The organism is Hymenobacter arcticus, assembly GCF_054779975.1.
Genome location: NZ_BAAGXF010000007.1, coordinates 170,398 through 270,129 on the forward strand (window position 1 = coordinate 170,398; position 99,732 = coordinate 270,129).

The following is a 99,732-nucleotide window of genomic DNA, read 5'->3' on the forward strand; positions in this document are numbered from 1 at the left end:
TCGGTAAAAAGCCGGGGTGCCCGCTAGCGTTGGGGCCGGCCCCGGTGGGCGGGCCGCCGGGGGCCGCGCCCGGTGCGGTGGGCCGCGGGAGCGGGGTGCCTGGCCGGGGGCTGAGGCCGCTGCGCCAGCTCGTAGCCGCCGCCCGGCCGGGCCCGCCAATACAGTTGGTCGAAGGGCGCGGCGGTGCCGGTGGTATCAGTGCGGGCGGTATCTGTGCCAGTGGGCAGGTTGAAGCGGCGGTATTGGCTGGTAAGCAGGCTCTTACAATCTGCCACGCCGGGGCCGCCGCCGGCCGCCTGATAGGCCCGCGCCACCCACTCCCGGTCGGGCGACCAGCGCAGCGACTGAAGTCTAAGCATTGCTCCATCTAACTCGGGCAGGCCCGTGGGGGTAGCCCCGTCAATTTGGGGCAGTGAGAAATAATGCGCGGGTGTCGCCAGGTCGATGAAGCGGGACGACCGGGGGCCGCCCTCCACATTGGTGAGGGAAGGCAGCAGCAGGCCCCGGCCATCGGGGGTAAGCGTGAGGGCCGGCTGGTCGTATTCGCGCCGCAGGGGGTCGGTTAAGTCGCAGCGGCCCAGCACGTATGTGCGCGAGCCGGTGGCCGTGGCCCGCAGCAAGTACAGCTCGTAGCACGTGGCGTTGACCGAGTCGGGGGCCAGGCGGCCCAGCAGCAGCCCCCCCTCCGGCAACGCCTGCAACCAGTGGAAGCGCGGCCGCCCGGCGGGCTGCGCCGCTCCGGCCGGCTTGGGGCCCTCGGCCGCCTGCGCGGCCTGGCCGGGCACGCCGGGCAGGGGCAGCAGCTTGCCATCGTAATACAAGGTGTAATCCAGGGCATCGTGGCGCGCGCTCCACAGCGAGGTAGACCAGATTAAGCCGGGCAGCAGCGTCCGCGAGGAGGTGCCGGTGGCCCGCACCTCAAACGGCGGGTAGCGGTGGCGCTCGTCGACGGGGTCCTTTTGGGTGCAGGCGCTCAGCAGCAGCATTGGGCTCAGCAGCAGCGGGTATAGCTTCATGGGGTATTAAAAATGGGGGTAACCCGTGCGCAAACTCATGGCCCGGACGCGTGGAGTCGCGCCGCAATATTCTCCGCATTACGTCTACCAAAAAACGTTTTTGCGCCTAAATTATAAGCAGCCTGACCGTCAGAAGCCAATGGCCTGGTAGCCGCCGGCCTACTTGCGCACTAGGCGGTAGGTGCCGCCGGCCGGCTGCCAGCGCAGCTCGGGGTAGAGGGTGGCCGTGTTGGCGGCGTGCGGGTCGGGAAGCACTTGCAAGTCGTGGTGCCGGCCGGTGCGGCGGTCGGTGGTTTCGGCCAGCTCCTTATCCCTGTACGGTATGGCTTCGCGGCGGGCGAAAGCGCGGGCCACCTGCCGGTGGTCGGGCGACCAGGCCACGGCCACCGGCTCCAGGATTTTGCCATCGGCTTGGGTGGGGGCGGCGGGCAGGGGCGTGAAGGTGGCCGGGGCCTGCAAATCGACGAAGCGGAAGGGCGGCTTTTCGGGCTTGTCGGAAAAATCGGGCGCGGCGATGAGCAGACCCAGCGTGTCGAGCGTGAGCCAGGTGCGCGGCTGGGGGCGGGTGAGCGGGTCGTCCATCGGGCAGCGGCCCAGCCCTTGCAGATGCAGCCGGCCGGCCGGGGCTTCCAGCAAATACAGGTGGTGGATGCAGGGGTTGGCCAAGCCATCGCGGGGCAGCAGGCCCAGCAGCAGCCGGCCGCCCGGCACCTGCTGCCACCAGTTGAAGCGCGGGTACAGCGTGTCGCCGATGCCACTCATTTGCAAAGGCTTGCCGTGGTAATACACGCTGGCCGTGGTAAACTGCTCGCGCGCCCCCCATACCGCCTGCGACGAGTGCCCGCTCACGCGCAGCGCAAACGGCGGGTAGGGCGTGAGGTAGTCAATGGGCTTTTCCTCCATGCAGGCCGTGAGGGCCAGCAGGCTGGCGCAGGCAAGAAGGCGGGTTTTCATGGATAATTGGGGAATGGCATGGGGCGGCACAAGGGGGCTGGCAATGGGTTTTCAAGACTTCACCGCTACGCCCTGGGCTTGCAGCAGGGCCAGCACATCGGCCTCGGTGGCGGGCGGCGGCAAGCGGCGCAGGTCGAGATAGTAGCAGGCGGCTTCGGTGATATAGCGCAGCAGCCAGGGGCCCAGCAGCCGGGCGTGCAGCAGCCCCGCCCAGCGGCTTTCGATAGCGCTGAGCTGGCTTTGCCCGCACAGGCCCGCGGGGCGCAGCTCGAAGCGGGCTGCGCAGGGCTGGCGTGCGGGCGTAGGCGCGGCGCAGCGGCCGGCGCGCAAAGGCCACAAATACCCCAATCACCAGGATGGCCGCCGTGTAGTAATCGGTGAGCGCATGGTGGGTAAGCACGTCGTGCCCCACGAAGCCCGCTACAAGGGTCAGCCACAGGGCCACCGCCCAGCCGGCCAGGCGGGTGCGGCCGCGCTGCCGCCACAGGCGGTATGGCAGGGCCACGTAGTCGGCCTCGGTGGGGGCAGTGCCGTCGATGATGAGTGGGTAGGAAGCCATGCGTGCAAAGTTGGTAGTGATACGGGGTTTTAGGATTGATAATCAATAAAATACCGGGCCTGTAAACCCTTTGTATACGCGCGTTTACTGCGGCTATTCTACGGTGTGCGTAACCTTGAGTGGCGGTGGTGCCACCTTGTTCTCCCCCTTTCATCCTCCCTTCTCCCATGGGCCTGCTCGACTTCGCCAAGTACCTCTTCAACGAGATTCCGATTGACTACCAGGGGCCGGAAACCGGCTACTACTTGGTGCCAAACTACAGCCAGTTTACTTACAGCAGCGTGCGCGGCGACTTCCGCCTGCTGCCGCTGGCCGACGGCTGCTTTGCCGCCTGCTGGCAGGATTTTATCCAGGTGCGCGATGCCGGCGGCCGCCCGCTGTGGCGCGCCAACGACACCGGCCATACCGTGGCCGCCAGCCCCGACGGCCGCCAGCTGCTCGCCTTCGGGGCCGATACCCGGCTGCTCACGCGCTTCGACGCCCGCACCGGCCAGGTGCTGGCCAGCGCCCCGCTGCCCGAGCTGCCGGCCGCCACCGGCAATGACGAGGACGATACCGACACCGTGCCCGGCTGGTCCGAGCAATTCATCTGGCTGCCCGATGGTGGCCCGGTGGCCGTGCTGCTGCGCGCCGGCGTGGGGCTGCTGGCCCCCGGCGGGGCCCGCTGGCAGGCCTACTACCACGGCTTCATGCCCCCGCAGGAATACCCCACCAACCTCGTGGGCCTGGTGTGGCAGCCGGCCCGCCCGCTTGAGCTGCTGGTGCAGGGCGACGGCCACACCGTGGTGCTGGACCTGGGCAGCGGGCGCGTGCTGCGGCAGGCAGCCCATGAGGCCTCGGGGCTGCTGCCCGGCCCACGCGGCCGGCAGCCTTTGCTTTACCACTACAACCCCGAAGGCTTTGTGCTGCTCGACCCGGCCACCCTGGCCGTGGCCAAGCGCTACCCCTTCGCGGGCCTGGAGGGCGTGCAAACCGAGGCCGAAAGCCAGCACCGGCAAAGCAGCACCCGCTGGGAAAAGCGGGCCGTGCTCAGCCCCAGCGGCAAGTACCTGCTGGCCGCCGACCACTCGGGCCTGGTCTGGCTCTTCGATGCCCAAAGCGGCTACCAGCTGCGCATTTTTCGCCGCGAGCTGATTAACCACGCCTACGACCTGCTGTGGCTCGACGAAAAGCAGTTCCTGGCCCTCACCAACCGGGGCCACGTCGTGAAAATAGATATCACGCAGCTCGACGGTATTTTCGACATCCCCGACTTCACTCCCGCGGACGATGCCCGCCACCTGCCCGACGGCGGCGGCGAGGCCTCCATGCGCATCGCCAGCACCGACGAGCAGGTGCTGGCCGCCCTCGACACGCTGGCCACCACCCCCGATGCCGCCGCCTACGCGGCCGCCTGGGAAGTTATCCATTTGGCTAGTAAAAAGTTAAATTGGCAGGCCCACCTCACGCCGGCCCGCCTCGATGGGGCCATGCGCCGCTACACCTGGATGCTGCCGGGCACCGGCTTCGCCGGCCTGGCCCTGTTTGCCGAGATGCGGCAGGCGCTGCTGGCCGTGCAGTACCACCTGCCTACGGCCCCGGTGGCCCCGGTGCTGGCCCTGCACGACAGCGTATTTGGCCCCCAGGTCACGTTTCAGACGCTGGAAACCGAGTCGAGCCGCGAAGAAATCGGGGGCCAGCTCCAAAGCGCCTACCAGCAGCTACGGTGGGCCCTCACCGATGCCCAGGCCGAGGACGTGGAAACCGGTGCCCCGTTCATCCTCTCCGACCACTTCGCGCAGTACGAGCGCCGCTGCGAAGCCACCGATGCCTTCCTGGACCTGACAACGGGCGGCTACTCCTGGGAAGCACACAACGTGCTGGAGCGCGCCTTTCCGCAGCTGGCTGGCTACTACGCCCAGCGGCTGGCTACCTACCCGGCCCCGGTGCAGCGCCAGCTGCTCGGGCCCGTGCGCTGGCACGACGACCCCACCGCCCAGGCCCTGCTGCGCCAGCTGGCCGCCACCTCGCCCCACCCCGATATCCGCGCCTTTGCCCGCCAGGCGCTGAGCGAGGCGGGGGCGTAGGCGTGCTGCCCTCCCCGGCACGAAACCAAGCCCCCACTCATCATTTTGCGTTGCCACATGGGCCTGTTTGATTTTGCTAAGTCCTTCTTAAAAGCGCCTCCCCGCCACCACCTGGAGCCGGCCCCCGCCGCCCGCACCCCGGCCGAGGTGCGGGCCGCCCTCGACACGCTGGCCACCGCCCCCGATGTCGCCACCTACGGGGCCGCCTGGCAACCCATCTATGAGGCCCCGGCCGATTTTGACTGGGCCGCCGCCCTCACCCCGGCCCGCCTCGACGGGGTAATGCGCCAGCGCGTCTGGATGCTGCCCGGCGCGGGCTTTGCCGAAGTGGGGACCGCCTTTGGCCACCTGCGCCAGCGGCTGCTGGCCGTGCAGCGGGCGCTGCCGGCCGCACCCGTGGCCCCGGCGCTGGCCCTGCACGACCGCGTGTTTGGCCCCAACCCCGATTTTGAGGACCTGCAAGCAGGCACGGTCGTCCACGAAATCGAGCGGCGGCTGGAGCAAGCCTACGATACCCTCCTCAACTGGCTGCGGCCGCCCAAGCCCACCGCGGCGCAAGACCCCGTCATAGTTGTTGAAACAACTGATTTTCAAGAATTTATTTCAATAAAAAACGAAGCTTTTTACTTGGTTTCACTCCTCGAAGACTACTACAGCGCGGCTATCTACCACGTGCTGCCGCAGGCATTTCCGCACCTGGCCGGGCACTTTGCCCAGCGCCTGGCCACCTCCCCGGCGGCCGGGCAGCGCCGCCTGCTCACGGTGGCGTACCTCAGCCCTGACCCCACCTTGCAGGCGCTGCTGCGCGAGCTGGCCGCCGCCTCGCCCCACCCGGATATTCGCCTGCTGGCCAGCGAGCTACTCACTGGTAAAGCTTCCTGATTCGCCCCATAGCCAACGGTTTTCTTCTAATGCCTGACTTACTCCTGAACCCCGCCCTGCACGACCCCGCCGCCAACCCTGGCCCCGATGCCGACTGGCACGTGGTGCCCGACGACTACCCCCTGCTCAACCCGTGGCTACTGACCGACTGCTGCGGCCTGCTGCCGCTGGCCGATGGGGCATGGGTGGCGTATTGGCCCCACCTGCTGGGCGTGTACGAAGCCGATGGGCAGTTTCGGGCGCAGTACCCGGCCGGCACGGCGGTGGCCGCCAGCCCCGACGGCCAGCAGCTGCTGGCCTGCGACCCCGATTCGTTTGAGCTGCTCGTGCTGAAAACCAGCACCCTAGAGGAGTTGGAGGCGTTTGGGCTGCCCGCGCCGGCCGCTGCCAACCCCCTGCGGCTGTGGTGGCTGCCCGGCAACCGCCTGCTGGTGCTCACGGCCGGCGAGCTGGGCGTGCTCACCCCCGGCCGGCAGTGGCAGTGGCGCTGGCCGGCCCCGGGCAGCACCGCGCATACCGCCGACAGCGCGGCGTGGTTGCCCACGCACCCCGGCCAGGTGCTGGTGGCCGACCGCGCCCGCGGCCGGCTGGTGGCCCTGGACCTGGCCACCGGCCGCGAGCGGGCCAGCCGCGCCGCCAGCTCCCCCACGCTGCCCAACCCCGCCGCGCCGCTGCTGGTGCTCGACAACCTGCACCTGACCCTGGTCGACCCCCTTACCCTGGTCGCGCAGTGGCACCTGACGCTGGGCGGCACGCCCGGCGTGCGCTTCGCCAGCGAGCACGCCCGCGCGCAGGGCGGGGCGCAGTGGCCCCTGCGCGGCTGGCCCAGCCCCGATGGCCGCTGGCTGCTGGCCGCCGATGTGTCGGCCCAGCTTTGGCTGCTCGACCCCACCGGGCAGGTGCCGCCCCGGGCCATTCGCCGCGCGGTGGTCGATATGGCCTTCGCGGCCGGCTGGCGCACGCCGCACCGGGTGCTGGTGCTCGGCAACCAGGGCCGCGCCCACCTGCTCGACCTCACCCAACCCGCCCCCGTGTGGCAGGCCGATACCCTGCGGCCCGCCGAAGCGGCTGACTATCAGCTCGACCCGCCGGCCCCCGTGCCCGCCCCCGCGGCCCTGGCCGCCGCCCTGCACGCGCTGGCCACCACCCGTAGCCCCGCCGCCTTTGCCGCAGCCCGCGCCGCCGTGGCGGCGGCCCGCGCCGCTACCGACTGGCCGGGCCTGCTGCCGGGCCCCGCGCTGCTGGCCGCCGGCCTGCGCCACTACCTGTGGTACCGGCCCGAAAGCGGCTTCGACCTGGCCCCCTTTGGCGAGCTGCGGCGGCAGCTGGCTCAGGCGCAGCCCCACTTGCCCGGTGCGCCCGTGGCGGTGGCGCTGGCCGCTCACGACCAGCTGTTTACCGCCTTTGTCGGCCCGCCTGTGGACTACCCCAGCCAGTATATGTACCGGGTGGCCGATGCCCTGGGCGCGGTGCAGGATTACCTGCTCGACCACCCCGCCACGCCCGATGCGGCCACCGGCCGGCCGTTTGGGGCCGGGCCGCAGGGGGCCAGCCTGCACGCCGCTACCGAAGCCGCCCAGCAGTGCTTGTACTGCTTTATGGGAGCTGCCGAGGACTACGCCCTGCTGCCGCTGCTGGCCGCCGCCACTACCCGGTTTCCGGCTGATTTTCAGCAGCTTGTGCTAGCCCTCACGCCCGGCGAACAGCTGCGCCTGCTCGATGTGCTCGATTTTTCGGGCGTGCCGGCGCTGTTGCGGGTGCTGGCCGCGCTGCCCGACGAAGCCGTGCAGCGCCAGGCGCAGGAACTGCTGCAAGCAATGGCCGACGAAAACATTGACAGTTAACTACTTAATTTATCAGCCATTAGCTTTAGCTGCTAGCTATTAGCTTCTGAATTGATTAACAAGGTGTTGTTGCCTACTCAATATACGTTTGCTTTTGGCCCATTACTTAAACTCATCGCTTTCTGTCTGTCATGCAAACCATCACCCGCTTGTTTTCCGCTGCCGAGGGCCCCGGCGTGGCCCTGCTCTCCGACGAGCTGCCGCCGCTGTGGCTGCCCACCGGCCGCCTCGTGGCCTGCGACCCCGCCGCCCACGCCGCACCGCTGCCCTTTGCGCACGCGGTGGCCCCCGGGGCCTACCCGGTGTTCGTGCACCGGGCGCCCGACTACGACTACGCGCTGGCCTACGCCGAGCTGCGGGTGCGCCCGGCCCCGGCCGTGCGCTGGGAAATGGCGCTCACGGCCGGGCAGGACGCGGCCACCCTCGGCCCCGAGGAGCTGTTCGGCTACCCGGTTGATACCGGCCTGGGCTGCTTTCTGGATGCGCAGACGCTGGTGCTGCTGCCCGCCCACGAGGCCGCGCTGGCGGCCCGGCTGGGGGTCCGCTCCGCCAACTATTATGACCATTTTCTGGCCCCGGCCTTGTCCCGCGCTGCGCCGGGCCGCCGGGCGGCTACCCTGCCGCTCTACCCCGGCGAGCCCGCCAACCTGGCCGTGTTCGAGGCGGGCGAGGGCGATGGCTACTACGCCACCTACGTGGGCCTCGATGCCGCCGGCCAGCCCGTGCGCTTCGTCACCGAGTTTCTCGACGTGGATGAGATTTGGGAAGATTAATTACTTGACAGGCAAAAATTTATGAAATTAGGTCATTTCGTAGCTCTGTGCTGCTTCCTGCTGGCCCTGGTGTTTGCGGGCGTTTTTTACTGGGATGTGCAGGACGGGACCTTCAGCCTGCGACTGCTGTACCTGCCCATCATGTGCGGTAGCATGGCAGTGGTATTTCTGCTGTTTCCGGGCGGCCCGTTCACTTTTCGCGAGGCTGCTACCGGCCCCGCTGGCCTCGGCGGCTGGCTGGATACCATTCCGCGCTTGCACCGGCGGGCGTGGGTGGCGGCGGCGGGCGTGGCCATCTACCTGTCGATAGGAGCCAGCGACCTCTTGGAAGGCAAGCCCTTCTTCACGCTGGGCACCCAGCTGCTGTACCTGTTCGTGGCCTTCGTGCTGTGGTTGATTTTCCGCAAACGGTTTCGCGGGCTTTGGGGCTGAGCTGCGGCACTTGGGTTACAACATGCTTTCTGTCAATAATTTATAGCCTGACTAATGTTTTTTGTTCAAGGCACTGGCTCGTCCGTTATCGGCACCTATGAGCTGGCGGGCGTGCGCTGCGCCAACTGCAACGCGCCGGGGGCCATGGCCGTCACCGTGTTTTCACGCTACGCGCACCTGTTCTGGATTCCGCTTTTTCCCTTCCCAGGACTTATGCAGGGGCGTGTGCGAGATAAAGTTCCCGCTGAGTTACGCGGAGGTAAAACGCGGAGGTTCGCTGAGCTTGCTTGCCGAACTTAGCGAACCTCCGCGTTTTACCTCCGCGTAACTCAGCGGGAAAGCTATCGTGCGTAAGTCCTGCCTTCCAGAAGAGAGCCGTGAGCCTGTGCGCCCGCTGCGGGCAGGCACTGGAGCAGCACCAGTGGCCGCCCGCCTACCAGGAGCCGGGCCAGGCCCTGAAGCGGCAGGCGCGCCTGCCGCTCACCAACTTCGCGGGCCTGCTCCTCATCGCGCTGCTCCTGCTCTGGGGCTGGTCGAAAAAGCGGCACTAGGCCGGCGTTATTCGCTTAATAACTACTTAAAAATCAAAAATATGCCTCCTGTCACTCTCGCCGCCGCCTTTGCCGAAATCCAGCAGTTCTGGCCCACGGGCTTGCCCTTTACCTTTGGGCACGGCGGGGCGGCGGCCCGGCTCGCCGCCGAATTTGGCCAGCCCCTGCCCGCCGAGCTGGCCACTTACCTCGACACCGTGGCCCCCGCCCACGACGTGCAGCTGGAGGCCGTGGGTAACCCCCTGCGCCTGTATGGCCTGCCCAGCCTAGGGTCCCGGCAGCCCGGCTACAGCTGGAACCCCGTGACCCGGCAGCCTCTGCCCGACTGGCCGGCCACATATTTCCTGCTCGCCGACGTGGGGGCCGACCCCGTGGTGCTCGACTTGGCGCAGCCCGCCGCCGGCATCCAGCAGCTCCAGCACGGGGCGGGCAGCTGGGAGTTTGGCGACACCCTGGCCGACACCCTGGGGCAGTGGCTGCTGTGCAGCGCGGCCCTGCACCACGCCCTGCAAGCCTTTGAGGAAGAGTCGGTTATCGACGATTACAACGGCTTCAACCTGGCCCCCAAGGCCGCCGCCTGGCTATTTCCGCGGCTGAAAAGCTGGGCCGGCGACTGCCCGCCGCATACCAGAACAATATGCCTGCTTCTGCACCACTACTTCACGCGGGCTTTGAGTAAATATGATTATTAATTACTGATGTTACGCAGTGAGCATCGCCCACTGTGGTCGCCTCACCCCCTAGCCCCCTCTCCGAAAAGGAGAGGGGGGGACTAGCTTTAATCTATAGCGCTAAAAATTAGTAATTTAGGCTAAATACTAAGACTAGTCTTCCCTCTCCTTTTCGGAGAGGGGGTTAGGGGGTGAGGCGAACGTCAGAACGACACGGCTGCGTAACATCAGTTAATTAAACAGCTATAAAATAGCATGTTACAGAGTTTCAGGTACTACCACCCTCTCCGCGCGCCACCAGCCGCACCAGCAGGTGCGGGTTGTCGCGCAATTGGGCCTGAAATTCAGGCAGGTGGGCTACGCTGAGGCGGTCGGCGGCGACGGGTGAGGCGGCCAGGGCAGCGCGGTGGGAATCTGCAAGCAGCGTGGGGTGGCCCAGCTGGAGCAACAGGCGCAGGGCGCGGTCGGTGGTGGCGGCGTGTTGCAGCAGCTGGGCGGCGACGGCCGGGGTGTAACCCTGGCGCAGCACCAGGTTGCGGTGCAGCGTGCGGTCGGGCTGGGCTTGCTCGCAGGCCCGGAGGTGGGCCAGCGCGGCGGGCGGGGTGGCGGGGTGGGCGGCCACGGGGTATTGGGTGGTTTGGCGCTCGTCGTGGGCCAGGGTAGCCAGCAGCGCGGGCGGGCATTGGGGGTGCAGCGCCACCAGGGCGCAGGCTTGCCAGTGGCCGGTGGCCGCCCGCTGGGCCAGCAGCTCGGGCGGGAAAAGGGGGTTGCGCAGGGCGGCAGTCGACACGGCGTGCTCCAGGTCGGTGGCCAGGGCGGCCAGGGTGGCGGGGGGCGTGGCGGGGTTGGCGGCGGCGTGGGCGCGGGTTTCCGGCTCGGGGGCGGCGGCCAGGGCGGCGAGCACGGTGGGCGGGGTGGCGGGGTTGGCGGCCAGGGCCTCGCGCAGTGTCGCGGTGGCCCCGGCGGCCAGGGCAGCCAGCTGGGCGGGCGTGGCGTGGGGGCTGGCCGCCGCCCCGGCCCGCACCAGCTGGGCGGCATCGCGCAGCAGGCGGGGCAGCTCGGCGGGGGGCAGGGCCGGGTGGGCGGCGGCCAGCTGGCGGAAGCGGGCAAGCTTCGAGTGGGCGGCCTCGGCCAGCAGCGCGGGAGGCGTGAGGGGACGGGCGAGGGCCTGGGCCAGGTGGTTGCGCAGGTAGGAGAGCCGGTCTTTCAGGCCGGGGGCTTGCAGCAGCAGGCGCAGGCCGGGCACGGTTAGGCCGGGGTTTTGGCTGGCTTTGGCCCGCAGCCATTCGTTGGGGTGGGTGAGCAGGGCGGCCAGCACGGGGGCCGGCAATTGGGGGTGCTGGGCGGCGGCATCGGAAGCCACCCGGCTGGGCGTGGCCGGGTAGGGCCGCTGCACCAGCGCAGCCAGCAGGGCGGGCGGCGCGGCGGGGTTTTGGGCCAAGCCCTGCAACACGGCTTCGCTCGCGTCGGTGGCCAGGGCTTCGAGCAGGCTGGCCGGCGCGGCCGGGTTGCGGGCCACGGCGGCGCGCACCGTCGGCTGCTCGCTGGCTGCCAGCCGGAGCAGCACGGCGGCCGGGGTGCCGGGGTGGGCCGCCAGCGGCCCGCGCAGCAGCTCTGGCACGGCCGCCGCCCCGCCCGCCGGCGGCGCGGCCAGTACCTGCCGCCCCAGCTGCGCCACCAGAGCCGGGTCGTGGGCTATGCGCTCGGCTAATAGGCTGTCCAGCTGTTTTTTATAGAGCAATAGCTTGTCTATGGTTGCCGCCGGCCAGCCACCGGGCGCGGCCCCGAGTAGCGCCAGCTCGGCGCTGGCGTACTGCACTTCGTGCTCCTGGGGCAGGCCCAGCTGCAAGCTGGCAGCGATGGCGGTGGGCACCTCGGCGGGGGGCAGGGCGGCCAGCGGGTGCTGGTAGGCGGCATCGCGCACGGCGGGGTCGGCATCGTGGAGGGCGGTGGCGAGCGCGGTGGCCCCCAGCGCCGGCAGGCAGGCGGCGGCGGCCCGCACGGCGGCGCTTTTGTGGGGCGTGGCGGCAGCCAGCAGCGCGGGCGGCGCGGTGGCCGGGCCGTCGGCCAGCGCCCCCAGCAGGGCCAGCAGCGCCTTTTCGGGCAGCTCGCTGAACCAGGCGGGGTTTTCGAGCAGCAGCAGGGGCAGCACGGGGTTGGCCAGCGCCTGGGCGGGGTAGCGGGCGGCCAGCCGGGCCAGCTCCTGGGCCGGGGTATCGGGGTTAGCGGTTTTGGAGGGAGGCATGGGGGAAGTTATGTTGTGGGAGGTTGTCCTTCACGTGCGCCTCATCCCCTAGCCCCTTCTCCGAAAAGGAGAAGGGGCTAGGGGATGAGGCGCACGTAGAGGTCAAAACGCAAAAGCCCCATTACTCCACCACCACGCGCTTGCCCAGCGCGGCGTAGGCGGGGTCGGTAGCAAAAACGGGGTCGAGGTGCGCCGCTTGGAGCATGGGTAGCAGCAGCAGGGGGCTGAGGTCGGGGAGGGCGAAATCGTCGGGTAGGGAGCAGAGGTAAATGGTTTCGAGGTTGGGGCAGTGCTCGATGCCGGCCAGGCTGGTGAGCTGCAGCTCGTCGCCTTCGCCATCAAAAAAGGGCATTACCTGGAACATGATGGTGTGGTTAGGGGTGCCGAACTCGAACCCCAGCACCTTCACCTGGCCCAGCAGGGTGGGGGTGAGGGGAATTTGGGCGAAGTAGGCCAGGGCTTCCGGAATGGGGGCGTAGCCCGCTGCCTCCACGTCGATTTTGCGGCCGGGGTAGGTTTCGGCAAACGCCCGCACGTCGAACCTGGGGCCCAGCAGCTCCTGCTCGTACATGAGCGCGCGGATGATGCCCAGGTGCAGCACAGGGTTGTCGAGGATGACGGCATCGGGGGGCGGCGGGGGGCAGCTCGGGCAGCGGCGCGGGGTGCTCGATGGCGTGCAGCAGCGCGGCCAGCCGGGCGGCCTCGGGGGTGGGGCGGGCCTGGGCGTGCAGGGCCTCCAGCACGGCCCGGCGGGCGGGCTGCCGCCGAAAAAAACAGCGCCGGGGCCAGCTGCTTAACGTATTTGCCGGTCTGCGCGTCCTCCACCTCCACGTACAAAACGGCCTCGCGCAGCAGCAGGTCGAAAGCGGCATCGGTCCAGGTAGGGGCGGCTTTGGCCAGGGCCTTGGCGAAGGGTTGGAGGCCGGCCGGGCTTTCCTGGTGCAGGGCCTGGTGGGCCCAGCGCAGCACGGCCCGGCGGGCGCGGGCGCGGGCGGGGTAGGGCCCCAGGGCCTCGCCCACCAGGGCGGCCAGGCGCTGGGGAGTGCGGGGCGCTTTTTGGAGCACCGGATACCCCCCCGTGCCGCCGTAGAGGCCATCGCGGCGCAGCACGGCGGGCAGCTCGTCGGCCAGGGCGGCGGCGATGGCCTTCCCCTGGTCGGGCAGGAAGCAGTAGAGCGTCCAGTTTACTTTCAAAAACCAGGTAATCAGCTCCTCCAGCAGCCGGGGCAGCGGTACATCGGTGTAGGCTGGCACGGGCGCGTCGGGGCCCACCGGCAGGGGCTGGGGCGCGGGCAGGGTGGCCGTCACGGCCCGGATGGCCAGCAGCCAGTCGGGCAGGCGGCGCTCGATGGCCTGGGCGGCGGCCCCGGCGCGGCGGCTCCTGATGGTATCGCCCGCCTTGTTCAGCCATTCGCTAAGCGCTTCATTATCAGCGGGCAGAGCGGTGGCCACCCGCGCAAAGAGCACGCCCAGCCACAGGTCGTAGGCCTCGGCCTCGCCCAGCTGGCGGGTGAGGTCGTCGAGCACGGGTTCGGTGGGGGCGGGCAGCCGGGCGGCCGAGTAGCCGGGTAGGGCCGCCAGGCGGGCGAGCAGGGCAGTATTCATGGCGGTGCGGGGCAAGGAGAAGGCGTAAAGCTGACGTCAGTTAGCGGGGCGGGTGGGGCCGGTGGCGGTGAGGGCCAGCCGGCGGGCCTGCGCCCGCGCCAGGGCCGCCTGGGTGAGGGCGGCCAGGGCGGCCGCGGTGGCCAGCTCGGCCAGCAGCGCCAGCAGGCCCAGGCGGTTGGGCGATGCGGCGTAGCTGTCGAGGGTTTCGCTGGGTGACCGGGTTTCGTCTGGTAGCTCTCTGATATGCAACTGCTTGAGTAATTCGGCCAGCTGGGGCTGGGTGAGCCGGCCCAGGTAGTAGCGCAGGTGCGGCAGGGCCGGCCCGAGCAGGGCCTCCATCGGCGCTTCGGCCAGCCAGGCCGCCAGGGGGTACCCCCAGTAGTAGTCGGGGTCGGGGTGGGTAAAGATGTCGTGCAGCAGGCGCGGCACCTCCTCGGCGGCCTGGGGGTGCGCGGCCAGCTGGCGCAGGTGCTGGCTGTCGCCCGGCCGCACCCGCAGCAGCCGGGGCAACACCGGCCACATGGCTTCCCGCGTGGGGCCGGGCAGCTGCATTTCCAGGGCCACTATCAGTAGCTGAATAGCCCGCAGCTAAACGACTGGCTGGCCAGCACTTCCAACCACAGCACGCGGGCGCGGCGGGCCTGGGTGGCCTCGGCCCAGTCGGTGGCGGCCAGGCGCTGGGCCAGCCACTGCCGAAACTGCCGCGCTGGGGCCAGCTGCGCCGGGGTGAGGGCGGCCGGGTCGGCAGCCTGCGGGTTGGCAATGCCCACTTCAGTGAAGCACAGCTGTTGAAACCGGCGGTTTACTTCAGCTATGGCTTCCTCTTGCCGTCGGCACCGGGCAAGGTCTTCATTACCAGGGTATTTAGGGCGTGCATCTTCTCCTGCCAGCCGGTGGTAGCCCAGGCTTTCACAAAGCGCATCCAGCCTGGCTGCAAATAAATTATCGAGCGTAGGAGTCATGCGTAGGGCTTGGGAGAAGGATGCGGGTTGGAGGTGGGGCTGCCCAATAAAACGTGCCGACTCGGCGGCCAGGTAGTGCGGCGCGCATTGTAACGCGGTAAACACGCCGTCGCGGCAGTCAATAGCATAGAAAAATGCTTTGTAAAGACTAATAAGTATTTGATAATAAGATAGCTAATTTAAATAGGGCAAGTTTATTGGGGCCTCGCCCCGCGCTACGAGGCGCACCAGCAGGTGCGGGTCGTGGCGCAGCTGGGCCTGATACTCGGGCAAATGTGCCACGGCCAGGCGGTGGGCCGGCAGGGGCGAGGCGGCCAGCGCGGCGCGGTGGGCGGCGGTGAGGGCCTCGGGCAGCAGCAGTTGCAGCAGAAAGCAGGCTGTGGGGTGGCTATCAGCCATAGCGCGCAGTACCACCTGGCGGCCGGTTTCGCTGTGCAGCAGCCCCCGGCGGTTGTCGCACGAAGCACCTTTGAGCAGGGCGGGCAGGGCCTCGGCGGGCAGGCGCGGATGCCGCAGGGCCAGCTGGCGCACCTGCTTAGCCGGGTGCGCCAGCAGCCGGGCCACCTCGGCGGGCGCGGTGGCGGGGTCGGCGGCGGCGGCGAGGGCGGCTTGCAGGGCGGGCCGGCGGGGGGCTGCTGCCGCCCCAGCGGGTGCAGGTGGACGGCTTAGTGCGTTGATGGCCAGCGATTCAGCTAGATGACTCGTATCCAAGCCAATCGCCGTGAACTGCGCCACCAGCGGTTGCAGCAAGGCCAGCCGTTGCGCGGGCGGCAGGTCGAAGCGGTGGGCTACCCGGTGGGCGTACTCGTAGTGGCGGGCCATGCACACTGCTTGCGCCGCCCGCGGGTACCACGGCAGCCGGCCCGGCGGCACCACGCCCGGCACCCCCAGCAGCTCCTCGTAGAGGTGCGGGGCATACGCGGGCAGTTCCTTCAGCTCGGTGGCAAAACCGGTGTCGAGGGTGACCCGCAGGGCGGCCGGCCAGTCGGGGGGCGGGGGCGCATCGGGGCGAAACGTGGCGGCGTTGGCCACCCGCGCGTCGGGCGACTGCCGCAGCTGCGCGGCCCCGGCGGGCGGCAGCTGCGGGTGGCCGGCCAGCAGCAGCAGCGTCAGCGCATCGGGCTGGTCCTGAGCTGCTTGCAATAGTGCCGGGGCCACGGTGGCCGGGGCGGGCGGCACGCGCAGCAAGGCCCGCAGTGCCGGCCGCGGCAGGCCGGCAAACCAATCGGGTTGCGCTAGCAGCAGCAGGGGCAGTACGGGGTTGGCTAGCACCTCGGCGGGGTATTTGGCGGCCCGCCGGGCGAGCCGGGCGGCGGAGGTAGCAGGGTGGGCGGCGGCCAAGGCCAACGCCGCAGCTTCGGCCGCCACAGGAACTTTCGCAGACATAGAAAGGGAGAAAAAGCAGGCGATGGGTAATGCGTGATGGTAAGCAAAAATGCAGCTGGCGGCGACGGAAACGAGGTTTTTTCAGCGGATAACCACTCCTCCGGGACCTAGCTTTCCCCTCACACCAGCCGCAGCACCTCGCCAAACGGAAACGTTGCGTCGGCCGCGCCGCCGGGGGCCACCACCCACAGCACCGGCCCGGCCGGGGCCTCGGCCGGGGCCTCGGCCGGGAAATCGCCGTAGCCATCGGTGAGGTACACCAGCACGTTGGGCGCGGGCTGCTGCCGGGCCATCTCGGTAAAAAAAGGCTCAAACGACGTGTCGCCGCCGCCCTGCGGCCGGGGCAAGGCGGCGGCATCGGCGGCTGTCAGCTCGTGGGGGCCGTAGAGGGCCGCGTCGGCGTACCAGAACTGGACTTCCAGATGCGGGTACGACCCCAGGATGCCGCGCACCTCGGCCAGCAGCTCGCCCAGCAGCCGGCTATCGACCGAGCCGCTGGTGTCGAGGCACACGGCCACGCGCACGGTTTCGCCGGCCAGCGTTTCGAGGTACAGCCCCCGCCCCACAAAGCGCCGGTCGAAGCCCCCAAAATCGACGGGCGTTTGCACCAGGTAGCGCCACAGCAGCGTGCGCCAGCTCAGGCGCGGCCCCAGGGCCCAGGCGGCTTCGCGGCCGTGGCCCAGCGGGTCGGGGCCGGCCACCAGCGAGCGCACGGCTGTGGCGCGGTGCAGGGCGGCCCGCCAGTAGGCCTCGGTGGCGCTGCGGCTGCCGGGGCCGGCCGGGCGGGGCGCGTCGGCGGGGCGCCCGGCCAGCAGGTCGGCCAGCACCCAGTAGCGGGCGGCGTCCCAGTCGTGATAGGCCCGGCGCAACCACTTGTCGGTAAGGGTATCGGGCTGCGTTTTTGGGGTGGCAGTACCGCCGCCATTGTTGCTGCCGTTGCCCTGGCTGGCTGGGCTGCCCGCGCCGGCCGGGCCTTTGGGCGCGGCGGCGGGCGGGTGCAGGCGCTGCCACAGCAGGCTGTACACCTCCTCCACGGTCAGCGTTTCGAGCGGGCCGTCCAGGAGGGCATCGGCGGGCAGGGCGAAGCCGGCGGCCCGCACGATGCCGTTGACCACCACGTCGGCGGCCACGTTCCACACGAAGGGGTGGCGCGGGCCCCGGCGCGGCACGTGGTGCAGGGCCGCGTGCAGCACCTCGTGCAGCAGCACGCCCAGTTGCTCGGCCACCGGGTAGCGCATGATGCCCTCGGGGTTAAAGAAAATATCCGCCCCGTCGGTGGCCGCCACCTCCACCGTGCGCGTGGGCAGCAGCCGCGCATACAGCAGCAGGGTGGCAAAAAACGGCGAGGCCGCCCGCAGTCGCAGCTGCACCCCGAGCAGGCGCTGCCCGGCGGCGTGGGCGGCGGCCAGCCACGCGGTTTCTGCTGCTGAAAGGCCTGCTTCGCTACTTGCCGCCAACGCCGCCCGCCCGAAGCGTGTGAATGGTGTGCCGGATAACTTCGTCCATAGCCGCCCGCCGGGCTATCGGGTACTCCCAGCTGAAGGTGGTGAGGGTGGTGCCCCGCAGCACCGTTTTCTCATAAAAAATATGGCTCTTCACCGTCCCCGATAGCACGTAGCCCGTGGGCAGCGCCTGGTCGAGGGTGAGGGTAGCGCGCTCCTTCTGCCAGCCCTGCCGGGCAATTTTCCGGACTTCATTGAGGCCCCCATCCAGCACCAGGTTGCTGCCGTAGGCCGTCAGCACGGTCTGCCCATCGGCCGATACGAAGCGCCGGCCGTCGCCATTGTCGGCCTCGGGCTGCGGGCGCAGGTCGGCTGGGTAGTCTAGCTGGTAGCCAAAGCGGGCGTTGGCGTAGGTGTGGTAAGTAGGTGGGGTCCACCAGGCTAGCAGCAGGTAGCAGAAGATGCTGAACATAAGAAACTTAGGGCGATAAGCGTTGGAAGGGAGTAGGGCCGCTAAAACAGGGTCAGGTCGATGCCTACCCCGCCAGCAGCTCCTGGTACTCCGTAAAAAAGCGTTGCAGCCGCTCGTCCTCTTGCAGCAGCCGGGCCAGCTCGCCCAGCTGCTTGCGGCTGCGCAGGTGGCGCAGGGCATCGGCCGCGAAGGCCTGCACCCATTCGGCCCCGGCCCGCTCCACGAGCCAGCGGAAGGCGTGGCCGCCCTCGCGGCCGTTCTGGATGCGCAGGGCCAGGCCCACCACCGTGGCGTAGCGGGCCGAGGGCTCGGCCGGAAAAGCCAGCCCCTCGCCCTTGCCCAGCCGAATGCGGTCGAGGTCGGGCAGTTCGGCGTAGAGGGCGCGGTAGGCGTCAAACTCGGCCGCCGCGCCCTCGCCCACGGCGGGGGCCACGGCCAGCCCGGCCGCCAGCAGCTGCCCCGCCAGCACCCAGGTGCGGGGCGAGGGCCAGGCCGGCTCGGCAGGGCTGACGCGGTGCAGCAGTTCGGGCCGGTACGAGAGAAATGCCAGCACCTGCTCGGGCACGCCGTGCGCAAAGCCGTAGGCCTTAAAGCTCTCAAAATCAATGCTTACTTGCAAGTGCAGGAAGCGGTTGGCCAGCGGCGCGGGCATGTCGAACACGGCGGCCCGGTCTTCCTTGCGGTTGCCGGCGGCCCAGACAAGCCAGCCGGCGGGCAGCACGTAGCTGCCCACGCGCCGGTCCAGCACCAGTTGCTGGGCCACGCCCTGCAAGGCCGGCGGAGCCAGGTTTATCTCGTCCAAAAACAGGATTCCGCTGCCTTCGCGGGGCAAAAACTCGGGCGGTAGCCAGCGGGCTACCTCGCCATCGGCCACCGGCAGGCCGCGCAGGTCGGTGGGGGCCAACTGGCTCAGGCGCAGGTCGATGCAGGGCAGCCCGTGCGCCTCGGCCACCTGCGCCACAATGCTCGACTTACCAATGCCCGGCGCGCCCCATATCATCACGCTCAGGGGCAAGCGCTGGGCGGTGAGGGTGGTGAGGTAGGCGGTGAGTTCGGTGGGGGTCATGAGCTACTTGGAGGAGGGCGCCCGGCGGGCAGCTAAGCGGGCGCTTGGCGAGAACTGCCCGCTTTATAACGCAAAGACAGGCAGCCAGAACGGTTATCGAAGCTGTTCAGAAGGTCTAAAAAACCAAAATTAACCGTCCTACTAAGCTTGCCGAAGTATCGCTGCCGCTCCGTTGAACGGCTCAACTGAGGCGGTGGAGATGCTTCGGCAAGCTCAGCAGGACGTTCTGACGGCTTCTTGAGCAGCTTTATTTCATGGCCGCAAGGAACGCCCCGCGGCCTGGCGGGCGGCCCGACGTTCCTTGCGGCGAATTATGCTAGTGCCGCCTACGGCAGTACCAGCATCCGTTTGAGGCCCAGCTGCTTGGTATCGGTGCGCTGCCAGGTTTTGCCCTGGTCGGCCGAGTACCAACTGCTGTTGTCGTCGCCGCAAAGTACCCAGTTTTTGCCCGCGTATACGACGTCTTCCAGCGCGCCGCCGTCGCTCATGCGCGTCATGGGGGTCACCTGCCAGTCCTTGCCGTTGGTGGAGGTGGCCACGTCGCCGAAGGCCGACACGCCCACGAACTTGCCCGCCGCGTAGGCCCCGCCGCGCAGCTGCGGCTTCACGTCGAAGGCTTCTTCCCAGGTTTTACCGCCGTCGGCTGAGTAGGCCGATTTCATTTCGGCCTCCGAAAAAGCCACCAGGTGGCCCTTGCCGTCGCCCACGGTTTCGCGCAGGCTCGACGTCAGCTTGTCGTGCACGTGGCTACTTTCCAGCAACTTGGGCTTGCCGCCCACCACCTCAAATACCGCCACGCGGCCGAAGTTGCCGGTGAGGTAAAACTTGCCGCCCACGAAATCGACCCCGTAGGTGTTGGTGTACTTGGTTTCGTCGCGCGGGTCGGTGTTGGTGTGGAAGCCCGCCGCGCCGGCCGCCGCCGGGGCCGCGCCGCTGCCTTTGGCCGAGGTGGCGGCCTGCCCCACCAGGCCGCCGCCCAGCCCGCCGAGCTTGCTGCCAAAGCCGCCCAGCTTGCTCTTGGCGCTCTGCTTCGCCTCGTTAGCGGCCGAGCTAGTGGCGGAGTTGCCGGCCACGCCGGGGGCGAGGTTATCGGTGCCCAGGCGCTGCCAGCTCACGCCATCGGCCGAGTAGGCGAGGGCATCCTGCTGGCCGGCGGCCACAAAAATGCCGTCGCCGTAGGCCACTCCATTGAAGCCGCTGTTGAGGCGCAGCGGGGTTTTTACGTCCTGCGCGGTCCAGGTTTTGCCCCGGTCGGCGCTGGTGAGCACCAGGCCGTAGTTGGTGACGGCCACCACTTTACCACCGCCGCTGGCCAGCGCCGTCACGAAGGATGGGTTGTCCTGGCCCTTGCGGGCCCCCTCGTACACGAGGCTCCAGGTTTTGCCCTGGTCGCTGGACGAGGCGATGCACGGGCTCTCGTGCACCCGAAACGACTTGCCGCCCGCCAAAATGGTTTGGGCCTGGGCCTGCGCGCCGCCCGCCAGCGCCAAGCCGGTCAGCAGCATTCCTGTTTTTAAGCTATTCATTTGATTATCGAGGGTAAGTAGTTAACTAAAAGCCGGCCAGCCAGCCGGGTAAGCGGTTGCTACTTGGCCTTGGCCAGCGCCGCCATGTCGTACAGTTTTTTGGCGGCTTCCTCCGAGGGCAGGGCGTAGAGCGGAATGGTCGAGAACATGTAGGTGTGCCCGCCCACCTTCACCAGCCGCACCGGCAGGTAGTTGCTGCCGCCCATCTGGGCAATGAAGCCGTCGGGCTGCTCCAGCACGAATTTCTCGAACACCATGCCGCTGTTTTTGGCTACGTCATCCTGCTGCCTTTTGAGAAAGTCGGCACCCTGCGCCGTCACGTCGTCCACGTCGAAGGCGCTGCCCTCGACCCCCAGCTTTACATCGCCGAGCGGGCTTTTGCCCACCACGGCATAGCCGGCGGGCGCTTTCACCACCAAGGGCATTTTGGGGACCGTGGTGCTCAGGTCAATGTCCACCCAGCCATCGGGGTCGGCGGCCGGGGCGGCGGCAGTGGCCGGGGCCGCACTGGTGGTTTTGGTGGCCGCGCCGGGGCTGCTGCAAGCCGTGCAGAGGATGCTGGCCGAAGTAGCCAGCGCAAGGGCGTAACGCATGGGTATGGGGGGTTGGGGAAAAGGACGAAGGCCGGCGCCCACCGCCGTGGCGAGCCGCTGGCCCCTTCTACCGCAAAAGGAAAAGGCCCGCCGGCAAATGCCAGGCGGGCCAGGGGTACAAGCGGTATACCGCCTCACTAACTAACTATCTATCAAGCAGATAAAATGAATTCGCGCAGGCTTTCGTCCTCCGGTAATTCCAGCTTTTTCTTGATGCGGTAGTGGCTAATCTTCACGCTGCCGGGCTCGATGTTGAGCAGCCCGGCAATGTCCTTGTTGGTCAGGTTAAGCTTCACGTAGGCGCACTGCTTGAGCTCGCCGGCCGTGAGGGCGGGGCAGCGCAGGCGCAGCTGGGCGAAGAATTCGGGGTGAATTTTCTCGAAGTGCAGCACCGCCCGCTCCCAGTCGTCGGCCACGCGCAGGTGCTGGCCGATGCTTTTTTTGAGCTCGCCCACCGGGACGCGGTGGGCCTCGGGCACGCGCCGGGCCAGCGCGTCGAGGCCCTCGGTGAGGTCTTCGAGCAGCCGGGTTTTTTGCTGGGCAAAGAGGGCAGCGCTGGCCTGCTCGCGCTGGCTGCCGGCCAGCTCCTGCTCCAGGCGGGCCCGCTCGGCGGCTTCGAGCTGGCGCTGGGTATGCTCCTGCTGGCGCTGGGCGGCTTCCTGTTGCTGGCGGGCATTTTCGGCCAGCTCCTGCTGGGCTGCCTGCTGCGCCCGCAGCAGCTCAGCCTGCTGGTGCACTTGCCCTTGCAGCCGCTTGGCCCGGTACACAAACGCGGCCGCTAGCAGCGCCGCCAGCGCCAGCGCCGCCCCCAGGCTGGCCAGCCAGCGGCTGGCCCGCACGCGCTGGCCCAGGGCCGCCACCTGCGCCTCGCGCCGCTCGGTGTCGTACTTAAACTGCATATCCTCCACCGTTTTAGCGTTGCTTTCGCGGGTGAGGCGGGCCGTGAGCGAGTCGGCCCGGCACTGCTGGGCGTAGGCGGCGGCGTAGTCGCCGCGCCGGGCGGCCACCTGGGCCAGGGCGGTGCGCACGTCGCGCTCCGCGTCGAGCATGCCGGCCGGCCGGGCGTAGGCCAGGGCCCGCTGGCCGGCCTGCTCGGCGGCGGGTAAGTTGTTTAGGGCCAGGTAGTCGCGTAGTAGCAGGTGCTGGGCGTAGGCCTGCTGCTGGCCTTCTTTGAGGCGGGGCAGCAGGGCCAGGCAGGTATCGCGGGCAGCGGCATACTGCCCCAGTTCGTGCAGGGCACTCACCAGGCAGAGGTAGGCCTGGTTGCCGGCCGGCCCCCCGGTGGCCTGGCGGCGGGCCAGCGCCACGGCCTGCTGGCTGGCTTGCAGCGCCTGCCTGGGCTGGTGCTGCTTGAGTAGTACCTGGTTGAGGTTGTTGAGGTCGTTGATAACGCCGGCCGTGTCGTGGGCGGCCGCGTCGGCCCGGCGGGCCTGGGTGAGCAGGCCAGTGGCCGCCGCGTATTTGCCCTGGCTATAATAGCTGTTGGCGATGTTGCTCAAAATGCCCGGCCGGCCGCGCAGGCTATCGGGCCGGTGCTGGCTGAGGCGCAGCTGGGCCAGAAACAGCCGCAGCGAAGCCTCGGCATTGCCGCGCATCCCATTCAAAATACCCAGCTGCCCGTAGCTGTAATACAGGCCATCGTCGGAGTGCTGCTGGCGGGCCAGGGCCTGCGCCTGCCGGGCATAAACCCAGGCGCTATCGAAGTTGGTGTACAGGTAGTGGTCGGCCAGCAGGCGCAGTAGGCGCGGCCGGGCCGAGTCGGGGGCGGTGGCCAGGCGCTGGCGCAGGGCCGCGGGCGCGGGGCCCGGCTGGGCTGGACTGGTGCCGGCGGCCAGCAGCACGAGCAGCAAGCCAAGCCATAGCCGAAAGCGTAAGCCAGTAGTGGTGGGAGGAGCGTGCGTTGGGATGCGGTGAGGGGGGCGCATTCGGGAAAAGCATGGCTGTTGAGGCTGCATTATACGGCCTTGCGGAGGGGATTGGTCCAGGTTGCCTGTTCGCGGGTTGTGGTGGGCGGTAACCTGCCACCCCAGCGCCTGCGTGCGGCCAAACCCCAGAATAGCGGTTGCTTTTCTAGCCCTTCCACTTCTGCGCGATGCGCATAGCGGTTTCCAGCATGTGCGGCTCCCAGGTTTCTGGCTGCCAGGCGGTGGCGGCGAGGGCCGAGGCTTGCAGCTGGCGCTGCGCTTCGGCAACGGAAGGGGCCGACTCCAGGATGCGCGAGAGCTGCGCTTGCTGCGTGTGCAGCTGGGCATCTTCGGCTACCGGGCCGGGCTGGTGGGGGTGCTGGGGCAAAAACGACCGCGCGGGCGGCGTGGGCCAGCCCCGGCGGCACTGCTTTACCAAGCGCGCCATGCGGCGGAAATCCTGACGAAACTGGGTGCGACTAGCCTCGGTTTTCAGGCCGGTGCCGAGCTGCTCCAGCACCACGTACTTCAGGTGCGGGCACTGGGGCATGGTGCGGTCCAGGAGCTCAAATACCTCTTCGGGTACGCCCGCGTCGTGGGTGTCGCGGCGGATTTTTTGGCCGGGCAGCAGCGCCGATTCTTCCCAGCTGCCGCCCGAAATATGGATTTCGCGCACCCGGTCGAGCGGGTACAAAGCCACCAGCGTTTCCGCCGAAACGGAGAAGTTATGCAGCTGACAGTAAAGGTTATGCAGGTCGAGGATGAGGAAGCCGTTGACCGGTTCCAGCAGCTTTTCCAGAAACTCGCCGTGGTGCTGCACTTCGGCCAGCGAGTAGGCGAAGGCCAGGTTTTCGAGGCCCACCGGGCACTGGCAGGCCTCTTGTATGCGCCGGAGCCGGTCTTGCCCGATGCGCAGCGTAGTAGGCGTGTAGGGCACCGGCAGCGGCGCGCCGGAATGAAAATTCTCACCCGTGAAGGAGCCGAAATGCTCGGTGATGTGGGCGAAGGAATACTGCGCTGCCAGCTGTTGCAGGTGCGTTAGCCACTGCTGCTGCTCGGCCGTCCACTTGCCCGAAAGCAGCGAGAAAAACACGCCGTGGCCCAGCAGCCTGTTTTGGGCCGCGTAGGTGCCCAGCAGCTCGGCAAACCAGCCGGGCAGCTGCTCGGCCCCGTAGAGGGTATCAAACGACCATTCGATGGCTTCCACGCGGCCTTCGGCCAGCAGCGGAAACGCCGCCGCCAGAATATCGGCATCGAGGTTGCAGGCGATGGCTGCTAAAATAGCGGGCTCTTTTGGCACTGGGAGTGGTGGGGTGGCGCGGGTGTTTTTAGCCCGCAGAGGGCGCAGAGGCTTACGCAGAAGACGCAGAAGCAGCCGGCCGCTGGCGGGCCAGGGCAGCCGGCTGCTTCTGCGCAATAATTAGCCCATGCCGCAGGCTGGGCAGTTGTCCGGTATTTTAGAAGTGGCGGTCTTTTCGCCCTTGGGCTTGGGGTCGCCGCCTTTGTTGCAACCCGTGGCCTGCACGGTCACGCCAACCAGAATGGCTCCGAGTAAAGCTTTCGACAGTTTCATAAGAAGAGGGAAAAAACGAATGGGGTCTTGGTGAAGTTATCTTCACAAGCAAGAGTTTGCCCCGGATAAGATGGTTGCAAACTACGCGTAACTATTAGTGCAAAGCCTTAGTTGCCAACAAAGTACCCCGCTGCTGGCGCTGAATTAGGAGCGTGAGCAGCGGGGCGATAAGCTTTGCGTAACAGCAGTTAGCAGCGTAACGGCCGGCGGCATCAGCCCGCCGGCATAAACTCCGTCACGGCTTCGCCCAAATCCAGCACCTGCACACCCGCCACCGCGGCCTCGATGATGCTGGCCCCGGCCGCCGAGCGGTAGCCGCCGGCGCAGTGCACCAGCACGGGCTTGTCGGTGGGGAGCTCGCCCAGGCGCTCGCGCAGTTCGGGTAGCGGAATGAGTAAGGCGTTGTCAAACAAGAGCTTGTGCGCCTCGCTGCGGTTGCGAATATCCACGATGGTGAACTGCTCGGGGTGCTGGCGCACGGCTGCCACATCCACGGTGGGGCTGGTGACGGGCTGGCTGGCGGGGGCCAGCAGCGCGCCCTTCACGTTGCCTTCGTAGCCGATTTTGGCGGTTTTGCGCAGCACGGCGTCGAGCTGAATCTGGGTGTCGGCGAGCAGGTAAAACTTCTCCTGCGGGCCCACCACGGAGCCGAGCCAGGTTTCGAACTTGCCGCCGTCTTGCAGGTTGATGGCGCCGGGCAGGTGGCCGGCCTGAAACTTGGCGGCCGGGCGGGTGTCAATCAGCAGCACGCCGGTCTCCAGGGGCGCGGCGGCGTGCAGGCGCGGCACCGCCCGAATGCTGTCCTCGAAGTTGGGCGCGCCCTGCTTGTTCAGCAGCACATTGTGGCCAAAGTACTTGGGCATAAACGGCTGGTCTTCCAGCAGCACCCGAATGAACTCGGGCTCCGACATGGGTTGCAGCGCATAGTTGGTAGCCAGCTCTTTGCCAATGGTACTGTCGAGGTCAGGGCTGGTGGTTTTGCCGCACAGTGAGCCGGGGCCGTGGGCGGGGTACACCTTGGTGGCGGCGGGCAGGGCCATCAGCTTCTGGCGCAGGCTGGTGTAGAGCTGGGCGGCGAGGGCCTCACGGGTATGGCCGCCGGCGGTAGCGGCTTCGCGTAGGTCGGGCCGGCCCACGTCGCCCACAAACAACGTGTCGCCGGTGAACACGGCGCGGGTTTGGGCCAGCTCATCCAGCAGCAAAATGCTGATGCTGTCGGGCGAGTGGCCGGGCGTGTTGAGGGCGTGCAGCTCCACGGTGCCCAGCTTGATGCGGTCGCCGTCGTCAAAATCCCGGTGGGCGTAGCGGGCCCCCGTGAGCTTGCTGCAATAAATGGGGGCGTCGGTTTCCTGGGCTATTTCCAGGTGGCTGCTCACGAAGTCGGCGTGGGGGTGCGTCTCAATCACGGCCACTATCTCGGCGTCGTGCTCGTCGGCAAAGTCGTAGTAGGGCTGGGGGTCGCGGCCGGGGTCGATAACGGCCACCTGCCGGCCCGCCCGCACGGCGTAGGAGGCGTGGGCGAGGCCCTTGTCATAAAATTGCTGAATCTGCACCGCGGGGGTGCTACTACTGGGAAGCGGCATGGGGGTTGTTGGCAGCGGATGAGCTAAAGGCCTGATAATCGGGCTGCCGGGGTAGGTGATAAGGTCAAATATAACAACCCGGCCCAATAATGTGGCTAGGCTTTGGCCCCACCGGCCCCTGGGCCGGCCCCAAAAAAAGCGCCGGCCCAGGGGCCGGCGCTTTTCGCAACGAGGGGCTGCGCCCGGGGGCTAGCTTTTGGCTTTCATTTTGCCGCCGTGCTCGCCTTTGTGGTGATGCTCTTTTTGCATGGCGGTCAGCTTGCCGTACTGGTCGGCGTTGAGTACGCCTTGCAACTGCTGCTGGTACTTGGCGTGGCCGACCTTCATTTCTTCGTGGCGGGCTTGGCGCTGCTCTTTGGCAGGGTACTTCGCCTGGATGGCCTGGCCTTCCTGGGCCTGGGCCAGCAGTATCTGGCGCACCTGGGGCTGCTGGGCGGCTGTGAGGCTCAGCTTTTTGGTAAGCATGCTGGTGCGGTGGTCGGCGCGCTGCTCGGGCGTTTTGTCGTGGCCCATGCGGTGCACGCGGTGGGTGGGCAGCTGGGTGGTAGTGGCGGCGGGGGCTTGGGCGAAGCTGGCGGTGGCAAAGGCCATAGCGGCCAGCAGAAGCATGGACTTTTTCATAATGAGGTAAGCAGAAGAATTTTAGCAGAAAAAAGGAAAGGAAAGCAGGAAGCGCGGCCGCGCTGGCTCCAGGTATAAGGCTAGTTGCAAGCAGCAGGCCAAAAGCGGCCCGGGCAGCAAAAAGGCCCTCTTCACGTCGATGAAGAGGGCCTTTTTATAGATGAAGCGATGTGATTCTCAAACTGGCGTGCTCGCCCTACGCGGGCAACCCCACCAGCTAGTTACCCACCCCGGCCGTGGTGTGCAGCTGGCTGATGCGGGCGGCTTTAAATTGCTGGTAGCGGGTGTACTGGGCCGGCGTGAGCACGCCGCGAATCAACTCGTCCGATTTGGCGCGGTCAAAGGCCATGGCCACGCGCAGGGCGGCGGGGTCATCCTGGTGGGCGGTGCGGTCGGCGTCCATGTGCTGGCGGGTGAGCAGCAGCACCTGGCGCAGGCGGGTGTTCTGGTCGGCCGAGAGGCCCAGTTCCTGGGTCATGCGGTTGGCCTGGGCGGCCACGGCGGCTTGCGCGCCCAGCGCGGTTTGGGCGTGGGTGCCGGCCGCCGTTAAGCTTAGTAAGACTGCGAATAGAAGCGTATTTTTCATAGCAACTGGTATAATAAACCGGTGAAAAGCAATAGAACAAAAGTAGGTTCGCGCCGCCGCAGTTGGCGCAGTAAACGGGCGTGGGGGAGGGGGTTGGGCCGCGCCGGCCCGGCTAGTGCAAAGGCCCGGCCAAACCAGGCCGCGCGCCAGTCGGGAAGTTTAGCGTATTTTCGGCCCGGCCGAACTGTTCCTCGGTGTTAATTCAACGCGAAAAAACCGTTACTAGTACCTCCCCCCACTCGTTCTTTTCCTCTCTCTTGCATGGCTAGTATTTTTGCCAAAAAACCGCTTGCTCAGCTTCTGGGCGAAGCAAACTCTACCGGGCACGGCACCCTCCAACGCACGCTGGGCGCGGGCAACCTCGTGGCGCTGGGCGTGGGTGCCATCATCGGGGCCGGCCTGTTTGTGCGCACCGCCGCCGCCGCCGCCCAGGCCTCGGGGCCGGGCGTAACGCTGGCTTTCATTGTGGCGGCCATTGGCTGCGTGTTTGCCGGGTTGTGCTACGCCGAGTTTGCGGCCATGATTCCGATTGCCGGCTCGGCCTACACCTACGCCTACACCACCATGGGCGAATTTGTAGCCTGGGTTATCGGCTGGGCCCTCATTATGGAGTACGCGCTGGGCGCGGCCACCGTGTCCATTGCCTGGAGCGAGTACCTCAATAAGCTGCTAGAAGTCTTTCACACCAGTATTCCGTATCACCTCAGCCACTCGCCCTTCGAGCACGCCGTGGTAAATGGCGTGGAGGTGCACGGCCTCATCAACCTGCCGGCCCTGTTCGTGATTGTGGCCCTGAGCCTGCTGCTGGTAAAAGGCACCCAGGAATCGGCTACCTTCAACGCCATTGTGGTGGTGCTGAAAGTGGCTATCGTGTTGGTATTCATTGCAGTGGGCTGGCAGTTTATCAACCCCGCCAACCACACGCCCTACCTCATTCCGGCCGACCAGCCGCCCATTGGCCCGCACTCATACTCCGACTGGAACAAGCACGGCATTGGCGGTATTCTGGGCGGCGCGGCCATCGTGTTCTTTGCCTTCATCGGATTTGATGCCGTGAGCACGGCCGCGCAGGAAGCCAAAAACCCCAAGCGCGATATGCCCATCGGCATCCTGGGTTCGCTGGCTATTTGCACGGTGCTCTACATCCTGTTTGGGCACGTGCTGACGGGCGTGGCCAGCTGGCGCGAATTTGCCGACCCCGCCATTGGCGGCGAGGCGTCGGTGGCCTACGCCATTCAGGCGCACATGCCCGGCTACGGCTGGTTAGCTACCGCCGTTACCATTGGTATCTTGCTGGGCTTCACCTCCGTTATCCTGGTAATGCTGATGGGCCAGAGCCGCGTGTTCTTCTCCATGGCCAAAGACGGGCTCATGCCCAAGGCGTTTTCCGAACTGCACCCCAAGTTCAACACGCCCTACAAATCCAACCTCATGCTGATGGTGTTCGTGGGCTTGTTTGCGGCCTTCGTGCCCGGCTCGCTGGCCGGCGACCTCACCTCGTTTGGTACGCTGCTGGCCTTCGTGCTGGTAAGCCTCGGCGTGTGGATTATGCGCAAGTCGGACCCCAACCAGCCGCGGCCGTTCCGCGCGCCGCTGTCGTCGCCCACCTTGCCGCTGGTGCCCATCATGGGCGCGCTCATCTGCCTGCTACTCATCGGCGCGCTCGATGCGTTCACCCTGAAAGTGGCCTTCGGCTGGATGTTCCTCGGCTTCATCGTGTATTTCCTCTACGGCAAGCGCAATTCGATGCTCCAGAAAGGCATCGTGGTTATCCCCGAAGAAATGGAAAAAGAGGCGTTTATCAAGCCCGACCCGAATAACCGCTAAGGTGGTTTAACCTAAAAGAAAGACCCCGCTGGCAAGCTGCCAGCGGGGTCTTTCTTTTAGGTTTTTGGGCAAGAATTATGACACACTATACAGAACGTCATGCTGAACGCAGGGAAGCATCTCGCTCGCAATCGGTAGGGCTTATTCAACGAAGCGAGCGAGATGCTTCCCTGCGTTCAGCATGACGTTCTGTATAGTATATTAAAGACTAATAAGTATCTTGTAATCAATAAATTATGGTTTAAGGCCCAAAGTAGGCCGAAACTGATTTAACCAAGTTTGAGCGATGGCTTCGTCCACAAACCAACCCGTGCGGTACGTGGGGGAGAGCAGGGCCGGCGCGGGCGGCGCGTAGTGGCTGGCTTGCAGCTCCTGCCAGAACTCGGCCTGCGCAATAAAGGCCAGGCAGGGCACGCGGCCCAGGGTGCGGTGTACGCGGGGCAAAAATTCTTCCGTCATCCACTCGTACACATCATTGGGCCGGCCCGAGGCATCGGCGCGGCCATCGAGCAGCCAGTAGGGGCACTGGTGGCGCTGGGCGTGCTCCAGCAGCATTTCGCACGCTTCCGTGAGCTCGGTGGCCGATAGTGGGTGCCGCACGGTACCCCGGATGAGGGGCGGCGCGGCCTGGTAGTGCACGGAGTAGTAGCGCAGCCGGCCGTCGGCAATGGTATCGGAAAGCGATGCGCCCACTTTATTTAGATTCCTCATTTAAAGAGCTTTAACCTCGCTTTTGAGCTTGAGTACGCGGTCACCGTTTTCCTGCACAATCAGCAGGGCGGGGTCGGTAGCCGAGCCGTTGCGGGTGATGTCGCTGCCCTTGAGCTTGCGGGTAATCGGCTCTTTATGAACGGATTCTATTTTGCCGGTGGCCGTGCCGGTACCGTATTTCCAGCTTACCTGGGTGCCTTTGCGCATGGGTGGGAAGTGGCTAGTAGAGGGTTGGGTTTGAACGCATAATAAAGCCAGAAGATTCGCGGGCGGTGCGGGCGAATAAACCAAAAACCCGGCCATTTCGGGCGGCGGTCCGACCTTTACCGTATGGTTAGAGTATTTTTCCTGTGTTTACTAGCATTATCGGCCGCGGCCCAGGCCCCGCTGGCCCCCGATAGCAAGGCGCTCTACGGCGTGATTAACCGTGCCAGCGGGCGCAGCCTCGACGTGGCGCGGGCCGCCACCACCAGCGGCGCGGCCGCCGTGCAGTGGGAGTTTACCCACGCCCTCAGCCAGCAGTGGCACTTGGTGCTCATTCGCGAAGGGGGCGAGTATTACCGCCTCGAAGCCAAGCACAGCGGCCTCTGCCTGACCCTGGAAGTGAACCCCACGGCCCCCGCCGGGGCCAACACGCCGCTGGTGCAGCGGCCCTTCACGGGCGGGCTGGGCCAGCAGTGGCGGCTGGTGCCCACGGGTATCGTGGGCTCGTTTCAACTCGAAAACCGGCTCGATGGCCGGGTAGCTACGCTGGCCACCAACGACAAATTTAACAGCACGGCCATTGTGGCGGCGCGCAGCGTGGGGCGCCTCAGCCAGCAGTGGCGCTTGTTTCAGTTGCAGTTGCGGCTGGCTACGGGGCCGCCCTACTTTGCCGCGCCCGAGCCGTTGCCGACCCTCAGCTCGCCGGCGGGCAATGAGCTGCAACCCGTGCCCGCCCCCGATGGTAAAAGCCTGTATTTCAGCCGTACGCGGTTTGCCGGCAACGTAGAAGGCGTAGCCGAAAGCGCCGATATCTGGCTGAGTGAGAGCACCGACCAAGGCCGCACCTGGGGCGCGCCCACCCACCTCGCCAGCCCGGCCGGCCTCAACACCGCCCAGAACAACGCCGTGCAGGCCGTAGTAGGCCCGGCTAGCAGCCCCGCGCTGCTGCTGCGCGGCACTTACGACGCCAGCGGCTTCCGCGACGAAAGCGTGTCGCGGGTGGCCGTGGGGGGCAGCGGGCGGCCCGCGCCGGTGCGCGTGGCGGGCTTCGGCTCGACCAGTCCGGCCACCAACTTCTTCATGACGCCCGATGAGAAAGTGCTGCTGCTGAGCCTAGAGCGCGAAGACTCGCAGGGGGCCAACGACCTGTATATCAGCCGGCCCGATGGGGCGGGCGGCTACACCGCGCCCCAGAGCCTGGGCGCGGTCGTGAACTCGCCGGGCTACGAGTTTGCCCCCTGGCTGGCGGCCGATGGCAAAACGCTGTATTTCAGTTCCTACGGCCACCAGGGCTACGGCTCGGCCGACATTTTTGTGACCCAGTGCCTCAACGAGGACTGGACCAAGTGGAGCCCGCCCCAAAACCTGGGGCCGCGCTTCAACGGCCCTGGCTACGACGCATTTTTTGCGCTTGGGCCCGATGGCACGGCCTACTACGCCAGCACCGGGGCCAAGGACACGTCGCCCAAAAAGCTGTTTCGCACCCCGCCCGGCCCGCCGCCGGTGATTGACTCCACGGCCATTATCGCGGCCGCCGCCGACCCCATGAGCCAGCCCCGCGCCCTGCTCACGGGCCGCGTGCTCGACGGCCGCACCAGCCAGCCTATAGTAGGAGGAGCCGAAGTGCAGGCCCTGATGATAGGCGGCCCCATCGACTTCCGCAGCACGGCCCGCGCCGATGCCGTGGGATTCCAGATGTCGCTGGCCCCCGGCCGCTACCGCCTGACGACCACCGCCGGCCTGCTCACCCGCATCGATACGCTCACGGTGCGGGCCGGTGAGTCGCGCCGCTACGAGCCGCGCCTCACGCCCGCCACCGTGGGCTCGCGCCTCGACCTGGCCGACCTGCTTTTTGTGCAGAGCAAAGCCCAACTGCTGGGCTCGTCGTACCCCACGCTCAACAAGCTGGCCGAGTCGCTGAAGGACAACCCGCAGCTGGAAATTCGGCTTGAAGGCCACACCTCCAACGAGCCGCCGGCCGATAAAAACCAGGTGCTCAGCGAAGAGCGCGTGGCCACCGTGAAGCGCTACCTCGTGGGCCGGGGCGTGGCCGCCAGCCGCATTACCACCGTGGGCTACGGTGGCTCACGGCCCAAGTTCAGCAACGACCGCGAGGAAACCCGCAAGCTCAATCGCCGGGTAGAGCTGGTAATTACCAAATAATCAATAAGTTAAGATATCGGATTGCTGGCTGGTCTAGGCCGGCCAGTAGCCTGATAATTCGCATACCAGGCCTAGGGCGCAGCCATCGGCCGGGTCGTAGGTGGCGTGGGTGAGGATGTGCTGGCCGAGCACTATTGCCTGTTGCGGCAGCCACCGCATAGTGGGCCGGCGAGGCACGGCGGCGGGTGGCCAACTGCCCGCGTAGGGCGCGGCAGTAAACTGCAAAATGGCCTGCGTAACGCGGTAAATCTGCTCGCCCAGGCCATCGAGGTAAGCCGCAGTGGCCCTTTGCAGGGCAGCCGCCTCGGCTTCCGCAATCTGGTACTTGGTGGCGTACACGGGTAGCCGCGCCGCAAACTGCTTGAGCCAAGCCGCGGTGCACAGGTCGCTGGTGGTTGGATAGGCGGTTTGCATGGCCGAAAAGTAAGCAGAAAGTAACGCTCTAATCAGCAATGAGGGAAACTTGTTTAATGCCTGTCAGTCTGAGGCTGCCTAATTTGAAGATTTCCCCTCGGGTAAGGATTGGTAGCTGCGTCGCCAAATAAAGCCATCGAGCACGTAATGAGTGCTTTGGGGGAGGGCCAGCAGCGGCACCAGCCACATTAGCAGGCCGGGCGCGGCCACTACGGGCAGGCTTTGAAACCAGCCGAAAACGGCGGGGTGCTCGCGCCACACCAGGCCGTCCCACAGGCCTTCTTCGAGAAACGCAAACAGCGCGAGGGCCGCTAGGAACAGCGCCAGCCCGTAGCGACCGGCCCACCAGCCACGCCCGGTGGCCCCGGCCGGCCGCCGGCTCCACACCAGCGCCAGGTAGGGCACGCCGTGCGCCACCACGTTGAGCAGCGTAAAAATGAGGTCGCCGTTGCAGAGCACAATGCCCACCAGCCACGAGCTGGCCGTGCCCGCCAGCAGCAGGTTGCGGGGCAGGTTGAACGTGCCGGTGCGGCGATAAAGCCAGATTTCGCGGCCGGCATAGGTGAGCAGCAGCGCCGCGTAGAGTCCGGTGGCCAGGTACCGGCCCAGCGGCCAATCGACCTGCACAAAGTCACCGTCCACAAACCAGTTGAAGTGGCGCGGGGGCGATAAGTGCCAGTACAACAAGGGGTAAAGCGTGGCGGCGTAAATGAGCACCGCGGGCAGCCACGCGCCGGGCAGTGCCGCCTCGCGCCGGGCATACAGCCGCAAAAACCCGTACTGCTGCCGCACAAAGTGAAACACGGCCAAGTAGGCTAGCGCCCGCCAAAACACCAGCCCGCCCGCCGCGTGCAAGGCCACGCCGCCCGCGTAGCAGCCCAGCGGCACCAGCAGTAAAAGCCCGCGCCTGCGCTGGCGCTGCGCTGGGTCGAAATACGTTTGGAACAGCGTGCCGTACACGTGCGCCACGTCGATGAGCAGCACCACGCCCACCCAGGCCAGCAGCGGAAACGCCGCCGACTGCCGGTAGCTGGCCGGCAACAGCGCCACCACGGCCAACGCCAAAAACGGCGGAGCCAGAATAAACCAGCCGTCGTAGCGCGGCGAACGAAGCCAGGGTTGTGAGTTGAACACAGAAAGGGGCATGAGCGCGTGCAAAGTAGCACCGGCTCATGCCCCTTTTCTCTTGGTGGCGGTTAATTAGCGCCGGTGCCGTTGGTGGTGCCGCTGGGGCCGGTGCCGCCCTTGGGAGCGGGCATAACCCCGCCCGTGGTATTGGCCGTGTCGGTGGGCATGCCGCCTACTTTGGTGGCGGCCGAGTCGGTGCCCAGCGTACTGGTGGGCGTGCTAGTGGAGGTGTTGCTGTTGCCGCCGCAGGCACCCAGTAGCAGGCCGCCCAGCAGCAAGGCTGCCACGGTGCGGCCAAAAAATGCTTGTTTCATAAAAGGAAAAGCTGTTGGTGAAGCCTACTTATACGGCCCGCCGCCCGGCGATGGCAAGCAGAAGCCTCAGATTTTCAGCTCCTCAGCTAGCCAGCGGCCCCGCCAGCACCGCCCGCGCCGCCCGCAGGCCCTGGTGAAAGGCTTCCTCAAAAAGGGAGATGCCGCTGAGGTCGGTGTGGGCCAGGTGCACGCGCCCGCTCAGCAGCGGCTGGCGGGCCTGCTGCCGCGCCGCGCCCCACACGTAGCCGGGCGTGGGGGCCACCATGCCGTGGCCCCATACCCAGAGTTCGGCGGCCTGCACCTGGGCGGCCAGACCGGGGTGCATGAGGTCTAATTCGGTGAGCACCAAGGTGCGCCAGTCGGCGTAGGTGCTGGCCAGGGCGTGGCGGCGGGCGGCCACGGCATCGAGTGGGTCGGTGGGCAGGGCCCAGTAGAAGGTGAGGTGGCGCGGCTCGTCGCCCTCGAAGCCGCGCAGGGCCTGGTGCTCGGCGTCGATGTAGCCCAGAGCCGGGCTGCCGTAGCGCACGTTGTCCCAGCTCAGGGGCTGGCCGGGGCCGCCGGGGTAGCCGGCCACCGTGAGGTTGGCCACCAGCCAGGGCGCGTGCAGCGGGGCCAGCTGCGGCAGGCTCACCGGCGCGGCCAGCAGGTGCTTGGTTACGTGCCAGGGCGTGGCCAGCACCACCTGCCGGGCCAGCAGGCGGGTGGTTTGCTGCGTGGCGTTGTCGAAAGCGAGTACTTCAACCCGGTTATCAGCGGCTTCCTTTATGCTGAATACCAGTGCATTGGCTTGCACCGGCCCGCTGCCGCCCTGGCGGCGCAGGGCCGCGGCGAGGTAGTGGTTGCCCTGGGGCCAGGTGAGCACAGCATCGGGCGGGGCGTTGTGGGCGCGGCCTTTACGGGCGGCGAAGTAGTGCAGCCCCGCCCAGGCCGATACCTGCGCGGCCGGCACCCCAAAGTCGTCGCGGTACGAGTAGTCGAGGTACCAGCGCAGGTAGGGCGAGCGGTAGTTGTGGCGGGTTAGCCAGTCGGCCATCGACTCGGCATCGAGCTGCCGGGCGCTGGCATCGGCCACTGACCAGTCGAGCGGTAGCCGGAACAAGTCGCGGCCGTCGGGGCCGGCGGCGCGGCGCAGGCGCTCCATCTCGGCTAGGAAGCAGGCAATTTCGGCGCGGTCGGCGGCGGGCACGCCCGCCTCGGGCACCAGGCCAGCCTGCCAGTGGCCGTGCAAAAGCAGGCGCTCGGCGGGGTCGTGGCAGAGGGCGGTTTCGTCGTAAATGGGTAGGCCGGTGGGCCCATAACCGGTCAGAATACCAGCCTCTTGCAGAAAGGCTAGCAGCTCGGTATCGCGGGCATCGGGTAGGGGCAGGTAGTGCGCGCCCCAGGGGTAGGCGGTGCGGGCGTTGTGGCCGGCGGCGGCGTTGCCGCCCGTGTCGGCCTCCATTTCCAGCAGCAGCGTGGCGCGCGCGGGGGCCAACTGGTGCAGCGCGCGCCGAGCAGCCAAGCCGCTCACGCCGCCGCCAATAATCAGGATATCAACCTCCTGGCTGCGCGTGGGCGCAGGTAGGCCGCCGGGCGTGCGCAGGCGGTGCCCCAGCGCGTGGCCAGCCCCGCGCAATTTGCCCTGCACGGCCGACTGGGCGGGCGTGCAACCGGGCACGCTGCCCACCAGCCCCGCCAGCAGCGTGCCCGCCACGCCCGCACTGGCCTGGGTAATGAACTGGCGACGGGGGAGGGACATAGGTTAGTATTTGAAAGATAATTAGTTGTATAATAATCGTTTGTCATTGCGAGCGCAACGCAGTGGAGCGCGGCAATCGCCTCAAAACGACTGACGAACGACTGGCGTGGGTATCGTTCTGGTGCGATTGCCACGCTCCACTGCGTTGCGCTCGCAATGACAGACTGTTTTTTGCTCACTACTCACTGCTCACTGCCCATACGGTCCCCATTCTTCCTCAAAATACCGCACCAGCGCCTGGTTATTCAGCTGATTCACCTCGGTGGGCACCTCAGCCATATCGGGCGGGAAGCTGCGCATGAGGCCGATAACCTGGGGCGTCACGTAGCGCAGGCCGGCGGGTAGCGGGCTGCCGTGGGGCCGCCAGGAGCCGGGCTGGGCCTGGGCCAGCACGTAGCCCCACTCGCCAAACGACGGCACGTAGGCGTGGTAGGGCACCGGCGAAAAGCCGCTGGCCGCCAGCGTGTGCACCACGCACCAGTAGGCCTGGCGCGCCACGTAGGGCGAGGTGGCCTGCACCACCACGAGCCCGCCCGGCCGCAGCCGCTGGCGCAGCGTTTGATAGAAAGCGGTGGTGTAGAGCTTGCCGATGGAGTAGTTGCCGGGGTCGGGAAAATCGACCAGCACTACGTCGTAGCGGGCGGTGTCCTGGCGTAGCCAGGTGTAGGCGTCAGCGTTGTGAATCTCGACTTTGGACGAGTGCAAGGAGTTGTGGTTGAGCTCGCGCAGTAGCTGGTTGCTGCGAAACAAGCGCGTCATGGCTGGGTCGAGGTCGATGAGGCGGATGTGCTGCACCTGCGGGTACTTCAGCAGCTCGCGCACGGCCAGGCCGTCGCCGCCGCCCAGCACTAGTATCTGGCGGGCGCGGGGCCGGTCTTGCATGGCCGGGTGCACCAGCGCTTCGTGGTAGCGGTACTCGTCGGCCGAGCTAAATTGCAGATTACCATTGAGAAACAAGCGCAACTCGCCGCGGTGGTTGCCGGTGAGCACCAGCCGCTGGTAGGGCGTGCTGAGGGCGTAGATAACGGTGTCCTGAAACACCTCGCCCTCGGCGTAGCGCTGAATGCGCTCGGCCCCCACCACGCCCGCGCCCAGCGCTAGCAGCGCCACCACAATGGTGGCCAGGTAGCGCCGCCGGTAGGGCCTTGTCTCCTCAAACGAGAGCAAGCTCACGCCCGCCACCACCACGTTCAGCGCCCCAAACAACAGCGCCGTGCGCACCAGTCCCAGCCGGGGCACCAGCACCAGCGGGAAAATAACCGCAGCCAGCAGCGACCCCACGTAGTCAAATGTGAAAACTCTGGCTACCAATTCTTTAAATGCAAGCCGGCCCTGCAAAATGCGCAGCAGCAGCGGTATTTCTAGCCCCACCAGCGTGCCCAGCAGCCCCACCACCCCATAGAGCAGCACCCGAAACGAACTCACGTGCGCAAACAGCCCAAACAGCAGCGGGGCCGACGCCCCGCCCACCAGCCCCACTAGGATTTCGAGCCGGATAAACCAGCGCAGCAGCGACCCGCCCAGGTAGCGCGAAAGCCACGAGCCCACGCCCATGCTGAACAAATACACCCCGATAACGGTCGAAAACTGCGTCACCGAATCGCCGAGCAGGTACGAGGCCAGCGTGCCCGCAATCAGCTCATAAAGCAGCCCGCAGGTGGCAATCACGGCCACCGAGCCCAGCAAGAGCGCCGGCCGGGGTGCCCCTTCGGCGGTGGTAGCGGCGGCCCGCGCCCGCCGCCGGCGCGTCAACACAGAACCCTCAGCCATGAATGGCGGCGCTAATGATGAGGGCCACCGCCAGCATGAAAGCCGCCGCAATAATGGCCAGGGCCGTGTTGTGCTCTTCCAGTATTTCGCGGCGCAACGTGCCGGGCGTCAGCTTGTTAAAGATATAAAAGCTGATTACCAGGATGAGGATGCCCAGCAGCGCGTACACAACAGAGGCGGTGAGCGCCTTGGGGGTGAGGTATTCCATGAGCGAGGTATCAAGGAGTGAATTGTGAAGGAGTGAGTTGCGAAGGAGTGAAGTAGTGTTTTGTGGTAAGCTTGCTCCTTCGCAACTCACTCCTTCACAATTATTTATGATTGAAGCCGTGCACGTAGCCGGCGTGGCTGCCGGCGCGGCGCGGGCCGGTTTGCTCGGTTTCGCTGCTTTCGTTGTCGTCGCCGAGGAGGCGGTAGCCGCGCAGGCCCATCACCGTGAACGCCGTGAGGCCCAGCACGCCCAGCACCGTATAAAGCGGCCACTGACGCACGGAGGGCCACAGCTTCGTGAAAAAATCAAACATGCTAGCGGGCTGAATTCAGGATGTGAGGCCAAAGTTGCTGTTTTCCCAGCGGTTGCTTTCAAACGAGCTGTAGCGCCACCACTGCAACAGCGGGATGGCCAGCACGAATAGCAGCGCCAGCCAGAAGTTGGTGGTGAGCTCGGTGTTTTGCTCGATGGTTACTTGCAGCGCAGCGGGCTCGGTGGTGGGCTCGGCGCTGGGGTAGAGGTTGAGGTGGTAGCGCCCGGCGGGCACGTTGCTGAACACGCCCCCGGCCGAGCGGCTGCCCTCGCCCCAGCTCTCGCCGCCTTCCACGCCGGAGTAGTATTCGATGGAGCGCGTAAACTCATAGCCCCGGCCGTTTTCTTCGTTCACGAGGCTGGCCGTGACCTCCACCCAGCGGTTGGACAGGCTCGGGATGGTAAGCTCGATTTCCAGCGCCGTGGGTTCCGTCAGGGTAAAAGAGTTGGTTACCAGTATGGTGCTGGCGGGGGCAGCCGCCGGGGCTGGCGCGGGCGTCGGGGTGGCGGCGGCTGGCGCAGGAGTGGCCGGCAGCGAGTCGTAGGCTACAATGCGCGGTAGCGCGTCGTTGGGCACCGCAAAGGAATTGCTTGACTGCGGGGCCAGGGTGGCGGGTAGCACCAGCTCTTGCGTGGTAGTAGTGCTGGGCCGTAGCAGCCCCACCAGCGCGCGCAGCCCCAGCAGCGCCAGCAGCAGCAGCACGGTTATGCGCAGTAGCGCCGGGCCGGCCACGGGGTTGGGCTGCGCCGCCCCCACGTCGAAGCAGCTGGGTAGCTGGTCAGCCGGCAGGCCAAAGGCCGTGGCCACCGCCTCAAGCTCCAGGTGCTCGGCCAGGTACCAGACGGGCGGGCCGCTGGTAAGGTGCTCGCTCACAAGTACGTAGGGCGGACTGATAAACTCGGTGATGAAGAGCTTTTCATCCTCCAGAATATCCCAGTCAAACTCGCCCTCGGCATCGACTACCTCGGGCTGGTAGCGGTGCCACAGCTTGTAGCGGCGGCCGGTGGTATCGTCGCGCCAGGTGGGTTCTTTGTAGCCCTTTTTGCCGCTGGATGCGGGGTGGGCGGCTGCGCGCCTGATGAGCAGCCAGTGCCCGTGGTACTCGGCCAGCTGCAGCGGAAAATTGGCCGGCTCCGGCTGAGTGGGCTGGAGCTCGGCGGGGCGCAGCTGGTACTCGCGCCAGGTAGCCGATTTGTCGTTTCGTTCGGTGCGCACTTGGTAGCCGGTTACGCGGCAGCGGTAGCCGCCCAGCGTGGCTACTGTGCCCAGCGGCAGGCTAGGGCCGGGCACCAGCTTCTTTCTGAATTCGGTTACGGTGCGGGTCGAGGCTGCCGGGGTGGCCGGGTTGGTGTAGAAGTACGTGCGGCACTTCACGCAGCCAAAGTAGCGGCTGGCGGTGGGGTCGTAGCAGGGGTGCCGGGTGCCGCACTTGGGGCAGGGCACGGTGGCCGGGGGCGGGGTGGGGAACGGGGTAGCACTCATCGCAGCACCTCGGCGTACGTGCGCTCGTCGCCCTCAAAAAACGCCAGCGTTTCCTGGTATACCTGGCGCACGGTGGCGTGGTTGTCACGCCGAAAATTCGATAAAAACACGTCGAACGTGGCCAGCCCGTGCTCGGGCCAGGTATGAATGCTGAGGTGCGACTCGGTGAGGGCTAGCACCGCCGTGAAGCCCGCGTTTTCGGCAAATGCGTGGTACACCTCGCCCACGCTGCTGAGGCCCAGCCGGGCCACTAGCGCCGCAAAGAACCGCTGGCTGCCCGCCGCGTCGCGCAGCCGGGCGGCAGGTGCCCCGAAGGTGGCCAGCACGTGCAGGCCGGGCGAGTACGCCGCGGGCGCGGCGGGCGGAGGCAGGGGGGCAGTAGTCACGGCTGCAATACTACGACTCAGACTACCAATCTGAATGCCGCGTAATTGTGGACTTTATATCGGAGTAGGGGCGCAAGGACCTAACTTTACGGGCTTTTATTTCAGCCAGTTTTTATGCAGCCCCGCGCCCAGGAAACCCTTTTTTTTGAAAACCAGGCCGGCCGTTTATACTACCGCACCGCTGGCTACGTGCACTTGGCCTGGGGCAGCGAGCGCCTGCCGCTGGCAACCATCCAGGCGTATTATGAGCAGGCGCTGGCCTTGCTGCGGAGCACGGGCAGCCACCGCATCTTGTCGGAGCACGGGCAGCGCGCCCCCCTGCCCGGCGACGCGCAAACCTGGCTCACCGGCAACTGGATACCCCGTGCCATTGCCCTGGCCGGTTTCCGGCATTGCGCCATTGTGGAAGGGGCCAATCCCATGCACCGCCTCTCCACGCAGTCAGTGGTGAGCACCTCACCCACGGAGCTAATCTACAAGCGCTTCGACAGCGTGAAGGATGCCGAAGTCTGGCTGGTTGGCTTGGGGGTTTAGGGACGTAAAGTATTGTCGATAATAGATTTGCGCAAAAGTGTTTGTCATTGCCGCGCTCCATTGCATTGCGCTCGCAATGACAAACGATTTTGCGCATTAAAAACCTATTGTACAACGTATTATCTGAAACGCAAAGAAGCCCACCGATTGGCTTGCCCTCACCGCCAGGAGCTTTAGCACGCACCTCTAGCTGCGAATAAAAATCAGCAAAAAAGGGGTTTTACTACTTTGAAAACCAGTTATAATTTTCGTTTTCGCCGCGAGAGCAAGTAGTAGGTCAGCACGCTCACAATAAGGGCAAGTATGGTAGATGCTGTCGTTGGCATATGAGTCTGGCTAACTCCCTTCACGACGAGGATGGCCCCAAGTGAGTAGCAAACTCTTTCTGCAATAACACGATTTGCCTTGAACCCATAATGGCCAACTAGCACGAACAATCCCATCGCACCTACTGAAATAAGGAGAAAAGCTGATAGTGCAATAAGTATTCCTCTCATTGTTAACCTGTTAAACATGGTGTCTGACGCAGCATAGACGGGTAATGTAAAACCGGCTGTTAATAAGCTGCATATCAGACCAGTGATACGGAAGCGGGCACTCTTTCTTAGGGGCATAGTGCAAAATACTACTAAGCCCTTGGTGACTACCACCCTTGTGCTTACCGAAAACTCAAAAGCCCTTCCGGCCACATGGCCGGAAGGGCTTTTGAGTTTTCGGTAAGCACAAGCCAATCGGCCGGGCTTCTTCAGTTATCAGGCAAAAGCCGCGTGCGCGCTTATTGCTTCACGAAGCGCTGCACGAAGGTTTGCGAGCCGCTGCTGGCGCGTAGCAGGTAGAGGCCACCGGCCAAGCCCGACACGTCGAGCTGACCGTTGCCCTGGTAGCGGGCGGTGCTCACCGTTTTGCCCAGAGCGTCAAGTACTTCTACCTTAGTTAGTTCCTCGTTCGAGCTGAGCGAAAGCGTCAGTACCGAGGCGGCGGGATTGGGGTAGAGGCTCAGTACGGCATCGCCGCTTAGCACCGTGCCGGCGGTGAGGCCGTTGGGAGTAGCCGAAGCCGCCGCAATGGCCGCGCCGCCCGTGATGCTCACGCTGTAATCCTCGGTTTCGCCGTAGCTGTAGGTGCCGCAGCTGGTGGTGGCGCTGGCATCGCTCACGATAACGCGCAGGCGGGTTTTGCCGGTTTTGGCCGTGCTGGGCACCGTGAAGGTGCCGGTGAGGGTGGCCGCGCTGCTGCTGCTGCCACTCACCACCAGCTCGCCGGTGTCGGTAAACACGCCGTTCTGGTTGTAGTCGATGTATACTTTCCAGTACTCGGTGTAAGCCGTGCCCGTGAAGCCGGCCGAGAAGCTCACCGTCTGGCTGCTGCCGGCGGCCACGCTGGCCGAGCTGGCGGTGCCATCGTAGTAGCCGCCGTCGGCCCCACTGGTGCGGGCAATGCCGGTGCCCAGCTTCACGTAGTCGATGTACTCATACGCCTGGCTGGTGCCCTTGCTGGCGCAGTAGTTGGAGGTAGCGGGCGGCGGAGTGGTGCCGCCGTAGGCCGCGCCCACGCCCACGGCGTACCAGGCGTTGGTCACGGCCTGCACCTGCGTCGAGCCGGCCCCGTACAAATCGGTAGCCGCCTGAATGGAATAGGTGCGGGCCTGGGCGTAGGTGGAGGAGGCCGTCATGTACACGCTTTCCATGCGGAAGGTGATTTTGGCCGCGGCCGACAAGCCCAGCGCGGCTACCGAGTAGGCGCTACCTACTTCGTTGGTGCCGCTTTTGCCCACGCTGATGAGGTAGTACCAGTAGTTGAGCACGCCCGAGTTGGTGTGCACGCCGCCCTGGTCGTTGGCGTTGGAAGGCGACGACGTGGTAGCCGCCCAGTACTTGCCCTTGTACAAGGCCGGCTGGCCGTACAGGTTGGGGTTGCTCATGGAGCGCAGCGCGCCGCCTTGCTTCATAATGTCCTCGCCAATGTCCCAGGTCGATTTGGTGATGCCCAGGTTGTCGCAGGTGTACTTCTCCACGCTGGCCCCCCAGATGTCGGACAGGCCCTCATTCATGGCCCCCGACTCGTTGGCGTAGGTGAGGTTGGCCGTTTTTTCGCACACCGCGTGGCCGATTTCGTGGCCGCACACATCCAGCGCCGTGAGGGGCTTGAAGGTGGTGGCCCCGTCGCCGTAGGTCATTTCGGTGCCGTCCCAGTAGGCGTTCTCGTAGCCGGCGCCGCCGGGCACGTCATCGAAGTGCACGTAGCTCTTGATTTTGGCTCCCGCATTGTCGTAGCTGTTGCGGGCGTGCACGCCCTTCCAGTAGTCGTAGGTGGCCTGCGCGCCAAAGTGCGCATCACCGGCTACGTTGTCGTAGTTGGCGTTATTGTATTCGGCGGACGTCCAGTTGTTGTCGGCGTCGGTAAAGTCGGTGGCGGCAGTATAGCTGTTGCCCTTCTTGCAATTGTACGTTTCAATGCCCAGGCCGCGAGTATACTCGCGCAGGTGGTAGCCGCCAGTGGCGGTTTCGGTAGCCAGCGAGCGGGTGCCGCTATACGCGGTAGCAAACGTGGCCGTAGCGCCCGTGGCGTGCTTGATGATGGCATCGCGCAGTACTACCTCGCCGGTGCGGGCATCCACGTACACGTAGGCACGGCTCACCGGCAGCTGCGCGTAGATGTTGAATTTCCAGGCCAGCACCAGCGGACCGGTTTCGGCGCTCTGGCGGGCATCGCGCACCAGTACCAGCTCACCAGTAGGCTTATAGCTGGCGCTGGCATCCTGGGTCAGGGTTTTGAGACCGGTTTCTTCGCGGGCATCCTGCCACATGTATTTGCGGGCTCCCACGGCGGCCAGGGCGCGGCCCAGGGCAGCGTCGGCGCTGAGGGTGGGCGTCACGCTCAACTCACCCACTTTCTCAAAGTCGCCGCTCAGGCTCTCAATCTGGCCGCCGCGGGCGTGGGCCGTGTACGTGGCGTGCTCCACCTTCACGCCTTTGTAATACTGTTCGAATTTTTGGTGGCTGAAGCCGAGCTGGTCGGTTTCAGTGCGGGCAGGCCGCAGCTGGTCGTTGGCACCCAGCGCCAGTTGCCGGCGGATAACCTGCTCGCCTTCAGCGGCGCGGGCAGTGAGCTTGCCGGCCGGCGAAAACTGGATGAGGGTGGGCTGGCCGTCCTGGCCCAGGCTTTTTTGCTGCACGAGGGCATCCTGGGCGTGGGCCAGGGTAGGTAGGGTAGCGGCAGCCAGGGCAAGCCAAGCCGCTGCATAGTACTTGTGGGACATAGATTGTTGGTTTGGTAAAAGAGAGAGTGTGGGCAAAAATTCCGACTTTCACCGGAAGCGGCGCAAGGTAGGTAAATCTTTAACACCGCCAAATTACCCATTTATGAACACCAGATGAAGGTTGTGAAGCATCTCATGCCCCTGAATTTCAAAGCGCTTGCGCAGTAGTTTCCAGCTAAAACCCTTTTGCACTGTGTAAGCCAGGCTTTTGGTAGTGAGCCAGCCCGGTAACTACCAGCCACGGCGAGATAATCGCGGCTTTGGTCCAAAAATTGATAAGGCCAAAAATAGGATAATAAGAAGAATGTAAATTGGGTGAGAAAGCCGAAATCTTATACAATTTCGCACTCAGCCGGGCGGTTGTCAGTTGTATTTTTGCTTTGCCAGGACCACTAAGCAGGCGCTTCCGATGGGGTGGCGCTGGGCCTACGGCCCGGTAATTCAACTCACCAAAGTGAGAGGCTTTACTAATGCAGGCGGGTGGCAAGGAGTGCGGCGGCCGGGCAGCGTGGGCAGCGTGGGCGGCAGGGCGTCAATCCGCCAACGGGCGTAGTACCGTAACTTGGCTCCGGTGCCCGCCGTTACGGCACGGTGCTTGTTTACCTAATCCTTGAAGCTCCCATTCCCAGCTTTCTCTGCATCATGAAAAATCGTCGTTTTTTCCTCAGCTTTTTAGTGTTAGCTACCCTGTTGGCTGGCACGTTCTCGGCCCAGGCCCAGCGCTTTAGCCCACAGGCCAAGGGCGCCGTTATTGGCGGCGGCAGCGGGGCCATTCTCGGGGCCGTTATCAACAAGCGTAACCGGGCCGTGGGCGGCGTTATCGGGGGCGTGGTAGGGGCCGGCGCGGGCTACGCCGTGGGCAAGCACGTGGATAACCGCAAGAAGAAGCGCGCCGCTGCGGCCGCCTACGCCGCCCAGCAGCGCGCCGCCGCCAACCGCCAGGCCCTGGCCAGCCGCACCACCACCCGCGAAACCATTGTGCGCAGCTACGGCCCCGCCGCCGTGGGCACCACGGCGCTGGTAGCCTCGGCCGCCGCCGTGGGTGCCGCCCCGGCCACCGAAGCCGGCTACCTGCCTAACCAGGCCCCCGGCGACCCCGCCAACCCTTACGGCACCACCGCCTACCGCCAGCGCAGCTGGTAGTAGCTGCCCCTTTCGTTCGTTATTTTGCCGAAACCCAGGCCAAGCGGCCTGGGTTTTTAGTTGGCTTCTTTCACCCTCCTAATCACCTGATACTATGCGTATTTCCCTGGCCCAACTCGTTTTGCTGGGTGCGTTGCCCCTATTGGCGGCGTGCAGCAAGTCGGCCGACGCTGGCGCGGCCAGCGCTACCAGCGCCGCCGACCTCGACCGGGCCTTCCTCACGGCCTGGAACAACAAGGACCTCGAAAAAACCCTCAGCTACCTGGCCGATGACGTGCAGTTTTTGCAGGGCAGCGCCCACTTCAGCGGCAAGTCGGAGGTGAGCGACAAGTGGGTGCGCGCCACCCAGTCGAGCACCAACAACCTGAAAATAAGCACGGTAAGTGCCACCTCCACCGATAAGCTGGCCTATGAGGCTGGCACGTTTTCGGTTGATGTGCAGCCTGCCGCCGGCCAGCCCGCTGGCTTTGGCGAGGGCAACTTCCTGCTGCTGTGGAAGCCCGCCGCCGATGGCACCTGGAAACTCAGCTACGCCCAGCTCGAAGACCTGCCCGTGCAGCGCCGCTAACCCGCGCTGCGTGCGGTAAGCTTTAGCTTGCCGCTATAAGCACCATCCCCATGCTAAAGCCGCTGGCCCCACCCAGCGGCTTTTTTATGCGTAATACGTAATAATCGATGGGCCAAAAGCAAACGAGCAGCCTTTTTGCAACTAATTGTTAATCAGAACAAAGGCTAATAGCTAACAGCTAGAGGCCAACAGCGACTATATGATTTCGACTCACCACCCCAACCTGCCCGCCCCGGCCGATTTGCAGCGCCTGTGCCAGGCGCTGGCCGCGCTCGACGCCATCAACTCGCCCGATGCCGAGTACCGCTACTACACCTACATCCCCGAGTGGGGCGACCACGAGGCTGTGTTTGAGATGAGCGACGGCGAAGGCGACCAGGTGCTGGTGCTGTTTCGGCCAGAGGGCTGCGTACTCAACGGCTACCTGCTGGACTACGACGAGCCTATCAAAACTGACCTGGTGCGGGGCCTGCCCGCTGCTTTTCAAGAGTTTATGCTGGGCGAGCCGGTGGCTTCCATTGGCACCACGTTTTGCCTGTGGCACACGCCCGCGGGCGGCTGGCAAACCGGCACGGTCGAGGACGAAGACAACGGCTCGGAAGAGCTACTCGATATCTTTGATAACCAGCCGGCTACTTACGCCGAGTGGGCCACCGAGTACTACACCGACGAAACCGACCGCGCGCCCATCACCGCCGCCGCCGTGGCCCCCGTGTACCTGCACGAAACGCTGACCAGAACCCACGTGCTGGCCCTCAATGCCGAGTTGGAAGACTGGGCTGCCCTAGCCGCCGAGTTGGAGGTAATAGGTTATCCGTACGAATTTTAATTAACATGTTAATTACCAATAATATAAACCTAGAAGAACGTCATATTGGGTTTGCCGAAGCATCTCGCTTGTATCGTTCAACGATTGAGTTACTGCTGCACGCGAGATGCTTCGGCAAGCTCAGCATGACGTTCTTCTAGGTTTATATTATTGGTAATCAGATTTTAATCTAACCCATGCGGTACCTGCTTCTACTATTCGTGCTGTGCGTGATGCTACCCGGCCGGGCGCAGCCCACGCTCGCTTTTACGGTGGTGCCGTTGGGTGTGAAGGGCGGCTTGGCCGAAGGCAACCTCTCAGCCTACCTGGTGGCAGCGGCCGGCAGCGCCGACTTCATCGCGCTCGATGCGGGCAGCCTGCGCCCCGGGGTAGAAAAAGCCGTGGCCAATCATGTCTTCACGGTCTCGGCAGACGAAGTGCTGCGGCAGCAAATCAAGGGCTACTGCCTCTCGCACCCGCACCTCGACCACGTGGCCGGCCTGCTGCTCAATGCCCCCGACGATGCGCCGAAGCCCATTTATGGCCTGCCCGCCTGCCTGGCCACCCTGCAGCAGGACTATTTCAACTGGCGCGCCTGGCCCAACTTTGCCAACGGTGGCACCCCGCCCGCGCTGGGCAAGTACCAGCTCCGCGCCCTGGTGCCGGGCCAGGTAACGCCGCTCGAAAACACGCCGCTCAGTGTGCAGGCTTTTGCCCTCAGCCACGGGCCGGGCGTGCAAAGCACCGCCTTCCTGGTGCGGAGCCAAGGCAACTACCTGCTGTACCTGGGCGACACGGGCACCGACGAGTTGGAAAAATCGCACTGCCTGCGCGACCTCTGGCAAGCCATCGCTCCCTTGGTGCAAGCGCACCAGTTGAAAGCCATTTTCATCGAGGCTTCCTACCCCAATAGCCAGCCAGCGGCCCAGCTATTTGGCCACTTCACGCCGGCCTTGCTGCTGCGCGAACTGGCTGCGCTGGCCCAGCTCGCGGGCGGCGCTGCGCTGCGCGGGCTGCCTGTGGTCGTCACGCACATGAAGCCTACGCCGGGTAGTGAGCAGCTTATTAAGACGCAGCTTGCGGCAGGTAATGTGCTGGGACTGAAACTGCTGTTTCCCGAGCAAGGTAAGGCGCTGACGTTGTAGTATGAACTTCGCTAAACCGCGCGTGGGTCGTTCTATATGCGAACTCACCAAGCATAGCTTACATCCTGCCTTGGCCTCTCGCCGAGCCACGACACTACCGGTTAAGGGCTAAACGTGTAGTCGTTTTCGGACATCCACTTAAACTGCTACTCTTTTAGCATGAAAACCAAGGGGTATTTGTACAAAGAAATTATTGCTTCGGGCCTGGGGCAGTTTGAGTTGCAAGTAGCTTTCACGGGGGAGGGCGCGGTTACAAAATCGGCTGCTTTTGCGACAGTTATCACCTCAACGGCCCATACTATTCTTATTAAGCGTACGGTAGCTCCTGTTGCTTGGCTACCAGCGTATATGAGCGTAGATAAAGCACAGGCTTGGCTGTTTTATATTACCAAGCATAGTACTGAGCCAGAGCAACTTACTGTGTCGCTTAGCTTAGCAAATAAATTGTCTTTTACTGAATCTGGCGCCGATACTGGCCAGTATTTGACGGCAGTAGAATTTGAGAACGGCGTCCGACAGGTGCACCTTGGTACCCAGGATGAAGATTGGTTTGCCTGCTATAACGAAAAAATAGGAATGCCTAGCCGGCTTGTGCCCGCGCTGACCAGCTACAAGCTCACTATTACTACGATAGAAGAAGCTGGCTTGAGGACGCAAGTGCCGGATTTACTGCTTAATGAGCAGTTCTATTTTCACTATATCCTGGCAGAAAGTTCGCGTCGTAAATCTATTGAATATCCAGCTGAATGGGATGTGTCTACTTGGTATGCCGTAGACCAAGATAAGCAATCGTTGGAGGAAGCCTGGAGTAAACAAATCAACTAACCTCGAAATAAAATAATAATAACCTGCTGATTGTAAGAAGATTATACATAGTTGTTTTATGCCATTCATTTCAAATGAAGGAAGCTTTCAGCCTACTTGCTAGCCGCCACTTTGCGCAGCTGGCGTCGGAGCTTGGCCAGGTCTGCTGGCGAGAGGTACTGCCCGTCGGCCAGCACGCCGGTAATCCGTTGGGTATTCGCAATATCCAGGAGCGGGTTGGCGCTGAGCAGCACCAAGTCGGCGAGCCGCCCAGCCTGCACGGAGCCAAAATCCTGGAGTTGGTTGAAGAAAATGGCCGGATTGCGCGTAGCCGTTTGCAGCGCTTCGAGGGGCGTGAAGCCGGCCGCCACAAAGCGTTGCAGCTCCAGGTGCAGGCTGATGCCGGGCACCAGGTCAACGCCGGCCGGCATGTCGGTGCCGGCCAAAAAAACCACCCCCGCCGCGTGCAGCCGGCGCACCATCGCCAGCTCGTGGGTGACGAAGCGGGCGCGCACCGGCAGCGGGTCGGTGTCCAGGTTGCGGGCAATGCTGAGCTGAGCCTTGGGCCACCGCTGGGCTACCCAGCTGCGGCCCGCGTAGGCCAGGGCGGGGTCTTGCTGCCACGCAATGCTATCGACCAGCCACTGGCCCCGCTCCCAAAACAGAGTGGGACACTGCCACACGTGCTGGGTGGCAAGTAGCTGATTAATAGTAATTTCGCGCGCCGGGTCGTAGGTGGCTAATAAGCTAGCCGGCGACTTGGGGCGGCCCGTCACGTAGGCATCTTCATCGGTTGAGCTGGCTTCAAAAATGCCAATCAGGTGCTCGAAGGTGCGCTGGCCGGCGGCTACGGCCTCGGTGGCGCGCACCGCGTCGGGCACGTGCCCGGCCAGGGGCAGGCCCACGGCCTTGGCTTCGGCCGCAATGGCAAAATAGGCCTCCCGCGGCACCAGCGACTGCACCTTAATGAAATCGACGCCCCGCGCCTTGAGCTGGTCCACGGCCCGGCGACCGTCCTCAGGCGTGGCAATGGCAATGGAGGCTTTGTAAGGCGATTTAGGGCCGTCAAGCATGGGGCCGCTCACCACCAGGCGCGGCCCCAGCAGCCGGTGGGCGGCCACGGCTTCCCGGGCGCGCAAAATGGAGTCCAGCGCGCTCCCCATATCGCGGATGCCGGTGACGCCGCTAGCCACGAGGGCCGGCAAAATCAGGCGGGTGCCCGCATTGGCCGTGCCATCAAAATAGACGTGGGTGTGCATGTCCCACAAGCCCGGAATGAGGTACTGCCCGGTGGCATCCACCACCCGGCGGCCCTTGCGCGGGGCGGCCTGCCGGGCGGGCCCCACCCAGGTAATTCGCCGGCCCGTGACAATAACTGTCTGGTCGGGCTGAATCTGGCCAGTAGCCACGTCCACCACGTTGGCATGCACCAGGGCCAGGTCTTGCGCAGGCACAGCCAACGTGCTGCCTAGCACGGTTAGGAGGAGCAGCGATGAGGTATGAATTAACTTGCTAAGCATTAATAAATTACGGATAATGTACCTGTTTGCGCGGGCAGCTGGTGATTGAGCACCGCTAGCCCGAATAATCGGGCGTGGGTCTTCGGGTGGCAACTGGTGATAAACGTTACTAAACTTATAACCCTTTGCTAGCCAGTGCATAAGCTCTTAAAAAAAGAGTCGGCGATGCCTGGCACCCCGGCAGGGCCTCTTTTTGCCACGCATAGAGTCGCTTGGGGTCACCATTGAGCGCCCGCGGAGTGGCGGCCGAACGGCTTGTGGCCGCCAGGCGCAGGGCTTCGGCACGGAAAGCGGCGGCGTAACGCCTCCGGATTTAATGGGTTGTCTTCTCCATGAGTGAACCAAGGTAAGGCTAGATTCTCTCCCGGTTTAGCCAACCACCTCACAGCGCCAACCTGTGCCAATGGTAGCATCGTGGCCCACTGACCATGGCACGATGTGGCAGGTAACGGCGGGCAGCAGCGCGGCCCCCTCGCACATCCGCGATAGCTCGAACACACGCCCGGCCCCGTCCTTTGTCATTGGCGAATACACCTTGTCCACATGATTGATAAAATAGCCTGGCTGCACCTGCACAACGGCCAACTGCTCAGCACCCGCAGCCACGGCAAGGACCGCTACTACCTGCCCGGCGGCAAGCGCGAGCCCGGCGAAACCGACACCCAAACCCTGCTGCGCGAAATCGAGGAAGAGCTCACCGTCGTCCTCGACCCCGCCAGCCTCACCTACGCCGGCACGTTCGAAGCGCCCGCCCACGGCCACCCCGCCGGCGTGCACGTGCGCATGAGCTGCTACTGGGCCCCGCGCTACACGGGCACCCTCCAGCCCGCCGCCGAAATCGCGGAGGTCGTCTGGCTCACCTACCGCCACCGCTCGCAGGTGTCAGCCGTCGACCAGCTCATCTTCGACTGGCTCTACCACCAGCAACTCCTGGCTGCGTAAAAGGAGCGTACCCTACCGCCTGAACTTGCGCGGGGCGACTATGTTATGGTCACAGTTTTCGGTTCGGTAGCGGCTCCTGCTGCTAGGCCCCCTATTTCTGAAATAATCCGCTAATAACTCTCACTCAGCCGGCAGCAAAACAATGAAATTCACGCTTCTCCTCACGGCCGCGCTGGCGGCTCTTGCAAGTCAGGCCCCGGCCCAAACTACCCCCGCCGCAACCACCGCCCCGCGCGCGGCTCCCGACCAGATTTCGACCAGCAAAGGCCCCCTCACGGTGCAGCCCATCACCCACGGCAGTGTGGTGTTTAGCTGGAATGGTAAGACCATTTACGTGGACCCCTACGGCGGGGCCGCGGGCTACACCGGGCTGGCCGCGCCCGATGTTATCCTTATCACCGACATCCACGGCGACCACCTCGACCCTAAGACGCTGGCGGGCCTCTCCGTGGCCAAGGCCCTGATGATAGTGCCCCAAGCGGTAGCCGAGAAGCTGCCCGCCGAGTACAAGTCGCAGGTCCGCATCCTGCGCAATGGCCAGCGACTCGACACGCTGGGCATGAGTGTATCGGCCATCCCGATGTACAACCTGCCCGAAGCGGCCGACGCGCCGCATACCAAAGGCCGGGGCAATGGCTACGTGCTGAACCTGGGCGGCAAAAACGTGTACCTGTCCGGCGACACCGAAGACATCCCCGAAATGCGCGCCCTCAAGAACATCGACGTGGCCTTCGTGTGCATGAACCTGCCCTACACGATGGACGTGAACCAGGCTGCGCAAGGTGTATTGGCGTTCAAGCCGGGCATTGTGTACCCCTACCACTACCGCGGCCAGAACGGCCTGAGCGACGTGGCCGCCTTCAAAAAAACGGTGAACGCGGCCAACAAGAAGATTGACGTACGGCTGCGCAATTGGTACCCGGCGGCCCAATAAGGCAGCGCAGTGCAAACGAGAAGAGCGAGCCAACTGGCTCGCTCTTCTCGTTTATACCCTACACCTCGAAGTGCGGCCGGCCCTTAAAACCCAGCCAGTCGCTACCCCAACTGTGCGTAGCTCACGATGCGCCTTGGTCACGCGCTCCGCTAAGGCATCCAACTCATCATTCGCATCTTGGTAACCCATGAAGAATTTACGAAACCTGCTTTTCTGCGCTTGCCATTTAGTGGCTATGCACCGTTCCCCGGTATTAATTGCGCAAGCGTTGGCCGTCGAAGTAGGCCCGTAGGTGAACTAAGCAGCGCCCAGCGGCATCGGGCTGGTCGGCCCGCCGCTCAAATCTGATGGTCATAACTGAAAAAGTCAGGAATACTGGGGGCGTTGCTGGGGGCGCCAGTGGGGGCGTAAATACCGTAGTAAATCGGTTTGCGACCCGTAGCGGACCAAACGCAAAAACCCCCGAAAAGTGGCTTAAACGATGTTTAAAGCTACTTTTCGGGGGTTCCCGTTGTATATCCTAGTACCCGGAGCCGGAGTCGAACCGGCACACCTTGCGGTAATGGTGTTTGAGACCATCGCGTCTACCGGTTCCGCCATCCGGGCAAGAACGATTCCGTCTGTGCCGGTAGGTCACGAGCGGGCCGCAAAGGTAGCCAATTGCTGGCGAAGCCGCAAGAGGTAGCGCTTTTTTAGGTAATACGTTTTTACTTGGGCCAAGGCCGCCGGGCGGTGGTCGGCGGGCAAGCCTACGTAGCCAGCCAGAACCGGCTGAATGCCAGCATCAAGGGTATCGGCCAGCGCCGTTACTTCGGTTTCGAGGGTGGTCGTGGCGGCGGGGTCAGGCTCAAACTCCAGCTCCATGAGCTGCTCATTGAGGTCCATTACCTCCATCAAAAAATCGCTGGGAAGCTGATTTTGGGCGCTGCCCTCCTCCAATAAGCCGTGCTGGCCGAGCAGGTAGGCCATGCGCTGGTCGGGGTTGGCGAGGGTGCGGTAGGCGTCGGTGTTCAGCGTCGAGAGGCGCAGGGCCTCGGCCTGGGCGGCGGGGGTGTCCTGGGCGTGAAAATCGGGGTGCAGCTCGCGGCTGAGCTGGTAATACTTGGTTTTGAGCGCTGCTTCGTCGAGCAAAAAGCCTTCGGGCAAGCCGTAGAAGGCGAAATAATTGGGGGTAGTAGCCATAGGAAAAAGCCAGCGAAGCGCCCTGCCGCGCTGGTACCTATCAGTACAACCGGCAGCGGGCGTTGGTTGAGATAATTGCTGAAAACTACGCGTTTTCCGGAGCTGGTATTACGGAAAAGGCCTGGGCTGGGGCGGCTAGCAGGCGCTTGGTAGCCGGCCACACCTCCCCAAACAGCGCCGAGCGCCGGTAGGCATCGAGCGCCGCCGCATCGGCCCAATGGCTGTGGGTGCAGTAGATGTGGGGCTGGTCGGCATCCTGCCACAGCTCGAGGTGCTGGCAGCCGGGCTGCTGTCGAATGCGGCTTTCCGATTGCCGGAATAAAGCCAGGAAGTCGGACACGCGTTCGGGGCTCAGCGTGAGGCGCACTATTCGGATGAGCAAGGTAAGAAGCTGATTTAAAGTTTGTTACTGAAACAAGTGAGTTGCAAAAGTAAGCTCGGGCTTAACCACTTAGCGGGCTGCTCGTACAAAGTACTTCTTTTTAATAATTCACTTAAGTTCTTCTTTACGTATGCGTTATGCTCCCCGTGCCCTTTGGCTAGCTGCGCCAGCCCTAACGGCTTTGTCACTGCTTGCTTCGTGCAACAGCGCGCCCACCACGACCGAAACCGAAAAAACGGCCGTAGTTGTGCCCGCCGAAGCAACATCCGCCTCCGATAGCTCCGCCGTAGTGGCCGACTCGACCAAGGCTCCTAAGTAAGTCACCCGCATTTTAAAGCTACCCGACCGCCCTGGCTGCCTCGCAGCTAGGGCGGTCGTGCGTATAGTGGCTGCTGCTAAACTTCCGCAAAGCGCACATCTACCTGTGAGTCAAAGTATAAGCCCAGTAGCTCGCTGGCATGGCCCTGGTTGATGGCCACGCACAGGCAGCCCTGGGGGTTGAAGGTGCACACGATTTCGCCGGGCGGCGCGGCAGCAAAGTGGGGGCGAAGCTCGCGCACCACCTCGCGGCCAAAGTGCACGGTGGCCGGCCGGCCCCGGCCCACCACCTCCACGGCCTCGCGCGAGATGTTGGTGACGAGGTTGCCATAGTGGTCTACGTGCGCCACGTGGCCGGTAATGCGGTTGTCCTGCAAGCGCAGCTGGCGGTTGGTGAGCAGGTATGGGTCAGTCACGGGCGGCCCTAAGGCGCTGAGCGGGTGGCCCAGCGCCAGGCGCACGGCGGCCGGGGCCAGCACGTCGCGGGTGGGGTTGAGCGATACCGGCTGCAAGCTGCCGGCCGGCAGGGTAGCCGCCGCGGGCACAAACGGCGCGCTCGCTTCCAGCCGCACCAACTGCGCGGGTACGCCATCGCAAAGCAGCGGCAGCAGGCCATTATCGGCGGCCACGAAGAAGTGGCCCTCGTGCTCGGCGGCGTGCCAGGCGGGCGTGGCCACCGCGCCGGCGTCGCTGGCGCCGTAGTCGCTCACCGTAATGAGGTGCGTGGTGCCCACCGGAAAGTCGCGAAATACGGCCCGTAGCACGTGCACGGCGTGCGCGATGTTGTAGGGCTCCACGCCGTGGGTGATGTCCATCACCGGCAGGGCCGGGGCCAAATGCAGCAAACGGGCTCTGAGCGCGGCCACGTAGTGGTCGCGGTAGCCAAAATCCGTAAGCAGTGTCAGTACCCCCATGCCCGCAGTTGCCAGGTTCTTCGTAGTATTGTTGAGTAGCCGACTAGCTAACCGGCGCGGCTGCAAAAGTAGCCTAGTTTCCGGTAGTTGGTGGGGAGCTTTTCGCCCGCCCGGCTGTTAGTAAAAATGATGCCAGCTGCCAACTCAGGTAGGCAGGTAGTTACGTTTCTGTTTCTTTTTTCTCTCTTTCTCCCCGCCTACATTAGCTTGGTCGAAAAAGTCATCACCCTCGAAAACGTGTCCCTGGTTGACTTCCTGGGGGCCGATAATCAGAATATCCGTCGTATTTCGGCTGCTTTTCCGGGCAGTAAAATCGTGTCCCGGGGCAACGAAATCAAGATTCAAGGCCCCGCCGAGGTCATTTCGCGGGTCAACGACATCCTTAGCTCGCTGCTGGAGCACTACCACCAGTACGGCGTCATCACCGACCGCGACGTGAACCAGTACCTCTCCGCCACCTCCGAGGAGGCCGAGGGCCGGGTGCTGGCCGCCTCGCCCGATGTGATTCTGTTCGGGGCCAAGGGCGGCATCATCAAGGCCAAAACGCCCAACCAGCAGAAGCTGGTGGACACCGTGATGAAGCACGACCTCACCTTCACGCTCGGGCCCGCCGGCACCGGCAAAACCTATATTTCGGTGGCGCTGGCCGTGCGAGCCCTTAAGAATAAGGAGGTTAAGAAAATCATCATCTCGCGCCCCGTGGTGGAGGCCGGCGAAAGCCTCGGCTTTCTGCCCGGCGACATGAAGGAGAAAGTAGACCCCTACCTGCGCCCGATTTACGATGCCCTGGAGGACATGATTCCGGCCGAAAAGCTGAAATTCTACCAGGAAAACAAAATTATCGAAATCGCCCCGCTCGCCTACATGCGCGGCCGGACCCTGAACAACGCCTTTGTGCTGCTGGACGAGGCCCAGAACACCACGCCGAGCCAGATTAAGATGTTCCTGACCCGCATGGGCCCCTCGGCCAAGGTGATGGTCAACGGCGACCGCAGCCAGATTGACCTGCCCACCCGCCAGAAATCGGGCCTCATGCAAGCGCTTGATATTCTGAAAGATATCCCCGGAATCGGTTACGTCGAGATGACGGCCGACGACGTGGTGCGCCACCGCCTAGTAAAAGACATCGTGCTGGCCTACGATAAGCATGACGTAGCCGAGCAGCGCCGCGAAATCGAATACAAGCAGCGCCGCCGCGAGGGCAACGACCGCAGCTACGATGCCCGCGACCGCCGCCCGCCCCTCGATACCTCCGACACGGAGCTGCCTGTGAACCACGAGCAGGCGCTGTAAGCGTCAGTCAGTAAGTTAGTTAAAAAGAGGAACGTCCTGCTAAGCCAAGCTTAGCAGGACGTTCCTTTTTTTAACGCTCAACTCCTAAACCACTTCCTCCGCATCGGGCTGAAACAGCCGCCGCTCGGCGTAAAACGCCCCGAAGGGTATCACGGACAGCACCAGGCCCAGCAAAAACTTGCCCGCCGACCAGCGCCGCTCGATGGTATTTTGCAGCAGTAGCAGCACGTAGCCCACAAACAGCACCCCGTGGATAAGCCCCACTATGCGCACCGCCGCCGGCTCGTGCGCCAGGTACTTGAGCGGCATAGCCACGCCCAGCAATAGCAGCAGCGACGCGCCCTCCAGGATGCTGACGGCCCGCAGCCGGGCCAGTGAAGTGGCTAAAAACTGAAACATAAGTAGTTACTAAAAATAGGTGGCTGAATAGTAAGGCAAATATCGGCCTGAGCGCGGGGCCCGCCCGGCGGCGGGGCAATTGGCCGGGCGCGGTCCGCGCCGGATATTTGCACATCACTCCCGCAGCCTACCAATGCCCGCCATGCTCACCGTTCACCAAATCACTGACCTGCGCGACCTCGACGCCGCTTTCACCATCCGCGAAAAAGTGTTTGTGGGCGAGCAAAATGTGCCCGCCGACGCTGAATACGACGCCCACGACCGCGCCGCCACTACCCGCCACTACCTGGCAACGGTAGATAGCCAGCCCGCCGGTGCCGCTCGCTGGCGCCCCACCTCGGGCGGCGTCAAGCTGGAGCGCTTCGCCGTGCTGGGTGAGTTTCGCAACCAGGGTGTGGGCGACGCCCTTGTGCGCCAAGTGCTGGCCGACGTGCGCGCTCAAGCCCCCGACGCGGCCCAGGTGTACCTGCATGCGCAGCTACGCGCCATCCCGCTCTACGAGCGCACAGGCTTTCACAAAGAAGGCGAGCTGTTTGAAGAGTGTGACATTCAGCACTATAAGATGGTGCTGGGGTAGGGGGTAGGTCAGAACTACGGACTAAATGGCACTTTTCGTCAACCGTTAATGGATGGAATTGGAGCCGTCAGGTGGAGACTTAGTGCTTCTCTCAAGGCTAAGGCAGCATGCGTCTGGCAACTGACTGCCTGGCTTGAGGTCAGCTGTGTAAAAACATATCTACATTTGGTCGTCGGTTTTTAGTAAATACAAAAGCCGCTATACCCTGAGCGGCCTACGTTCCCCGGCAGCTACCCGTGGAGGTGAAGGCAAGGGGAGAGCGTGTGAATGCGGTGGTGCAGACAAATAATCAGTAGCAGCATACTTGCAAAAGCGTATTATGGCAAATTTTGGACAGAGCCTCCGTATTTATTTGGCCGACGGAGTGCCAACGGGAATACGGCTGGCTGAAATTGTGAACTGGACCGGGCAGGCAGTGGCTTGCCCCCGAATAAGAATAGTAGAATTAGCTCAGTGGGAAGAAGTGGCTCGCCCGGGCGTTTATTTCCTGTTGCAAGGTGGCCTGGGTATTGACCGTGGCCAAGTGTACATTGGCGAGTCGGAGCACGTTCGGAAGCGGCTGGGAGAGCAGGTAAATGCGTACGACTTCTGGACGGAAGCGATTGCCTTCACTAATAAAGACGCGAACCTTACCAAGGCGCATGTACGCTACCTGGAGTCCCGATTGATTGCACTGGCGAAGGAAGCTAATCGGTATGATGTAATGAATGGGAATAATGGTACCACAGACCCCCTGCTGCCCCGGCCCGATAAAGCCGCGATGGAGGAGTTTTTGAGTAACCTTCGGGTAGTGCTCAGTTCGCTTGGGCACCGCCTGCTGGAGCCTTTAACCGCGAGTGCCGCAACGATTACAACGGCAAGCCAGGCAGCAGGTAGTGATATTCATCCTAATCCGTTGGCAGCCACTTTACTTCATTTTGCTACTCTTCCGGCAGTTGCTTCTGGCTACGTGACTGATGAGGGATTTACATTGCTCAAAAACTCACGAATAAAGCTTGAGCACACGGCTGCGACCCCTAAAAATGTGATAGCACTGCGAACCGCCGCGATAGCTGCCGGAGAGTTGGTGCAACGGGAAGGTTTTTATGAGTTGCTCACCGACAAAGCGTTTTCATCTTCGTCGGCGGCTATCTGCTTCGTATCGGGTAATAGTCGTAGCGGGCCGGACGGCTGGAAAAGTAGCGTAGGCCTTACGCTGAAGCAACTGGAACAACAGTCTTTGCAAAGCAGTCTTGAATTGACAGCGGAAGGCCCGGCAGTATTAAGTAACCCACCAAGCGCTGAGGCCGAAGCCGGCGAACAGGAAGAAAATAACCCAACTAATATATGACAATCGAAACCGAACGCGAAGCCGACGGCCGCTGGCTGGCCGAAGTGCTGGAAATAGCCGGGGCCTTGTCCTACGGCCTCACCCGTGAGCAGGCCATTGCCAATGCGCAAGCCTTGGCGCTACGCACTATTGCTGAGCGCCTGGAACACGGTGAGACAGTGCCCGATTTGGCGGGCGTATTTTCCATTGCTGCATGAGTCAGTTTGGCTCGGCTAAAGCGCGGCAAGTGCTGGCGGCGTTGCTGCGCATCGGCTGGATGCAAAAGCGGCAATCTGGCTCTCACCGAACCTTGGCCTGGTCAGGGTGGGATGACTATACCTTTGCGTTCCACGATAGTGAAGAAATTGGCCCTGCTATGCTAGGTCGCATTGCCAAGAAAACAGGTTTGCAGCCGGCGGACCTTTAGCGTCATCTTTTCAATGCTTACCTGGTCCTCGGCCCCTTTTTTGCGCGTGGCGCTGGCTTTTATCGGCGGCATTGCGGGGTATCTCTACCTGGGGCAGGCGTGGGCAGGTAGCGCAGCACCTTGGTGTATAGGGTTGGTAGTAAGCTACTTGCTAGCATGGCTGTGGAGCCAGCGCCAACCCAGCCCGGCCGCCACCGATGCGGTGGGTATGGTAGGCTTGCTGGCAGTGGCGGCCCTGGGTTTTGCCCGCAGCCAGGTCGCTACCGAAAGCCGCCGGCCCGACCACATTGGGTACCTGGCCCCGCGCATCGAGTTTTACCGCGCCACCGTGGACGAGGCCCCCGTGGTGCGGGCCAGCACCTTTGCCACCACCGTGCGGGTGCAGGCAGTGCGGGTGGCCGGGCGCTGGCAAGTGGCCACGGGCGGCATCCGCATCAGCCTGCCGCGCCGCGAAACGGCCGACTCGGTGCGGGCCCCGCGCTACGGCGAGGTGTGGCTGGTGCAGGGCGCGCCCGAGCCGAGCAAAGGCCCCGCCAACCTGGGCGAGTTTGACTACCGCCGCTACCTGGAAACGCACCAGGTGTACCATTCGCAATACGTGCACCAAGGGCAGTATAAAGTGCTGGGCTACGCGCCGTTAAGTGCGGCGTTGGCTGTCAGCCAGCGCACGGCGGCCGTGCTCGATGGGGTGCTGCGCCGCTACGTGCCCAGCCTACGCGAGTACGCGCTGGGCACGGCGCTGGTGCTGGGCTTTAAGGACGATATTGACCAGGAAACCAAGCAGGCCTACGCCAACACGGGCACCACGCACATCATGGCCGTGAGCGGCTTGCAGGTGGGGCTGCTGTTTGCGGCGTTGCAGTGGCTGCTGGCGCGGGTGCCCTTGAGCAGTTCCGGCGGCGCGGTGTGGCGGCGGCGGCTGGCCACGGCCGGGCTGGGGCTGGCCCTCATCTGGAGCTACGCGTTCCTCACGGGCCTCTCGGCGTCGGTGCTGCGGGCCACGGTCATGTTCACGCTCGTGATTGTGGGGCAGGCCTGGGAGCGGCAGAGCAGCTTGTTTAATACGCTGAGCGCGGCAGCGTTTTGCCTGCTGCTCTGGAATCCCTACCTGCTGTGCGACGTGGGTTTTCAGCTCTCCTTCTTAGCCGTGCTGAGCATCGTGTACTTGCAGCCGCGCATTGTGCGCTGGTTCGATGTGCGCAATTTCTTCCTTGACCGCCGCCGTAGCTGGCACGCGCCGGCCGTGCAAAAAGCCTGGCGCGCCGCCGCCTGGCTGGCCGAGGCCAGCTGGCAACTCACGGCGCTGTCGCTGGCGGCGCAGGTAGCTACGTTTCCGCTGGGACTGTATTATTTCCATCAGTTTCCGTTTAACTTTCTACTATCCAACCTAATAGCCGTGCCCATTTCGAGCGTGGCCGTGTACGTGGGCGTGGTACTGCTACTGGCCAAGGGCCTGGTGGCGCTGGTGGGTTTGGTGCTGCCCGCGGCGGCCGTAGCGGCACTCGACTGGCTGCCGCGGCTCATTGGCTACCTGTTTCAGAGCCTTATCTGGCTGTTTAACGAGTACATCTTTCTCATCGGCCGGCTGCTGCCGGGCGCGGTAGTGGGCGGCGTGCACCTCAGCCAGGGCCAGACGCTGCTGGTGTTTCTGCTCATCGGAGCGTTTTGCGTGTTTGCGGCCTCGCGGCGGCTGGCGTGGGCGGGCTGGTGCGTGGCGCTGCTGGCCCTCTACGGTGGCAGCCGGGTGGCCGAGGCGCGGGCCGTGGCCCCGGTGCGCGAGTTTGTGATATACAGCATTCCGCGCCGCTCGGTAGTGGGGTTTTGGCAGGGCGCGGCCGTCGAGTTTGCCACCGTCGATTCGCTGCCCCTCTCCGAAACTGAGCGTACTTATCGCCTCAAGCCCAGCCTGATACTGCGCCGCGCGCGCGCGCCGCGCTACTGCGTGGGCTGGGTGGGTTCGGCCGTGCCCACCCGCCAGGTAGCTCCGCCCGACAGCGCCGAGGCCGCCCACCGCTACCCACCCGCGCCGCTGGTGCTGGCCCAGTGGCGCGGCCTGCGCGTGGCCTTTGTGAGCGGCAGCCTGCGCAGGCTGGCCGGCGGTGCCCCCGCCCAGCCGGCCGACGTAGTTGTGCTGCGCCGTAACCCCTACCTGTACCCCGACGCCCTGGCCGCCCACTTTGGAGCCGGTACCCAAGTGGTGTTCGACTCGTCGTGCAAGCGCTGGTACATCGCCCGCCAGGATTCGGCCCTGCGCGCCGCTGGCTTCCGCACCTGGGACGTGAACGAGCAAGGTGCTTTTACTTACCAGCTGCCGCCCGGCCGCTGAACAACTCAGCGTACCTCAGCGCTTTACCACCGCGTACCTCTGCGGTAACTTCCCGCGCCGCCCTGATGCAAAATATCCCGCCCGCGTCCCCCGTTTAGTCTACCCGCCTGCTTTTACCGTATTTTACCGCACTATGACCGACTCTATCTCCCCGGAACTCGATACGCTGCGCTTCCTGCAATACGAAGTGCAGGACCGCCTGGCCTATATTACTCTTAATCGCCCAGCTAAGCGCAATGCGCTCAGTGCCAACGTAGTAACTGAGCTAAAGCAAGCCTTCGAGCAGGCAGAAGCCGATGATAAAGTGAAAGTAATTATCCTGCGCGCCGCCGGCGACGTGTTTTGCGCCGGGGCCGACCTCAAGTACCTGCAAGAGCTGCAAGACAATACCTACCAGGAAAATCTGGCCGACAGCACGCACCTGATGCAGCTTTTTCACCAGATTTATACGCTCAAAAAGCTGGTTATTGGCGAGGTGCAGGGCCACGCCCTGGCCGGCGGTTGCGGCCTAGCCGCCCTCTGCGACATCACGTTTGCCGTGCCCGAGGCCAAGTTTGGCTATACGGAGGTCAAAATCGGCTTCCTGCCCGCCGTGGTGAGCGTGTTTTTGCTGCGCCGCATTGGCGAGGCGCGCACCAAGCAATTGCTGCTAAGCGGCGACGTTATTACGGCCCAGCAAGCCCTTGAGTATGGCCTCATTACGTTTATTGCCGAGAAGGATAAGCTGGCCGAAACCGTGCGTGCCTACGCCCTGCGCCTGGCCCGCGAAAATTCGGGCCACAGCATCGAAATCACCAAGGAAATACTGGCCCGCCTGCCCGAGCTGGCCCTCGAAGATGGCCTGCGCTACGCCGCCGAGCGCAACGCCGCTACCCGCGCCTCCGACGATTGCCGCCGTGGCATTGCCGCGTTTCTAAACAAAGAAAAGATTGATTGGTAGTCCTTTTAACCCTGTCCTTGTGAGCGCAACGCAGTGGAGCGCGGCAATCTTTCTTTTGCTGTAAGGGTTACTAACCCGCTTGCCAAGGAAGGATTGCCGCGCTCCACTGCGTTGCGCTCGCAAGGACAAACGTTTTTCGCCATGTCAATTTTTGCTGCCATTCTTATCACCCTCGCCACGTTTGGCTTCATGGAATTTTGGGCGTGGTTCATGCACAAGTACGTGCAGCACGGGCCGCTGTGGGTGCTGCACCGCTCGCACCACGTGCGGCCCAGCCCGCGCCCGTTTGAGCGAAACGACTGGTTCTTTGTGATTTACGGGGCTATTTCAACGGTATTGTTCATCACCGGTGATAATGGCCAGCGGTGGTGGTTTTGGGTGGGCGTGGGCATTGCGGCCTACGGCACGGTATATTTCTTTGTGCACGATGGTCTGATTCACGGCCGCCTGCCGTTCTGGAAAAAGACCGACAGTGTGTACCTACGGGCCCTCAACATGGCCCACAAAATGCACCATAAAACCCAGGGCCGCGACCATTCGCAGGAATTTGGCCTGCTGTGGGTGTCGCCCAAATACTTGCGCCTAGCCCGTGAGCAGGCCGCCAAGCGGGCAAACTAAGCTGAGCCGTGGGGCGCTGGCAAACTATTTGTAGGGTTTGTGAATTAGTAATTAAGGAAACGTGATGAGGATATTCGGTAGATTATAACTTATTCAAGTAGGCGTTTCCCGCTGCTTGGCCACCCGGCCGGGGGCGGGATTCTTATTTATTCTTCTCTAAAAAACAAACTAGTGGCCCATTACTCTATCAGCGACTTGGAGCAGCTTTCCGGCGTGAAAGCCCACACCATTCGCATCTGGGAGCAGCGCTACAACTTGCTCAAACCTAGCCGCACCGCCACCAACATCCGCACCTACGGGGAAGCGGACTTGCGCCGCCTGCTCAACGTGGCCACGCTGTGCGGGCGCGGCCAGCGCATTTCGCAGGTGGTGCGCCTGAGCGAAGAAGAATGCCAAACGGCCGCCCTGGCCCTCTGCAACGAGGTGCAGCCCGCCGATGGCCCGCGCCTCAACGCCCTCATGAGCGCCTCGCTTGACCTCGACGAGCCGCGCCTACACCGTCTTTTCGACGAGGCCATTGGTGAACTGGGCACCGAAGACACCCTGCTGCGCTTGGGTTACCCGCTGCTCCAGCGCCTGGCCGTGTCGTGGAAAGCCGGCTCGCTGAGCCTAGCACAGGAGCGCCTGGTGGCCCAGCTGCTGCGCCAGGAGCTCATGGCCTCGGCCGATGCCCTGCCGCTCATTCCGCTTTCCCAGGCCGATGCACCGCGCTGGCTGCTATTCTTGCCCGAGGGCGAATGGCAGGAGCTGGCGTTGCTCTTCATGAACTACGCCCTGCGCGCTCGCGGCCGGCAGGTGCTTTACCTGGGCCCCAACCTGCCGCTGGCCGACGTAGTGGCCGCCGCTAAGGCTTTTCGGCCCACGGTGCTGGCTACGGTGCTCACCACCGCGCCGGCCCGCGGCCAGGTGCAAAGCTTCGCCACCGAGCTGCGCGCGCAGTGCCCCGAGGCCACTGTAATGCTGTTTGGGTCGCTGGCAGTGCAAACGGCCGGTCTGCCCGAGGGCTGCCTGCCGCTGGCGTGCCTGCACGAGTTCCGGGATTTGATTCCCTTTATAAATCAGCAAGTTAAGGTAGAGGCAGTAGAAAGATAATGTGAGAAGTTGCCTTTAGCTAATCCTTGTACGTACATAGGTGCGCCTTTGCCAGCCGACTAGCGGGGCGCCAACAAAAGCTGAGAAAACTACCGGAAAGTGAGCCGTATTTCTTGCTTGTGGATTATCTTTGTTTAAGATTCTGCTACGAACCCTTCTACAATATGACTTCTCTGGAATTCACCTCCCAAGTGCAGAAAATTTCTTCCTCGCTCCGTCCCGTGGCCATGAACCTCACCCGCGATGCGGATGATGCCAAGGACCTGGTGCAGGAAACGCTGTTGAAAGCACTGCTCAACAAGGACAAGTTTAAAGCGGGTACCAACTTGAAGGCATGGTTGTACACCATCATGCGTAACACCTTCATCAACAATTATAATAAGATAACCAAGCGTAGCTCCAACATCGACTCGACGGAGTACTTCCAGTACTTCAACACCGATGAGAACTACATCACGCACAACGGCGCTACTACCGACTTTGTGGTGCGCGACATCAACGAGGCGATTGCCAGCCTGGGCACCGACTACCGCACGCCCTTTATGATGTACTATATTGGCTATAAGTACTTGGAGATTGCCGAGAAGCTGCAAATCCCGATTGGCACCGTGAAAAACCGCATTCACATTGCCCGTAAGGACCTCAAAAACGCTTTGAAAGTATATGCCCCCGCCGGCGCCGACCGTGGTGGTAGCATACTGGCCGAAGAAGTAGAGGATTAACCGGCCGCTTCCCAAACCGAAAGCCGCGCCTGCCGTTCACTCGGCAGGCGCGGCTTTTTTATAGACTGGTTTGACCGGAGCTAGCTTGCAGCTTCGCAGCTCATAAGGCGTTGGCTACTAACAGCGGAGTGCTAAACTAGCCCGCTTGCTCACTATGAACCCCAACTATATCACTACTATCGAGGGCAATGAAGCGGTGCTGGCGAAGTACGTGGAAGCTGTTTTTACCGGTACGTGTACTGCTACCAAGGCTTACCCTAACCCGTACCGGTTACCCGGCTACCCAGATTGCCTGGATAGCCCACTGATAGCCTATTATCTTCAGCAGCAGCCGTTTGTGTTGGTTGAAGCCATAGAGTTTGTTGAGCAGTTGCGTAAAATCGATATCGATGGGTTCAACGGCATTCACTACCCGCTGGATAAGTGGCTGGAAGCTACCATTCGTGACCCGTTTTTTACGAATGCCGGGAATAGGTGGAACGTGCAGTATGTACTGAACCCTGGGGCTGACTTGGCGAGCGTCAGCCCCGACCACCTAAAGTTTATGTGCTACGTGGCGGTTTGCAACTTGAAATTTGGCCCCAGCTACGCCAGCGTCACGGCCAATGAGTATTTCGACATGGCAACTGCCCTTGGCTCGGGTGAAGTGGCCCAACTCAAGAAGTTTGGGAGCGGCACCTTGCCCCGCGAAGTAACTGAGTACAAGGACTCAAGCGTGAGTTGCGTAGCCAATGATGCCTTTGCCACCATAAAAATCGTGGTGAAGCAGGAGGCGGCCGAAAGCTACCAGCTGGCGCTGGTCTTCCTCGATAAGCTGCTGCAAACCGACTTTCCGCGCAGCTACACCATCGAGTTTTCGGCCCCCGAGAAGCACTGGCTGCCCATCAAGGGACTACCTAAAAAAGGAGTTAATGCGCTGTTTGGCAATGCGGTGCGCTACGAAAGCCTGCACCCGTTGCTGGTAGACTACGCCAACCTGGCGATGAAGCCCCACGAGTGGTATAATAATCTGAGCGCCGAAGAGTGCGCAATGCCCTCGACATTTGCTGTGTTTGCGCTGGGCTTGGTGAGTGAGGCGTACTTTGGCCTGGTAACCAAGTATATGCGCACGGTGGACGAGGAGCACCAGTCCATCCAGGAGAAGTTTACGCTGGCCTTCGTGGCGCAATTTGGTATTAACAAGACGACGCTGCCCGTGTTTATGCACTGCCTGCTCTCCACGCAGTCGCATAAGCACTACAAGCTGTTTGCGGAGCAGTTCAGCACCCGCGAAAACCTGGAACTGCTGCTGGCCTGCAAGCACAATTTTGTGCCCTACCTGCCTGAAGAATCACAAGAACCAATCGACCCGGATTTTCTAGAGGATGGCGTAGTTACCGAGCAGCAAAGCCTGATTGCCTACCTCTGGGAGGACGTACTGAACGCTATTTTTGGCTCTTCTACGCTAACTCCCAAGCTGTTGAAAGCCGCCAATGAGGAGCTGCGGCCGTTGTACGCCGAGTTGTTTAAACAAGATAAATAATTGTTGCTCAATACTTTTTGCAAGTATTGATTAAATTTATAGTTACCCCAGAATGCCCCACGCAGTAGTAATCGGAGCCGGTTTTGCAGGCTTATCGGCCGCCAGTAGCCTGGCCCAGGCCGGCTGGCAAGTCACGCTGCTCGAAAAGAATAGTGGCCCCGGTGGCCGGGCCCGTGTGTTTGAAGCCCAGGGTTTCACCTTCGACATGGGCCCTAGCTGGTACTGGATGCCGGGCGTGTTTGAGCAATACTTTGCCAAGTTTGGCAAGAAGGTGGCCGACTACTACGAGCTGGTGCGGCTCGACCCCTCGTACCAGGTCATTTTTGAAGGCGATGATGCCGTGGATATTCCGGCCGGCATGGCCGAGCTGCGGCAGTTGTTTGAAAGCCTGGAGCCGGGCAGCGCGGCGCGGCTAGATGCCTTTCTGGCCCAGGCCAAATACAAATACGAGGTCGGCATCAACAAATTTGTGCAGCTGCCCAGCCGCTCGGTGCTGGAGTTTGTGGATTGGGAAATCGTGAAAGGCGCGGTGCGCCTCGACCTGCTGCAAAGCATGGCCAAGCACGCCCGTAAGTTTTTCAGCCACCCCAAGCTGCTGAAGCTCATTGAGTTCCCGGTGCTATTTCTGGGCGCTACGCCTGAGAACACGCCCGCCCTCTACTCGCTCATGAACTACGCCGACCTGGCGCTGGGCACCTGGTACCCCAAGGGCGGCATGCACCAGATAGTGCGCGGCATGGTGAGCCTGGCTCAGGAGCTGGGCGTGAAAATCGAGTATGACCAGGAGGTGCGCGAAATAGTGGTGGAAAACGGCCGCGCCACCGGCGTGCGCACCGCCAGCGGCTTCTGGCCCGCCGATGCGGTGGTGGCCGGGGCCGATTACCATCATATAGAGCAGCAAGTGCTTGCGCCCGAATATCGGCATTACTCGCCGCAGTACTGGGACTCGCGCACCATGGCCCCGTCGTCGCTGCTGTTTTACCTGGGCGTGAACCGCCGGCTGGACCGGCTGCGGCACCACAACCTGTTTTTTGACGAGGATTTCAGCCAGCACGCGCACGAGATTTACGAAGCGCCGCAGTGGCCCAGCCGGCCGCTGTTCTACGCCTCGGTGCCCAGCAAAACCGACCCCACGGTAGCGCCCGAAGGCCAGGAAAACCTGTTTTTGCTGGTGCCCGTGGCCCCCGACCTCGACGACCCCGAGGCCACCCGCGAAAAGTATTATAATCTGATAATGGACCGGCTTGAAAAACACTGCGGCCATACTATTCGCGAGCACGTGGTGTATAAGCGCAGCTACGCCCACCGCGATTTTGTGGCCGATTATCACTCCTTTAAAGGCAACGCCTACGGCCTGGCTAATACGCTGAAACAGACTGCTATCCTGAAGCCTTCGCTGAAAAGTAGCAAGGTTAGTAACTTGTATTTCACGGGCCAGCTTACGGTGCCGGGGCCGGGCGTGCCGCCCTCGCTCATCTCGGGCCAAGTGGTGGCGAGGGAAGTTTTGAAGGAAATTAAATAACTGCCAGTTGTCATTGCGAGCGCAACGCAGTGGAGCGCGGCAATCTTTCCTTGACGGTCGTGTTAGTAATTCTGACGTTGAGGACGAAAGGAAAGGGAAGATGAGCAGGAAAGATTGCCGCGCTCCACTGCGTTGCGCTCGCAATGACGAATGATTTTTGATAGCTAAATGGACCAACAGCAACTCTTTACCGATACCAGCCTGGCGTGCGCGCAGCTCATTACGCGGCGGTATAGCACGTCGTTTTCGCTAGGTATTCGCACCCTCGATAAATCGCTGCACCGGGCCATTTACGCGGTGTATGGGTTTGTGCGCTGGGCCGATGAAATCGTGGATACGTTTCACGCGCAAAATAAGGCGGCGCTGCTGGCCGAGTTTGAGCGCGATACCTACGCGGCCATTGCGGCGGGCTTCAGCCTCAACCCGGTGCTGCACGCCTTTCAGTGGGCCGTGAATGCGTATGCTATTGACCACGAGTTTATTGATGCTTTTTTGCGGAGCATGGAAATGGACCTGGAGGACCGCAACTACCGCCAGGAACTGTATGAGCAGTACATCTACGGCTCGGCCGAGGTGGTGGGGCTGATGTGCCTGCGCGTGTTTTGCCAGGGTGAGCCGGCGCTATTCGAGCAGCTCAGGGCCCCGGCGCGGCGGCTGGGCGCGGCGTTTCAGAAGGTGAATTTTTTGCGCGACATCCGCTCCGATTACGAGGAGCGAGGCCGCGTGTATTTCCCCGGCCTGCGCTACGAGCAGTTTGACGACGCCGCCAAGCGGGCCGTGGAAGACGATATCCGGGCTGATTTTGAGGCCGCGTACGTGGGCATTCAGCAGCTGCCGCGGGCGGCCCGCATGGGCGTGTACTTGGCTTACATCTATTACCTCAAGCTGTTCCATAAGCTGCGGCGGGCCCCGGCTACGCAGGTGCTGGCCGAGCGCGTGCGCCTGCCCGACAACACCAAGCTGCTGCTGCTGGCCGGCTCGTGGTTGCGCTACCGCCTGCGGGCCGTGTAGGCCGGCGCGGGGCACTTTGCTTATAACAGAGACGTTGGCGGGGCTCGGCGCTGGCCCTATAATTGCCTTCTCCCTAGCTTTGCGCCTATGAAACGACTGCTTGTTCTTGCGTTGCTGAGCGCGCTGCCGGCAGCTTCCGGTGCGGCATCAAGTCGCCCTTTACTTCGAATTTCGTCCATGTCGCCCTACCAGCCCGCCACCCTGCGCCACCACTACGAGCAAGCCGCCGCCGACAAGGAGGCCGGCGAAAAATTCTATAAGCTGCTGCAAGGCTACGCTGGCCAAAATGCGCTGGTTCTGGGCTATAAGGCTGCCTCTGAGGCAATTAAGGCCCGCGATGCCTCCATGCTCAATAAACTCACTTACGTGCAGCAGGCCGCCCGCACCTTCGAGCAAGCCGTGACTTTGGACGGTGACAATGCCGAAATTCGCTTCCTGCGCTTTTCGGTAGAAAGCAACCTGCCGCCTTTTCTGGGCTTAAGCAAGCATGTGGACGAGGACAAGGCTTTTTTGCTCGATGCGGCCCTGCAACACCCCGGCTCGGGCATGGATGCTGAGGCGTTTCAGACGGTGCGCGGCTTTTTAGTAGACCGCAAGCACGTGAGCGACGACGATGCCCAGCGCCTGGCCCGCGTAAAAGGCTAGGCGAAAACCACTAAAAACAAGACGTTACCGTTCAAAATTTGGACCTTGGCGACAACCTTGTAGGCTGGTTTGTGGTTAGCTTCGCGCTATGCCATCTGGTTTGTATCTAAGCGTTCGCATCGACCCCAACTCCGGCTTTTGCTTTGGCGTGATTTACGCCATCCAAATGGCCGAAGATATCTTGGATGAACAAGGCTACCTATATTGCCTGGGCGACATCGTGCACAACGACGAGGAAGTGCACCGCCTGGAGCAAAAGGGCCTGCGCATCATCGGCCACGAGCAGTTCGAGGGCCTGCGCAATGAGGCCGTGCTTATTCGGGCGCACGGCGAGCCGCCGAGTACCTACCAGCGGGCCATGGAAAACAACCTGACCCTCATCGACGCGAGCTGCCCGGTGGTGCTCAAGCTTCAGAACCGCATCAAAACCAGCTTCGACCGGCGCGAAAAAATATTCATCTACGGCAAGCACGGCCACGCCGAAGTGCTGGGCCTGCTGGGCCAAACCAGCGGCGAGGCTGTCGTGTTTGAAAGCCTGGATGAGCTGCTGCGCCACGAGCTGCCCGCCAATATTACGCTATACAGCCAGACGACCAAAAGCACGGCTTCGTTCTATAATATTAAGAATGAGCTGATTAGCCGCGGCTATAACATCAATGCCAACGACACCATTTGCCGGCAGGTGAGCAACCGCGACGAGGCCCTGCGACGCTTCGCGGCCCAGTTCGACCAGGTGGTATTTGTATCGGGCACCAAAAGCTCGAACGGCAAGGTGCTGTACCAGGTGTGTAAGGAAACTAACCCGCAGACGCACTTCGTGTCGAATACCGAGCAAATTTGCCAGAGCTGGTTTTTGCCGGGCCAGTCGGTGGGTATTTGTGGGGCCACCAGCACGCCCATGTGGCTGATGGAACAGGTGCGCGACGCCCTGGAGCGTTTCTAGAACGCGGATTTATCGGATTCTTCGGATTGGTCGGATTTTGGGGCTGGTTCGGGAATTTAGCTTGCTGACCGGGCTTTTTGAATTAATTGGATTTTGGGGACGACTTTTTGGGGCGTTCGGGGGTTACTTGGTTTACTGATACCAATCGGCTACGAAATCTGTGCAATCCGTTCAATCTGAAAAAATTGTGGGTCGGGTAGTGCGCCCCGCGCCGCTGGCGGGCAAGGGCGTGGCCTCGGCGCTACTCATTATGGTGGCCTGGGGCGGGCTCCTAGTATTTTTGCTGGCGGCTTATGAGCCCGACTGGCGCTCGCCCGCGCCCTACCTGCTGCTGCTGCTGCAAACGCACCTGTACACCGGGCTTTTTATTACGGCACACGATGCCATGCACGGCGTGGTGAGCCCTAATAAACGGCTGAACAACGCCCTTGGTACCATATGCGCGCTGCTGTTTGCCTACAATTGGTTTCCGCGGCAACTGCCCAAGCATCACGACCACCACCGCCACGTGGGCACCCAGGACGACCCCGATTTTCATCCCGAGCATCACCCTGGCTTCCTGCCCTGGCTGCTACGCTTCGCCTGGAACTATGTGACTTGGTGGCAGGTGCTACTCATGGCCCTGACCTACAACGTGTTGAAGCTATATTTTCCGCAGGCCAACGTCATTGCCTTCTGGATGATACCGGCGGTGCTGGCCACGTTGCAGCTGTTTTTCTTCGGTACGTATTTGCCGCATCGGGGTGAGCATGAGTACGATAACCAGCACAAGGCGCGCAGCCAGCTGCGGCACCATGTGTGGGCCTTTGTGAGCTGCTACTTTTTCGGCTACCACTACGAGCACCACGACCAGCCCTACCTGCCTTGGTGGCGCCTGTGGCGCACCAAGGAGACTGCTAGGTAGGGTAGATTTTAGGAGAAAGCTAGAAGAACGCCATGCTTCGGCAAGCTCAGCATGACGTTCTTTTAGCCTGTTCTATCCCAAATTAGCAGTCAGCGCACACGTGAAAGCGGTGCGGCCGTTAGCCCCAGTTTCGAGGCGGAAGGCGAAGCCGTGGGCCCGCAGAATGTCGCGCACCAGCAGCAGGCCGAGGCCCTGGCCGCTGGGCTTGGTGCTGAAAAAGGGCGTGAACAGCCGCTGGCTGACCTCGGGCGTGAGGGGTGGGCCGTCATTTTCGATAGTAAGCGTGGGCGGCTCGGCGGTGGTGCGCACCCACACGTGGCCGCCGCTGGGGCCAATGGCTTCGAGCGCGTTTTTGGCCACGTTGAGCAGGGCTTGGGTAAGCTGCTGCGAATCGGCTGCTATAATTGGCATGTTATCAGCTAATTGCCAGTGCCACTGAATGTTGTGCGCGGCGCTTTGGGCAGCCAGCAGGTGGCCCAAGTCGCGCAGCAGCTGGTGCAGGTCGAGGGGGTGGGGCGCGGGCGGGGGCAGGCGCACCAGCCGCGCGTAGCCGGCCACGAAGTCGGCCAGCTGAGTATTGCGGGTGATGCTCACCTCCAGAGCCTGCGCAAAATCGGGCTGGTCGGCCGGGTCGAGCTGCGGCGCGTAGTAGCGCAGGCTACCCAGCAGCGAGTTTACGGCCCCGATGGAGTTGTTGACCTCGTGCGCCATGAGGCGGATGAGGCGCTCATAGGTGATTTTTTCCTGGGCTTGCAGCTCCTGAGTCAGCTCCTCCAGCACCACGAAGCGGCGCTGAAAGCCCCGGTCGAAGAAGTGCGCGGCGGCGGCGCGGTAGGTTTGGCCATTGGGCAGGCGTAGGGTGTGCAGCTGCCCGGCGGCCAGCATGGCCAGCGCCGCACCCCAGGGGGCGGGCAGCGTGGCCACGGCTTGCCCAGCTAATGCGGCGGCCGGCTGGCCCAGGGCGCGGGCGGCGGCGGCGTTGGCCTCCGTGATGGTGGCGTCGAAATCGAGTAGCAAAATGCCCGCCGGCGAGGCCTGAATGAGCCGCTTCAGCAGCACACCCTGCTCGTGCTGGCCCAGGCGCTCCTGGCGCAGGGCGTCGAGCATGTTGTTGTACACCGCTACGAGGCGGTCGAGGGCAGGCTGGCCCACGGGTAGGAATTTCAGGCTGAAATCCTGCGCTTGCAGCGCCGCCGTGCCGGCTTCAATGAGTTGGATGGGGCGCAGCAGGCCCCGGTAGAGCGTCCAGGCCAACCCCAGGCTGGCTACCAATGCTACCTCGCCAGCGACAAACAGCAGCGGGCTACTCGTGCGCACCTGCACCAGTAGCGCCGCTAGCAGCCCGTAGAGTAGCAGTAGGAATAGGGCGAGCTGAAAGCGAAGTGGCATGAGGTGGAGTTAACCGTCCGCGCTATTCGCTATACGGGATGCCAAATTTATCGAGCCGCCGGTAGAGCGCGCCGCGGCTGAGGCCGAGCGCCCGCGCCACCTGGCTTAGGTTGCCTTGGTAATGGGTCACGCTTTGGCGAATCATTTGTTCCTCAAGGGCTTCCAGGGTCATGGAGCCGGGGGCGGGTAGAGTGGAAGCGGGGGTTTGGACCGCAGGGGAAATCGTGGCTTTGGCCTGGAAGTCGGCGGGCGTGAGCTCATCGTGGGGGGTGGTGAGCACGGCGCGCTCCACCAGGTTTTTGAGCTCGCGGATGTTGCCGGGCAGCGGCTGGGCTTGCAGCCAGTGGGCGGCGGCGGTGCCCAGGCGCAGACCGGGCCGCTGGTAGGTGGCGCGCAGCTGGGCCACAAAGTGCCGGGCCAGCGCACCAATATCGGTGGGGCGCTCACGCAGGGCGGGCAGGTGCAGCGTGATGAGATTGAGGCGGTAAAACAGGTCTTCGCGGAAGAGGCCCTGGGCCACCAAGTCAGCCAGGTTTTTATTGGTGGCAGCCACCACGCGCAGGTCGAGGCGGCGGGGCTTGCTGTCGCCGAGCACCTCGTAGGTGCGGTCTTGCAGCACGCGCAGCAGTTTCACCTGGCTGGCTAGTTCGAGCTCGCCAATCTCGTCCAGGAAGATGGTGCCGCCGTTGGCCAGCTCGAAGCGGCCCACGCGGTCGGCGCGGGCATCGGTGAAGGCCCCGCGTCGGTGACCAAACATCTCGCTTTCAAATAGGGAAGACGAAATGCCGCCGAGGTTCACCTTCACGAAGGGCTGCTGGCGGCGGCGGCTGTTGTGGTGCAGGGCCTCGGCAATCAGCTCCTTGCCGGTGCCGCTTTCGCCCTCTATCAGCACCGAGGCATCGGTGGCGGCCACCTGGCCCACCTGGCGTAGCACGGCCAGCAGGCGGGCATCCTCACCCACTATATTGCTGAGGGCAAATTGCTTATCGAGCGCCTTGCGGCCCGCCAGCGGTGCGGCCTCGGTGGGCGCCTGAATGGCCAGCACGGTGGCAATGGTTTGGAGCAGGGCCTCGTTCTGCCAGGGCTTGGTCACGAACTCGGCCGCGCCGGCTTTCATGCCGGCCACTGCCAGCGCAATGCTGCCCCAGCCCGTGAGCAGGATAACGGGCACGGCGGGGGCCAGCGCTTTTAGCTCGGCCAGCAGGGCCAGGCCGTCGGCCCCGCTAGTGGCGGCCGTAAAATTCATGTCGAGTAGCACCAGCGCGGGTGGGGCCGCGCGCACGGCGGCCAGCGCCTCGGCGGGGCCAGTTACGGCCGTGGTGGCGTAGCCGGCCTGCTTGAGCAGCAGCCGCAGGGAGGTGCGAATGGCTACGTCGTCGTCAATAACCAGAATCATGGGGTAGTCGAAAGTACGGGGTGCGCCGGGCAAAAGTCGGGTGTTGGGCTAGCGCGGTTTGAAGAAGCTGTTTAAGAAGAAGTCATGCTGAGCTTGCCGAAGCAAGACTTCTTCTTAAACAGCTTCTTTATATAGAAATTAATGCTAGGTTAGTAGCCGCCTACGCTGCCGCCGCTGCTGGTGTGCTTGGCCACCGTAGGCGAGCCGGCGTAGCTCACGCTGCCGCCGCTGCTGGCTTTGGCCGACAGCGTTTTTTGCACGGCCACTGTGATGCTGGCACCGCTACTGGCTGAGGCCTGGCAATCAGCCGCTTGCAGGTTTTTACCGGTGAAGGACGCGCCGCTGCTCGTGTGTACCTCCAGCCGTTGGGTGCTGCCGCTCACCACGGCCTCGGAGCCGCTGCTGAGGCGCGCCTGAATGGAAGTGGCGGCAAATTCACCCTTGAGAGTGGCGCCCGACGATACTTCGAGCTGCAAGTCGGTGGTGGGGTAGGGGCCGGCTACTTCCAGCTCGGAGCCGCTGCTGGCTTGCAGGCCGGTGAGCTGGGCGGCCGTTACATAGGCCTGGAGCCGGCCGCGGTGGTCGCGGCGCCAGGGCTGTGACTTGAGCACGTCGAACTGCACGCGCAGCACGCCGCCCTCCACGGTGGTTTTGATGCGGGCCTGGTTTTCTGGGGTGTCGGCGCTCACTTCCACGCGCTGGGTGGGGCCGGCTACCAAGTGCAGCTCGATGCCGCTGCTCACTTCGAGGGCGTGGAAGGTGGGGACTTCGCGCACTTCGCGGCCGGTTTGGGCCAGGGTGGGGGCGAGGGCAACGAGCCAAAGGGCGGCGGCAAGCAGCAGGTTTTTCATGGCAGTAGCGTGAAAAGTGGCGTGAGGAAAGGAGGTTGCAGTGGGTACCGGGCTGGTAAGGTGTTCGTTACGGCGGCGAAGAATCTTTTTCTGCGCTCGCCGGCATTCCTCGTCAGATGAAGCGCTAGCCCCAGCGGTTGCCCCACGGCTTTATTATTCTTCGCGCAGGGCCACTGCGGGCTGGATGCCAGCCGCCAGCCGGCTGGGGTAGAGCGCGCAGGCGGCGGCCAGCAGGTAGAGGCCGGCGGCGGCCAGCGCCATGGCGGTGAGGTACACGCTCGTTTTTACATTGAACACGCCCAGCAGCGGAAACTGGGCTGCTACCAGCAGCCCCAGCCCCAGCCCAAACGTGGTGAGTACCAGTATCTCCCCCACAATTTGCCCGCTGATGGCCGCACCGGTAGCGCCCAGCGCCCGGCGCACGCCCAGCTCGCCGCGCCGTTGGCTAATGTTGAGCCACAGTACGCCGAAGAGGCCCAGCATTACGTTCACAATCAAGAATACGCACACTACCCCCAGGATAGCCGGCGGAGTCAGCTTTACTTTCAACTGCGCAATGCGCATTTCGGTTAAATAATCGACACTACTGTGCCAGAGTGGATTAATAGCTCGAATATCATCGATAATTCGCTTTTCCAATACTGCCCCGGCCCCTGGCCGCACCCGCACTAGCAGCTTAAATAGCGCGCGGGTGGTGTCCTGTGGGTCTACGTAGCGAAACAGGCCCGGCTTGGGCTCGCTTAATTCGCCGTCGGCCCGGTAGGGGCCGCTCACGCCCATAATGCGCCAGCGCTCGTTGCCGCTGCGCACTACCTGGCCCACCGCTGCCTGCCCCGGCTCGAAAAGCTGCTCGCGCAGTCGCTCGTCGATGACGATGGGCGTGAGGTTGGCTGCCTCGTCGCGGCGGTCGAACCAGCGGCCTTCGTGCAATTGCACCTCCATAACGTCGCGCAGTTCGGGACCAGCGCTGTAAATATTTATATCGCCGACTGACCGCTTGGCGGGGCCCTCGCCGTATTCCAGGTTGGTGGTGTTGTTGCTGAAGGCAAAGGGCGTATTGTCCTGGCTGCGCGATACGGCTACCACGCCCGGCGTGCTGCGCAGCTGCGCCAGCACCTGCTGCAAGGTGCCAAATTGCTCGGCGTGGGGCTGCGTGCCGGGGCTGAGGCCAATCTGCCACGCGTTTTCGTAGGCAAACCCTAGCGGGGCCCGGTAGTTAGTCCAGTAGAATACGCCTATGCTGCTCACGGCGAAGAGCACCACGAAAGCCAGCAGAATCTCTAGGGCCAGCAGGGCGTTGGCCCGCCGGCGGTTCCACATCAGGGTGAATAGGTGGCGTATCATGCGCTTAAGTCTCCTTTTAAGGCCTTTACGGCGTGTAGCTTCGACATTTTATGGGCTGGGTAAGCCCCCGACAAGATTCCGAAAAACAGGGCTACGCCCAGGGCCGCCACAAACACCCGCCCATTCAGCTCAAACGTGGCGTAGGGCACCAGGTGGCTGCTATTAAGCAGCGCCAGTACCCCGGCCGCCAGCCCAAGGCCTAACCCGGCTCCGCACAGGGTAAGGAAAATATTCTCGATGAGAAACTGCCCCACTAGCCGCCGGCCCGTGGCCCCGAAGGCCTTGCGCACGCCAATTTCGGAAGAGCGCTCCAGCGTGCGACTCACATTGATGTTGACCAGGTTGAGAGCCGGCAGCAGCAGAAACAATAGGCCTATGCCCCCCACCAGCCGTAGAAAGGGGCCCGCGGCGCCTTCCTCTTCGGTGGCGTTTTCGTTGCTGCCCAGCGAGGAAGCCAGCAGCGTTTGCGCCCGCGAATTGACTTTGCTATAGACCTTGGGGTCGGGCAGCGGCACGCGGTTGATAGCCCGCAGGTATTCCTCTTTAATGAGGGGCACATCGGCCGGGCGGCGCGCCAGCACAATGGCCTGGTAGCTGCCCAGGTATTCGGGGTCGTGCAGGTTGTCGGCAATGGCCGAGATGGGCAACCACAGCTCGGCATAGGTGTGCAGCCGCACCAGCGATACGTCGTGCACTACGCCCACCACGAGGTAGGGCACCGCATCGAGCACTATTTCGCGCCCCACTACCCCCGCAGCGGTGCCAAAGTAGCGCCGGGCGGTGGTGGCGCTTAGTACTGCCACATGCGCTTCTTGCTGCACTTCGCGCTGGTTGTAGGGTCGGCCTTCCAAGAAGTCAAAATCCAGCACTTGCCAGAACGCGCCATCCGTGCGCTTGCGGTCAAACTTCAACACCTGCTGCCCTACGTAGGCCACAGCCGTACCCCAATTAGTCTCGCTGATAGACACTTTTTCGGGGGTGCGCAGGGTGCGGGCGTGCTGGTCCAGAAATGAGTAGCCCAGGCTGCTGTTGCTGTTGCCCCCATCGTGATACATCAGCTGCATGCGGTTGATGAACAGCAGCCGGTCGGTGTGCAGCTCGGGCCGGTGCGACCCCGCGGCGTAATCAACCAGGGCGTACACGACCAGCAAAATCATCAGCGTAAAGCTGATGCCGAACAGGCTGATGGCGGTGAAAACCTTGCGCCGCAGCAAGACCTTCCAGGCGATTTTTAGGTAGCTTAAAAGCATGATTTTTGAATTTTATAATCGGCTGTCATTGCGAGCGCAACGAAGTGGAGTGTGGCAATCTCTCCTTGGCGCAAGAGCAACTGCGCGAGCGAAAAGGAAAGATTGCTTCGTCGTTCCTCCTCGCAATGACAAGCGTTGAGTGAGGCTACTAAAAGCGGCTCACGCCACCTGCCGGCCGTCGAAGAAGCGGATGAGGCGGCCGGTTTTGCGGGCCTGCTGCTCGTCGTGGGTCACCATTACCAGGGTGGTGCCCTGGCGGTTGAGGCCCAGCAGCAGGTCCATTATTTCCTCGCCCATTACCGAGTCGAGGTTGCCGGTGGGCTCGTCGGCCAGGATAATTTCGGGCTGGCCGGCCAGGGCGCGGGCAATGGCCACGCGCTGCCGCTGCCCACCCGAAAGCTGCGCCGGAAAGTGGCCGGTGCGCGCATTGAGGCCCACCTGGTCGAGGGCGGCCAGGGCGCGGCGGCGGCGCTCGGCTCCGTTCACGCCGGGCCGGTAGAGCAGGGGCAGCTCCACGTTATCGACCACCGAGAGGTCGTTGATGAGGTGGTAGCTCTGGAAAACGAAGCCGATTTTGTGGTTGCGCAGCCCCGCCAGCTCCTTATCGGAGTAGGAGGTAACCGGCCGGCCGTCAATCTCAATGGTGCCGGAGCTGGGCTCATCCAGCAAGCCCATGAGGCTGAGCAGCGTAGACTTGCCGCAGCCGCTGGGTCCCATAACGGACACGAACTCGCCCCGCGAAATGCTGATATTAACCTGGCTAAGGGCCACGGTTTCAATGGTTTTGGTTTGGTACACCTTTTCGAGATTGGTGAGGCGAATGACGGGGGGAGTGGGTTGCATAAGGAAGGGGAAAGAAGTGAGTAGCGCGAAGCTCTGCTTCGTGCGTGAGCGCAGCGAGCAGGCGGGGCCGGGCGGCGCGAACGATGATGCTCGCTGCGCTCGCGCACGAAGTGAAAACTTCGCGCTACGGGCCGGGCGGCGCGGGCGATGATGCCCGCTGGCGCTCGCGCACGAAGCAGAGCTTCGCGCTACTGTTATTCAGCCGCGAGCGGCTGCTGGGTTTCAAAGTCAAATAACGTGAGGCCGCGCAGGCGGTAATAGCCTACCCAGCCGGCGCGCAGGGCCAGGATGTAGCTGCGCCGGGCCAGGTCCTTGGCGGCCGAGGCCAGGGTTAAGTCGGTGAGGCTGAGGCGGCCGGCCTCGTAGGTGGCGCGCGTGATGGCGTAGCGGCGCTGGGCCAGGGTGTCGGCGCGGGCGGCGCGGGCGGCTTGGGCGGCCAGGGCCGGTACCTGGCTGGCCTGGGTGAGCACGGTTTGCTCGAAGCTGCGCGCATCCTGGCTCACGGCGGCCTGGGTTTGGTCGCGGGCCAGCTCGGCGGTGCGGATGGTGGCGCGGCGGCGGCCCCAGTCCACGAGCGGCAGCGAAAAGGCCAGCGCCACCTGCTGCTGGTTTTGCAGCGCGAGGTAGCTCTCGCGTAGGTATGGCGCCTGATTGACGTAGCCCAGGTTGGCTGTGAGCGTGGCCAGCAGGCCGGTGGTGCCGCGCGCCAGGGCCACCGCGCGGCTGGCTTGCAGCTGCCGCCGCTGGAAGGACAGCACCGCGACCCGGTGCTGCCGCGCCTGGGCCAGGGCCTCGGTGGGCACAACAATCGGGGTAGGCGCGGGGGTGGGCACGGCCAGCGGCGGGGTGGCATCCGAAGCCCCAGCTTCAGCGGCGGGCAGGGCGCAGTAGGTGCGCAGGCTCACGGCGGCGTTTTCGGCGTCGAGCAGGGCCTGGGTTTGGGCCTGCTGGGCGTCGAGCAGGTTGAGTTCGAGCTGAAGTAAGTCGCTCTGCGAGAGGCGGCCCAACTTGTATTTTTCGCGGCCCACGCGCAGCAGCTCGGCGGTGGCCTGGGCATTTTGGCCGGCCACGGCGGCGTTTACCTGCTGCAAGAGCACGTCGAAATACAGCTCCGTGACGCGCTGGGCAATGGCCTCACGGTCTTCGAGGTACTGGCGCTGACTTTCCTGGTACAGCAGCGGCTCGATGCGGCGGTCCCACTTCAGGCCGTTGAAGTAGCCCAGCGGCTGCGTCAGGCTAAGGTTAAAGGGCTGGGTATTATACTGTTTGGTGTTGTCCACAAAGTTATCGAAGCGCTGTACCTGCGAGCCCATCACCACCTGCCCCCCGGTGAGGCCGATGTTTTGGGTCATGGTGAGGCCCAGCAACGAGTTGTTGTTGCGCACCGGTTGAAAAGCGATAGTACCATCGGGTTGCTCCACGGGCTTAATGAGGTGGTTGAAATTGGGCACCGTGCCCGCCAGCGCCAGCTGCGGCCGGTAGCTGGCCTGGTAGGCGCGGTAGGCCCAGTAGCCGCCTTCGCGGGCCGCGCGGGCTTGCAGGCTCGGGGCTGCCGTGGCCAGCGTTTGCTGGATGAGGGCGGGCAGGGTGAGCGCCGCCTCCGCCTGGGCACGGGCGGGCACGGATAGTCCTAGCCAACCGGCAGCAAGCAGCAAGGCACCGTAGAAAGCTTTCATAACGAGCAGGTTAAGATTGAAAACTTGCTTACTGCGCCTTGCCCGTGGTAGCCAGCGCCTGCTGTAGCTGCTGGCCCAGCTCGGTGAGGCGGTCCTGGCTGATGTTATCATTCACGAGCAGCACCACGGCCGCATCCTGGCCCGGGTAGCAGGCTAGCCAGGTATTGAAGCCCGGGAAGTGGCCGCTGTGGAAGACGCGGCGCTGGCCAGCGGCCACGGTATCGAGGCGCCAGGCCAGGCCCACGGCGTAGCCGGCGGGCAGCGTGGTAGTGGGCTGCTGGGCCAGGCGCACGGCGGGCTCGCGGGCGGCCAGGTTGGCGGCGGCGTAGCGCAGCAGGTCGGCGGGCGTCGAGCTCAGGGTGGTGCCGCCCCAGTAGCCGGTGTAGTTGATGGGAGACTGGGCAACCTGGTGCTCGTCGTAGCCAGTGGCGTAGCGGCGCCACTCGGCGGCCGAGAGCACGCGCTTGGTGTCGCGCATCCCATAATGTGCTTTCACATAGCTGGTTACCATTTGCTCGTAGGGCTGCTGGTACACGCGCTCCAGCAGCAGTTGCAGCAGCAGCGGGCCCAGGTTGTTGTAGCGATAGGTAGTGCCCGGCTGCGTGGTGGGCTGCATGTGGTGCAAGTCGGCCAGCAGGCTGTCGGCCGAGTAGCGGTTGTAGTAGGCTAGCCGGGCGGGCAGGGCGAGCTGGTCGAGGCGCGCCTTGGTGGCGGCGGTGTACACGTGGGCCACGCTGGGCAGGCCCGAAGTGTGGTTGACCAAATCGACGAGCTGCACGGGGCGGCCGGCTAGCTCCAGGTTGGGGTACTGGCCGGGCAGGTAGCGGCGAATATCATCGGTGAGCGCCACTTTTTTGTCAAGCACTGCCTGCGCTAACAGCGTGCCCACGAAGGTTTTGGCTACCGAGCCCATGTTATAGTACGTGTTGGCCGTGGGCCGCCGGCCGGTGCCTTTTTCTACCTCGCCATAGTTGTAGAAATATTCCCGCCCACCCTGGTACAGGGCAATAGACAAGCCCACCGCCGTAGGCTGCGCCATATACTGCGCGGCGGCCTGGTGCACCGCGGCATCAAGCGGCGTGCGTAAGTGGTTGTCGGTGCCAACGGCCGGGCGCTGGGCTGGGGCCGGCGAGGTTTGGGCCGGAGCTTGAGCCAGGGCCACCGGGCCGGTAGCCAGGGTGCAGGTGAGAACGAGCGCGGTAGTCAGCAGAAAAGGCAGCATGGGCGGAAGAAAAAAGCGCGTGAAGGAGGAAGAATGCCGATGGGTAGCCCGGCGCGGCTTTACTGGCTGATGCTTAGCGCCGACGTGTCCACAAAAGCTTTAGTGTCGGAGATAATTACCTCATCGCCTTTAGCTAACCCGCTCACTACTTGCACGTAATCGGGGTTGCTGTCGCCGAAGCGCACCACCCGGCGCACGGCCCGGCCGCCGGCCAGCACAAACACTGGTTGCTCTTGGCCACCCTGGTAAAAGGGGCCGTTGTGGAGGCGCAGCACGCCGCGGTGGGCGCGGGTTATCACCAGCACGTCGGCGCGCAGGTTGGCGCGCAGGGCGGCGGCGTGGTCGTTTTCGAGGGTGGCGTAGAAGGTGACCACGCCCTTGTCTACGGCGGGGCTGATGCTGGCCACGGTGCCGCGCAGGTCGGTGCCGGGGCCGAGGCGCACCAGCACGGCATCGCCGGGGTGCAGCTGGTCGGCGTAGCTATCGGAGAGCGTGGCGCGCACCCGAAAACGGCTGAGGTCGGCCACGCGGGCCAGGGCGTCGCCGGCCTGCACGGTGCTGCCCAGGTTGTCGTTGACCCAGGTGAGCACGCCGGGCAGCTGGCTGCTGATGTCGGCCTGGCGCAGCTTGCTGGCTTGCTCGGCAATGCTGCGCTGCTGCATCGACACGGTGAAGCCCAGCTCGCGGCGGTCGGCGGCGCTGGCCTGGCGCTGGTTGGCCAGCTGGTGGCGCAGGCGGGCGGCTTCGAGGCGAGCGGTGCGTAGGTTTAGCTCGGCCTGGCGCACCGCCTCGGCGGTGCCGCCCCCAATGCTGAGCAGGTGCTGCTCGTCGCGCAGGGCCGACTCCAAGCTGTTGACTTTCAGAGCCTGGCCCTGCTGCTGGGCTTGCAGGTCGGTGAGGCTGCGCTCCAGGGTGAGTTGCAGTTGCGAGTTCTTGTTTTGGTTGCGCAGCTGCTCGTCGTCGAGCTTGGCCAAGGCTGAGGCGGCCAGGTCCTTATCCAGCTCCAGGATGGGCTGGCCGGGCTGCACCCGCGCGCCCACCGCCAGCAGCACCCGCCGCACGGTGCTCTGGATGGGGCTGGTAATCACCGCTTCGCGCCCCGGAATGACGGTGCCCGCGGCCGTGAGTGAGGCGTCTACATTGCCGGTTTCCACGGTGGCCGTCAGAATATCTACCCGTCGCAGGCTGGGCTGAATGGCGGCGCGCAGCCCCAGGCCGGCGGCCAGCAGCGCGGCCAGCGCCCCCAGGCCCAGCAGCCAGCGGCGCAGCTGGCGGCGGTGTTGCGTAGAAGTAGAAATGACTCTGTCCATGAGTGGGCAAGCAGCAAAGGATTACCCCTTACCTAAGCCAAGCCCCGTGCCAGTGTCATAATTTATTGTTAATCAACAACTTGTGTGTATACCCTGAAAAAGAGCTGCCCGAAAATGTGTCCATTTTCGGGCAGGGTGTCCGGTACCGGGCAGGCGCGGTGGGCGCTACTTGCGGGCGGCCTTTACTTGCTCGTAAGCCACTTTTTGGAGCTGCACGGCTACTTCGGGCGCGATGCCGAGGGCGGCGGCGGCTTGCTCCTGGCGGCCCAGCTTGCGGGGGTCTTTGCCCGTGATTTCGGCCAGCAGCACGCAGGCGTTGAGGTAAGCGCCGTAAATACTGGGGTGGTAGTGGTCGCGGCCCCAGAGGTCCACTTTGCCGGGCTCGGCAGCATCGTAGGGGTTGGGGTCGGCTACGCCCTGGCGCACGGCGCGCAGCCAGGCATCGCCGGCCGGCGCCACGCCCGCAAAGCGCTTATCCTGAGCAGCTTCCTGGTAGTAGGCGCGGTGCAGGTCGGCGGTCATCGAGTCGAGGGGCAGGCCCGCGTAGGGCTGGCCGGCGGGGTAGGTGAGGTCGGCGCGGGCCCAGGTTTGGTAGAGGTACACCTGGGTCTTGGGGTTTGCCGTGTGCACGGCCTGCTCCAGCTTGGTGGCGTACTCGAAGAAGCGTGCCGGCTGGCCGCTGTGGCGCGTGGGCACCGGCCCGGTACTGTAATCGTGCATAATGACCTTATCCCAGCGCGGCTTCTGAATAACGGCCAACGCGCTGTCGTAGTGAAACTTAAGTGTTTGCCCGCTGATGGCTTCCAGGTGCACTTCGTAGTTCAGCCCGGCCTCGTCGGTGAGCTTCTTAAAAATGCCGGGGATGCCGCCCCACGGGCGCTGCTCGTGCTCATACTTGCGGCGGCGCTGCCCCGCGCCATCGGGCTGGAAGTTTTCGTCGGTAATCGCCTCGTTGTTATAGCTCAGTACCGGCTGAAAAGCGCCGTGAAAAAAGCTGTTGCCGATGAAGAGGATGACCGTGGGTTTGGGCGGCGCGGGCGGTTGGTGGGCGGTGGCGGGGCGGCTGGCTCCCGCCGCAAGTAGCGCAGTGAGTAGAAATAGGCGAAGTAGCATGAAGGTGATAGGTAAGTGATTGTGCTTACTCATTGAGGCTTAAGAAAGTTAGTCGGGGATAAGGTTTTTTAGCGCCGCTACTTTTGTAAACTTCGGCCAGCGTGATGTAGCGCGAAGCTCTGCTTCGCGTGTCGTTGAACGAGGAGCAGACGGGCCGTTCAACGATACGCGAAGCAGAGCTTCGCGCTACACCGCTACGTGCATGTGCCGTAAGCTACTACCTAAAAATCGAGGTGCTGATTGAAGAATGGCAGTACCTGCTGGTACACGCGGCCCGTGGGCCCCATAATGCGGCTGCCGTGGGTGCCTGCGTATTCCTGAGCCGTGTGCCGGATGCTATATGCAGTTAGTAAATTACTGAAAATCAGGCAAGTGGGTGGAATATGCTTTACCTCATCCTGCGCGCCCCAGTCGAAGGCCAGCGCCCGCAGCTGGCGCAGTGCCGCCGGGTGGATGGGTAAGGTATAGGTGGGCGTGGCCAGCACCCAACGCGCCAGCACCGCATCGCGCCGGGCCAGGCTATCGGCCCCCAGCGAGCCCGGAAAATTGGCCCCGAAGGGTGGGTTCTTAGGATTGGGCGAAAAGGCGCGGGCCAGCGATACCTCGGCCAGGGCCGGGTAGCTACGCAGCACCTCGGCCGGGGCAGTGGCGCGCAGGGCTGCCAACAAGCCCGCTCCCGGCACGAAGCTGGGGTGCGGGCCAATAAAGGCCGGACTCAGCGCGTAGGCGGCGGCCCAGGTGCCGGGGTAGGCCAGGGCCAGGCGCAGGGTGCCGCCGCCGCCCATCGAGTGGCCGGTCAGGCCCCGGCTGCCGGGCCGGGCCAGGGTGCGAAACTGATGGTCGATGAAGGCGATAAGCTCGCGGGCGGTGAAGTCGGCCCAGGGCCCGTTGGTGGCCGAGTTGACGTACCAGCTGCCGCCGAAACGCGTTTGCTCATTGGGCACCACCACAATGAGCGGGCGAATTTGGCCGGCAGCAATGGCCTGGTCGAGCAAGGTTTTCAGGCCGTCCTGGTTGAAAACCAGGCTGTCGTTACAGGTGAAGCCGTGCAGGTAGTACAGCACCGGGTAGCGTTGCGCCGCGTTGGCGTCGTAGCCGGCCGGCAGGTACACGCTCACGCGGCGGCGCGGGTTTTCACCGCCGGGGTTGCCGCGTAGTAGTTTGGAATCGAGGTAGGTGACGACTACGCGCCCGGTTGGTGGGGTGGTTTGGGCCGATAGGCGGAAGCTCGTAAGGAGAAATAAGAGTATTAAGTGCTTCATAAATAGAAGATTATAATTCAGGTAGTCGTTCTGGCGGGGCGCCTCACCCCCCGGCCCCCTCTCCGAAAAGGAGAGGGGGAGCCAGCCGACCACAAACGTTCGCGCAAAGCCGGTGTCCCCTCTCCTTTTCGGAGAGGGGGTCAGGGGGTGAGGCGCCCCGCCAGAACGACTACCCAGTTACTTCTTCAGCTCTGCCTTGAGCGCCTCGATAGTCTCCGGGTTCGGCACGCAGTTCTTGAACTTGATATTTTCCAGAATAGCCGGCAGCTCGGCGGCGCTTTTTACATCGACTAGGTAAGGCGGCTTGATGCGCAGCAGGGCCGCAATGGGCTTGTCGTTGAAGCGCTTATACGTCCAGCTGCACCAGCCGATGCCGGCGCGGTTGAGGTTGCGGGCGGCCTCGCCCATCCACTGCGGCGTGTTTTCGCCGGTTTCGCCTACCCACACCGGCACGTTTTGGGCTTGGCGGAAGGCCAGCAGGTTGCCAATGGTGCCGAGCTGGTTGGCGTCGGGGTTGCTGGCGTCGGGGGCGTTGCTGAGCGGATACTTGGGCAGAATACTGTACCGATGGGCGTTGTACACCAGATTCTCGGGGTGCGTGAACGTCTTCTTTTCCAGTGCATTGTAGTTGTTGCCGTAGCCGTTACCCTCCAGCAATAGCAAATGCTGGTCGCCGGTGGCGCGCACCGTGTTGATGAGCCGCTCCAGCATAGCCTGGATGGGCGGGTTACCGCCGGGCACGTTGTTGGGCTCGTTCACGAGGTCGTACATGGCAATGCGTCCGTCGTTTTTGTAGCGTTGGGCCAGGGTGGCCCACAGGCCGTTGGTAATGTCCTGGTACACGGGCTCGTTCCAGAAGTCGTTGGGCTGCAAGGCATCGGCGATGTTGGAGTCGGTGCCCTGCGCGCCGGGGGCGGCGTGCAGGTCGAGTACCACGTAGAGCTTATTGGCCGCGCACCAGGCCAGCGTCTTGTCAATCAAGCGGATAGCTTCCAGCTGGGCTGGTTCCCTGAATAGCTCGCCTTGCTGTTGCCATTCCTTTAGCTGGGCTACGTAGCTGGCGTAGGGCACGGTGCCCCGAATCACGCTGTTGCGCACGGCGCGCTGTGTGGGGGTAAGGAACAGGTCGTAGTGCAGCGGTAGCCGAATGCAGTTAAACCCTTGCTGGGCAATGAAGTCGATATCGGATTTCGTGATGAAGTTGTCGCGGTACTGCTGGTAGAATTTCTCCACGGCCGCGTCGCTCAGGCCGGCTTGGTAGAGTACTTTTTTTACCGAGCCCTGGGTGCCGCCGTAGTTGGGCTTCATCATGTAGCCTTCTTGCAGCAGCCAGCCGCCCAGGTTCATGCCTTGCAGCAGCACTTCGTGGTGCTGGGCATCCACTATTTTGGGGCCTTCGGCGCGCAGCAGTGGGCTGGTGGGCGTTTGGGCCAGGGCGGGTAGGGTGAGCAGGCAGAGTAGGAGCGTTTTCATATAAAACGGATTGTAAAGCGTTAAAAAAGAACGTCATGCTGAGCTTGCCGAAGCATCGCTACTGCGCCGTTGGAGTAGTAACCCTGGCGGCGTGGTAGCGATGCTTCGACAAGCTCAGCATGACGTTCTGGTTTATATTATAATTAACAGATAGTTAGTTGATTACGTACGTGGCGATGGAGTGCGGCGGGCTGGTAGTAGTGGCCGCCTGGCCCTTCACCCATAGCTGAAACTCCTGGGACTTGTCGCCGCTGTTCATCACCACCACGGCTACTTTGCCGTCGGGGTTTTGGAAGGCCGTGCTCGAGAGCCAGTCGCGGTTAGTGGTGGCGGCAATGCGCTTGGCGCCGGGGCGCACAAACTTGGAGAAGTGCCCGATGTAGTAGTAGGCGTTGGTGTAGATGAGCTTGCCGGTGCGCGTGTCGGCGATGATGGGGGCGAAGCAGAAGTTGCCCACGTGGTTGGGGCCGCCGGTTTCGTCGAGCAGCACGTTCCAGTCGGTCCAGCCCACGGTGCCGGCGTTGAAGTCGTTTATCATCGAGTTGCCGTAGCGCTCGCCCAGCCGCCAGTCGGTCACCTGGTCGAACTTGAAGTTCTCGACGCAGCCCTCCGTAAACATCAGGTTAGTAGCCGGATACGTTTCGTGCACGCGCCGCTCGTTGTCGAACAGCGGGCCGCTGGTAGTCCAGGTTTCGTACCAGTGGTAGCCGATGCCCCACACGTATTTGGCGGCCTCGGGGTCGTCGAGCACGGTGCTGGCCCGCTGAAACAGTAGGTCGCGGTTGTGGTCCCAGGCAATGAGTTTTTTCTCGCCCATGCCGCCTTTTTTCAGCGTGGGCCCGAGGTATTCCTTGATGAAGTCGCGCTCTTCCTCGGCCGTGTAGAGGCACGATTCCCACTTCTGGGTGGCCATCTCCTCGTTTTGCACCGTGAGGCCCCAAATGGGGATACCCTGCTTTTCGTAGGCCTGAATAAACTTGACGTAGTAATCAGCCCACGGCTGCCGAAACTCAGGCAGCAGCTTGCCGCCGTGCAGCAAGTCGTGGTTGGTTTTCATGAACGCGGGCGGCGTCCAGGGGCTCACGAACATGGTGAGCTTACCGCCCGCCGCCGCCGTGGCCTGCTTGATAAACGGAATGCGGTACTTCTCGTCGGGCTTCACGCTGAAGCTCTTGAGGCTGGTATCGCCCTCTTTAATATACGTGTAGCTGGCGCTCGAAAAGTCGCAGCTGCCGATGCTGGTGCGCGCCAGCGTGTAGCCGATGCCCGCCGTGGGGTTGTAGTAGGCCTGCAAAAACTCCTGCTGCTGGGCTTTGGGCAGCTTGAAAAACGTTTCGGCCGAGGCATCGGTGAGCGCCCCGCCAATGCCGAGCAGCGTCTGAAACGAGTGCGTGGGGTCTACAAACACGCACACCTGCGTTTCGACGGGCTGGCCCGAGGGCGCAAAGCTGAGGGCCGCGCCGGCCGTGAGGCGCTGCGTAGTGCCCTGGGCCGTGGTGTACACCTGGGCTTTTTTGCCGGCGGCCGAGTAGGTGGTTTGGGCCGTGGCGCGGCCCAGGCCGAGCGTGGAAACCAGCAGCACGGCCGGCAATAGCTTGTTGGTCATCAGAAAAGAAACGGGTGGGGAGGGGAGCGGTAAATCGGACAGACTACCAAATGTAGGTAGCCACGGCCCCGCCGTAGAGCGAGGTGTTCACCACTTTGCCTTTGTATTGAATATTAAAGCTTTGCAGCGTCGAGCCGGTGTTCACTACCACCAGGCAGCGCTTGCCGTTGGGCGTTTTGTAGGCCACGTTTTGCAGGTTGCCGGGCACGTTGGTATCCACGCGCACCGAGCCGGGGCGCACAAACTTGCTGCTGTGGGCAATGGCGTAGTAGGCCGGGTTGCGGGTCACCACATCGCCGCTAATGGTGACTGCGCCCAGGCACTCGGTGCAGCCGCCGGGGGTGTGGGGGCCATAGGTGGCGTCGTTGGCCAGGTTCCATTCCAGCACGTTGCGGCTCCAGTTGCGGGCCGCCCCTATTTCGAGGTTGTTCACGTGGTAGGGCAGGTCGCCGGCCAGGTTGCCGGGCGACTGCGTCCACTGCTCGGTGAAGTACACGTTCTTGGTGGGATTGGCATTGTGCACGTCGCTGAGGGCGCTGATATTGCCGCCGTAGAGGTGGAAGGCCGCGCCATCCACGTAGGGGTTAGCCCCGGCATCGGCATACACGGTAGCGGGGTAGTCGGGCCGGTCGGCGTTGTGGTCGTAGGCGATAATCTTGGTGGTGATGCCCGCCGCCTTAAAGGCCGGCCCCACGTTGTTCTTGATAAAGTTGGCCTGCTCCTGGGCCTGCATTACCAGGCTGGGGTTGTTGTAGGGGTTGAGCGGCTCGTTTTGCAGCGTCACGGCGTCGATGGTGATGCCGGCCGCCTTCATGCCCTGAATGTATTTCACAAAGTACTGGGCATAAGCCCCGTAGTACTCCGGCTTGAGGCTGCCGCCCACTGGGCTGTTGTTGGTTTTCATCCACGAGGGGGCCGTCCAGGGCGAACCCAGGATTTTGATGCTCGGGTTCACGGCCAGAATCTCCTTCAGCACCGGGATGAAATAGGCCTGGTCGGGGGCCAGGCTAAAGTTGGCCAGCGTGGGGTCGGCGGGGCCATCGTCGTAGGTATACACCTGGTCGTTGAGGTCGGAGGCCCCGATGCTCACGCGCAAGTAGCTCACGCCCAACGACGTGCTATCGGTGGCAAACAGCTCTTTGATGAGCGCGGCGCGGCTGCTGGCGCTCATGCGGCTCATCACCTGGGCGCTGCCCCCGGTGAGGGTGTAGCCAAAGCCGTCCATGGTCTGGTAGGTTTTGGTGGTGTCCACCACAATGGTGGGGTTAGTATTGGTATTTGCAACGAATTGCAAGTTGAGTTTCTGGCGGAAGAAGAGCGCCGACTTGTCGGGCATGGTCAGCCACACGGCCATCTGCGAAGCGGTGGCGGGCGTGGTTGGCGGGGTGGGCGTGGGCGGGGTAGGCGGGGTGGGGGTAGGCGAGTCGCCGCTTTTGCAGCCGGTCACCAGCAGGGCAAACAAAGCCAGCACGTAGGCAAGCTTCGGCCAGCGATAAGGGGTGGGATAGGTCATGAGATTGGGCAGGAAAGGATAAAAAAGTATAGCGAGCCAGTGACCAAAAAAGGACCACCAACAGAATATCGAGACATAAAAAAGGCCGGCCGAAGTACAAGTGACTCCAGTCGGCCCTCTTGGTAACTTATTGAACTACTACGCGTTGGCTGGTGAGCTGCGCGCCGGCCCGCACCTGGAGCAGGTACACGCCCGCCGCTAGCTGCTGCAACGGGGCCAGGGCTAGCGTGTGCTGACCGGCGGCCTGCGTAGTGCCATCGAGCAGGGTGAGGGCGGCCTGGCCCAGGCTGTTGTAGGCCGTTACGGTTACGGGCTGGGCCTGGTCGGCCACGGTGTAGGCGAGGCTGCTGGTGGCGGCCAGGGGGTTGGGGTAAGCGCTGGTGGCCAGTGAGTTGCTAGCCGCGCGGCTGGCCAGCACGCCCGTGCCCACCTGGTAGGTATAGAACTGCTTGCCGGTGATGGCCGTGAAATCGGGGTCGGTGCCGAGGACGGCCGTGCGGCTCGCAATCTGGGGCAGCAAGTCAACGTTGAAGCTGCGGTTGTCGTCGATGTAGGCTACCATTACGCCGAAGTTGGTGCCGGCCGCCGCGCCGCCCAGGGCCGTCAGCGGAATCTGAAACTCCCAGCCCGTGGTGGTGTTGGCCGCTACGCTACCCGAGGCACTGGTTTGGAAGGCCGTGAGGGCCGCGGCGGGGTCGTTGGAATCGGATACCAGGTTGCCATTTTTCGGCCCCGAGCCCATGTTAATCTCGTCGTAGCCATTGGCCCCGGGCGTGGCCGTGTAGTCTACCCGGCTCAGGTACATGGCCCCGCCGTTGGCATCGGTGAGAGGCGAGGTAGTGAGGCGTAAGGCATAGTCGACGGGCATGTCGAGGGTAGGCCGCTGCCGCAGCGACTCCTTGCCGCCGTTGCCGCCGTTGCTGCTGCCGGGCAGGCGGGTAGCCGCCGCAATGCCCGTTTTGTTGGGTGCATCCAGGTACAGCACCAGCGAGTTGTAGCCGTCAATCTCGGGTGAGGCTACCACCATCACATTCAGCGTAGTAGCCGTGGTGCCCATGTACAGGGCTTTCAGGCCACGGTCGGCTACGGTGTGGGCACCGGTGTAGGTGCCCACCAGCTGGTACTTGCCCGCACCAGTGCCTATTTCGGCCGGAGCCAGCGTGCCGTTCACGGTAAACTGCGCCTGTGCGCTAAACGAAGCCGCCGTGAGGGCCGCCAGGGTCGAGAGGGTAAAGATTTTATTCATGATGGGTGGGGAAAGAGAAAAAATGAAAAAAAGGGGAAAAGAAAAAAGCCAGTAGCTACCAGTTAACAGTCTAAAAATCACCACACGTAGGTAGCCATGGCCCCGGCCGGCAGCGTGAGCGGCACGGCCTGACCCTGGTAGCGCAGGCTGAACGTCTGGGCGTCCTTCTGGTCGTTTTGCACCAGCAGCACGTGGCCGCCGGTGGGGGTGCGGTAGGCCACGTTGGGCAGCACGCCCGCGCTGGTGGAGCCCACGCGCACCGCGCCGGGGCGCACAAACTTGCTGGCTTGGGCCACCGCGTAGTAGGCCACGTTGCGGGTTACCTGGTCGCCGGGGGCCAGCGTAATGGCCCCGAGGCACTCGGTGCAGCCGCCCGGCGTGTGCGGGTTTTGCTGGGGGTCGGCGGCCAGGTTCCACTCCAGCACCACGCGGGCCCAGTTGCGGGGCGCGCCGATAAACAGGGTTTTCGAATGCCAGCCCAGGTTGCCGGCAAAGTCGGTTTTCGACCCCACCCACTGCTCGGTGAAGTACACGTTTTTGGCCGGAAAGGCGTCGTGCACCTTGCTCAGCGCCTCAATGGGGCCGGCGTAGAGGTGAAACGCCGAGCCATCGACGTAGGGGTTGGCCGCCGCGTTGCCGAGCACCGTGAGCGGATACTCGGGCTTGTCGGCGTTGTGGTCGTAACAGATAATCTTGGTTTTGATACCCGCCGCCTTAAAGGCCGGGCCCAGGTGCTGACCAATAAACTCGGCTTCCTGCTCGGCCAGCAGCAGCAGGCTGGGGTTGTTGCCGGGGTGCAGCGGCTCGTTTTGGGGCGTCACGGCGTCGATGGTGATGCCTGCCGCCTTCATACCCTGCACGTACTTCACAAAGTACTGGGCATAAGCCCCGTAGAACTCGGGCTTGAGGCTGCCACCCTTGGAAGCGTCGTTGGTTTTCATCCAGGTGGGCGGCGACCACGGCGAGCCCAACAGCTTGAGGCTGGGGTTGATAGCCAAAATCTCCTTGAGCACCGGAATGAGCGCCTTCTCATCGGGGGCCAGGCTGAAGTGCGCCAGCGTGGGGTCGGTTTCGCCCGCCGGCCGGTCGTCGTAGCTAAACACCGTGGCGTCGAGGTCAGAAGCTCCAATGCTGAGGCGCAAGTAGCTTACCCCAATGTCGTTGGCACCCGTGCCGAATAACTCGCGCAGCAGCTTGGCCCGCGCCGGCGCGCTCATGGCGCGCAGCAGCTCGGCGCTGCCCCCGGTGAGGCAGTAGCCAAAGCCATCCATGGTTTGAAAGCGCTGGCTGTCATCTACTTCTATCACGGGTCCAGGGGCCGGGGCTTTGGTAAAAGCCAGCTGGCCGGGCTGCCGGCGCAGCAGCTGCGCCTGGTCGGGCGTGGTAACCCAGGCCGTGACGCCCGCCGCTGCGGCCCGCCGCTGGGCGTGGGCCGGCAAAAGCATAAAAGCCGAGCACCCCGCCAGCCCCAGGTAACGTAGTGCAAAAGCTAGTCGATTGGTTTTCAAGGGAAAAGGAATAAATGCTTGAAAAGCAGCAAGTGAAAAGGAGGGAACCCTGGCACCTCAAAAGGCACGTCACGCAGCGGTGAAGCCCTGCATGACGTGCCAAGTGGGTGCCGGCCCCGGCAAGTGCCGTTCCGAGGTGGAAGGTTTGACTATTTCACTTTTCCCACCCCCACCCCGAAACGACTGTGTCAGAAATCAACAACGATGCAGGCGGGCGCCCGCATCGTTGCTCTCAATTAGTTAATAGCCAGGGTTTTGCTGCACCAACGGGTTGGTATTGATTTCGCCCTGGGGCAGGGGGAACAGCAGGTAGTTGGCGTCGCGGGTGCCACCGCGCTGCTGTGCGATGATGTCGAGGGCCGTTACGGCGTGGGTGGCCGAGGCGTCGGCAATGGTGTGGCGGGCATAGCGCAGCAGGTCAAACCAGCGCTCGCCTTCGAAGGCTAGCTCCAAGCGGCGCTGGCGGTCGATTTCGTTGCGCATCGTTTGCTTGCTGGCGGCCTGGGCCGATGACAGCGTGAGGGCGGCGAGGCCGGCGCGCTGGCGCACTAGATTCAGCTTGGCCAGCACGTCGGCGCTGGGGCCGGTTTGCTCGTTCACGGCTTCGGCGTAGGCCAGCAGCACTTCGGCGTAGCGTAGCACGTAGGTGTTGTCGGTCGAGCTGAAGTTGCCGCCGATGCTGGTCCACTTAAATACGAAAGGACCCACGTCGTTGCTGTTGCCACCGCGGCCGGGCTTGCCATCGATGTAGCTGGCGTGGTCGCGGCCGATTACCTTGCCGGCGGCCGAGTTCACGATACCGTTGAAGGCCCAGCGGCGGTCGTTTACGGTGTCGGCGTAGGTCAGCAGCTCCCGGGTGGGGATGTTGAACTTAGGAAACGAGTAGGTAGCCAGCGGCGAGGGCAGCAGCAAGTCAGGCAGGAGGTTGCCGCCGTCGGCCGTGCCGGCGTACTGGATTTCGAAGAGCGACTCGGCGCCTTTGTTCTCGGCCGGGTACAGCGACTTGAAGGTGGTATTCAGCGTGCCACCGGCCGTAATTATCTGGTTGGCAGCAGCTTGGGCGGCGGCCCAGTTGCGGCGCGTGAGTTGCACGCGGGCCAGCAGGGCGTTGGCGGCGTTGCGGGCGGCGCGGTTGGTGTTGGTAAGCGGCATCCGCAGGGCGGCGCGCTGCAAGTCGGCCACTACCTGGTCGTACACCTGGTCGGTGGTGGCGCGGGCCAGGTTCACGTCGGCGGGCGCGCCGCTTTCGGTAGGCGTGAGGCGCAGCGGAATGCCGCCGTACACGCGCGCCATGTTGAAGTAGCTCAGCGCCCGAATGAAGTAGGCCTCGCCCAAAATCTGGCTGCGGCGGGCCGTGTCCATCGTTACCGTGGGCACGTACTTGAGCACGATGTTGGCCCGGTTGGCGGTCAGGTAGCCCTGGCGGTACACGTTGCCCACCTGGCTGGTGGTGGGTGTCCAGATGATTTTATCCATCGCGTTCACGTCACCGTTGGTGCTCGCGCAGTTGTCGGAGGGCATTTCGCCCATCACGTTCAGGTCCTGGCCGTAGGCGCCGGTGCCCTGCAAGGCGTCGTAGCAGGCCGTGATACTGGCCTCGGCATCGTCCGAGGTTTTGAAGAAGTTGTCGGGCGTGATGCTCACCAGCGGCTGCTTCTCCAGGAAGTTGCAGCTGGCTAAGAACGTCAGGGTGGCGAGCGCCGGGATTACAATTTTTTTCATGGGAATTCTAGGCTAGCAGCAACTTAAAAATTGGCGTTCAAACCCACCGTGTAGGTGCGGGCTTGCGGATACACCCCGTAGTCGATGCCGGCGGCGGTCGAGGAGAAGGGGTTGGCGCTCACCTCGGGGTCGTAGCCCAGGTAGTTCGTCCAGGTCACCAGGTTTTGGGCCGTCACGTAGAGGCGCAGGTTTTGGAGGGCGGCGCGCTTGCTGAGCACGGCCGGGAAGTTGTAGGCTACCGTCAGGTTTTTGAGGCGCACGTAGGAGCCGCTTTCCAGCCAGCGGTTCGAGAAGCGGTTGTTGCCGGCCGGGTCATTGCGCACGGGGCGCGGAATGTCGGTGTTCGTGTTGGTGGGCGTCCAGTGGCCGAGTACACGGGTGCTCTGGTTGAGCGGGTCCGACTGCGACTCGATTATCTGGCGGGTCTGGTTATAGATGTCGTTGCCGAAGCTGCCCTGGAAGAATACGCTCAGCTCCAGGCCTTTATAGGAGAAGTTGTTGGTAACCCCCGCAAACGCCTTGGGGTTGGGGTTGCCAATAACCGTGCGGTCATCGTTCGTAATGATGCCATCACCATTGGTATCCACAAAGCGGATGTCGCCGGCCACGGGCTTGATGCCGTTCTGGCTGGGCAGGGCCGCGCCTTCAGCGTTGGTTTGCACAATGCCGGCCGTGCGGAAGCCGTAGAACGAGCCGAGCGGCTTGCCGGGCTGCGAAATATTGACGCCCGTGTTGGGGTCAATTATAGTGCGGTCAGAAACTACGCCCGCATCACTGGTTTGCTGACCCAGGTCCAGAATCTGGTTGCGGTTGCCGCTCACGTTGAAATTGGTGGTCCAGCCAAAGCCGCCGTTCTCGGCCTGCACGTTGGTGGTTATCAGGCCGATTTCAATGCCTTTGTTCTCAATCGTGCCAATGTTCTGGGTCACGCTCAGGTTGCCCGCGCCCGTGCTCACCGGAATCGGTACCGCTAGCAGCAGGTCCTTGGTTTGCTTGTTGTAGATGTCGAAGGTGAACGTGAGGCGGTTGTTGAGCATGGCCACGTCCAGGCCGGCGTTGTACTGGTAGGTGGTTTCCCAGCGCAGGTCGTTGTTGCCGATGTCACTCTGGGTGATGCCGCCCACAATGGTCGAGCCGCCGCCCTGGTAGTTGTTGCCCGTTGAGTAGCGCGAGAAGCGCTGGTAGGTGTAGATTTCCTGGTTGCCGTTGGCACCAAAGCTGGCGCGCAGCTTCACGTCCGACACGGGGCCGCCCTGCGGAAAGAAGCTCTCCTTCGACAAGCGCCAGGCGGCGCTCACGGCCGGGAAGTAGCCGGTGCGGTACTTGTCCACGAAGCGGCTGGTTTTATCGGCCCGGATACTGGCCGAAAACAGGTACTTGCCATCGAAGTCGTAGTTGGCCCGGCCAAAAAAGCTCTGGAGCGCCCACGCATCGGCGTAGCTGCCCGGAATGCCCACCACCGTGGCGCCCCCGTTGAGGTAGGGCACGGCGTTGGAGGCGAAGCCGCGGGTGGTAGCGCTCGAGGTAAAGCGGCTGGAAGCCTGCATCGACTCGCCGGCCAGCAGCGTGAGATGGTGCTTGTCGCCCAGGGTAGGGTTGTAGGTCAGCGTGTTCTCGTTCAGCCAGATAACCTGCTCGTTGGCGGCGGTGCTGGCCTGCCCGCGGGTCGAGGCATCGGCGTTGGAGGTGCCGGGGTAGTTACGGCTCTGGAACGTGTTCTCGCTCTGGGTGCGGTAGTCGATGCCCAGCGAGGTACGGGCCTTCAGGTTTTTGAGGATGTCAAACTCGCCGTAGATGTTGCCCAGCACCTGGTACACCACGGCCTGGTTGCTGGTTTCCAGCAAGTCGCCCACCGGGTTGTCCGACTGGTTGAAGGGGTTCACGCCGTACGTGCCGTCGGCGTTGCGCACCGGAATGTTCGGAATCTGCGACAGCGCCCCGAGCACCGTGCCCGAGTTGCCGAGCGCCAGCTCCGAGCGCACGCTGCCGTTGGTGTGCGAGCGGCTCAGGTTGAGAGTAGTACCTACCTTAAAGCGGGTGCTCACCTGCTGGTCGAGGTTCACCTTGAAGTTGAAGCGGTCGAAGCCCGAGTTCAGGCTGATGCCCTGCTGCTTGAAGTAGCCGCCCGACACGTAGTAGCGGGTCTTATCCGTGCCGCCGCTGATGTTGAGCTGGTAGCTCTGCTGGCCCGCCGAGCGATACACTTGGTCCTGCCAGTCGGTGTTGCTCACCAGCCGCGGGTCGGCGGGGTCGGCCAGGGGCAGGCCCGCATTGGCCTGAATCTCGTTGTATTCCTGCAAAAACTGGCTGGCGTTGAGCACATCCAGCTTCTTACGCAGGTACTGGCGGCCGTAGTACACGTTGAGGCCCACCTGGGCCTGGCCGGCCTTGCCGCGCTTGGTGGTAATCACTACCACGCCGTTGGCGGCACGCACGCCGTAGATGGCCGCGGCTGCCCCGTCCTTAAGCACGTCGATGCTCTCGATGTCGTTGGGGTTGATGGTGTTGAGCGGGTTGAGGCGCTGGTTGCCCACCGACAGTTCCTGCTGATAATCAGGCAGTACCGGAATGCCGTCAATCACGTATAGCGGCGAGCCGTTGAGGCTCAGCGAGGCGTTGCCCCGCACCCGCACGTTGATGCCCGCGCCGGGCGCACCGGTGGGGGCCGTTACCTGCACGCCGGGGGCCTGGCCCTGCAAGGCCTGGTCGAAGCCGGACACCGGCTGGCGGGCCAGCGCCGCGCCGCCCACCGAGGCCACCGAGGTCGAGAGGTCCTGGCGGGTCTGGGTGCCGTAGCCCACCACTACCACTTCGTTGAGGCTCTGGGCGTCGTCGGTTAGCCGGATGGCCAGGCTGCTAGTAGCGCCGGTCACGGCCAGCTCCTGGGTTTTGAAGCCGATGGAGCTGAATACCAGCGTACTGTTCTCGGGCACGTTCAGCGAGAAGCTGCCGTCGGCCCCGGTGGTGGTGCCGATGGTAGTGCCCTTCACGAGCACCGTCACGCCGGGCAGGCCTTCGCCGTTGGGCTGCATTACGCGGCCGGCCACGGGCACATCCTGCGGGGCGGTGGCCGCCAGGGTGCTGCCCGCGGCGGCGCGGTCGGCGCGGCTGGTTACCACGAAGTAGTTGGCGCGTAGCTCTTTAAACTGCAAGTTAGCAGCCGGCAGCACGGTGGCCAGGCGCTCGGCCAGCGGGGCGGTGCTTTCGGCGGGAGCCGGCACGCGCTTGTTATCTACCAGCGCGCTTTCGTAAAAAATGGTGGCGTGGTACTCGCTCTCCCACTGCTTGAGCAGGGCCTTGAGCATAACCGAACTAGTGGGAGCCGGCGCGGTGGTGGGGTATAATACGCTCTGGCTGGGGGTGTTAACGGCCAGGAGCTGGGCCGAAGCCGGGTTGCCCAGGGCGTGCAGGAACAAAACCCCGGCGGCCAGAAAAGCCGGCCGGCCGTAGTGTTTACCCACGGGAGTAAGTAGTGGTAGCATAAAGCGGGTGGGGAAAAAAGAAAAAAGACTTAGCGGCTAGCGTTCGGCTAGCGCTTTTCGGCCAGTACCAGGCGGTTGCCTTGCTGGGTGGCCTGGAGGTGAAAGGTTTCTTCGAGGGCCAATAGCAGAATGGGCAGCTCACCCACGGGCACGGTGCCCGTCATGCGGCGCACGTTGAGTGCGGGGTTGGCCACCACCACATCGAGGCCGTAGGTGTCGTGCAGGCGGGTGGCCAGCTCGGCAATGGTGGTTTCGTCGAGCACCAGCTGGGCGTCTTTCCAGGCGGCGTAGGGGGCGGTGTGCACCCGCTTGTGGGTCACGAGGGTGGGCTGGTCGTCGTGGGTTTCCACTAGCTCGCCGGGGCGCAGCAGCACGTCGGGCTGCTGGTGGTCGTCAAACTCGACCCGCACCTTGCCCGAGAGTAGCACCACCCGCGTTTGGTCGCGCCGGCGGTTCACCACGAACTTGGTGCCCAGCACTTCCACTTGTAGCCCAGCCGTGGTGTGCACCAGAAAGCGCTGATTATTAGCCATGTGCTGCACCGAGAAAAATCCCTCGCCATCGAGCCACACCTCGCGGGGCTTGTCAGCTTGCCAAGTAGCGGCGTAGCGCAGCTGCGAGTGCCCGTTGAGGGTCACCTGCGAGCCGTCGGGCAGCGTGAGCACCCGCGTTTGGCCAAAGCGCGTGGCTACTGTGAGCGGGGCCGGGGCGCGGTGGCTGTTTTGGTAGAGCCAGCCGCCGCCGGCTACGGTACCGGCCAGGGCGGCCGCCGCCGCCCAGCGCCGCCAGGTGCGGGCGGGCTGGTAGCGCGGCGCGGCGGGCATCAGGTGCAGGCGGGTGCGGGCCAGCAGCGCCTCGTAGTCGGGCTCATCGGCCAGCGGCAGGGGCGGGGCGGCGGCTAGCGCGTCCCAGTGCTGCTGCATCCAGTACTGGGCCAGCAGCTGGTTGGCGGGCTGGCCCAGCCAGGCGCGCACCGCCGCCGCCTCGGGGGCCGTGGCGGTGCCGGCTACGTAGGCCGAAATAAGTTCTTGGGTAACGGTTGGAGGCATAAAGGGAAGGGTGGGCGGGGCGGCAATGAATTCAACCGCCCCGGCCCAAGCGACCGGGACGCATAGCCCAATCGTTTGCAGTACTACACTGTTGCCCGTGCCTCCCCCTTAGTCAGTGCTCAAAAAATATGAGTGACTGGTTACTTTTTCTTAATTTAAGATTTGTAATATGCTAAAAACCAGCTTATTATTTTAGAGTGTATTTTATCGTTTTGCCTGAGCACAAGCTAGTCAGTTGGAGGCTGCCCAATCCCTATTTGGATAACCTCTTACTGGGTGCCCGCCGCAGCTGGTTGGTGCTCTGCGCCAGATTTATCAGCGAATCGGGGTGGCCCGCGCCGCCGCTGAGGGGGGCGTACAGCTCCAGGCTCGACTTGAGCAGCGAGTCGGCGGCCAGGGCGCGCATCTCATCGGGGTTCATACCGGCCCGGTAAAACAGCCAGTTGCGGTAGCCCACGCTGGCGGGGGCCTCGGTACCGCCCAGGCTGAGCTGGCGGGTCAGCAACTGCTCAGGCAGGCGGCCCACCTCGGTGCCGTCGAGGTACAGCACCGTGTGGCCCTGAGCGTAGTAGTGCGTGAGTACCAACTGGTGCCAGCGGTTGTCATTGGCCCGCGCCTTGCCCATGATAACCCCGTTTTTAGCTGATTTATAGGTAATTATGCCGGTAGCATTAATGCCAATGGTGCCCTGCGTGGTGCTGTCTTGCAGCGTGAGCAGCCGCCCCGTGCCGGCCGTGCGAAAGCTGATAACCTGCGTAAACGGGTGCACCAGCGCCTCGGGCCGCAACGTTAGGCCGGAGCCGCGCCGCCCCAGGCGCACGGCCGCAGTGGGTACTTTGTGCGGCAGGGGTTTGCCCGCCCGCAGCGCGTCAAACAGCGAGGGTACCAGGGCGTGGGTGAGTTCGGCGTGGCCGCGGTCGTTGGGGTGCAGGGCATCATCCCAGTAGCCGGCGGCCCAGTGGCCGGTGCCGTCGTCCACGGCTCCTAGCAGGTTGATGCTGGGTACGGCCCAAGCGTGCAGCAGCAGGTTCATCTCCTTGATAAAGCCGTAGTCCTCGGGCGTGTAGTCGTTGCGGGTGTAGCAGTTGGCCACCACCGGCACCATGCCCTGCGCCCGCACTAAGTTTATGATTTGCAACAAGTTGGTGCGAAATTGCTCAAACACCGGCCGGCCGCCCCCGTGAATGCCCTCGTTGCCCAGCGACAGCGCCAGCACCACGTAGCGCCCGCGCTGGGGCAGCAGGTCGCGCTGCCAGCGCGCCAGCACCTTCACCGTATTGTCGCCGGGCACGGAGATATTGACCGTTTGCCAGGCCGCGCCCTGGCCTGCCGCGGCCCGCTGCCCCAGTACCGTGGTGTAGCGCGCCAGGTAGCCGTACTTGTTGGTAGCGCCCTGCCCATACGGCACCGACGAGCCGAAGTACACGATTTTCAGCGGGTTAAGTATGGTGTCGGCTACTAGTGAGGCGCCGGGAGGGCGGCTCGGTATAGGGTGGCCTGGAGTGGCTGGGGTGCCGCTAGCGATGGCGACCAGCGCTGCCAGTGCCAACCCAATGGAAGTAGGTAGCGTCATGTAATTTTTTGATTTAGAAGGGCTTGCCAAACGATTTTTAGCTTGATTTCCAGGTTAGGATATACGGTCGCCCTCCGCGTGCGCCTCACCCCCCCCAATCCCCTCTCCGAAAAGGAGAGGGGAAGCTAGTTCTAAGTCTGATTGTTAGCTTTTTTTAAGAGGGTGTTAGGGAATTAAGCAGGCGCTAAGCGGTTGAGGCACATGGTCATGTTGGCAATGAGCAGCCAGGCT

General features: G+C 63.6%; 90 protein-coding genes and 1 tRNA gene. 34 read left to right on the forward strand and 57 right to left on the reverse strand.

Annotated elements, in window-relative coordinates:
* Window positions 1–23 precede the first annotated feature (23 nt).
* From ACYVGC_RS13840 to ACYVGC_RS13850, 3 genes are all read right to left on the reverse strand, one after another.
* Window positions 24–1,016 (reverse strand): hypothetical protein, encoded by a 993-nt coding sequence (locus ACYVGC_RS13840; RefSeq protein WP_460584426.1) that lies wholly within the window; start codon window positions 1,014–1,016, stop codon window positions 24–26.
* A gap of 159 nt (window positions 1,017–1,175) precedes the next feature.
* Window positions 1,176–1,970, reverse strand: coding sequence for a hypothetical protein (locus ACYVGC_RS13845; protein WP_460584427.1), 795 nt, complete (start codon window positions 1,968–1,970; stop codon window positions 1,176–1,178).
* A 51-nt stretch (window positions 1,971–2,021) separates the two neighbouring features.
* Window positions 2,022–2,309 carry a hypothetical protein gene (locus tag ACYVGC_RS13850; protein ID WP_460584428.1) on the reverse strand — a complete coding sequence of 96 codons (288 nt, stop codon included), beginning with the start codon at window positions 2,307–2,309 and terminating at the stop codon, window positions 2,022–2,024.
* 387 nt (window positions 2,310–2,696) lie between these two features.
* Here ACYVGC_RS13850 and ACYVGC_RS13855 point away from each other — a divergent pair, with 387 nt between their 5' ends.
* From ACYVGC_RS13855 to ACYVGC_RS13885, 7 genes are all read left to right on the forward strand, one after another.
* Complete coding sequence (locus tag ACYVGC_RS13855; RefSeq protein ID WP_460584429.1) at window positions 2,697–4,595, forward strand: hypothetical protein; 1,899 nt, start codon at window positions 2,697–2,699, stop codon at window positions 4,593–4,595.
* Window positions 4,596–4,652: 57 nt separating this feature from the next.
* A complete protein-coding gene (locus tag ACYVGC_RS13860) occupies window positions 4,653–5,477 on the forward strand; it encodes a hypothetical protein (protein WP_460584430.1) in 825 nt (274 codons plus the stop codon).
* Window positions 5,478–5,506: 29 nt separating this feature from the next.
* Window positions 5,507–7,321: a hypothetical protein gene (locus tag ACYVGC_RS13865; protein ID WP_460584431.1), complete on the forward strand. Its 1,815-nt coding sequence runs from the start codon at window positions 5,507–5,509 to the stop codon at window positions 7,319–7,321.
* A 131-nt stretch (window positions 7,322–7,452) separates the two neighbouring features.
* Entirely contained in the window at window positions 7,453–8,094 is a 642-nt protein-coding gene (locus ACYVGC_RS13870) for a DUF4241 domain-containing protein (protein ID WP_460584432.1), read from the forward strand.
* Between the two features lie 21 nt (window positions 8,095–8,115).
* Window positions 8,116–8,526 carry a hypothetical protein gene (locus tag ACYVGC_RS13875; RefSeq protein ID WP_460584433.1) on the forward strand — a complete coding sequence of 137 codons (411 nt, stop codon included), beginning with the start codon at window positions 8,116–8,118 and terminating at the stop codon, window positions 8,524–8,526.
* Window positions 8,527–8,903: 377 nt separating this feature from the next.
* The gene (locus ACYVGC_RS13880; RefSeq protein WP_460584434.1) at window positions 8,904–9,077 is read left to right on the forward strand and encodes a hypothetical protein; all 174 of its coding nucleotides are present in this window, start codon (window positions 8,904–8,906) and stop codon (window positions 9,075–9,077) included.
* 41 nt (window positions 9,078–9,118) lie between these two features.
* The gene (locus ACYVGC_RS13885; RefSeq protein WP_460584435.1) at window positions 9,119–9,769 is read left to right on the forward strand and encodes a hypothetical protein; all 651 of its coding nucleotides are present in this window, start codon (window positions 9,119–9,121) and stop codon (window positions 9,767–9,769) included.
* 247 nt (window positions 9,770–10,016) lie between these two features.
* On the opposite strand, the gene ACYVGC_RS13890 is transcribed toward ACYVGC_RS13885, so the two are convergent.
* The 16 genes from ACYVGC_RS13890 to ACYVGC_RS13965 form a co-directional block, all read right to left on the reverse strand.
* Window positions 10,017–11,993: a variant leucine-rich repeat-containing protein gene (locus tag ACYVGC_RS13890; protein WP_460584436.1), complete on the reverse strand. Its 1,977-nt coding sequence runs from the start codon at window positions 11,991–11,993 to the stop codon at window positions 10,017–10,019.
* A gap of 121 nt (window positions 11,994–12,114) precedes the next feature.
* The gene (locus ACYVGC_RS13895; protein WP_460584437.1) at window positions 12,115–12,564 is read right to left on the reverse strand and encodes a DUF6892 domain-containing protein; all 450 of its coding nucleotides are present in this window, start codon (window positions 12,562–12,564) and stop codon (window positions 12,115–12,117) included.
* 1,070 nt (window positions 12,565–13,634) lie between these two features.
* Window positions 13,635–14,162, reverse strand: coding sequence for a hypothetical protein (locus ACYVGC_RS13900; RefSeq protein ID WP_460584438.1), 528 nt, complete (start codon window positions 14,160–14,162; stop codon window positions 13,635–13,637).
* Window positions 14,163–14,164: 2 nt separating this feature from the next.
* Entirely contained in the window at window positions 14,165–14,560 is a 396-nt protein-coding gene (locus tag ACYVGC_RS13905; RefSeq protein ID WP_460584439.1) for a hypothetical protein, read from the reverse strand.
* A gap of 174 nt (window positions 14,561–14,734) precedes the next feature.
* Window positions 14,735–15,946 carry a hypothetical protein gene (locus ACYVGC_RS13910; RefSeq protein WP_460584440.1) on the reverse strand — a complete coding sequence of 404 codons (1,212 nt, stop codon included), beginning with the start codon at window positions 15,944–15,946 and terminating at the stop codon, window positions 14,735–14,737.
* A gap of 119 nt (window positions 15,947–16,065) precedes the next feature.
* Complete coding sequence (locus ACYVGC_RS13915; protein ID WP_460584441.1) at window positions 16,066–17,403, reverse strand: vWA domain-containing protein; 1,338 nt, start codon at window positions 17,401–17,403, stop codon at window positions 16,066–16,068.
* On the reverse strand, window positions 17,390–17,860 hold the full coding sequence (locus ACYVGC_RS13920; protein WP_460584442.1) for a hypothetical protein: 471 nt from the start codon (window positions 17,858–17,860) through the stop codon (window positions 17,390–17,392). The genes ACYVGC_RS13915 and ACYVGC_RS13920 overlap by 14 nt, the downstream gene beginning before the upstream one ends.
* Window positions 17,861–17,924: 64 nt before the next feature.
* Window positions 17,925–18,926, reverse strand: coding sequence for an AAA family ATPase (locus tag ACYVGC_RS13925; RefSeq protein ID WP_460584443.1), 1,002 nt, complete (start codon window positions 18,924–18,926; stop codon window positions 17,925–17,927).
* A gap of 326 nt (window positions 18,927–19,252) precedes the next feature.
* Window positions 19,253–20,452 (reverse strand): WD40/YVTN/BNR-like repeat-containing protein, encoded by a 1,200-nt coding sequence (locus ACYVGC_RS13930; protein ID WP_460584444.1) that lies wholly within the window; start codon window positions 20,450–20,452, stop codon window positions 19,253–19,255.
* 59 nt (window positions 20,453–20,511) lie between these two features.
* Window positions 20,512–21,045, reverse strand: coding sequence for a hypothetical protein (locus ACYVGC_RS13935; RefSeq protein WP_460584445.1), 534 nt, complete (start codon window positions 21,043–21,045; stop codon window positions 20,512–20,514).
* Between the two features lie 152 nt (window positions 21,046–21,197).
* Window positions 21,198–22,970, reverse strand: coding sequence for a helix-turn-helix transcriptional regulator (locus ACYVGC_RS13940; RefSeq protein ID WP_460584446.1), 1,773 nt, complete (start codon window positions 22,968–22,970; stop codon window positions 21,198–21,200).
* Window positions 22,971–23,115: 145 nt separating this feature from the next.
* Window positions 23,116–24,249, reverse strand: coding sequence for a multinuclear nonheme iron-dependent oxidase (locus ACYVGC_RS13945; protein WP_460584447.1), 1,134 nt, complete (start codon window positions 24,247–24,249; stop codon window positions 23,116–23,118).
* 120 nt (window positions 24,250–24,369) lie between these two features.
* Window positions 24,370–24,522, reverse strand: coding sequence for a chryseobasin-related MNIO class RiPP peptide (locus ACYVGC_RS13950; RefSeq protein WP_460584448.1), 153 nt, complete (start codon window positions 24,520–24,522; stop codon window positions 24,370–24,372).
* Window positions 24,523–24,734: 212 nt separating this feature from the next.
* Window positions 24,735–26,105 carry an MBL fold metallo-hydrolase gene (locus tag ACYVGC_RS13955; protein ID WP_460584449.1) on the reverse strand — a complete coding sequence of 457 codons (1,371 nt, stop codon included), beginning with the start codon at window positions 26,103–26,105 and terminating at the stop codon, window positions 24,735–24,737.
* Window positions 26,106–26,294: 189 nt separating this feature from the next.
* Window positions 26,295–26,726 (reverse strand): hypothetical protein, encoded by a 432-nt coding sequence (locus ACYVGC_RS13960; RefSeq protein ID WP_460584450.1) that lies wholly within the window; start codon window positions 26,724–26,726, stop codon window positions 26,295–26,297.
* A gap of 217 nt (window positions 26,727–26,943) precedes the next feature.
* Window positions 26,944–27,312, reverse strand: a complete 369-nt coding sequence (locus ACYVGC_RS13965; RefSeq protein WP_460584451.1) for a hypothetical protein — start codon at window positions 27,310–27,312, stop codon at window positions 26,944–26,946.
* 261 nt (window positions 27,313–27,573) lie between these two features.
* Between ACYVGC_RS13965 and ACYVGC_RS13970 the strand changes: the two genes are divergently transcribed.
* A complete protein-coding gene (locus ACYVGC_RS13970) occupies window positions 27,574–29,139 on the forward strand; it encodes an amino acid permease (RefSeq protein ID WP_460584452.1) in 1,566 nt (521 codons plus the stop codon).
* Window positions 29,140–29,373: 234 nt separating this feature from the next.
* Here the strand turns inward: ACYVGC_RS13970 and ACYVGC_RS13975 are convergent, their stop codons facing one another.
* A complete protein-coding gene (locus ACYVGC_RS13975; RefSeq protein WP_460584453.1) occupies window positions 29,374–29,850 on the reverse strand; it encodes a hypothetical protein in 477 nt (158 codons plus the stop codon).
* Complete coding sequence (locus tag ACYVGC_RS13980; protein WP_460584454.1) at window positions 29,851–30,057, reverse strand: hypervirulence associated TUDOR domain-containing protein; 207 nt, start codon at window positions 30,055–30,057, stop codon at window positions 29,851–29,853. It abuts the gene before it with no gap.
* Window positions 30,058–30,180: 123 nt separating this feature from the next.
* Between ACYVGC_RS13980 and ACYVGC_RS13985 the strand changes: the two genes are divergently transcribed.
* A complete protein-coding gene (locus ACYVGC_RS13985; RefSeq protein WP_460584455.1) occupies window positions 30,181–32,217 on the forward strand; it encodes an RICIN domain-containing protein in 2,037 nt (678 codons plus the stop codon).
* A 33-nt stretch (window positions 32,218–32,250) separates the two neighbouring features.
* Here the strand turns inward: ACYVGC_RS13985 and ACYVGC_RS13990 are convergent, their stop codons facing one another.
* From ACYVGC_RS13990 to ACYVGC_RS14030, 9 genes are all read right to left on the reverse strand, one after another.
* Window positions 32,251–32,631, reverse strand: a complete 381-nt coding sequence (locus tag ACYVGC_RS13990; protein WP_460584456.1) for a hypothetical protein — start codon at window positions 32,629–32,631, stop codon at window positions 32,251–32,253.
* 78 nt (window positions 32,632–32,709) lie between these two features.
* The gene (locus tag ACYVGC_RS13995; RefSeq protein ID WP_460584457.1) at window positions 32,710–33,777 is read right to left on the reverse strand and encodes a hypothetical protein; all 1,068 of its coding nucleotides are present in this window, start codon (window positions 33,775–33,777) and stop codon (window positions 32,710–32,712) included.
* A gap of 50 nt (window positions 33,778–33,827) precedes the next feature.
* On the reverse strand, window positions 33,828–34,073 hold the full coding sequence (locus ACYVGC_RS14000; RefSeq protein ID WP_460584458.1) for a hypothetical protein: 246 nt from the start codon (window positions 34,071–34,073) through the stop codon (window positions 33,828–33,830).
* Between the two features lie 82 nt (window positions 34,074–34,155).
* Window positions 34,156–35,811 carry a flavin monoamine oxidase family protein gene (locus ACYVGC_RS14005; protein WP_460584459.1) on the reverse strand — a complete coding sequence of 552 codons (1,656 nt, stop codon included), beginning with the start codon at window positions 35,809–35,811 and terminating at the stop codon, window positions 34,156–34,158.
* A gap of 189 nt (window positions 35,812–36,000) precedes the next feature.
* Entirely contained in the window at window positions 36,001–37,581 is a 1,581-nt protein-coding gene (locus ACYVGC_RS14010) for a spermidine synthase (RefSeq protein ID WP_460584460.1), read from the reverse strand.
* The gene (locus ACYVGC_RS14015; protein ID WP_460584461.1) at window positions 37,574–37,789 is read right to left on the reverse strand and encodes a DUF350 domain-containing protein; all 216 of its coding nucleotides are present in this window, start codon (window positions 37,787–37,789) and stop codon (window positions 37,574–37,576) included. Before ACYVGC_RS14015 ends, ACYVGC_RS14010 begins: the two co-directional genes overlap by 8 nt.
* A gap of 100 nt (window positions 37,790–37,889) precedes the next feature.
* Window positions 37,890–38,102: a hypothetical protein gene (locus ACYVGC_RS14020; protein ID WP_460584462.1), complete on the reverse strand. Its 213-nt coding sequence runs from the start codon at window positions 38,100–38,102 to the stop codon at window positions 37,890–37,892.
* A 15-nt stretch (window positions 38,103–38,117) separates the two neighbouring features.
* Window positions 38,118–39,584 (reverse strand): DUF4178 domain-containing protein, encoded by a 1,467-nt coding sequence (locus ACYVGC_RS14025; RefSeq protein WP_460584463.1) that lies wholly within the window; start codon window positions 39,582–39,584, stop codon window positions 38,118–38,120.
* On the reverse strand, window positions 39,581–39,970 hold the full coding sequence (locus ACYVGC_RS14030) for an S-adenosylmethionine decarboxylase family protein (RefSeq protein ID WP_460584464.1): 390 nt from the start codon (window positions 39,968–39,970) through the stop codon (window positions 39,581–39,583). Before ACYVGC_RS14030 ends, ACYVGC_RS14025 begins: the two co-directional genes overlap by 4 nt.
* 114 nt (window positions 39,971–40,084) lie before the next feature.
* On the opposite strand from ACYVGC_RS14030, the gene ACYVGC_RS14035 reads away from it, so the two are divergent.
* Window positions 40,085–40,504 (forward strand): hypothetical protein, encoded by a 420-nt coding sequence (locus tag ACYVGC_RS14035; protein ID WP_460584465.1) that lies wholly within the window; start codon window positions 40,085–40,087, stop codon window positions 40,502–40,504.
* Window positions 40,505–41,279: 775 nt separating this feature from the next.
* On the opposite strand, the gene ACYVGC_RS14040 is transcribed toward ACYVGC_RS14035, so the two are convergent.
* A complete protein-coding gene (locus ACYVGC_RS14040) occupies window positions 41,280–43,763 on the reverse strand; it encodes a M4 family metallopeptidase (RefSeq protein ID WP_460584466.1) in 2,484 nt (827 codons plus the stop codon).
* A 642-nt stretch (window positions 43,764–44,405) separates the two neighbouring features.
* On the opposite strand from ACYVGC_RS14040, the gene ACYVGC_RS14045 reads away from it, so the two are divergent.
* The 5 genes from ACYVGC_RS14045 (at window position 44,406) to ACYVGC_RS14065 (ending at window position 48,252) form a co-directional block, all read left to right on the forward strand.
* The gene (locus ACYVGC_RS14045) at window positions 44,406–44,906 is read left to right on the forward strand and encodes a YMGG-like glycine zipper-containing protein (RefSeq protein ID WP_460584467.1); all 501 of its coding nucleotides are present in this window, start codon (window positions 44,406–44,408) and stop codon (window positions 44,904–44,906) included.
* A 94-nt stretch (window positions 44,907–45,000) separates the two neighbouring features.
* Window positions 45,001–45,474, forward strand: coding sequence for a YybH family protein (locus ACYVGC_RS14050; protein ID WP_460584468.1), 474 nt, complete (start codon window positions 45,001–45,003; stop codon window positions 45,472–45,474).
* A gap of 199 nt (window positions 45,475–45,673) precedes the next feature.
* A complete protein-coding gene (locus ACYVGC_RS14055) occupies window positions 45,674–46,303 on the forward strand; it encodes a hypothetical protein (RefSeq protein ID WP_460584469.1) in 630 nt (209 codons plus the stop codon).
* 176 nt (window positions 46,304–46,479) lie between these two features.
* Entirely contained in the window at window positions 46,480–47,427 is a 948-nt protein-coding gene (locus ACYVGC_RS14060; protein WP_460584470.1) for an MBL fold metallo-hydrolase, read from the forward strand.
* A gap of 159 nt (window positions 47,428–47,586) precedes the next feature.
* Complete coding sequence (locus tag ACYVGC_RS14065) at window positions 47,587–48,252, forward strand: hypothetical protein (RefSeq protein ID WP_460584471.1); 666 nt, start codon at window positions 47,587–47,589, stop codon at window positions 48,250–48,252.
* Between the two features lie 92 nt (window positions 48,253–48,344).
* Here ACYVGC_RS14065 and ACYVGC_RS14070 read toward each other — a convergent pair whose 3' ends face one another.
* The gene (locus tag ACYVGC_RS14070) at window positions 48,345–49,751 is read right to left on the reverse strand and encodes an amidohydrolase family protein (protein ID WP_460584472.1); all 1,407 of its coding nucleotides are present in this window, start codon (window positions 49,749–49,751) and stop codon (window positions 48,345–48,347) included.
* Between the two features lie 543 nt (window positions 49,752–50,294).
* Here ACYVGC_RS14070 and ACYVGC_RS14075 point away from each other — a divergent pair.
* Entirely contained in the window at window positions 50,295–50,693 is a 399-nt protein-coding gene (locus ACYVGC_RS14075) for an NUDIX hydrolase (protein WP_460584473.1), read from the forward strand.
* A gap of 142 nt (window positions 50,694–50,835) precedes the next feature.
* Window positions 50,836–51,627, forward strand: coding sequence for an MBL fold metallo-hydrolase (locus tag ACYVGC_RS14080; RefSeq protein ID WP_460584474.1), 792 nt, complete (start codon window positions 50,836–50,838; stop codon window positions 51,625–51,627).
* 524 nt (window positions 51,628–52,151) lie between these two features.
* On the opposite strand, the gene ACYVGC_RS14085 is transcribed toward ACYVGC_RS14080, so the two are convergent.
* The 3 genes from ACYVGC_RS14085 to ACYVGC_RS14095 all read right to left on the reverse strand — a co-directional run bounded on the left by ACYVGC_RS14085 (window position 52,152) and on the right by ACYVGC_RS14095 (window position 53,191).
* Window positions 52,152–52,233, reverse strand: a tRNA-Leu gene (locus ACYVGC_RS14085).
* 27 nt (window positions 52,234–52,260) lie between these two features.
* Window positions 52,261–52,809: an iron-sulfur cluster co-chaperone HscB C-terminal domain-containing protein gene (locus tag ACYVGC_RS14090; RefSeq protein ID WP_460584475.1), complete on the reverse strand. Its 549-nt coding sequence runs from the start codon at window positions 52,807–52,809 to the stop codon at window positions 52,261–52,263.
* 85 nt (window positions 52,810–52,894) lie between these two features.
* Window positions 52,895–53,191 carry a putative quinol monooxygenase gene (locus ACYVGC_RS14095; RefSeq protein ID WP_460584476.1) on the reverse strand — a complete coding sequence of 99 codons (297 nt, stop codon included), beginning with the start codon at window positions 53,189–53,191 and terminating at the stop codon, window positions 52,895–52,897.
* A 130-nt stretch (window positions 53,192–53,321) separates the two neighbouring features.
* On the opposite strand from ACYVGC_RS14095, the gene ACYVGC_RS14100 reads away from it, so the two are divergent.
* The gene (locus ACYVGC_RS14100; RefSeq protein ID WP_460584477.1) at window positions 53,322–53,510 is read left to right on the forward strand and encodes a hypothetical protein; all 189 of its coding nucleotides are present in this window, start codon (window positions 53,322–53,324) and stop codon (window positions 53,508–53,510) included.
* A gap of 76 nt (window positions 53,511–53,586) precedes the next feature.
* Here the strand turns inward: ACYVGC_RS14100 and ACYVGC_RS14105 are convergent, their stop codons facing one another.
* Window positions 53,587–54,423, reverse strand: coding sequence for an SAM hydrolase/SAM-dependent halogenase family protein (locus tag ACYVGC_RS14105; protein WP_460584478.1), 837 nt, complete (start codon window positions 54,421–54,423; stop codon window positions 53,587–53,589).
* Between the two features lie 207 nt (window positions 54,424–54,630).
* Here ACYVGC_RS14105 and ACYVGC_RS14110 point away from each other — a divergent pair, with 207 nt between their 5' ends.
* Window positions 54,631–55,716, forward strand: a complete 1,086-nt coding sequence (locus ACYVGC_RS14110; RefSeq protein WP_460584516.1) for a PhoH family protein — start codon at window positions 54,631–54,633, stop codon at window positions 55,714–55,716.
* An 84-nt stretch (window positions 55,717–55,800) separates the two neighbouring features.
* Here ACYVGC_RS14110 and ACYVGC_RS14115 read toward each other — a convergent pair whose 3' ends face one another.
* Window positions 55,801–56,115 (reverse strand): DUF3817 domain-containing protein, encoded by a 315-nt coding sequence (locus ACYVGC_RS14115; RefSeq protein ID WP_460584479.1) that lies wholly within the window; start codon window positions 56,113–56,115, stop codon window positions 55,801–55,803.
* A 142-nt stretch (window positions 56,116–56,257) separates the two neighbouring features.
* Here ACYVGC_RS14115 and ACYVGC_RS14120 point away from each other — a divergent pair, with 142 nt between their 5' ends.
* The 15 genes from ACYVGC_RS14120 to ACYVGC_RS14190 all read left to right on the forward strand — a co-directional run bounded on the left by ACYVGC_RS14120 (window position 56,258) and on the right by ACYVGC_RS14190 (window position 70,673).
* Window positions 56,258–56,692, forward strand: a complete 435-nt coding sequence (locus ACYVGC_RS14120; RefSeq protein ID WP_460584480.1) for a GNAT family N-acetyltransferase — start codon at window positions 56,258–56,260, stop codon at window positions 56,690–56,692.
* A gap of 319 nt (window positions 56,693–57,011) precedes the next feature.
* Window positions 57,012–58,022 (forward strand): GIY-YIG nuclease family protein, encoded by a 1,011-nt coding sequence (locus ACYVGC_RS14125; RefSeq protein WP_460584481.1) that lies wholly within the window; start codon window positions 57,012–57,014, stop codon window positions 58,020–58,022.
* A complete protein-coding gene (locus tag ACYVGC_RS14130; protein ID WP_460584482.1) occupies window positions 58,019–58,219 on the forward strand; it encodes a type II toxin-antitoxin system HicB family antitoxin in 201 nt (66 codons plus the stop codon). Before ACYVGC_RS14125 ends, ACYVGC_RS14130 begins: the two co-directional genes overlap by 4 nt.
* The gene (locus ACYVGC_RS14135) at window positions 58,216–58,428 is read left to right on the forward strand and encodes a type II toxin-antitoxin system HicA family toxin (RefSeq protein WP_460584483.1); all 213 of its coding nucleotides are present in this window, start codon (window positions 58,216–58,218) and stop codon (window positions 58,426–58,428) included. Before ACYVGC_RS14130 ends, ACYVGC_RS14135 begins: the two co-directional genes overlap by 4 nt.
* A 13-nt stretch (window positions 58,429–58,441) precedes the next feature.
* Window positions 58,442–60,754: a ComEC/Rec2 family competence protein gene (locus ACYVGC_RS14140; RefSeq protein WP_460584484.1), complete on the forward strand. Its 2,313-nt coding sequence runs from the start codon at window positions 58,442–58,444 to the stop codon at window positions 60,752–60,754.
* 133 nt (window positions 60,755–60,887) lie between these two features.
* Complete coding sequence (locus ACYVGC_RS14145; RefSeq protein ID WP_460584485.1) at window positions 60,888–61,694, forward strand: enoyl-CoA hydratase/isomerase family protein; 807 nt, start codon at window positions 60,888–60,890, stop codon at window positions 61,692–61,694.
* A gap of 141 nt (window positions 61,695–61,835) precedes the next feature.
* Window positions 61,836–62,312: a sterol desaturase family protein gene (locus tag ACYVGC_RS14150; protein WP_460584486.1), complete on the forward strand. Its 477-nt coding sequence runs from the start codon at window positions 61,836–61,838 to the stop codon at window positions 62,310–62,312.
* Between the two features lie 171 nt (window positions 62,313–62,483).
* Entirely contained in the window at window positions 62,484–63,404 is a 921-nt protein-coding gene (locus ACYVGC_RS14155) for a MerR family transcriptional regulator (RefSeq protein ID WP_460584487.1), read from the forward strand.
* Window positions 63,405–63,568: 164 nt separating this feature from the next.
* Window positions 63,569–64,126 (forward strand): RNA polymerase sigma factor, encoded by a 558-nt coding sequence (locus tag ACYVGC_RS14160; RefSeq protein ID WP_460584488.1) that lies wholly within the window; start codon window positions 63,569–63,571, stop codon window positions 64,124–64,126.
* 154 nt (window positions 64,127–64,280) lie between these two features.
* Window positions 64,281–65,648: a DUF6138 family protein gene (locus ACYVGC_RS14165; protein WP_460584489.1), complete on the forward strand. Its 1,368-nt coding sequence runs from the start codon at window positions 64,281–64,283 to the stop codon at window positions 65,646–65,648.
* Window positions 65,649–65,700: 52 nt separating this feature from the next.
* Window positions 65,701–67,170, forward strand: a complete 1,470-nt coding sequence (locus ACYVGC_RS14170) for a phytoene desaturase family protein (protein WP_460584490.1) — start codon at window positions 65,701–65,703, stop codon at window positions 67,168–67,170.
* 168 nt (window positions 67,171–67,338) lie between these two features.
* Window positions 67,339–68,181 (forward strand): phytoene/squalene synthase family protein, encoded by an 843-nt coding sequence (locus tag ACYVGC_RS14175; RefSeq protein ID WP_460584491.1) that lies wholly within the window; start codon window positions 67,339–67,341, stop codon window positions 68,179–68,181.
* A 177-nt stretch (window positions 68,182–68,358) separates the two neighbouring features.
* Window positions 68,359–68,826 (forward strand): hypothetical protein, encoded by a 468-nt coding sequence (locus ACYVGC_RS14180; protein ID WP_460584492.1) that lies wholly within the window; start codon window positions 68,359–68,361, stop codon window positions 68,824–68,826.
* An 88-nt stretch (window positions 68,827–68,914) separates the two neighbouring features.
* Window positions 68,915–69,769 carry a 4-hydroxy-3-methylbut-2-enyl diphosphate reductase gene (locus ACYVGC_RS14185; RefSeq protein WP_460584493.1) on the forward strand — a complete coding sequence of 285 codons (855 nt, stop codon included), beginning with the start codon at window positions 68,915–68,917 and terminating at the stop codon, window positions 69,767–69,769.
* A 250-nt stretch (window positions 69,770–70,019) separates the two neighbouring features.
* Complete coding sequence (locus ACYVGC_RS14190) at window positions 70,020–70,673, forward strand: fatty acid desaturase (protein ID WP_460584517.1); 654 nt, start codon at window positions 70,020–70,022, stop codon at window positions 70,671–70,673.
* Between the two features lie 72 nt (window positions 70,674–70,745).
* Here the strand turns inward: ACYVGC_RS14190 and ACYVGC_RS14195 are convergent, their stop codons facing one another.
* The 20 genes from ACYVGC_RS14195 to ACYVGC_RS14290 form a co-directional block, all read right to left on the reverse strand.
* Complete coding sequence (locus ACYVGC_RS14195) at window positions 70,746–72,062, reverse strand: sensor histidine kinase (RefSeq protein WP_460584494.1); 1,317 nt, start codon at window positions 72,060–72,062, stop codon at window positions 70,746–70,748.
* A 22-nt stretch (window positions 72,063–72,084) separates the two neighbouring features.
* Window positions 72,085–73,458: a sigma-54-dependent transcriptional regulator gene (locus ACYVGC_RS14200; protein ID WP_460584495.1), complete on the reverse strand. Its 1,374-nt coding sequence runs from the start codon at window positions 73,456–73,458 to the stop codon at window positions 72,085–72,087.
* A 149-nt stretch (window positions 73,459–73,607) separates the two neighbouring features.
* Entirely contained in the window at window positions 73,608–74,309 is a 702-nt protein-coding gene (locus tag ACYVGC_RS14205; RefSeq protein WP_460584496.1) for a head GIN domain-containing protein, read from the reverse strand.
* Between the two features lie 153 nt (window positions 74,310–74,462).
* Entirely contained in the window at window positions 74,463–75,653 is a 1,191-nt protein-coding gene (locus ACYVGC_RS14210) for an ABC transporter permease (RefSeq protein ID WP_460584497.1), read from the reverse strand.
* Complete coding sequence (locus ACYVGC_RS14215) at window positions 75,650–76,903, reverse strand: ABC transporter permease (RefSeq protein WP_460584498.1); 1,254 nt, start codon at window positions 76,901–76,903, stop codon at window positions 75,650–75,652. The genes ACYVGC_RS14210 and ACYVGC_RS14215 overlap by 4 nt, the downstream gene beginning before the upstream one ends.
* Window positions 76,904–77,062: 159 nt before the next feature.
* Window positions 77,063–77,746 (reverse strand): ABC transporter ATP-binding protein, encoded by a 684-nt coding sequence (locus tag ACYVGC_RS14220; protein WP_460584499.1) that lies wholly within the window; start codon window positions 77,744–77,746, stop codon window positions 77,063–77,065.
* A gap of 194 nt (window positions 77,747–77,940) precedes the next feature.
* Window positions 77,941–79,422 (reverse strand): TolC family protein, encoded by a 1,482-nt coding sequence (locus ACYVGC_RS14225; protein ID WP_460584500.1) that lies wholly within the window; start codon window positions 79,420–79,422, stop codon window positions 77,941–77,943.
* 28 nt (window positions 79,423–79,450) lie between these two features.
* Window positions 79,451–80,644 (reverse strand): serine hydrolase domain-containing protein, encoded by a 1,194-nt coding sequence (locus tag ACYVGC_RS14230; protein ID WP_460584501.1) that lies wholly within the window; start codon window positions 80,642–80,644, stop codon window positions 79,451–79,453.
* Window positions 80,645–80,703: 59 nt separating this feature from the next.
* On the reverse strand, window positions 80,704–81,954 hold the full coding sequence (locus tag ACYVGC_RS14235) for an efflux RND transporter periplasmic adaptor subunit (protein ID WP_460584502.1): 1,251 nt from the start codon (window positions 81,952–81,954) through the stop codon (window positions 80,704–80,706).
* Between the two features lie 165 nt (window positions 81,955–82,119).
* Window positions 82,120–83,067, reverse strand: coding sequence for a DUF4886 domain-containing protein (locus tag ACYVGC_RS14240; protein WP_460584503.1), 948 nt, complete (start codon window positions 83,065–83,067; stop codon window positions 82,120–82,122).
* 221 nt (window positions 83,068–83,288) lie between these two features.
* The gene (locus tag ACYVGC_RS14245; protein WP_460584504.1) at window positions 83,289–84,329 is read right to left on the reverse strand and encodes an alpha/beta hydrolase; all 1,041 of its coding nucleotides are present in this window, start codon (window positions 84,327–84,329) and stop codon (window positions 83,289–83,291) included.
* Window positions 84,330–84,506: 177 nt separating this feature from the next.
* Window positions 84,507–85,802: a glycoside hydrolase family 5 protein gene (locus ACYVGC_RS14250; protein WP_460584505.1), complete on the reverse strand. Its 1,296-nt coding sequence runs from the start codon at window positions 85,800–85,802 to the stop codon at window positions 84,507–84,509.
* A 154-nt stretch (window positions 85,803–85,956) separates the two neighbouring features.
* Entirely contained in the window at window positions 85,957–87,408 is a 1,452-nt protein-coding gene (locus tag ACYVGC_RS14255) for a glycoside hydrolase family 30 protein (RefSeq protein WP_460584506.1), read from the reverse strand.
* A gap of 43 nt (window positions 87,409–87,451) precedes the next feature.
* On the reverse strand, window positions 87,452–88,921 hold the full coding sequence (locus ACYVGC_RS14260) for a glycoside hydrolase family 30 protein (protein ID WP_460584507.1): 1,470 nt from the start codon (window positions 88,919–88,921) through the stop codon (window positions 87,452–87,454).
* A gap of 127 nt (window positions 88,922–89,048) precedes the next feature.
* A complete protein-coding gene (locus tag ACYVGC_RS14265; protein WP_460584508.1) occupies window positions 89,049–90,167 on the reverse strand; it encodes a T9SS type A sorting domain-containing protein in 1,119 nt (372 codons plus the stop codon).
* A 77-nt stretch (window positions 90,168–90,244) separates the two neighbouring features.
* Window positions 90,245–91,612: a glycoside hydrolase family 30 protein gene (locus ACYVGC_RS14270; RefSeq protein WP_460584518.1), complete on the reverse strand. Its 1,368-nt coding sequence runs from the start codon at window positions 91,610–91,612 to the stop codon at window positions 90,245–90,247.
* 303 nt (window positions 91,613–91,915) lie between these two features.
* The gene (locus tag ACYVGC_RS14275; RefSeq protein ID WP_460584509.1) at window positions 91,916–93,397 is read right to left on the reverse strand and encodes a RagB/SusD family nutrient uptake outer membrane protein; all 1,482 of its coding nucleotides are present in this window, start codon (window positions 93,395–93,397) and stop codon (window positions 91,916–91,918) included.
* Between the two features lie 23 nt (window positions 93,398–93,420).
* The gene (locus ACYVGC_RS14280) at window positions 93,421–96,879 is read right to left on the reverse strand and encodes a SusC/RagA family TonB-linked outer membrane protein (RefSeq protein ID WP_460584510.1); all 3,459 of its coding nucleotides are present in this window, start codon (window positions 96,877–96,879) and stop codon (window positions 93,421–93,423) included.
* A gap of 47 nt (window positions 96,880–96,926) precedes the next feature.
* Window positions 96,927–97,928 carry a FecR family protein gene (locus ACYVGC_RS14285; protein WP_460584511.1) on the reverse strand — a complete coding sequence of 334 codons (1,002 nt, stop codon included), beginning with the start codon at window positions 97,926–97,928 and terminating at the stop codon, window positions 96,927–96,929.
* 253 nt (window positions 97,929–98,181) lie between these two features.
* Entirely contained in the window at window positions 98,182–99,501 is a 1,320-nt protein-coding gene (locus tag ACYVGC_RS14290; RefSeq protein WP_460584512.1) for a GDSL-type esterase/lipase family protein, read from the reverse strand.
* Between the last annotated feature and the right edge of the window lie 231 nt (window positions 99,502–99,732).

Excerpts from the sequence above, each read along its gene's own strand:
- ACYVGC_RS13840 (WP_460584426.1), bottom strand. The coding sequence starts at position 1,016 with ATGAAGCTATACCCGCTGCTGCTGAGCCCAATGCTGCTGCTGAGCGCC.
- ACYVGC_RS13845 (WP_460584427.1), bottom strand. The coding sequence starts at position 1,970 with ATGAAAACCCGCCTTCTTGCCTGCGCCAGCCTGCTGGCCCTCACGGCC.
- ACYVGC_RS13855 (WP_460584429.1), top strand. The coding sequence starts at position 2,697 with ATGGGCCTGCTCGACTTCGCCAAGTACCTCTTCAACGAGATTCCGATT.
- ACYVGC_RS13860 (WP_460584430.1), top strand. The coding sequence starts at position 4,653 with ATGGGCCTGTTTGATTTTGCTAAGTCCTTCTTAAAAGCGCCTCCCCGC.
- ACYVGC_RS13865 (WP_460584431.1), top strand. The coding sequence starts at position 5,507 with ATGCCTGACTTACTCCTGAACCCCGCCCTGCACGACCCCGCCGCCAAC.
- ACYVGC_RS13870 (WP_460584432.1), top strand. The coding sequence starts at position 7,453 with ATGCAAACCATCACCCGCTTGTTTTCCGCTGCCGAGGGCCCCGGCGTG.
- ACYVGC_RS13875 (WP_460584433.1), top strand. The coding sequence starts at position 8,116 with ATGAAATTAGGTCATTTCGTAGCTCTGTGCTGCTTCCTGCTGGCCCTG.
- ACYVGC_RS13885 (WP_460584435.1), top strand. The coding sequence starts at position 9,119 with ATGCCTCCTGTCACTCTCGCCGCCGCCTTTGCCGAAATCCAGCAGTTC.
- ACYVGC_RS13890 (WP_460584436.1), bottom strand. The coding sequence starts at position 11,993 with ATGCCTCCCTCCAAAACCGCTAACCCCGATACCCCGGCCCAGGAGCTG.
- ACYVGC_RS13895 (WP_460584437.1), bottom strand. The coding sequence starts at position 12,564 with ATGTACGAGCAGGAGCTGCTGGGCCCCAGGTTCGACGTGCGGGCGTTT.
- ACYVGC_RS13905 (WP_460584439.1), bottom strand. The coding sequence starts at position 14,560 with ATGACTCCTACGCTCGATAATTTATTTGCAGCCAGGCTGGATGCGCTT.
- ACYVGC_RS13910 (WP_460584440.1), bottom strand. The coding sequence starts at position 15,946 with ATGTCTGCGAAAGTTCCTGTGGCGGCCGAAGCTGCGGCGTTGGCCTTG.
- ACYVGC_RS13920 (WP_460584442.1), bottom strand. The coding sequence starts at position 17,860 with ATGTTCAGCATCTTCTGCTACCTGCTGCTAGCCTGGTGGACCCCACCT.
- ACYVGC_RS13925 (WP_460584443.1), bottom strand. The coding sequence starts at position 18,926 with ATGACCCCCACCGAACTCACCGCCTACCTCACCACCCTCACCGCCCAG.
- ACYVGC_RS13930 (WP_460584444.1), bottom strand. The coding sequence starts at position 20,452 with ATGAATAGCTTAAAAACAGGAATGCTGCTGACCGGCTTGGCGCTGGCG.
- ACYVGC_RS13935 (WP_460584445.1), bottom strand. The coding sequence starts at position 21,045 with ATGCGTTACGCCCTTGCGCTGGCTACTTCGGCCAGCATCCTCTGCACG.
- ACYVGC_RS13940 (WP_460584446.1), bottom strand. The coding sequence starts at position 22,970 with ATGCGCCCCCCTCACCGCATCCCAACGCACGCTCCTCCCACCACTACT.
- ACYVGC_RS13950 (WP_460584448.1), bottom strand. The coding sequence starts at position 24,522 with ATGAAACTGTCGAAAGCTTTACTCGGAGCCATTCTGGTTGGCGTGACC.
- ACYVGC_RS13955 (WP_460584449.1), bottom strand. The coding sequence starts at position 26,105 with ATGCCGCTTCCCAGTAGTAGCACCCCCGCGGTGCAGATTCAGCAATTT.
- ACYVGC_RS13960 (WP_460584450.1), bottom strand. The coding sequence starts at position 26,726 with ATGAAAAAGTCCATGCTTCTGCTGGCCGCTATGGCCTTTGCCACCGCC.
- ACYVGC_RS13965 (WP_460584451.1), bottom strand. The coding sequence starts at position 27,312 with ATGAAAAATACGCTTCTATTCGCAGTCTTACTAAGCTTAACGGCGGCC.
- ACYVGC_RS13970 (WP_460584452.1), top strand. The coding sequence starts at position 27,574 with ATGGCTAGTATTTTTGCCAAAAAACCGCTTGCTCAGCTTCTGGGCGAA.
- ACYVGC_RS13975 (WP_460584453.1), bottom strand. The coding sequence starts at position 29,850 with ATGAGGAATCTAAATAAAGTGGGCGCATCGCTTTCCGATACCATTGCC.
- ACYVGC_RS13980 (WP_460584454.1), bottom strand. The coding sequence starts at position 30,057 with ATGCGCAAAGGCACCCAGGTAAGCTGGAAATACGGTACCGGCACGGCC.
- ACYVGC_RS13985 (WP_460584455.1), top strand. The coding sequence starts at position 30,181 with ATGGTTAGAGTATTTTTCCTGTGTTTACTAGCATTATCGGCCGCGGCC.
- ACYVGC_RS13990 (WP_460584456.1), bottom strand. The coding sequence starts at position 32,631 with ATGCAAACCGCCTATCCAACCACCAGCGACCTGTGCACCGCGGCTTGG.
- ACYVGC_RS13995 (WP_460584457.1), bottom strand. The coding sequence starts at position 33,777 with ATGCCCCTTTCTGTGTTCAACTCACAACCCTGGCTTCGTTCGCCGCGC.
- ACYVGC_RS14000 (WP_460584458.1), bottom strand. The coding sequence starts at position 34,073 with ATGAAACAAGCATTTTTTGGCCGCACCGTGGCAGCCTTGCTGCTGGGC.
- ACYVGC_RS14005 (WP_460584459.1), bottom strand. The coding sequence starts at position 35,811 with ATGTCCCTCCCCCGTCGCCAGTTCATTACCCAGGCCAGTGCGGGCGTG.
- ACYVGC_RS14010 (WP_460584460.1), bottom strand. The coding sequence starts at position 37,581 with ATGGCTGAGGGTTCTGTGTTGACGCGCCGGCGGCGGGCGCGGGCCGCC.
- ACYVGC_RS14015 (WP_460584461.1), bottom strand. The coding sequence starts at position 37,789 with ATGGAATACCTCACCCCCAAGGCGCTCACCGCCTCTGTTGTGTACGCG.
- ACYVGC_RS14020 (WP_460584462.1), bottom strand. The coding sequence starts at position 38,102 with ATGTTTGATTTTTTCACGAAGCTGTGGCCCTCCGTGCGTCAGTGGCCG.
- ACYVGC_RS14025 (WP_460584463.1), bottom strand. The coding sequence starts at position 39,584 with ATGAGTGCTACCCCGTTCCCCACCCCGCCCCCGGCCACCGTGCCCTGC.
- ACYVGC_RS14035 (WP_460584465.1), top strand. The coding sequence starts at position 40,085 with ATGCAGCCCCGCGCCCAGGAAACCCTTTTTTTTGAAAACCAGGCCGGC.
- ACYVGC_RS14040 (WP_460584466.1), bottom strand. The coding sequence starts at position 43,763 with ATGTCCCACAAGTACTATGCAGCGGCTTGGCTTGCCCTGGCTGCCGCT.
- ACYVGC_RS14045 (WP_460584467.1), top strand. The coding sequence starts at position 44,406 with ATGAAAAATCGTCGTTTTTTCCTCAGCTTTTTAGTGTTAGCTACCCTG.
- ACYVGC_RS14050 (WP_460584468.1), top strand. The coding sequence starts at position 45,001 with ATGCGTATTTCCCTGGCCCAACTCGTTTTGCTGGGTGCGTTGCCCCTA.
- ACYVGC_RS14055 (WP_460584469.1), top strand. The coding sequence starts at position 45,674 with ATGATTTCGACTCACCACCCCAACCTGCCCGCCCCGGCCGATTTGCAG.
- ACYVGC_RS14060 (WP_460584470.1), top strand. The coding sequence starts at position 46,480 with ATGCGGTACCTGCTTCTACTATTCGTGCTGTGCGTGATGCTACCCGGC.
- ACYVGC_RS14065 (WP_460584471.1), top strand. The coding sequence starts at position 47,587 with ATGAAAACCAAGGGGTATTTGTACAAAGAAATTATTGCTTCGGGCCTG.
- ACYVGC_RS14070 (WP_460584472.1), bottom strand. The coding sequence starts at position 49,751 with ATGCTTAGCAAGTTAATTCATACCTCATCGCTGCTCCTCCTAACCGTG.
- ACYVGC_RS14075 (WP_460584473.1), top strand. The coding sequence starts at position 50,295 with ATGATTGATAAAATAGCCTGGCTGCACCTGCACAACGGCCAACTGCTC.
- ACYVGC_RS14080 (WP_460584474.1), top strand. The coding sequence starts at position 50,836 with ATGAAATTCACGCTTCTCCTCACGGCCGCGCTGGCGGCTCTTGCAAGT.
- ACYVGC_RS14090 (WP_460584475.1), bottom strand. The coding sequence starts at position 52,809 with ATGGCTACTACCCCCAATTATTTCGCCTTCTACGGCTTGCCCGAAGGC.
- ACYVGC_RS14100 (WP_460584477.1), top strand. The coding sequence starts at position 53,322 with ATGCGTTATGCTCCCCGTGCCCTTTGGCTAGCTGCGCCAGCCCTAACG.
- ACYVGC_RS14105 (WP_460584478.1), bottom strand. The coding sequence starts at position 54,423 with ATGGGGGTACTGACACTGCTTACGGATTTTGGCTACCGCGACCACTAC.
- ACYVGC_RS14115 (WP_460584479.1), bottom strand. The coding sequence starts at position 56,115 with ATGTTTCAGTTTTTAGCCACTTCACTGGCCCGGCTGCGGGCCGTCAGC.
- ACYVGC_RS14120 (WP_460584480.1), top strand. The coding sequence starts at position 56,258 with ATGCTCACCGTTCACCAAATCACTGACCTGCGCGACCTCGACGCCGCT.
- ACYVGC_RS14125 (WP_460584481.1), top strand. The coding sequence starts at position 57,012 with ATGGCAAATTTTGGACAGAGCCTCCGTATTTATTTGGCCGACGGAGTG.
- ACYVGC_RS14130 (WP_460584482.1), top strand. The coding sequence starts at position 58,019 with ATGACAATCGAAACCGAACGCGAAGCCGACGGCCGCTGGCTGGCCGAA.
- ACYVGC_RS14135 (WP_460584483.1), top strand. The coding sequence starts at position 58,216 with ATGAGTCAGTTTGGCTCGGCTAAAGCGCGGCAAGTGCTGGCGGCGTTG.
- ACYVGC_RS14140 (WP_460584484.1), top strand. The coding sequence starts at position 58,442 with ATGCTTACCTGGTCCTCGGCCCCTTTTTTGCGCGTGGCGCTGGCTTTT.
- ACYVGC_RS14145 (WP_460584485.1), top strand. The coding sequence starts at position 60,888 with ATGACCGACTCTATCTCCCCGGAACTCGATACGCTGCGCTTCCTGCAA.
- ACYVGC_RS14150 (WP_460584486.1), top strand. The coding sequence starts at position 61,836 with ATGTCAATTTTTGCTGCCATTCTTATCACCCTCGCCACGTTTGGCTTC.
- ACYVGC_RS14160 (WP_460584488.1), top strand. The coding sequence starts at position 63,569 with ATGACTTCTCTGGAATTCACCTCCCAAGTGCAGAAAATTTCTTCCTCG.
- ACYVGC_RS14165 (WP_460584489.1), top strand. The coding sequence starts at position 64,281 with ATGAACCCCAACTATATCACTACTATCGAGGGCAATGAAGCGGTGCTG.
- ACYVGC_RS14170 (WP_460584490.1), top strand. The coding sequence starts at position 65,701 with ATGCCCCACGCAGTAGTAATCGGAGCCGGTTTTGCAGGCTTATCGGCC.
- ACYVGC_RS14175 (WP_460584491.1), top strand. The coding sequence starts at position 67,339 with ATGGACCAACAGCAACTCTTTACCGATACCAGCCTGGCGTGCGCGCAG.
- ACYVGC_RS14180 (WP_460584492.1), top strand. The coding sequence starts at position 68,359 with ATGTCGCCCTACCAGCCCGCCACCCTGCGCCACCACTACGAGCAAGCC.
- ACYVGC_RS14185 (WP_460584493.1), top strand. The coding sequence starts at position 68,915 with ATGCCATCTGGTTTGTATCTAAGCGTTCGCATCGACCCCAACTCCGGC.
- ACYVGC_RS14190 (WP_460584517.1), top strand. The coding sequence starts at position 70,020 with ATGGTGGCCTGGGGCGGGCTCCTAGTATTTTTGCTGGCGGCTTATGAG.
- ACYVGC_RS14195 (WP_460584494.1), bottom strand. The coding sequence starts at position 72,062 with ATGCCACTTCGCTTTCAGCTCGCCCTATTCCTACTGCTACTCTACGGG.
- ACYVGC_RS14200 (WP_460584495.1), bottom strand. The coding sequence starts at position 73,458 with ATGATTCTGGTTATTGACGACGACGTAGCCATTCGCACCTCCCTGCGG.
- ACYVGC_RS14205 (WP_460584496.1), bottom strand. The coding sequence starts at position 74,309 with ATGAAAAACCTGCTGCTTGCCGCCGCCCTTTGGCTCGTTGCCCTCGCC.
- ACYVGC_RS14210 (WP_460584497.1), bottom strand. The coding sequence starts at position 75,653 with ATGATACGCCACCTATTCACCCTGATGTGGAACCGCCGGCGGGCCAAC.
- ACYVGC_RS14215 (WP_460584498.1), bottom strand. The coding sequence starts at position 76,903 with ATGCTTTTAAGCTACCTAAAAATCGCCTGGAAGGTCTTGCTGCGGCGC.
- ACYVGC_RS14220 (WP_460584499.1), bottom strand. The coding sequence starts at position 77,746 with ATGCAACCCACTCCCCCCGTCATTCGCCTCACCAATCTCGAAAAGGTG.
- ACYVGC_RS14225 (WP_460584500.1), bottom strand. The coding sequence starts at position 79,422 with ATGAAAGCTTTCTACGGTGCCTTGCTGCTTGCTGCCGGTTGGCTAGGA.
- ACYVGC_RS14230 (WP_460584501.1), bottom strand. The coding sequence starts at position 80,644 with ATGCTGCCTTTTCTGCTGACTACCGCGCTCGTTCTCACCTGCACCCTG.
- ACYVGC_RS14235 (WP_460584502.1), bottom strand. The coding sequence starts at position 81,954 with ATGGACAGAGTCATTTCTACTTCTACGCAACACCGCCGCCAGCTGCGC.
- ACYVGC_RS14240 (WP_460584503.1), bottom strand. The coding sequence starts at position 83,067 with ATGCTACTTCGCCTATTTCTACTCACTGCGCTACTTGCGGCGGGAGCC.
- ACYVGC_RS14245 (WP_460584504.1), bottom strand. The coding sequence starts at position 84,329 with ATGAAGCACTTAATACTCTTATTTCTCCTTACGAGCTTCCGCCTATCG.
- ACYVGC_RS14250 (WP_460584505.1), bottom strand. The coding sequence starts at position 85,802 with ATGAAAACGCTCCTACTCTGCCTGCTCACCCTACCCGCCCTGGCCCAA.
- ACYVGC_RS14255 (WP_460584506.1), bottom strand. The coding sequence starts at position 87,408 with ATGACCAACAAGCTATTGCCGGCCGTGCTGCTGGTTTCCACGCTCGGC.
- ACYVGC_RS14260 (WP_460584507.1), bottom strand. The coding sequence starts at position 88,921 with ATGACCTATCCCACCCCTTATCGCTGGCCGAAGCTTGCCTACGTGCTG.
- ACYVGC_RS14265 (WP_460584508.1), bottom strand. The coding sequence starts at position 90,167 with ATGAATAAAATCTTTACCCTCTCGACCCTGGCGGCCCTCACGGCGGCT.
- ACYVGC_RS14270 (WP_460584518.1), bottom strand. The coding sequence starts at position 91,612 with ATGCTTTTGCCGGCCCACGCCCAGCGGCGGGCCGCAGCGGCGGGCGTC.
- ACYVGC_RS14275 (WP_460584509.1), bottom strand. The coding sequence starts at position 93,397 with ATGAAAAAAATTGTAATCCCGGCGCTCGCCACCCTGACGTTCTTAGCC.
- ACYVGC_RS14280 (WP_460584510.1), bottom strand. The coding sequence starts at position 96,879 with ATGCTACCACTACTTACTCCCGTGGGTAAACACTACGGCCGGCCGGCT.
- ACYVGC_RS14285 (WP_460584511.1), bottom strand. The coding sequence starts at position 97,928 with ATGCCTCCAACCGTTACCCAAGAACTTATTTCGGCCTACGTAGCCGGC.
- ACYVGC_RS14290 (WP_460584512.1), bottom strand. The coding sequence starts at position 99,501 with ATGACGCTACCTACTTCCATTGGGTTGGCACTGGCAGCGCTGGTCGCC.